Origin of the sequence: Streptomyces sp. NPDC004435 (genome assembly GCF_042873895.1) — a bacterium.
Lineage (GTDB): Bacteria > Actinomycetota > Actinomycetes > Streptomycetales > Streptomycetaceae > Streptomyces.
In genome coordinates this window covers 1-115,343 of sequence record NZ_JBIAMB010000018.1, presented here as the reverse complement: position 1 = coordinate 115,343, position 115,343 = coordinate 1, and the positions used below count along the sequence as shown (strand labels likewise).

At 74.1% G+C, this 115,343-nt stretch carries 86 protein-coding genes and 1 pseudogene (1 of these 87 running past the window's edge); 44 read left to right on the top strand and 43 right to left on the bottom strand.

The window, feature by feature from the left end; all coding sequences use genetic code 11:
- A protein-coding gene (locus ACFYT9_RS28980; RefSeq protein ID WP_389168648.1) for a glycoside hydrolase family 2 TIM barrel-domain containing protein crosses the window boundary here: on the bottom strand, positions 1-1,291 show its beginning. The gene continues 1,700 nt to the left of window position 1, outside the view; 1,291 of the gene's 2,991 nt are visible here — the first part of the coding sequence; its start codon is at positions 1,289-1,291; its stop codon lies beyond the left edge, outside the window.
- Positions 1,292-1,447: 156 nt separating this feature from the next.
- Here ACFYT9_RS28980 and ACFYT9_RS28975 point away from each other — a divergent pair, with 156 nt between their 5' ends.
- The 3 genes from ACFYT9_RS28975 to ACFYT9_RS28965 are packed head-to-tail and all read left to right on the top strand — an operon-like array spanning position 1,448 to position 3,829.
- Positions 1,448-2,491, top strand: coding sequence for a LacI family DNA-binding transcriptional regulator (locus ACFYT9_RS28975; protein ID WP_389168646.1), 1,044 nt, complete (start codon positions 1,448-1,450; stop codon positions 2,489-2,491).
- A complete protein-coding gene (locus ACFYT9_RS28970) occupies positions 2,478-3,095 on the top strand; it encodes a SigE family RNA polymerase sigma factor (protein WP_389168645.1) in 618 nt (205 codons plus the stop codon). Before ACFYT9_RS28975 ends, ACFYT9_RS28970 begins: the two co-directional genes overlap by 14 nt.
- A complete protein-coding gene (locus ACFYT9_RS28965) occupies positions 3,095-3,829 on the top strand; it encodes a hypothetical protein (protein ID WP_389168643.1) in 735 nt (244 codons plus the stop codon). The genes ACFYT9_RS28970 and ACFYT9_RS28965 overlap by 1 nt, the downstream gene beginning before the upstream one ends.
- A gap of 78 nt (positions 3,830-3,907) precedes the next feature.
- Here the strand turns inward: ACFYT9_RS28965 and ACFYT9_RS28960 are convergent, their stop codons facing one another.
- The 12 genes from ACFYT9_RS28960 to ACFYT9_RS28905 all read right to left on the bottom strand — a co-directional run bounded on the left by ACFYT9_RS28960 (position 3,908) and on the right by ACFYT9_RS28905 (position 18,073).
- A complete protein-coding gene (locus ACFYT9_RS28960) occupies positions 3,908-5,053 on the bottom strand; it encodes a pectinesterase family protein (RefSeq protein ID WP_389168641.1) in 1,146 nt (381 codons plus the stop codon).
- A 121-nt stretch (positions 5,054-5,174) separates the two neighbouring features.
- Complete coding sequence (locus ACFYT9_RS28955) at positions 5,175-6,470, bottom strand: polysaccharide lyase family 1 protein (protein ID WP_389168639.1); 1,296 nt, start codon at positions 6,468-6,470, stop codon at positions 5,175-5,177.
- Positions 6,471-6,482: 12 nt separating this feature from the next.
- Positions 6,483-7,391 (bottom strand): rhamnogalacturonan acetylesterase, encoded by a 909-nt coding sequence (locus ACFYT9_RS28950; RefSeq protein WP_389168638.1) that lies wholly within the window; start codon positions 7,389-7,391, stop codon positions 6,483-6,485.
- A complete protein-coding gene (locus ACFYT9_RS28945) occupies positions 7,388-8,722 on the bottom strand; it encodes an ABC transporter substrate-binding protein (RefSeq protein ID WP_389168636.1) in 1,335 nt (444 codons plus the stop codon). The genes ACFYT9_RS28950 and ACFYT9_RS28945 overlap by 4 nt, the downstream gene beginning before the upstream one ends.
- 116 nt (positions 8,723-8,838) lie before the next feature.
- The gene (locus ACFYT9_RS28940; RefSeq protein ID WP_389168634.1) at positions 8,839-10,527 is read right to left on the bottom strand and encodes a family 43 glycosylhydrolase; all 1,689 of its coding nucleotides are present in this window, start codon (positions 10,525-10,527) and stop codon (positions 8,839-8,841) included.
- Positions 10,524-11,375 (bottom strand): PmoA family protein, encoded by an 852-nt coding sequence (locus tag ACFYT9_RS28935; protein ID WP_389168632.1) that lies wholly within the window; start codon positions 11,373-11,375, stop codon positions 10,524-10,526. The genes ACFYT9_RS28940 and ACFYT9_RS28935 overlap by 4 nt, the downstream gene beginning before the upstream one ends.
- Entirely contained in the window at positions 11,372-12,598 is a 1,227-nt protein-coding gene (locus ACFYT9_RS28930) for a Gfo/Idh/MocA family protein (protein WP_389168631.1), read from the bottom strand. Before ACFYT9_RS28930 ends, ACFYT9_RS28935 begins: the two co-directional genes overlap by 4 nt.
- Before the next feature lie 5 nt (positions 12,599-12,603).
- The gene (locus ACFYT9_RS28925) at positions 12,604-13,524 is read right to left on the bottom strand and encodes a carbohydrate ABC transporter permease (protein WP_387275735.1); all 921 of its coding nucleotides are present in this window, start codon (positions 13,522-13,524) and stop codon (positions 12,604-12,606) included.
- Positions 13,521-14,459: a carbohydrate ABC transporter permease gene (locus ACFYT9_RS28920; RefSeq protein ID WP_376595939.1), complete on the bottom strand. Its 939-nt coding sequence runs from the start codon at positions 14,457-14,459 to the stop codon at positions 13,521-13,523. The genes ACFYT9_RS28925 and ACFYT9_RS28920 overlap by 4 nt, the downstream gene beginning before the upstream one ends.
- 262 nt (positions 14,460-14,721) lie before the next feature.
- On the bottom strand, positions 14,722-16,488 hold the full coding sequence (araD, locus tag ACFYT9_RS28915; RefSeq protein ID WP_389168629.1) for an L-arabinonate dehydratase: 1,767 nt from the start codon (positions 16,486-16,488) through the stop codon (positions 14,722-14,724).
- A complete protein-coding gene (locus ACFYT9_RS28910; protein ID WP_389168627.1) occupies positions 16,485-17,387 on the bottom strand; it encodes a dihydrodipicolinate synthase family protein in 903 nt (300 codons plus the stop codon). The genes araD and ACFYT9_RS28910 overlap by 4 nt, the downstream gene beginning before the upstream one ends.
- Positions 17,388-17,389: 2 nt before the next feature.
- On the bottom strand, positions 17,390-18,073 hold the full coding sequence (locus tag ACFYT9_RS28905) for a GntR family transcriptional regulator (RefSeq protein WP_376595942.1): 684 nt from the start codon (positions 18,071-18,073) through the stop codon (positions 17,390-17,392).
- A gap of 273 nt (positions 18,074-18,346) precedes the next feature.
- Here ACFYT9_RS28905 and yicI point away from each other — a divergent pair, with 273 nt between their 5' ends.
- The 3 genes from yicI (at position 18,347) to ACFYT9_RS28890 (ending at position 22,820) form a co-directional block, all read left to right on the top strand.
- A complete protein-coding gene (gene yicI, locus ACFYT9_RS28900) occupies positions 18,347-20,599 on the top strand; it encodes an alpha-xylosidase (protein ID WP_389168625.1) in 2,253 nt (750 codons plus the stop codon).
- Between the two features lie 249 nt (positions 20,600-20,848).
- Positions 20,849-21,337 (top strand): VOC family protein, encoded by a 489-nt coding sequence (locus ACFYT9_RS28895; RefSeq protein WP_389168623.1) that lies wholly within the window; start codon positions 20,849-20,851, stop codon positions 21,335-21,337.
- Between the two features lie 436 nt (positions 21,338-21,773).
- A complete protein-coding gene (locus ACFYT9_RS28890) occupies positions 21,774-22,820 on the top strand; it encodes an SGNH/GDSL hydrolase family protein (RefSeq protein ID WP_389168621.1) in 1,047 nt (348 codons plus the stop codon).
- Between the two features lie 53 nt (positions 22,821-22,873).
- Here the strand turns inward: ACFYT9_RS28890 and ACFYT9_RS28885 are convergent, their stop codons facing one another.
- On the bottom strand, positions 22,874-23,338 hold the full coding sequence (locus ACFYT9_RS28885) for a hypothetical protein (protein WP_389168619.1): 465 nt from the start codon (positions 23,336-23,338) through the stop codon (positions 22,874-22,876).
- A 100-nt stretch (positions 23,339-23,438) separates the two neighbouring features.
- On the opposite strand from ACFYT9_RS28885, the gene ACFYT9_RS28880 reads away from it, so the two are divergent.
- The 5 genes from ACFYT9_RS28880 (at position 23,439) to ACFYT9_RS28860 (ending at position 26,773) form a co-directional block, all read left to right on the top strand.
- Positions 23,439-24,278 (top strand): Scr1 family TA system antitoxin-like transcriptional regulator, encoded by an 840-nt coding sequence (locus ACFYT9_RS28880; RefSeq protein ID WP_389168617.1) that lies wholly within the window; start codon positions 23,439-23,441, stop codon positions 24,276-24,278.
- A complete protein-coding gene (locus ACFYT9_RS28875; protein ID WP_389168616.1) occupies positions 24,275-24,469 on the top strand; it encodes a DUF397 domain-containing protein in 195 nt (64 codons plus the stop codon). Before ACFYT9_RS28880 ends, ACFYT9_RS28875 begins: the two co-directional genes overlap by 4 nt.
- Complete coding sequence (locus ACFYT9_RS28870; protein WP_389168615.1) at positions 24,466-24,927, top strand: pyridoxamine 5'-phosphate oxidase family protein; 462 nt, start codon at positions 24,466-24,468, stop codon at positions 24,925-24,927. The genes ACFYT9_RS28875 and ACFYT9_RS28870 overlap by 4 nt, the downstream gene beginning before the upstream one ends.
- 4 nt (positions 24,928-24,931) lie before the next feature.
- Positions 24,932-25,351, top strand: a complete 420-nt coding sequence (locus tag ACFYT9_RS28865; protein WP_389168613.1) for an Imm10 family immunity protein — start codon at positions 24,932-24,934, stop codon at positions 25,349-25,351.
- A gap of 270 nt (positions 25,352-25,621) precedes the next feature.
- Positions 25,622-26,773: a Cmx/CmrA family chloramphenicol efflux MFS transporter gene (locus ACFYT9_RS28860; protein WP_389168612.1), complete on the top strand. Its 1,152-nt coding sequence runs from the start codon at positions 25,622-25,624 to the stop codon at positions 26,771-26,773.
- Here ACFYT9_RS28860 and ACFYT9_RS28855 read toward each other — a convergent pair.
- Both ACFYT9_RS28855 and ACFYT9_RS28850 read right to left on the bottom strand, forming a co-directional pair.
- Complete coding sequence (locus ACFYT9_RS28855) at positions 26,733-27,317, bottom strand: hypothetical protein (protein ID WP_389168610.1); 585 nt, start codon at positions 27,315-27,317, stop codon at positions 26,733-26,735. The genes ACFYT9_RS28860 and ACFYT9_RS28855 overlap by 41 nt on opposite strands.
- An 87-nt stretch (positions 27,318-27,404) precedes the next feature.
- Entirely contained in the window at positions 27,405-30,266 is a 2,862-nt protein-coding gene (locus ACFYT9_RS28850; protein ID WP_389168609.1) for a glycoside hydrolase family 3 C-terminal domain-containing protein, read from the bottom strand.
- 391 nt (positions 30,267-30,657) lie between these two features.
- Between ACFYT9_RS28850 and ACFYT9_RS28845 the strand changes: the two genes are divergently transcribed.
- From ACFYT9_RS28845 to ACFYT9_RS28825, 5 genes are read left to right on the top strand one after another with little or no spacing between them, the layout of a single operon-like run.
- The gene (locus tag ACFYT9_RS28845) at positions 30,658-32,355 is read left to right on the top strand and encodes an extracellular solute-binding protein (RefSeq protein ID WP_389168607.1); all 1,698 of its coding nucleotides are present in this window, start codon (positions 30,658-30,660) and stop codon (positions 32,353-32,355) included.
- A gap of 1 nt (position 32,356) precedes the next feature.
- Entirely contained in the window at positions 32,357-33,316 is a 960-nt protein-coding gene (locus tag ACFYT9_RS28840) for an ABC transporter permease (RefSeq protein ID WP_389168606.1), read from the top strand.
- A complete protein-coding gene (locus ACFYT9_RS28835) occupies positions 33,313-34,269 on the top strand; it encodes a carbohydrate ABC transporter permease (protein ID WP_389168604.1) in 957 nt (318 codons plus the stop codon). The genes ACFYT9_RS28840 and ACFYT9_RS28835 overlap by 4 nt, the downstream gene beginning before the upstream one ends.
- A 29-nt stretch (positions 34,270-34,298) precedes the next feature.
- Complete coding sequence (locus ACFYT9_RS28830) at positions 34,299-36,296, top strand: beta-galactosidase (protein WP_389168602.1); 1,998 nt, start codon at positions 34,299-34,301, stop codon at positions 36,294-36,296.
- Complete coding sequence (locus tag ACFYT9_RS28825; RefSeq protein ID WP_389168600.1) at positions 36,293-38,578, top strand: glycoside hydrolase N-terminal domain-containing protein; 2,286 nt, start codon at positions 36,293-36,295, stop codon at positions 38,576-38,578. The genes ACFYT9_RS28830 and ACFYT9_RS28825 overlap by 4 nt, the downstream gene beginning before the upstream one ends.
- Here ACFYT9_RS28825 and ACFYT9_RS28820 read toward each other — a convergent pair.
- Entirely contained in the window at positions 38,514-39,545 is a 1,032-nt protein-coding gene (locus ACFYT9_RS28820) for a LacI family DNA-binding transcriptional regulator (protein WP_389168599.1), read from the bottom strand. The two genes, ACFYT9_RS28825 and ACFYT9_RS28820, sit on opposite strands and share 65 nt — an antisense overlap.
- 258 nt (positions 39,546-39,803) lie before the next feature.
- On the opposite strand from ACFYT9_RS28820, the gene ACFYT9_RS28815 reads away from it, so the two are divergent.
- Positions 39,804-40,106 carry an antibiotic biosynthesis monooxygenase gene (locus ACFYT9_RS28815; protein WP_389168597.1) on the top strand — a complete coding sequence of 101 codons (303 nt, stop codon included), beginning with the start codon at positions 39,804-39,806 and terminating at the stop codon, positions 40,104-40,106.
- A 22-nt stretch (positions 40,107-40,128) separates the two neighbouring features.
- Here ACFYT9_RS28815 and ACFYT9_RS28810 read toward each other — a convergent pair whose 3' ends face one another.
- Positions 40,129-41,028, bottom strand: a complete 900-nt coding sequence (locus ACFYT9_RS28810; protein ID WP_389168596.1) for an NAD(P)-dependent oxidoreductase — start codon at positions 41,026-41,028, stop codon at positions 40,129-40,131.
- A gap of 157 nt (positions 41,029-41,185) precedes the next feature.
- Between ACFYT9_RS28810 and ACFYT9_RS28805 the strand changes: the two genes are divergently transcribed.
- The gene (locus ACFYT9_RS28805) at positions 41,186-41,515 is read left to right on the top strand and encodes a winged helix-turn-helix transcriptional regulator (protein ID WP_389168594.1); all 330 of its coding nucleotides are present in this window, start codon (positions 41,186-41,188) and stop codon (positions 41,513-41,515) included.
- Between the two features lie 457 nt (positions 41,516-41,972).
- On the opposite strand, the gene xylA is transcribed toward ACFYT9_RS28805, so the two are convergent.
- Positions 41,973-43,142 carry a xylose isomerase gene (xylA, locus tag ACFYT9_RS28800; RefSeq protein ID WP_389168593.1) on the bottom strand — a complete coding sequence of 390 codons (1,170 nt, stop codon included), beginning with the start codon at positions 43,140-43,142 and terminating at the stop codon, positions 41,973-41,975.
- Positions 43,143-43,244: 102 nt separating this feature from the next.
- On the opposite strand from xylA, the gene xylB reads away from it, so the two are divergent.
- From xylB to ACFYT9_RS28780, 4 genes are all read left to right on the top strand, one after another.
- A complete protein-coding gene (gene xylB / locus ACFYT9_RS28795; RefSeq protein WP_389168591.1) occupies positions 43,245-44,723 on the top strand; it encodes a xylulokinase in 1,479 nt (492 codons plus the stop codon).
- Between the two features lie 71 nt (positions 44,724-44,794).
- Positions 44,795-46,024: a hypothetical protein gene (locus ACFYT9_RS28790; protein WP_389168589.1), complete on the top strand. Its 1,230-nt coding sequence runs from the start codon at positions 44,795-44,797 to the stop codon at positions 46,022-46,024.
- Complete coding sequence (locus ACFYT9_RS28785) at positions 46,008-46,778, top strand: hypothetical protein (RefSeq protein WP_389168588.1); 771 nt, start codon at positions 46,008-46,010, stop codon at positions 46,776-46,778. The genes ACFYT9_RS28790 and ACFYT9_RS28785 overlap by 17 nt, the downstream gene beginning before the upstream one ends.
- Before the next feature lie 121 nt (positions 46,779-46,899).
- Positions 46,900-48,588 carry an FAD-dependent monooxygenase gene (locus ACFYT9_RS28780; RefSeq protein WP_389168586.1) on the top strand — a complete coding sequence of 563 codons (1,689 nt, stop codon included), beginning with the start codon at positions 46,900-46,902 and terminating at the stop codon, positions 48,586-48,588.
- Here the strand turns inward: ACFYT9_RS28780 and ACFYT9_RS28775 are convergent.
- Together ACFYT9_RS28775 and ACFYT9_RS28770 are read right to left on the bottom strand one after the other, a co-directional pair.
- Positions 48,585-48,770, bottom strand: a complete 186-nt coding sequence (locus ACFYT9_RS28775) for a hypothetical protein (protein ID WP_387280387.1) — start codon at positions 48,768-48,770, stop codon at positions 48,585-48,587. The genes ACFYT9_RS28780 and ACFYT9_RS28775 overlap by 4 nt on opposite strands.
- Before the next feature lie 41 nt (positions 48,771-48,811).
- Entirely contained in the window at positions 48,812-49,453 is a 642-nt protein-coding gene (locus ACFYT9_RS28770; protein WP_389168584.1) for a phosphoribosylanthranilate isomerase, read from the bottom strand.
- Between the two features lie 191 nt (positions 49,454-49,644).
- Here ACFYT9_RS28770 and ACFYT9_RS28765 point away from each other — a divergent pair, with 191 nt between their 5' ends.
- On the top strand, positions 49,645-50,856 hold the full coding sequence (locus tag ACFYT9_RS28765) for an ROK family protein (protein ID WP_389168582.1): 1,212 nt from the start codon (positions 49,645-49,647) through the stop codon (positions 50,854-50,856).
- Positions 50,857-51,089: 233 nt separating this feature from the next.
- A complete protein-coding gene (locus tag ACFYT9_RS28760) occupies positions 51,090-52,133 on the top strand; it encodes a S66 peptidase family protein (RefSeq protein WP_389168580.1) in 1,044 nt (347 codons plus the stop codon).
- A gap of 31 nt (positions 52,134-52,164) precedes the next feature.
- Here ACFYT9_RS28760 and ACFYT9_RS28755 read toward each other — a convergent pair whose 3' ends face one another.
- The gene (locus ACFYT9_RS28755; RefSeq protein ID WP_389168578.1) at positions 52,165-52,560 is read right to left on the bottom strand and encodes a nuclear transport factor 2 family protein; all 396 of its coding nucleotides are present in this window, start codon (positions 52,558-52,560) and stop codon (positions 52,165-52,167) included.
- Between the two features lie 274 nt (positions 52,561-52,834).
- On the opposite strand from ACFYT9_RS28755, the gene ACFYT9_RS28750 reads away from it, so the two are divergent.
- From ACFYT9_RS28750 to ACFYT9_RS28730, 5 genes are all read left to right on the top strand, one after another.
- Positions 52,835-54,325: an ABC transporter permease gene (locus ACFYT9_RS28750; RefSeq protein ID WP_389168576.1), complete on the top strand. Its 1,491-nt coding sequence runs from the start codon at positions 52,835-52,837 to the stop codon at positions 54,323-54,325.
- 61 nt (positions 54,326-54,386) lie between these two features.
- A complete protein-coding gene (locus ACFYT9_RS28745; RefSeq protein ID WP_376603256.1) occupies positions 54,387-55,097 on the top strand; it encodes an ABC transporter ATP-binding protein in 711 nt (236 codons plus the stop codon).
- 119 nt (positions 55,098-55,216) lie between these two features.
- Positions 55,217-56,068 carry an alpha/beta fold hydrolase gene (locus tag ACFYT9_RS28740; protein ID WP_389168574.1) on the top strand — a complete coding sequence of 284 codons (852 nt, stop codon included), beginning with the start codon at positions 55,217-55,219 and terminating at the stop codon, positions 56,066-56,068.
- A 71-nt stretch (positions 56,069-56,139) separates the two neighbouring features.
- Positions 56,140-57,585 (top strand): WGR domain-containing protein, encoded by a 1,446-nt coding sequence (locus ACFYT9_RS28735; protein ID WP_389168571.1) that lies wholly within the window; start codon positions 56,140-56,142, stop codon positions 57,583-57,585.
- Complete coding sequence (locus ACFYT9_RS28730; RefSeq protein WP_389168570.1) at positions 57,582-58,082, top strand: hypothetical protein; 501 nt, start codon at positions 57,582-57,584, stop codon at positions 58,080-58,082. The genes ACFYT9_RS28735 and ACFYT9_RS28730 overlap by 4 nt, the downstream gene beginning before the upstream one ends.
- A 37-nt stretch (positions 58,083-58,119) precedes the next feature.
- Here ACFYT9_RS28730 and ACFYT9_RS28725 read toward each other — a convergent pair whose 3' ends face one another.
- The 3 genes from ACFYT9_RS28725 to ACFYT9_RS28715 form a co-directional block, all read right to left on the bottom strand.
- Entirely contained in the window at positions 58,120-58,542 is a 423-nt protein-coding gene (locus ACFYT9_RS28725) for a DUF350 domain-containing protein (protein WP_189851624.1), read from the bottom strand.
- 144 nt (positions 58,543-58,686) lie between these two features.
- The gene (locus ACFYT9_RS28720) at positions 58,687-59,313 is read right to left on the bottom strand and encodes an HdeD family acid-resistance protein (protein WP_389168568.1); all 627 of its coding nucleotides are present in this window, start codon (positions 59,311-59,313) and stop codon (positions 58,687-58,689) included.
- 51 nt (positions 59,314-59,364) lie between these two features.
- Positions 59,365-60,759 (bottom strand): dipeptidase, encoded by a 1,395-nt coding sequence (locus ACFYT9_RS28715; protein ID WP_389168567.1) that lies wholly within the window; start codon positions 60,757-60,759, stop codon positions 59,365-59,367.
- Between the two features lie 192 nt (positions 60,760-60,951).
- Between ACFYT9_RS28715 and ACFYT9_RS28710 the strand changes: the two genes are divergently transcribed.
- The gene (locus tag ACFYT9_RS28710) at positions 60,952-61,551 is read left to right on the top strand and encodes a DoxX family protein (RefSeq protein WP_389168565.1); all 600 of its coding nucleotides are present in this window, start codon (positions 60,952-60,954) and stop codon (positions 61,549-61,551) included.
- A gap of 83 nt (positions 61,552-61,634) precedes the next feature.
- The gene (gene opcA, locus ACFYT9_RS28705) at positions 61,635-62,549 is read left to right on the top strand and encodes a glucose-6-phosphate dehydrogenase assembly protein OpcA (RefSeq protein ID WP_389168564.1); all 915 of its coding nucleotides are present in this window, start codon (positions 61,635-61,637) and stop codon (positions 62,547-62,549) included.
- A gap of 24 nt (positions 62,550-62,573) precedes the next feature.
- Here the strand turns inward: opcA and ACFYT9_RS28700 are convergent, their stop codons facing one another.
- Both ACFYT9_RS28700 and ACFYT9_RS28695 read right to left on the bottom strand, forming a co-directional pair.
- Positions 62,574-63,005: a heme-binding protein gene (locus ACFYT9_RS28700; protein WP_376603139.1), complete on the bottom strand. Its 432-nt coding sequence runs from the start codon at positions 63,003-63,005 to the stop codon at positions 62,574-62,576.
- A 35-nt stretch (positions 63,006-63,040) separates the two neighbouring features.
- Positions 63,041-64,240 (bottom strand): MFS transporter, encoded by a 1,200-nt coding sequence (locus ACFYT9_RS28695; RefSeq protein ID WP_389168562.1) that lies wholly within the window; start codon positions 64,238-64,240, stop codon positions 63,041-63,043.
- A 322-nt stretch (positions 64,241-64,562) separates the two neighbouring features.
- Between ACFYT9_RS28695 and ACFYT9_RS28690 the strand changes: the two genes are divergently transcribed.
- Both ACFYT9_RS28690 and ACFYT9_RS28685 read left to right on the top strand, forming a co-directional pair.
- A complete protein-coding gene (locus ACFYT9_RS28690; RefSeq protein WP_389168741.1) occupies positions 64,563-65,726 on the top strand; it encodes a 4-hydroxybenzoate 3-monooxygenase in 1,164 nt (387 codons plus the stop codon).
- Positions 65,727-65,829: 103 nt separating this feature from the next.
- Positions 65,830-67,599 (top strand): methyltransferase, encoded by a 1,770-nt coding sequence (locus ACFYT9_RS28685; protein ID WP_389168560.1) that lies wholly within the window; start codon positions 65,830-65,832, stop codon positions 67,597-67,599.
- On the opposite strand, the gene ACFYT9_RS28680 is transcribed toward ACFYT9_RS28685, so the two are convergent.
- Together ACFYT9_RS28680 and ACFYT9_RS28675 are read right to left on the bottom strand one after the other, a co-directional pair.
- On the bottom strand, positions 67,589-68,161 hold the full coding sequence (locus tag ACFYT9_RS28680; RefSeq protein WP_389168559.1) for an antibiotic biosynthesis monooxygenase: 573 nt from the start codon (positions 68,159-68,161) through the stop codon (positions 67,589-67,591). The genes ACFYT9_RS28685 and ACFYT9_RS28680 overlap by 11 nt on opposite strands.
- 112 nt (positions 68,162-68,273) lie before the next feature.
- Positions 68,274-69,638, bottom strand: coding sequence for a carbohydrate-binding protein (locus ACFYT9_RS28675; protein ID WP_389168557.1), 1,365 nt, complete (start codon positions 69,636-69,638; stop codon positions 68,274-68,276).
- A gap of 139 nt (positions 69,639-69,777) precedes the next feature.
- Here ACFYT9_RS28675 and ACFYT9_RS28670 point away from each other — a divergent pair, with 139 nt between their 5' ends.
- On the top strand, positions 69,778-70,251 hold the full coding sequence (locus ACFYT9_RS28670) for a hypothetical protein (RefSeq protein ID WP_389168555.1): 474 nt from the start codon (positions 69,778-69,780) through the stop codon (positions 70,249-70,251).
- Positions 70,252-70,258: 7 nt separating this feature from the next.
- Here ACFYT9_RS28670 and ACFYT9_RS28665 read toward each other — a convergent pair whose 3' ends face one another.
- On the bottom strand, positions 70,259-71,188 hold the full coding sequence (locus tag ACFYT9_RS28665; protein WP_389168554.1) for a LysR family transcriptional regulator: 930 nt from the start codon (positions 71,186-71,188) through the stop codon (positions 70,259-70,261).
- Positions 71,189-71,237: 49 nt separating this feature from the next.
- A complete protein-coding gene (locus ACFYT9_RS28660; RefSeq protein WP_389168552.1) occupies positions 71,238-72,212 on the bottom strand; it encodes an acetylxylan esterase in 975 nt (324 codons plus the stop codon).
- Positions 72,213-72,438: 226 nt separating this feature from the next.
- Here ACFYT9_RS28660 and ACFYT9_RS28655 point away from each other — a divergent pair, with 226 nt between their 5' ends.
- Both ACFYT9_RS28655 and pntB read left to right on the top strand, forming a co-directional pair.
- Complete coding sequence (locus ACFYT9_RS28655) at positions 72,439-73,962, top strand: Re/Si-specific NAD(P)(+) transhydrogenase subunit alpha (protein WP_389168550.1); 1,524 nt, start codon at positions 72,439-72,441, stop codon at positions 73,960-73,962.
- A gap of 1 nt (position 73,963) precedes the next feature.
- Positions 73,964-75,382 carry a Re/Si-specific NAD(P)(+) transhydrogenase subunit beta gene (gene pntB, locus ACFYT9_RS28650; RefSeq protein WP_387274517.1) on the top strand — a complete coding sequence of 473 codons (1,419 nt, stop codon included), beginning with the start codon at positions 73,964-73,966 and terminating at the stop codon, positions 75,380-75,382.
- Here the strand turns inward: pntB and ACFYT9_RS28645 are convergent.
- The 8 genes from ACFYT9_RS28645 to ACFYT9_RS28610 form a co-directional block, all read right to left on the bottom strand.
- Positions 75,369-76,001: an isochorismatase family protein gene (locus ACFYT9_RS28645; RefSeq protein ID WP_376602267.1), complete on the bottom strand. Its 633-nt coding sequence runs from the start codon at positions 75,999-76,001 to the stop codon at positions 75,369-75,371. The genes pntB and ACFYT9_RS28645 overlap by 14 nt on opposite strands.
- Before the next feature lie 46 nt (positions 76,002-76,047).
- Complete coding sequence (locus ACFYT9_RS28640) at positions 76,048-77,724, bottom strand: (2,3-dihydroxybenzoyl)adenylate synthase (protein ID WP_389168548.1); 1,677 nt, start codon at positions 77,722-77,724, stop codon at positions 76,048-76,050.
- Positions 77,721-78,962, bottom strand: a complete 1,242-nt coding sequence (gene dhbC / locus ACFYT9_RS28635) for an isochorismate synthase DhbC (protein WP_389168546.1) — start codon at positions 78,960-78,962, stop codon at positions 77,721-77,723. The genes ACFYT9_RS28640 and dhbC overlap by 4 nt, the downstream gene beginning before the upstream one ends.
- Positions 78,963-79,025: 63 nt before the next feature.
- Positions 79,026-79,853 (bottom strand): 2,3-dihydro-2,3-dihydroxybenzoate dehydrogenase, encoded by an 828-nt coding sequence (locus ACFYT9_RS28630; RefSeq protein ID WP_376602629.1) that lies wholly within the window; start codon positions 79,851-79,853, stop codon positions 79,026-79,028.
- 51 nt (positions 79,854-79,904) lie between these two features.
- Positions 79,905-87,098, bottom strand: a complete 7,194-nt coding sequence (locus tag ACFYT9_RS28625; protein WP_389168739.1) for an amino acid adenylation domain-containing protein — start codon at positions 87,096-87,098, stop codon at positions 79,905-79,907.
- Positions 87,099-87,118: 20 nt separating this feature from the next.
- On the bottom strand, positions 87,119-101,377 hold the full coding sequence (locus ACFYT9_RS28620) for an amino acid adenylation domain-containing protein (protein ID WP_389168545.1): 14,259 nt from the start codon (positions 101,375-101,377) through the stop codon (positions 87,119-87,121).
- Between the two features lie 114 nt (positions 101,378-101,491).
- Entirely contained in the window at positions 101,492-102,835 is a 1,344-nt protein-coding gene (entS, locus tag ACFYT9_RS28615; RefSeq protein WP_389168543.1) for an enterobactin transporter EntS, read from the bottom strand.
- The gene (locus ACFYT9_RS28610) at positions 102,822-103,091 is read right to left on the bottom strand and encodes a phosphopantetheine-binding protein (RefSeq protein ID WP_389168541.1); all 270 of its coding nucleotides are present in this window, start codon (positions 103,089-103,091) and stop codon (positions 102,822-102,824) included. The genes entS and ACFYT9_RS28610 overlap by 14 nt, the downstream gene beginning before the upstream one ends.
- A 133-nt stretch (positions 103,092-103,224) precedes the next feature.
- Here ACFYT9_RS28610 and ACFYT9_RS28605 point away from each other — a divergent pair, with 133 nt between their 5' ends.
- A complete protein-coding gene (locus tag ACFYT9_RS28605; RefSeq protein WP_387274533.1) occupies positions 103,225-103,731 on the top strand; it encodes a GNAT family N-acetyltransferase in 507 nt (168 codons plus the stop codon).
- A gap of 84 nt (positions 103,732-103,815) precedes the next feature.
- Here the strand turns inward: ACFYT9_RS28605 and ACFYT9_RS28600 are convergent, their stop codons facing one another.
- Both ACFYT9_RS28600 and ACFYT9_RS28595 read right to left on the bottom strand, forming a co-directional pair.
- A complete protein-coding gene (locus ACFYT9_RS28600) occupies positions 103,816-104,025 on the bottom strand; it encodes an MbtH family protein (protein ID WP_053642930.1) in 210 nt (69 codons plus the stop codon).
- 152 nt (positions 104,026-104,177) lie between these two features.
- The gene (locus ACFYT9_RS28595; protein WP_387274535.1) at positions 104,178-104,978 is read right to left on the bottom strand and encodes an AraC family transcriptional regulator; all 801 of its coding nucleotides are present in this window, start codon (positions 104,976-104,978) and stop codon (positions 104,178-104,180) included.
- Between the two features lie 138 nt (positions 104,979-105,116).
- Between ACFYT9_RS28595 and ACFYT9_RS28590 the strand changes: the two genes are divergently transcribed.
- The 5 genes from ACFYT9_RS28590 (at position 105,117) to ACFYT9_RS28570 (ending at position 111,178) form a co-directional block, all read left to right on the top strand.
- The gene (locus tag ACFYT9_RS28590; RefSeq protein ID WP_389168538.1) at positions 105,117-106,187 is read left to right on the top strand and encodes a FecCD family ABC transporter permease; all 1,071 of its coding nucleotides are present in this window, start codon (positions 105,117-105,119) and stop codon (positions 106,185-106,187) included.
- A complete protein-coding gene (locus tag ACFYT9_RS28585) occupies positions 106,187-107,263 on the top strand; it encodes a FecCD family ABC transporter permease (protein WP_387274540.1) in 1,077 nt (358 codons plus the stop codon). Before ACFYT9_RS28590 ends, ACFYT9_RS28585 begins: the two co-directional genes overlap by 1 nt.
- Complete coding sequence (locus ACFYT9_RS28580) at positions 107,260-108,108, top strand: ABC transporter ATP-binding protein (RefSeq protein ID WP_376604094.1); 849 nt, start codon at positions 107,260-107,262, stop codon at positions 108,106-108,108. The genes ACFYT9_RS28585 and ACFYT9_RS28580 overlap by 4 nt, the downstream gene beginning before the upstream one ends.
- A 2-nt stretch (positions 108,109-108,110) precedes the next feature.
- Positions 108,111-109,169 (top strand): ABC transporter substrate-binding protein, encoded by a 1,059-nt coding sequence (locus ACFYT9_RS28575; protein WP_387274542.1) that lies wholly within the window; start codon positions 108,111-108,113, stop codon positions 109,167-109,169.
- Positions 109,170-109,306: 137 nt separating this feature from the next.
- The gene (locus ACFYT9_RS28570; protein ID WP_389168536.1) at positions 109,307-111,178 is read left to right on the top strand and encodes an SIP domain-containing protein; all 1,872 of its coding nucleotides are present in this window, start codon (positions 109,307-109,309) and stop codon (positions 111,176-111,178) included.
- 61 nt (positions 111,179-111,239) lie between these two features.
- Here ACFYT9_RS28570 and ACFYT9_RS28565 read toward each other — a convergent pair whose 3' ends face one another.
- Both ACFYT9_RS28565 and ACFYT9_RS28560 read right to left on the bottom strand, forming a co-directional pair.
- Positions 111,240-112,286 carry a winged helix DNA-binding protein gene (locus ACFYT9_RS28565; protein ID WP_389168534.1) on the bottom strand — a complete coding sequence of 349 codons (1,047 nt, stop codon included), beginning with the start codon at positions 112,284-112,286 and terminating at the stop codon, positions 111,240-111,242.
- A 121-nt stretch (positions 112,287-112,407) separates the two neighbouring features.
- Positions 112,408-113,355 carry a methionyl-tRNA formyltransferase gene (locus tag ACFYT9_RS28560; RefSeq protein ID WP_376605126.1) on the bottom strand — a complete coding sequence of 316 codons (948 nt, stop codon included), beginning with the start codon at positions 113,353-113,355 and terminating at the stop codon, positions 112,408-112,410.
- 254 nt (positions 113,356-113,609) lie between these two features.
- Between ACFYT9_RS28560 and ACFYT9_RS28555 the strand changes: the two genes are divergently transcribed.
- Positions 113,610-114,962, top strand: coding sequence for a lysine N(6)-hydroxylase/L-ornithine N(5)-oxygenase family protein (locus ACFYT9_RS28555; protein WP_376605128.1), 1,353 nt, complete (start codon positions 113,610-113,612; stop codon positions 114,960-114,962).
- 118 nt (positions 114,963-115,080) lie between these two features.
- A pseudogene (locus ACFYT9_RS28550) lies at positions 115,081-115,343 on the top strand (iron-siderophore ABC transporter substrate-binding protein); the annotation flags it as partial.

The following is a 115,343-nucleotide window of genomic DNA, read 5'->3' as shown; positions in this document are numbered from 1 at the left end:
CCGCCCGGTCGAGCAGCGCCGGAGTCCACCGCTCGTCGTCCACGGGATTGCCTCGCCAGCCCAGTTCCTCGAAGCCGTGGGTCTCCAGGTCGCCCTCGTCGATCACCCACAGGCCGTAGGAGTCGCACAGGTCGAGGAAGGCCGGGTGCGGCGGGTAGTGCGAGGTCCGCACCGCGTTGATGTTGTGACGCTTCATCAACTCCACGTCGGCGCGCATCGTCTCCCGGTCCAGGGTCCGCCCCGTCTCCGGGTGGAACTCGTGCCGGTTGACGCCCCGGAAGAGGATCCGCCGCCCGTTGGCCTTGAGGACGCCGTCCTCCACGTACACCGAACGGAAGCCGATCCGCAGTCCGATCCGCTCCCCGCCGGCCGTCAGCTCGCCTTCGTACAGCCGGGGCACCTCCGCGCTCCACGGCTCCACAGGCACCGTCACCGACTCCCCGGTCGCCAGGTCGAGCCCCAGCTCCGGCACCCGGACCCTGCCCGGCACGTCGCAGTCGACCCGCAGCTCCCCGGACCCGGCCACATGGTCGTACGAGGCGTGCACGAAGAAGTCGCCCGGCGCGCCCTCCGGGCGGTGCAGCAGCGTCACGTCCCGGAAGATGCCGGGCAGCCACCACTGGTCCTGGTCCTCCAGGTACGAGCCCGAGGACCACTGGTGGACCCGGACCGCGAGCACGTTGTCCCGCTCCCGCAGCAGCTCACCGACCGCGAACTCGTGCGCGAGCCGGGACCCCTTGAACCAGCCCAGCTCCGTGCCGTTCAGCCACACCCGCGCGCAGGACTCGACCCCGTCGAAGCGGAGCACCGCCCCGCCCTCAGCCGGCCAGCCGTCCGGCAGGTCGAACCGGCGCAGGTGGTCCCCGGTCGGGTTCTCGTCGGGGACGTGCGGCGGATCGACCGGGAAGGGGTAGGCCACGTTGGTGTAAGCGGGTCGGCCGAACTCCGCGTCCTTGCCTTGGAGCACCCAGTGCCCCGGCACGGCCACGGTCCCCCACGCACCGGCGTCGAACCCGGGCTCGGTGAACGAGGTGTCCGCCGCGTCGGCGGCGGGGGAGAGGCGGAACGCCCAGTCGCCGCCGAGCGGTAGCCGCGCGGCGTCCGACTCCGCCGTCCAGGCGCGCGCCGGCAGCGTGCCCCGCTCGGGGGCGAAGGAGGTGTACCAGGGCAGATCGGTCACGGGGTGCTCCCGTCGGAGGCGAGAAGACAAGGGAAGGGAGAGGGAGTGAGGGGAGGGACGCGGGGCGTGGACACCCGCCGGCAAGCGCTTGCGCGACGCGTTCCATCCCATCGCGCCGCACGCTCCCGCACAACCCCGCGCCGAGCCCCGGACCTTGGACTCTTCGCGCCCCGCCTGGACAGTCCGTCGAGCGGCCGCTTAGGGTCGGGGGTCCCTGTCGTCGACGGGCACCCCGATCCCCCCACCGGACCAGCCAGGAGCGCGCACGTGGTCACCCTCGCCGACGTCGCCCGTCACGCAGGTGTGTCCTCCAGCACCGTCAGCTATGTCCTGAGCGGCAAGCGTTCCATCTCCGCCGCCACCCGCGAGCGCATCCAGCACTCCATCGACGAGCTCGGCTACCGCCCGCACGCAGGCGCCCGCGCCCTCGCAAGCAGCCGGACCAGCATCCTGGCCCTGATGATGCCGCTGCGCACCGGGCTCTACGTGCCGGTGATGACGGAGATCGCCATGGCCGTCACCACCACCGCCCGCGCCCACGGCTACGACGTGCTGCTCCTCACCGGCGAGGAGGGTCCGGAGGCCGTGCGCCGCGTCGAGGGAAGTGCCATCGCCGACGGCATGATCGTGATGGACGTCGAACTCGACGACCCGCGCCTTCCCCTCCTCCGCGAGGCCGAACGGCCCTCCGTCCTCATCGGCCTGCCCGCCGACACCGCCGGCCTCGACTGCGTGGACCTCGACTTCGCCGCCGCCGGCGCCCGCTGCGTCGACCACCTCGCCGGACTCGGCCACCGCGGCCTCGCCGTCCTCGGCGAGCCCCCCGCCGTCTACGCCCGGGGCACGGGCTACGCCGAACGCACCCTCTCCGGCATCCGGGCCGCCGCCGCGGAGCACGGCCTCGACGTACTGCACCGGCCTGTCGACGGCACCTACGCGGCCGTCGCGGCAGCCGTCGCCCGGATCTTCGAGGAACGTCCGGGCACCACCGCCCTCGTCGTGCAGAACGAGGCCGCCGTCGAGCCCCTCCTCGCCGTTCTGCGCCACCAGGGCCGGGCCGTCCCCGAGGACGTCTCCGTCGCGGCGCTCTGCCCCGATCAGGTCGCCGTCCACGCCTCCGTACCGCTCACCGCCGTCGCCGTGCCCGCGCAGGACATGGGACGGATCGCCGTCGAGCGACTCGTCTCCCGGCTGCGTGGCGCACCCCCTCGCGGCACCGAACTCCTCGCCCCCCGCCTCACCGCCCGCGCCGCCACCGGTCCGGCACCCACCGCACCCACCGCACCCGGGCACGACCGTGGCAGGGACTGACACAGGCCGGGACGGCGCCGACCAGGACCGGGACACGGGCCAGGACCGGAACCGGGACACGGGCCAGGCCAGCGAGAGGGGCCAAGACCAGGACGGGGCCGCCGAGTTCCGGGAGTTCTTCGATCGTCACTACGCCGAACTCGCCCGCCTCGCGCACCTCCTCACCGGCGAGACCGACGCCGCCGACGACCTCGCCGCCGACGCCATGCTCGCCCTCTGGCACCGCTGGGACCGGGTCCGCGCCGCCGACCACCCCGCCGCATACGCCCGGGGCGTCGTCGCCAACCTCGTCCGCACCCGCATCCGCGGCACCGTCCGCGAACGCCGCAGGATCGCCGCCTTCTGGGACCGGCGCCCCGAGCACACCGAGGACCCGGACGTGCCCGCCGTCATCGACGTCCGGACCGCACTGCGCGCCCTGCCGTTCCGCAAGCGCGCCTGCGTCGTGCTGCGCCACGCCTTCGACCTCTCCGAGCGGGACACCGCCCTGGCCCTGGGCGTCTCGGTCGGCACGGTCAAGAGCCAGACGGCCAAGGGCATGGCCGAACTCCAGAAGCTGCTCGGTGAACGGGCCGCCACCGAACTCGCCGCGGGGAGGCGCTGATGGACGAGGAACGGCTGCGCGGCGAACTGCGCGAGGCGGCCCTCGCGCACCGGCCGGACCGGGCCCGGATGCTGGCCCGCGTCGAGCAGGGCATCACCACCCCACCGGCCGACCGCGACCGCGCACCCTTCCGCGACCGCGCACCCTTCCGCGCCCGCAAGCCGCTCCGCGGACGCGAGCCCTCGGGCGCCCAGCCGCAGCCGCCCCTTCGCACCCGCTGGGGCGGCCGGCCCAGCTGGACGGCGACGGCGGCTGTCGCCGCGACGGTCGTCGGTGTCCTCGGCCTCGGCGGTCTCGCGGTGACCGCCCTCCAGGACCGGCCCGCGCCCTCGGCGGGGGTCGCGGCGCCCGGCCCGGCGGCCCGCGCGGCCGGCACCATCGACCCCGGCAGCAACCAGTGGTGGGCCCAGAGCGACCTGGCCGTCACCACCGAGGCCGAGGTCACCGGGGTCAGCGTCGAGGTGAGGGTCGCCCTCAACGGCGGCGTCGTCACCACCGGCCACTGGCAGACCCGGTCGGCGGAGGACTTCGAGGTGACGGTCGCGGAGGAGTCCGGCGCCCTGGTCTACCGCTGGACGCTGAAGCGGGGCCGCACGGTCCCGGCGGGCCCGCACACCTTCGCCGCCCAGTACAACCATGCCGAGGGCACCCGGGACGCCTCGGGCGACACGTACACGGTCGTCCTGACCGGCCGTGACGGCGGCCGGACGACCCTCCGGGGCGCCTTCGGCTGACAGCCGTCGGCCCGTCCGGACCAGCTGTCGACGCACCATCCCGCCGACAGCAGGGGAGACCGCCGACAGGGGAACCGCTCAGCGGCACACCTCGGCCGCCGGGCGCCAGTCGCCGAGGTAGGCGGCCCGGGTCGCCGTCGCCGCCTGCGCCGCGGTCAGCTGCGGACGGTTCTCCGGGACCGTGACCGCCGCTCCCCGGCCCGTGTTGCGGTACTCCGCGAAGCGCTGCTCCTGCCACGGGTACACGTCCCGCATGTTCGCGTACGGCGCCACCGCGTCGATTCCCGCGCCGAGCACGCTCTCCCGGACCACCAGCGACGGCCAGGCCGTCGGGTCCGAGCCCGGCACCCACGGGCGGGCGAGCTTGTAGAAGCCGTCCGGGGCCTCGCTCGTGACCCGGCAGCGGGAGGCCAGGAAGCCGTACGGGTTGGCACGGGCCGTCGACGGGGCGAAGACGAAGCCGTACGGAGCCCCCGCCAGGTCCGTGCGGAGCAGCGTCCGGAAGTGGCAGCGCTCGAAGACCGCCGTGGCCCGCCCGAAGACGAAGTCCACGTCCCCCTCCACGTAGCAGTGCGCGAAGTACTGGCGGGCGAAGGCCGTCAGGGACATCGAATCCGCGTAGAGGGTGTCCTGGTGGCCCAGGAAGCGGCAGTGGAAGAAGGCCGAGCGGTCGCCCTGCGCCTTCACCGCCACCGCCTGCGTGCCCGGGTTGCCCGGCAGGTCCGTGCGGAGGAAGTCGTTGGCGAAGGTGACCGCGTGGGCGGTGAAGTCCGCCCCCTGGAGGGTGACCGTGGCGGAGCCTGTGGTGCCGTACGTGCCGGAGCCGTCCGGCTTCGGGGTGCCCGCCGCGTTGTCGTACACGACCACGACGTCCTCGGCGTCGCCGCTCGCCCCGACCCACGTCATCCCGGTCCGGGCCGGGCTCACCGCGACCGTCTCCCGGTACGTGCCCGGCGCGAGCACCAGCGTCCAGCCGGGCCCGTCCGCCGCGTCCACCGCCGCCTGGACGGAGGTGTGGTCGCCGAGGCCGCCCGGGTGGACGTAGAGCGTCCGGCTCGTGAGCCGGGAGGCCGGCGAACCGTACCGCCCGAAGGGCCGCGACGGGCGCCCCGCCGCGACGGCCGGCGCCGCCGGCAGGGCGAGGGCGGCGAGGGCCGCGCCCGCGCCGGTGAGGAAGGCCCGGCGGCCCGGGGACGTACCGAGGGGGAGGTGGTGCGAGGGCATGCGGACGCTCCTTCGCCGAAGCGTGGAAGGAAAGAGGGAGAAAGAAAGGAGACCGGGCCGGGGCGGGCGCGACGGGACGGGGGTTGCCGCGCTCCGCCCCGGCCCGGGGCAGGGGGGAGGGTCAGCGCAGGCGGCCCGCTCCGGCGCCGAGACCGACGAGGAGGGGCACCGCCCACGGGTGGTCGACGCGGGTGCGCAGCACGGGCGTCCAGCCCGCGTCGCCGCGCAGCGCCTCCGCCGGGAACTGCTCGTTGTGCACGTCCAGCAGGTCGACGGGGCGCCCGTTGACGTAGTTGCCCTTCGTCGTGACGGGCGCGTCCTTCCACTTCTTGAGGATCTGCCCGGCGGGCACCTCGGAGGAGAGCGAGAAGGCGTTCTTCTCCGCGTACAGCTGGGACTCCTGGCCGATGCCCAGGCTGTACACGTAGTTCGTGTCCGGCACCTTGAAGTGGTTGTTGTACGCGTCGACCTGGCCGAAGCGGACCCGTGGCGCGCGCTCCACCACGTCGTCGAAGAGGTTGTGGTGGAGGGTGACGCGCAGCTTGCCGCGGTCGGTGGCGCCCGCGCTGTCGCTGTTGCCGATCATCAGCGTCTTGTCGTGGTCGGTGAAGACGTTCCACGAGACGGTGACGAGGTCGGCGCCGCGCACCACGTCCAGCTCGCCGTCGTGCTGCTGGTAGACCTCGCCGTAGTACGACGGCAGCGAACTGTCCGGGTGGGCGCCGTCGGTGAAGGTGTTGTGGTCGATCCACACGTGGGTGGAGCCGTAGACGACCAGGCTGTCGTACTCCGAGTTCCAGGCGCCGGTGGCGCCGTCCGTCGGGTCCCACTGCGGGAAGCAGTCGAGCGGGCTCTCCAGGGTGAGGTTGCGGATCACCACGTTGTCGACGCCCTGGACCTGGAGGCTGCCGCCGAGGATCGTCGCGTTCCTGCCGACGCCGACGAGGGTGGTGTTGGCGGGCACCTTCACCTTGATGGCCTCGCCCTGTGCGGCGGCGGAGGCGGCGCGCAGCTCCTCCTGCGGGCCGCTGACCTCGTTCTCGTACCCCCAGACCGCCGGGTCGTAGTCGGCGAGGTACCGGTCGAAGTCGTAGCCGGGGGCCTCGAAGGCGGCGCAGCCGGCCTCGGTGGCGTTGAGGATGCCGGCGACCTTGACGATGCGGGGCTCGGTGCCGGGGGCCGAGAGGGCGGCCCGCAGCTCGGCCCAGGTGGTGACGGTGAAGACGCGGGAGGGGTCGGCGGCGGCGCCGCCGGTGGTGCCGGTGCCGTCGGAGGCCCAGCCGTCGCCGGCGGGGAGGGTGGCGCGGGCCGGGTCGGCGGCCGGGCGGTGGCCGGAGTGGGCGCCGGCGGCGGGCGCGGTGACGGTGAGGACGAGGGCGGCGGCGGCCACCGCTCCCAGCTTCGTGCTTCTGTTCACGCGCGGTTCTCCTCAGGATGCGGAAGGGGCGGGGGGAGGGGTAGGGGAAGGAGCAACGGGAGGGGCAGGGGAAGGAACTGCGGGAGGGGCTGCGACAGGGGCGGCGGAAGGATCCGCTGGGGGCCAGGTGATCCACTCGGCGGGGATCTGGGCGTCGAGCCCGCGGGTCTCGCGCGGGGCGAGGACCCGGGTGCGGAGCAGTTCGCGGGCGACGAGCCGGGCCACCTCGATCGCCCCGGGCGGGTTGAAGTGGGTGTTGTCCTGCTCGGTGGCGGTCCAGTTGAAGTACGTCTTCGTCGCCTCGGGCCCGAGCCGCTGCCACAGGGCCAGCGACAGCGCCTCGATGTCGAGCAGCGGTACGCCGGCGGCGGCGGCGACCGCACGGGCGGCGGCCGGGTAGTCGCCGAGCGAGCGCTGGGCGGTGCCGGCGGCGTCGAAGCGGCGCCGCTCCACGGAGGTCGCGATCACGGGGCGGGCGCCCCTGGACCGGGCCGCCTCCACGAACACCCGGAGGTTGTCCTGGTAGGAGCCCCAGGGGTCGGTGTAGCGGGTGGGGTCGGTGCTCTTGGCGTCGTTGTGGCCGAACTGGACGAGCAGGACGTCCCCGGGGCAGAGGGCTGCCGTGACGGCGTCGAGCCGCCCCTCGTCGAGGAAGCTCTTGGTGGAGCGGCCGTTGACGGCGTGGTTGGCGACCGCGATCCCCCGGTGGAGGAAGAACGGCAGGGCCATCCCCCATCCGGTCTCGGGCGCCGCGTCGGCGTACTTCTGCGCGGCGGTGGAGTCCCCGGCGAGAAAGAGCGTCCGGGGGCGCCGGGAGGAGGACCCGCCAGGGCCTCCGGCACGGGCGGCGGCCGGCCCGGCGGCCAGGGCGAGCGCCAGGCCCGCCCCGGCCACGACCGCCTCACGACGGCCGACCGTCACTTCTGCTGGGACTTCCACTCGGCCTGGGCCTCGTCGAGCTGTTCGGCGAGGTCGTCGGCGAAGGCCTTGGCCGTCATCGAACCGAGGAGGACCTTCTGGAAGTTGGCCTCGTTGTCGGCCTTGGAGATGGTGTTCCAGTCGGGGAGGTAGTACGGCAGCTGGACGATGGTGGCCTTGCCGCTGAAGAGGACCTCGGCGGCGAGCTTGGTGGGCTCGGCCTCCTGGAGCCACGGGTCCTGGGCCGCCTCGACGTGGGCGGGGATGGCGCCGGCGGACTTGTTCCACTTGGAGTTGGACTCGTGGCCCGCGGCGAACTCGATGAACTTCCAGGCGGCGGCCTTGTTCTTGCTGGAGGAGAAGAGGCCGAGGCCGTCGACCGGGTTGGAGACCATCACACGGGTGCCGTCGTCCAGGGTCGGGTTCGGTATGCCGCGGAACTTCTCGGTGCCCAGGGCCTTCACGTGGTCCTGGTACGAGCCGAGGTTGTGGTTCAGCATGCCGATCTCGCCGCTGTCCCACTGGGCGACCATCTTGGTGAAGTCGTTGTTGACGTCGGCCGCCGGGGTGTTCTTCTTGAAGAGGGCCGCGTACTTCTCCAGCGCGGCGACGTTCTTCGGGTCGTTGACGGTGGTCTTGTCGCCCTCCCAGAAGGTCTGGATGCCGCTCTGGCCGTACATGGAGTCGAGGGCCTGGGCGATGGAGCCCGCGCCGCCGCGGATGGTGTAGCCGAAGCGGTTCTTGTCCTTCGCGGTGAGCTTGTCGGCCGCCGCGTAGAACTTCGACCAGCTGGACGGCTCTTCGAGGCCGGCCGCCTTGAAGAGGTCGGTGCGGTAGTAGAGGACGCCGTTGCTGGCGGAGGTCGGCACCGTGAAGAGCTTGTCCTGGCCGCCGGCCGCCCGGACGGAGTCGACCATGCCCTTGTTCAGCTTGCCGAACAGGGTGCTCTTCTCGATCCGCGCGTCCAGCGGCTCCAGAGCGCCCTGCGCGGCGATCCCGGCGAGCATCGCCGCGCCGACGCCGCCCACGTCCGGCAGCGCGCCGCCCTGGATGGCGGTGTCGTACTTGGACTGCACCTCCTTGGAGGCGACGCCGACGTACTCGACGTCGATGTCCGGGTTCGCCTTCTCGAAGTCGGCGATGATCTCCTTCCACACGTCGGTGCGGACACCGCCGTTGTTGTCCCAGAAGGTGATCTTGCCCTTGCCCGATCCTTCGGTTCCCTCGCTGCCGGCGCCGCTGCCGCCGTCACCGCAGGCGGTGACGGTCAGCACGAGGGCGCCGGAGAGGGCGAGGGCGAGGGCGGCTCTGCGCCGGCCGGGGAAGATGGTCATCGTCGGCTCTCTTCTCTCGGGGTGGTGCGGGGGATGGGGATGGAGATGGGGGTGGAGATGGGGGTGGAGACGGGTGTGCCTGTGAGGTGTGGGGGAGTACGGGGGGCCGCCGGGGTTCAGCGGTCGGCGGTGGCCCTGGGGTCGACGGCGGTCGCCGCGGCGGCGCGGCAGCGGAAGTCCGTGAAGACCCCCGCCCCTGAAGGAGTCCCGCCCGAGCCCGCCTCCGACGGAGTGCCGTCCGAGCCCGCCCCGGACGGAGTCCCGCCCGCCCCGCCCACCCCGTCCGCCCTGGGCGCGGCGGCGAACAGCCCCAGCAGGGCGCCCACCCACCGCCAAGGGGTGGCCGCGAACTCGGGGCCGAGCCGGACGGGTCCTTCGCCGGCGTCGTAGGAGAAGCGGCAGCGGGCGTCGGCCGTGACCTCGATCCGCAGCAGCACCTCGGCGGCGGCGGGAAGCGGGCGGGCCGGGGCCGCGTCCCGCTCGCGGTCGGCGTTGCCGGGCGCGAAGCGGTGGGCGAGCAGCACCCCGCCGTCGGTGGCGCGTTCCAGGCCGATCCAGGCGTACGCGTCGCCGAGGACGACCAGTCCGGCGCGCGCCCCGGGCGCCTCGGACTCCAGCCGGAGCCGGACCTCGACGGTCCGGGCGCCGGCGGGCAGCCGCTGGGTCAGCACGTGCGGCACCGACCGCAGGTCCCCGGCCCGGTCCGTGCGGACGCAGCGCAGCCGCAGCCCGTGCCCCTCGTGCGGGGTCGTCCACCCCGCGCCGGGGTTCGCGGTCCACGACCACTGCGGGCCGAACGCGCCGCCGGGGAAGTCGTCGTCCACGGCGGGCCGGGCGGGCGGGGCCTCCGGCAGGGCCGGCTTGCGGTGCACGCGTACGGGGGAGCCCTCGTCGCCCAGCACCGGCCAGCCGCCCCCGTCCCCGTCCCCGTCCCAGCGCATCGGCTGGAGGTGGACGAGCCGGCCGTGCGCGCCGGTCTGCTGGAAGTGCAGGAACCAGTCCTCCCCCGCGCTTGTGCGCACCCAGCCGCCCTGGTGGGGGCCGTTGACGTCGGTGTCGCCCTGGGAGAGGACGATCCGCTCCTCGTACGGGCCGAAGAAGGAGTCCGCGCGGAAGGCGCCCTGCCAGCCGGTGGCGACACCGCCGGCCGGGGCGAGGATCCAGAACCGGCCGTCGTGCCGGTACAGCTTGGGCCCCTCCAGGGTGGACCAGCCGGGGATCAGGTCGGCGTCGACCAGGGTCCGGCCCTCGTCGAGGACCTCGGTGCCGTCCGGGCTCATGCGGTGGCCGGTGAGCCGGTTGTTGAAGCCGGCGCGGGACTTGGCCCAGCCGTGCACGAGGTACGCCTCGCCGGTCTCCGGGTCCCACAGCGGGCACGCGTCGATCAGGCCCAGCCCCTCCTTCACCAGGTGCGGGAGGGTCCACGGTCCTTCGACGGCGGGGGAGTTGACCTGGAAGACGCCGTGGTCGGGGTCGCCCCAGAAGATCCAGAACCGGCCGTCGTGGTGGCGGAAGGACGGCGCCCACACCCCGCGGTCGTGCCGGGGCGCGGTGAACGCCTCCTCGGGGACGAGCCGTCGCAGCGCGTGCCCGACGAGCGTCCAGTTGACGAGGTCGCGGGAGTGCAGCAGCGGCAGGCCGGGGGCGCGGCCGAAGCTGGAGGCGGTGAGGTAGAAGTCCTCGCCGACCCGGACCACGTCCGGGTCGGACCAGTCGGCCGCCAGGACGGGGTTGCGGTACGTGCCGTTCCCCAGGTCGCCGGTGACCTCGGGCACCACGGACCCCCGCGCGCCCCGGCCCGTCACGACGCCACCGCCTTGCGTACCAGGGCCGCGGCCTCGTCCCGGTCGAGCCGGCCGTCGGCGACGACGGTGACCACGCGCCGGACGAAGGTCCCGCCGGCCGGGACCGCGAGCCGCTCCTCGGACGCGAGGGAGGAGCCGACGCCCGGGTACTCGGCGGCGCGGACGAACCACGGATCGCGCCGGGTGGTCCCGGTCGCACCGGCGAAGACCAGCGTCCAGCCGTCGCCGGCCATCGCGACCCAGTCGGCGCGGGCGCCGTGGACGGCCTCCTCGCCGTCCGCGGCGGGGCCGAACACCTCGGGCGCGGCGGCCTCCTTGGGGGCCCGCCAGAAGAAGCCGCCGTAGGCGGCGCCGGGGCGTCCGTTGGTGGCCGGGCTGCCGAGGGACAGGTCGCGGCCGGAGACGTTGGCGACGGAGAGGGTCAGGTCGAGCGCCCACGCGGTGTCGGTGAGGGGGAGGGCGGCGACCGTGCGGTGCTCGGCGAGCAGCCGCTCGCCGCCGGCGGTCCAGCTCAGTTCCTCGACGAAGCCGTCGGGGTCGCACAGTTTGAAGCCGTCGTGCCGCTGCGCGCCGTGGTTGTCCAGCTCCACGGGGCCGCGGCCCCGGACGAAGGTGCGCCCGCCCCAGAAGTTCCGTCCGTCGACGTCCGGGACGGCGACGGAGACGCCCAGGTGGTGCACGTGGTCCTCGGGCAGCACCTCGGTGACGGTCCGCCCGGCGGGCGTCGTCACCGGGTGCAGGTAGGGGCGGGGGGAGTGGCCGGGGGCCAGTGCGGGGCGGGTGACGCAGTGGGCGACCGCGCGGCCCGCGACCCGCAGGGCGGTGGTGGTGCCGGCGGTGCCGTTCATCGGGCCTCCGCCGGGACCGGGGCCGCCCAGGGGGCGCCGAGCTCGGAGTACAGCTTCAGTTGTTCGGCACTCGCGTCGACCAGTGCCTCCACGCCCGCCACGACCCGTCGTCCGGAGCTCGCGCCGGGCTCGGCGCGCCAGTGTGCGGCGGGCAGCGGCAGCGGGTCGGGGGCGGTGCGGACCGCCTCGACGACCCGCATGAACGCGCCGGTCCCGGCCGGCGGCACGAGCAGCGGGGTGCCGTCGGTGACGTGCGCGACCAGGTTCTCCAGGAGGTCGGTGCGTCCGTGGACGAGCTCCTCCGGGCCGTGTCCGGCGCGCTGGAGCAGGACGCGGTCCTCGCGGTACCAGAAGGTGATCCGGCCGCGGGTGCCGTGCACGACGACGTACGGCTCGCCGGTCTTCTCGGCGCAGAGGGTCGCCGCCACGGTGACCGGGAGGCCGGCGGCGGTGGTGACGCGGACGGCTGAGGTGTCGTCGGACTCGATGGCGTGGGCGTGGAAGAGCTCGGTCTCGACGCCGGCCACGTCCTCGGCGCGGGTGGCCCCGGCGAGGGCGAGGGCGGTGGCGACGGCATGGGCCAGCGGGTTGGTCAGGGCTCCGTCGACGACGTCGCGGCCGTCGAGCCGGCGCCGGCCGGCCCAGGGCGCGCGCCGGAAGTACGCCGCGTCGCGGACCCAGGCGCCGGCCGCGCCGACGCCCCTGACCTCGCCGATCGCGCCCTGGTCGATGAGCTCGCGGACGGCGGGGATCGCGTGCGAGCCGAGCGACTGGAAGCCGATCTGGCAGGCGGCGCCGGCCGCCGCGACCCCGTCGGCCATCCGGCGGAACTCCGCGTAGGAGGGAGCCGGGGGCTTCTCCAGGAGGATGTCGGCGCCGTGCCGGGCGGCGGCGAGCGCCATGTCGGTGTGGGTCTGGATGGGGGTGCTGAGCACGGCCAGCTTCGCGCCGGTCGCGGCGAGCAGCGCCTCGAAGTCGTCGGACTGGGCGGGTGCGCCGAGGCCGTCGAGCTCGTCGGCGTCGAGCGGGCGGAGCTCGCAGACGCCGGCGAGGCGGACGAGGCCGAGGCGTTCCAGGCGGTGGATGTTGAGGAGGTGGCTGCGGCCGTGGCCGCGGGCGCCGGCGAGCACGACGGGCAGGGGCGCGGAGGCCGGCCGGGGCGTGGGCGTGAGCGTGGGCGCGGAAGCGGGCCGGGGCGTGGGCGGGGGTGCGGAGGCGGGCATCGGGTTCATCCCTTCACCGCCCCGGCGCTGAAGCCGGTCACGAGCCACTTCTGGATGAAGGCGAAGACGATCACGACGGGGACGGCGGCGATGACACCGCCCGCGGCGAGCGCGCCGAGGTCGACGCTGTCGGCGCCCATGAGGGTGTTGAGGCCGACCGGGATGGTCTGCTTGCTCTGGCTGCTGAGGAACATCAGGGCGAAGAGGAAGTGGTTCCAGGCGTGGACGAAGGCGAAGGAGCCGACCGCGACCAGACCGGGCCGCAGCAGCGGCAGCACCACGATCAGGAAGGCGCGGAAGCGTGAGCAGCCGTCGACCCAGGCGGCCTCCTCCAGCGAGGGCGGCACGTTCCTGATGAAGCCGCTGATGAGGATCATCGACAGCGGCAGCTGGAAGACCGTCTCGGCGAGGATGACGCTGCCGATCGAGTTGATCATCCGCAGCTCGGCGAAGATCTGGAAGAGCGGGACCAGGAGCAGGGCGCCGGGCACGAACTGGGAGCAGAGGAGGGCCAGCATGAAGCCCTTCTTGATCCGGAACTCGAAGCGGGCGAGGGCGTAGCCGCCGGCCAGCGCGACCAGGGTGGTGCTGATGAGGACGGCGACGCCGATGAGCAGGCTGTTCTGGAAGAAGACGCCGAAGCTGCGGTCGGTCCACACCTTCTCGAAGTGCTCGGTGGTCATCGGCCAGGGCAGCAGCGAGGTGGAGCCCGCCGGCCGGACGGCGAAGAGGAGGATCCAGTAGAAGGGGACGAGGGTGAAGACGAGGTAGACGCCGAGCGGCAGGTAGATCTGCCAGCGGGGGACCTCGTCCCAGGCCCGGTGCTTCCTGCGGGCGGTCGCGGGCGGGGTGCGGTCCGGCGGGTCCGCGGGGGGCGTGGCCGGCCCGGCGGGCGCGGTGCGGGTGGGGGTGGCTGCGGCGGTCACTTGCTGTCGCCTCCGAACTTGCTCAGGCGCAGATAGACGATCGAGCAGAAGAGAAGGATCACGAACGCCACCGTGGTGAGGGCGGAGGCGTAACCGAAGTTGTGGGCGTCGACGCTGGTCTCGGCGACGTACAGCGGCAGGGTCGTGGTGACGCCCGCGGGTCCGCCGCCGGTCAGCGTGTAGAGCAGGTCGACGTTGTTGAACTCCCACACCGCGCGCAGCAGCGTGGAGAGGACGATCGCGTCCCGGATGTGCGGGAGCGTGATGTGGAAGAACTGGCGCAGCCGGCCCGCTCCGTCGACCTCGGCGGCCTCGTACAGGTCACCGGGGATGGACTGGAGGTCGGCGAGGATGAGGATGGCGAAGAAGGGAACGCCCCGCCAGAGGTCCGCGACGATCGCCGCCCAGAAGACGGTGCCGGTGTCGGAGAGCAGGGAGGTGCCGTACTCGCCGATGCCGAGGTCCGCCAGGTAGCGGGTGATGCCGGTCTGCGAGTTGTAGAGCAGCACCCAGATCGCCGAGGTGAGCACGCCGGAGACGGCCCAGGGCGAGAAGACGAGCGCCCGGCCGAGCGCCCGGCCGAAGAAGGTCTGGTTCACGATGAGGGCGAGCGCGAGCCCGAAGAGGAGCTGGAGCGTCACCTCCACCACGACCCACTTGAGGCTGAAGGAGAGCGTGCCCCAGAAGTGCGGGTCGTCGGTGAAGATCTTCGTGAAGTTGTCGAGGCCGGCGAAGCCGTTCCGCCAGGGCTTGGTCGGGTTGTAGTGCTGGAGGCTGTAGTAGAAGACGCTCAGCACGGGGTAGGCGATGAAGCCCAGCATCAGCAGGCCGGCGGGGGCGATCAGCAGATACGGCAGCCGGCGGGGCGTCGCTCCCGTGCGGCGGCGCCCCCGTGGCGTGGTGGCTCGGGGCGGTTTGGTCACAGCTGTGGCCATGACGGCGGCTCCGTTCTCGGGCGGGCGTGCGGGGTTCGGGAGGGGCTCCACCTGTGGTGAAGCGCTTCGCGAACGTCGTTCGACATACCGAACAAGAGGTTCGGCGGGGGTGGCCGGGGCCGGTGCGGCCCGCGGGCGGTGCGGGGGTGGGGCGCGGTGCGGGGCGGGCTCGCACCGCGTAAGGATCGGGATGGGGCACGATGAGGGGCGGGCTCGCCCCGCGTACGGATCGGGGCGGGGCGGTGGGCGGCCCGGGCGGGACTCAGCCCGCGTACGGATCGGGGGTCGTCCCCGGCCTGGCCAGGAACTCGAAGTCGCAGCCGGTGTCGGCCTGGGAGATCTGCTCCATGTAGAGCGCGCCGTAGCCGCGCTCGTACCGGGCCGGCGGCGGGGTCCACGCGGCCCCGCGCTGCTCCAGCTCCTCGTCCGTGACGTGCAGGTGGAGGGAGCGGGCCGCGACGTCGAGGGTGATCGTGTCGCCGGTACGGACCAGGGCGAGGGGCCCGCCGACGTGGGATTCCGGCGCGACGTGCAGCACGCACGCCCCGTAGCTCGTCCCGCTCATCCGGGCGTCCGAGATCCGGAGCATGTCCCGTACGCCCTGCTCCAGGAGGTACTTGGGGATCGGCAGCATGCCGTACTCCGGCATCCCGGGGCCGCCCTTCGGACCCGCCCCGCGCAGCACGAGCACATGGTCGGCGGTGATGCCGAGCCCGGGGTCGTCGATCGTCCGCTGCATCGTCCGGTAGTCGTCGAAGACCACGGCCGGGCCGGTGTGCTTGAGGAACCGCTGCTCCATGGCGACGTGCTTGATGACCGCGCCGTCCGGGCAGAGGTTCCCCCGCAGCACCGCGAGCCCGCCCTCGGCCGCCAGCGGCCGGTGCCGCTCCCGGATCACCTCGTCGTTGTGGACGAGGGCTCCGTCGAGCTGTTCGCGCAGGGTGGTGTGGGAGACCGTCGGCCGGTCCAGGTGGAGCACGTCCGCGATCCGCGACAGGAAGCCGGGCATCCCGCCGGCGAAGTGGAAGTCCTCCATGAGGTACGCCCCGCCGGGCCGCAGGTTCGCGAGGACCGGCACCGTCCGCGCGATCCGGTCGAAGTCGTCGAGCGTCAGCTTCACGCCCGACCGGCCGGCCATCGCGATCAGGTGGATCACCGCGTTGGTCGAGCCGCCGAGCGCCAGGACGGCGGCGACCGCGTCCTCGTACGCCTCCCGGGTCAGCAGCCGCGAGAGCCTGAGGTCCTGACGGACCAGCTCCACGATCCGCAGCCCCGACGCGGCGGCCATCCGGTCGTGCCCCGACTCGACCGCCGGCACCGAGGAGGCGCCCGGCACGGTCACGCCCAGGGTCTCGGCCGCGGCCGTCAGCGTCGACGCCGTCCCCATCGTCATGCAGTGGCCGGGGGAGCGGGCGAGCCCGTTCTCCAGCTCGGCCAGCTCGCAGTCGCCGATGGTGCCGGCCCGCCGCTCGTCCCAGTACTTCCACATGTCCGTGCCGGAGCCGAGGGTCTCCCCCCGCCAGTGCCCCGGCAGCATCGGACCGGCCGGCACGAAGACCGTCGGCAGGTCCACCGAGGCCGCCCCCATCAGCAGCGCGGGGGTGGTCTTGTCGCAGCCGCCCATGAGCACCGCCCCGTCCACCGGGTACGAGCGCAGCAGCTCCTCCGTCTCCATGGCGAGGAGGTTGCGGTAGAGCATCGGCGTCGGCTTCTGGAAGGTCTCCGACAGCGTGGACACCGGGAATTCGAGCGGGAAGCCACCCGCCTGCCACACCCCGCGCTTCACGGCCTGCGCGCGGTCGCGCAGGTGGACGTGGCAGGGGTTGATGTCCGACCAGGTGTTGAGGATCGCGATCACCGGCTTGCCGAGGTGCTCCTCGGGCAGGTAGCCGAGCTGCCGGGTCCGGGCCCGGTGGCTGAAGGAGCGCAGCCCGTCGGTCCCGTACCACTGGTGACTGCGCAGCTCGTGCGGAGCTTTCTCCCGCGGCTCCCGCGACGGTTCACGGGACCTTCCCCGGGTGTCCGTCATATCGGCCACCCGCCCGCGATCGCCGCGACCTCGGCCCGCTCGTCCTCCGGGAGCTCCCGGCTCGGCGGCCGGATGTCCCGGCGGCACAGCCCGAGCGAGGCCAGCGCCTCCTTCACCACCGTGACGTTGTCCGCGCTGCCGTTGGCGGCGCGCAGTTCCTCGAAGCGGCGGATCCGCTCCCACACCTTCATCGCCGTGCCGTAGTCCCCGGTCCGCAACGCCTCCAGCATCTCCAGGGAGAGCGCGGGGGAGACGTTGACCAGGCCGGAGGTGAAGCCGGTGGCGCCGGCGGAGAAGTACGAGGGCGCGTACGGCTCTGCGAGACCGGCCACCCACACGAAGCGGTCCAGGCCCGCGTCCCGGGCGAAGCCGGCGAACCGGGCCGCGTCCGGCACCGCGTACTTGACGCCGACCACGTTCGGGCAGGCGGCGCCCAGTTCGGCCAGGCGCACCCCGCTCAGCAGCGGGTTGCGGATGTAGGGGACGACGCCCAGCTCCGGCACCGCCTCGGCGATCGCCCGGTGGTAGTCGACCCAGCCGCTCTCGGAGACGTACGGGTGCACCGGCTGGTGGACCATCACCATCTGCGCCCCGGTGTCCCGGGCGTGCCGGGCCGCCTCGACCGCCGTCGGCACGTCGTGTCCGACGCCGACCAGGATCGCGGCGCGGCCGGCGGCCTCGGCGACGGTGGTCTCGGTGATCGAGCGGCGCTCGTCGGGGGTGAGGGCGTAGAACTCGCCCGTGTTGCCGTTGGGGGTGAGGGTGCGCACCCCGCCGTCGAGCAGCCGGCGCAGCAGCGCCCGGTGGGCGGCGGAGTCCACCCGGCCGTCCTCGGCGAACGGCGTGACCGGGATGGCCACGACGTCGGCGAGGGCGGCCCGAAGGGTCTCGAAGTTCATTGTCACTCGCTGTCCAGGAGGGAGGAGCCCGCGTTCGCGGCGGGTTCCAGGGGGTTCGAGGGGAAGGCGCGCTCCACGAACGAGGCGATGTGGGCGTGCACCGCCCGGCGGGCCCCGTCGGCGTCGCCCGCGGCGGCGAGCCGCAGGATCTCCTCGTGCTCGGCCGCCTCGCGCTCCCAGGAGGGGACGGCGGCCCAGGCGACGGTGGAGACGAGCGCGGCCTGGTCGCGCACTTCGTCGAGCATCCGCCCGAGCAGCGGGTTGCCGCAGGGGAGGTAGAGCGCGCGGTGGAACGCCCGGTTGGCCAGCGAGCGTTCGGCCGGGTCCTCGGCGCCGGCGGCCCGGGCGAGCGCCTCGTGGGCGTCGTCGAGCGGGGCGCCCGAGGCGACCGCGCGGCGGACCGCCTCCGGCTCCAGGAGCAGCCGGACGTCGTACACGGACCTGGCCATGTCCGCGTCGACCATCCGCACGGTGACGCCCTTGTACTGGCTCATGACGACGAGTCCGCTGCCCGCGAGCGTCTTCAGCGCCTCGCGCACCGGGGTCTTGGAGACCCCGAAACGCGCCGCGAGTTCGGCCTCCACGAGCGCCTGCCCGGGTCTGAGCCCTCCGGTGAGGATGTCGTGCTTGATCGCCTCCAGGACGTACTGGGTCCGGGAGGGGATGGGGCTGGGGGCGAAGGCCATGGAGCACTCTCAGATCTCGTGTATGGCGTCTCATATATGACGTACGAAGTGCAACGGGCATGAAGTTAAGGCGGCGCCGATGTTTCGTCAATGCTTCGCGCAGAGTTGATGGAAAGCGTTTTCTATCCGATGCGCGGGCGGCGGCCGGGGCGAGCCCGGGAGAGATCGTCCGGAGGCTGTTCCCCGGTTTTGTTTTCTGGGATAACTATTGGGGCGGGTACGCGCCTCCCGCCCGGCGACAGCCCCGCTCCCCACCCCACCCCGAGGACCCGCATGAAGTTCACCGACGGCTTCTGGCTGATGCGCGAGGGCGTGCACGCCTCGTACGCCACCGAGCTCCGCGACCTGCGCGTCACCCCCGGCCGCCTCACCGCGCACGCCTCCGTCAAGCCGGTCCGCACCCGCGGCGACACCCTGAACTCGGCGCTCCTCACGGTGGAGTGCCACGCGCCGGCCGAGGGAGTGATCGGCGTCCGCGTCACCCACCACGCCGGCAAGGTCCGGCGCGGACCCGACTTCGCCCTCGCCGCCCCCGACCCCGGGGCCGGGACCGTCCACGACGACGGCACCGCCGTCGAGCTGGCCTCCGGCCCGCTCCGTCTCCGCCTCGACCGCGCCCGCCTCTGGACCCTGGACTTCCTGGACGCCGCCGGCCGCCCGCTCACCACCTCGGGCCGCAAGGGCACCGCCTTCGTCACCACCCCCGACGGCGCCCACCACATGGCGGTCCAGCTCGCCCTCAGGGTCGGCGAGCAGGTCTACGGCCTCGGCGAACGCTTCACGCCCTTCGTCAAGAACGGCCAGACCGTCGACGTCTGGCAGGCCGACGGCGGCACCAGCAGCGAACAGGCCTACAAGAACGTCCCCTTCTACCTCTCCTCACGCGGCTACGGCGTCTTCGTGAACCACCCCGGCCGCGTCTCCTTCGAGCTCGGCTCCGAGGCCGTCGGCCAGGTCCAGTTCAGCGTCGAGGACCAGTCCCTGGAGTACTACGTCGTCGCAGGCCCCACCCCCAAGGACGTCCTGCGCCGCTACACCGCCCTCACCGGCCGCCCCGCCCTCCCCCCGCCGTGGTCCTTCGGCCTCTGGCTCACCACCTCGTTCACCACCCCCTACGACGAGGCCACCGTCACCTCCTTCGTGGACGGCATGGCCGCCCGCGGCATCCCGCTCTCCGTCTTCCACTTCGACTGCTTCTGGATGCGCGAGTACCAGTGGTCCGACTTCGCCTGGGACCCGGAGACCTTCCCCGACCCGGACGGCATGCTCGCCCGCCTCAAGGCCCGCGGCCTGCGCGTCGGCCTCTGGATCAACCCCTACATCGCCCAGAAGTCCGCCCTCTTCGACGAGGCCGCGCAGGCCGGCTACCTCGTGCGCAGGCCGAACGGCGACCTCTGGCAGTGGGACCTCTGGCAGCCCGGCATGGCCCTCGTCGACTTCACGAACGCCGGTGCCCGCGCCTGGTTCCAGGAGAAGCTGCGCCCGCTCCTCGCCCAGGGCGTCGACTGCTTCAAGACCGACTTCGGCGAGCGGATCCCCACCGACGTCGTCTGGCACGACGGCTCCGACCCCGAGCGGATGCACAACTACTACACCCACCTCTACAACCGCACCGTCTTCGAGCTCCTGGAGAAGGAGCGCGGCCCCGGCGAGGCCGTCCTCTTCGCCCGCTCCGCCACCGCCGGCGGCCAGCAGTACCCCGTCCACTGGGGCGGCGACTGCTGGGCCTCCTTCGAGGCCATGGCCGAGTCGCTGCGCGGCGGACTCTCCCTCTCCCTCAGCGGCTTCGGCTTCTGGAGCCACGACATCGGCGGCTTCGAGGGCACCCCCGACCCGGAGGTCTTCACCCGCTGGCTCGCCTTCGGCCTGCTGTCCTCCCACAGCCGCCTCCACGGCAGCGACTCCTACCGGGTGCCGTGGGAGTTCGGCGAGGAGGCGGTGGCCGTCGCCCGCCGCTTCACCCACCTCAAGCACCGCCTGATGCCCTACCTGTACGCGACCGCCGCCGAGGCCCACGCGACCGGCGTCCCCGTCATGCGCCCCATGGTCCTCGAATTCCCCGGCGACCCCGCCTGCCGCACCCTGGACCGCCAGTACATGCTCGGCCCCGACCTGCTCGTCGCCCCCGTCATGGACCCCGGCGGTGAGGTCGAGGTGTACGTCCCCGAGGGCACCTGGACCCACCTCCTCACCGGCGAGACGGTCACCGGCCCCCGCTGGCGCCGCGAGACCCACCCCCTCGACAGCCTCCCCCTGTACGTCCGCCCCGGCGCCGTCCTCCCCCTCGCCGCCCCCTCCGACCGCCCCGACGGCCCCTGGCTCGACGGCCTCACCCTGCTGGTCGCCCCCGGCGGCGCGCCGGGCACGACGACCACCGTCACGGTGCCGGACCACCGGGGCGACCCGGCGGCCGAGTACCGCGTCACCCATGGGGAGCCGGGCCCGACGGCCGTGGCCGCGGGCACGGAACTGCCGTGCACGGTCGAGCTGTTGGGCACAGGAGGACTGCGGCACGGGCCCACCTGATGAGGGCGTGACGTGCGGACGGCACGGCTCGTGCCGCCAGGTACGCCACCGCACCCGGAGCGGGGCGAGGCGGTCGGGGGATGTCCTCGTCCGCCGTCGCGGCCCAGATCCGCGAGCGTTCCGACGTCGGGCGCGCCGGGAGTCCCGTCGGCGCCGCGCCGCGCCAGAGCCACGCCACTGGCCGCAGACGTCGGCGCCCGGCCGCCCATGAGGACACGAGCTGACCTAATGGCGGGCCAGCATGGGCGCATGAGCGACGACACGACACCTGTCCGCCCGGTCCCCGAGGGCTGCACCACGGTCACCCCCTGGATCATCGGCTCCGACACGGCAGGCCTCATCGACTACCTGGAGCGGGCCTTCGGCGCGGAGGACCTGGGCCGCTTCGCCATGGAGGACGGCACTGTCGGCCACGCCGAGCTCCGCATCGGGAACGCCCGGATCATGGCCTTCGACAGCCCGCCCTCCTGGGCGCCGACCCCGGCCTTCCTCCGCCTGTACGTGGACGACGCACGGGCCGTCCACCGCCGCGCGGTGGAGGCCGGCGGCACCTCGGTCACCGAGGTCACCCACCTCTTCTTCGGTGACCTCGTCGGCCGCGTCCGCGACCCCTTCGGCAACCTGTGGTGGATCCAGACCCACATCGAGGACGTCGACGAGGAGGAGGCCGCCCGCCGCCTCGGCGACCCCGTCTTCACGAAGGCGATGGAGTACGTCACGGGGGCGCTGTACGCCTGACCGCGCCGAGGCGGGCGGGGCAGGGCGGGACACGGCGGGTCGGCCGGGGCGGGCGGCCGGGGCGGGCGGAGATCCGGCCGATCGGCGCGTGGGGGCGGTGGCGGCCACCGCGTAGAAGTCCGGAGGTCGTACACCTGTACGGAACGGGGGGTGTCGCGGAGGCTCCCTTCGGCCCGCCATCACCCGCCGCTGCCGCTCGGGTTGCGGGCCGTACGGGCGAGCCGGGTCTCTTTCGGGTCATGATCACTTCTCCCGGCTCCGGCGCGAACCTCTGGTGAGTCCCGCTGACCAGGGGAATCAGGGGGGCGGGTCGGTGTGTGGCCGAAAACGCCCAGGTGTGGCGCGCACTCGCTGGAAGATCGCATTCCGTATCTGACTGAATACGGAGCGTTCCGATTCCCTCGTGCTCCCCGATCCCTGACGAAAGGGCACAGCCATGCCTTCGGCCACCCGCAGGACGACGAAGAACTCAGTGGTACGCCGGCTGGTCGCCGCGGCCGCCGCGCTGGGCACCTGCCTGGCGCTCGCCGGCCCGGCGACGAGCGCCGGCGCGGCCGCCGCCGATCCCGTGCCGACCGTCTTCTTCGGCGACTCGTACACGTCCAACTTCGGCATCGCCCCCTTCCGGCAGGACGGCACGCGGGACTTCTGCTTCCAGGCGGAGGAGAACTACCCCGCCGTCGCCACCCGCCGGCTCGCCGACAAGGGCATCACGCTCGACGTCCAGGCGGACGTCTCCTGCGGCGGTGCCCTCGTCCACCACTTCTGGGAGGAGCAGGAGCTGCTGTTCCCCGGCATGACGGTCCCGGCGCAGCAGGGCGCGCTCAAGGAGGACACGCAGCTGACGGTGGGCAGCATGGGCGGCAACACGCTGGGCTTCAGCCGCATCATGAAGCAGTGCTCCGACAGGCTCCGGGGCCAGGACGGCCTCCTGCTGCCGGGAAACCCGGTGGACGCGGACGAGCCGGCGTCCACCTGCGGTGCGTTCTTCGAGACCGGCGACGGGAAGGCCTGGCTGGACGGCCAGTTCGAGCAGGTCGCCGCAGAGCTGGAGGAAGTGCTCGACCGCATCGGCTACTTCGCCCCCGACGCCAAGCGCGTCCTGGTCGGCTACCCCCGGCTCGTCCCCGAGGACTCCACCACGTGCCTCACCGCGGCGCCCGGCCAGACGGAGCTGCCCTTCGCCGACATGCCCGCCGACGCCCTGCCGGTCCTGGACCGGATCCAGAAGCGGCTGAACGACACCATGGCGAAGGTCGCCGCCGACGCCGAAGGCGGCGCGACCTTCGTGGACCTCTACGCCCACACCGGCGCCAACACGGCCTGTGCCGGCGCCGAACGAGGCATCGGCGGTCTGCTGGAGGAGTCCCAGCTCGACCTCCTCGGCACCAAGCTCCCCTGGTACGCGCACCCCAACGAGAAGGGCCGCGACCTCCAGGCGCAGCACGTCGCCGACGCGGCCGAGCAGGCCCTCAACGGCTGACGCCCCTCTCCCGACCGAAGCCCCGGGCCACCGTCCGGGGCTTCGCCGTGTCCTCACGGCCGCTCGCGGGGGAGTGTCAGCTTCGGCTCGGTGTGCGGGTGGTTGCGCATCTCGACACGGAAGTCCGCCGCCTTGGAGTAGTCGTGCCGGAGGAGGCAGCTGCGCTCCCACACGGCCACCAGCTCGCACGTCGCGCACCCCGGCGTCGGCACGGCCGGCGGCACGGCGCGCTCGGGGAGCACCACGGGGGGCTCGGGATACGTCTGCCGGGCCCGCGTCGCCGCCGTCCGCGGGACGGGGGTCGTCAGGACGCGGATCAGTGCGTGCTCGTCCTCCGTAGGCCGGCGCAGCTCCGCCGGCGGGGCGGTCCAGACGGTGCCGCCGCCGGGCTGTTGCAGGTGGACCAGCTCGCCGTCCCAGGCGGTCACCTTCCCGAGGCGGGACCGGCCCTCGGGTGTGTCTGCCGCCATGTACGTCCCCAGGTCGGGGACGGGGGTGGGGTGGTCGCTTTCGGGCATGGGGTTCCTCTCTGTAGCGGAGTCACTACCAAGGGCCTCCAGCGTGGCGTAGATTCGCGAAGTCTTCAAATCTTCAACAGTCAGCCATTGAGGGAGAGTTGTGGTCAATCGGAAGGACCTGGATCCCAGCACTGGGCCGGAGGCGGCTTACGGCGCGCGTTTGCGCAGGATGCGCGAGGAAAGAGGGTGGAAGCAGGAGGATCTGGCGGCGCGGGGCTCGTACTCGGGCAAGCACATTTCCGCCGTGGAAACTGCGCGCAAGTCTCCAACTCTCAAATTCTCACGAGAGCTCGACTCTGCCTTCGGACTGCTGGGGCAGGCGGAGTCCTTCGAGCGCGAGTGGCGTCGGATGCGGGACGGGGTGCTGCTGGAGGGCTTCCCGGAGTACGTGCACTATGAGCGTCAGGCCGTGGAGATCCGCATCTTCGATGTCGGTATCGTTCCGGGGCTCTTCCAGACGGCGGAGTACGCTGCGGCGCTGGCGGCCTTCAGCGTCGAGCGAGGATCCGTCACAGCGGATCAGGCTGCGCAGCGGCTGGAACTTCTGGGCGAGCGCCAGAGGCTCCTGGAGCAGGGGCGACCGCCCCTGTGCCTCGTGGTGCTGGACGAGAGCTGTCTGCGTCAGATGGTCGGCGGCCCCCGAGTGATGACGGCACAGCTCGACCGGATCATCGAACTGGCGGCAAGGCCCCACACGTACGTGCATGTGGCTCCGTTCAGCCTGGGGGAGCGGCGTCCATCCCACATGCCCCTGACCATCCTCACCTTGGCCGATCGATCTCTCCTCGCCTACGCCGAGGCGCAGGCCCGGGGGACCGTGGTACGGGAAGGCCCCACCTTGTCGTACCTGCATGCGACCTATCACCGGCTTGTCGCTGAAGCCCTCTCCCCGGCAGACTCGCTGACCGTGATCAAAGACCTGCGAAAGGGCATGCTGTGACCAACGAGTCCCCCCTCTGGTTCACGTCGTCCTACAGCGGTAATGGTGGCGCCGACTGCGTCGAGGTGGCACACAATCTGGTGCCGAGCCTCGGCATCGTCCCCCTCCGCGACTCCAAGGCCCCGGCCGGCCCGGTCCTCGCCGTCTCCGCCACCGCCTTCGCGACCTTCATCGAATCCGTCAAGCGGTGACCGGCACCACCCCGCCCCGCGACAGCGCCCACCGCATCAAGGACGTACGAGACCGACTCGCGCGCGAGATGGACCTCTGGGTCGCCTCCGCCGGGCCCGACGGCATGCCCTACCTCGTGCCGCTCTCGTTCCTCTGGGACAGCGCCGACATCTGGCTCGTCACGCGGCTGTCCAACCCCACCGGGCGTAACCTCGCGGCCAACCCCCGTACCCGCCTCGCCCTCGGGGACACCCGGGACGTCGTGCTCCTCGACGGCGAGGTCACGACGTACACCCACGACGAGGTGCCGGTCGAGGCCGCCGACGGCTTCCACGCCAAGACCGGGTGGGACGCGCGCGCGGCGGGGCCGGCGTACCGCTGGTTCCGGGTGCGGCCGGTGGACGTGCAGGCGTGGCACGAGGAGCCGGAGCTGGCGGGACGCCAGGTGATGGCGGGCGGCGAGTGGACGGACGCGTGAGGGCATGACCTACAGGTTCGTGGCGAACATCGCCTATGGCTGGCACGACGAGCTGCCGCCGGGCGCGTACTGCCCGTCGGCCGGCGTCATCGAGTCGGAGGACGAGGAGAGTTTCGTGCTCGAATTCCAGAGCTTCGTCGAGGAGCCGGACGAGCAGAACGTCCGCCTCGGCATGGACTCGTACTGCGTCGTGACCCCCGACCAGAACACCGCGTACGGCTGCGTGCGCACGGTGGAGCTGTCGGGTGACCTCCTGCGGGTCACGCTCGACCCCGCGTACCTGGACGACCTCGGTCTGGACGACCCGGTGATCGAGGCCGTCCTGAACGCGCCGCCCGAGGACGTCGCCCGCATGCGCGAGGCCCTCGTCCGGATCCTGGCCTACGGCCGCTCCGACGCGCTGCCGACCGTGCGGACGAGCTGAGTCCGCGGAATTCGGGTGCGGGCAAGCGGGGGGCGGGCGTAACGTGCCCGGCATGGCAAGCCCCGAAGCATCCAGAGCGGGGGGCTCGCGGTCACACCGCCGGCCCCTGAACCTCCGCACACTCTGAGCCGGTGAACAACCACCGACCGCCGCGGCGCTTCGCGCCGTGCGGCCGGTCGGGCATGCCCGCGCTCTCGCGGAGCGGGCTCGGCGGTGGTGACGCGACGACATCGACGTCCTTCGTCCTTCTCGCCCCGCCTCGGAGCCTTCGTGTCTCTTCCGCTTCCTCTGTATCTGCTCGCCCTGGCCGTCTTCGCCATGGGCACCTCGGAGTTCATGCTCGCCGGGCTGCTGCCGGACCTCGCCCGTGACCTCGGGGTCGGCGTCGGTGCCGCCGGCGCGCTGACCTCCGCCTTCGCGCTCGGCATGGTGATCGGCGCGCCGCTCATGGCCGTGCTCGCCCGGGGGCGGTCCGGGCGGGGCGGGCTGCTCGTGTTCGTGGGCGTCTTCCTCGCCGCGCATGTCGTCGGGGCGGTGACGGAGAGCTTCACCGTCCTGCTCCTGAGCCGGGTCGCCGCCGCCCTCGCGAACGCGGGGTTCCTCGCGCTCGCCCTGACCACCGCCACCGCCATGGTCCCGGCGGACCGCAAGGCACGGGCGCTCGCCGTGCTGCTCGGCGGAACGACCGTCGCGACCGTCGTCGGGGTTCCGGGGGGCGCGCTGCTCGGGGCCCTCGCCGGGTGGCGAGCCGCGTTCTGGGCGGTCGCCGCGCTCTGCGTGCCCGCCGCGCTCGGCATCCTGCGGGGGGTGCCCGCAGGCCGGACCGAACGGCACGCGCTGCGGGCCGAGTTCGGGGTGCTCCGGGCGCCCCGGCTGCTGCGGGTCCTGGTCCTGGCCGCGCTGGTCAACGCCGCCACCTTCGGCGCCTTCACCTTCCTCGCCCCGGTGGTGACCGGCCCGGCCGGGCTCGGACCCGCGTGGGTCTCCGTCGCGCTCGTGCTGTTCGGCGCGGGTTCCTTCGCCGGGGTCACGGCGGCGGGACGGCTGGCCGACCGCCATGCCGCCCGGGTCCTCGCCGTCGGAGGGCCGCTGCTGCTCGCCGGCTGGGTCGGCCTCGCCGTGCTCGCGGACCGGCCGGCCGCCCTGCTCGCGCTGCTCCTCGTGCAGGGCGCCCTGGCGTTCGCCCTCGGGGGCACGCTGATCGCCCGCATCCTGTACGAGGCGGCCGGCGCGCCCGCGCTCGCCGGGGCCTACGCCACGGCCGCGCTCAACGTGGGCGCCGTGGCCGGGCCGCTGCTCGCCGCGACGGTCCTGGACCGGCCGACGGGGCCGTTCCTCCTGGCCGCGGGGCTCGTCGCCGCGGCCCTGGCGCTGGCGGCGGTCAGCGGTAGTCGTCCGGGTGGTCCTGCATCCACGTGTTGATGAAGTCGCGGGTGCCGACGAGCTTCTTCTCGTGCTTCTTCAGGTTCTCGAAGGAACTGTCCCCGGCCAGCGTCTTGTTCAGTTCCTCGATCTTCCGGATCGGCTCGGGGAAGTGTCCGGGCCCCTTGGGGTCGTTCTTCATCGCCCAGTCCAGCTCCTGGAGTTCCTTGTTCACGCGGGTGAGGAAGTACTCGCAGTCCGCCGCGCAGGAGTCGTCGAGCGTGGCCTGGAGAGTCGCGAAGGCGTCACGGACCTTTTCACCGGTGGAGGGCGCGGAGGCGTCGTTCGGGTAGGGGGTCGCGCTCGACCCGGCCGGCGCGTCCGTGGCGTCGGCGGTGGGTCCGCTCGTCGTGTCCGGCTTCGCGGTCGTCGTCTCCGGTGCGGCCGTCGACTCCGGTGCGGCCGTCGTCGCCGTGGCGGACGGGCTCGCGCCCGCGCCCGACGCCGAGCGGTCGGGCTCGGGGGTCGTACCGCAGGAGACGGCCAGGGCCGCCAGGGCCGCGGCGGCGAGGGCGGTGCCTCGGACGGACTTCTTGTGGATCATGTGGTTCCCTCCCCGGTGTCATGGGCCGGGCGAGCATATCCGGCCCCTGACCTGGAGTCCGACCCCGCGGGAAAGCAGGCGCCCCCCTCAGCCGGAGAAGCCGACGTGCGCGAGGCGGACCGTCCCGCGCAGCTCGACGCGCAGGTCCGCCACGTCCTGGAACAGGCAGGGCGCCCCCACGGTGGTGTGGGCGTACGGTCCGTCCGTGGGGCCCACCGCGACCCGGGCGGCCTCCGTGCCGTCCGCCGCGAAGAACGTCACCTCGCCCGCGCCCGCCGCCGTCACGGCCAGCTCCGTGACGCCGTCGCCGAAGTCGCACGCCCGGTAGAGGAGGGTGCCCGGCAGGTCCGGGTCCGCCGGGGTCACCACGTCGCCGGACTCCCGCGAGCGGTCGGCGATGACGGTGCCCGACTGCTCGTCGTAGGCAGCCGCTTCGAGCCCCGCCTCCAGGACCGGGCGCGGGCCGGGCGTCTCGCCCGCCAGCTCCACGCGGACGGTGCGGCGGACGTCGGCCGAGGACGGGCCGGCCAGGAAGTCGTACGCGCCCGGCTCGACCGTCCACCGCCCGTGCGCCACGTCCCAGTGGGCGAGCTCCGACAGCGGCACCGCGAAGGCGAGCTTCCGGGACTCGCCCGGTGCCAGGTGGATCCGCTCGTGGGCGACGAGCGCGCGGTGCGGGCGCGGCACGGACGGGGCGACCACGCGCGCGTACACCTGGACGACCTCGTCCGAGGCGACCGTCCCCGTGTTGGCGACCGTGCAGGAGATCCGTACCGCCTCCGCCTCCACCGTCGCCGTCAGCGCCTCGTACCCGAAGCTCGTGTACGTCAGGCCGTGGCCGAAGGGGAAGAGCGGGACGCGGTCGGAGTAGAGGTAGGTCTGCCGGCCTCCGATGACGTCGTAGTCGAACAGGTCCGGCAGGTCGGCGTCGGCGCCGTACCAGGTCTGCGGCAGGCGTCCGGCGGGGGAGACGTCGCCGGCGAGGACGCGGGCGAGCGCGGTGCCCGCCGCCTGTCCGCCGTGCGCGGTCCACAGCATCGCCGGCAGCTCCTCGGCCGCGTCCCCCACCGCGTACGGGTAGGAGGAGACGAGGACGAGGACCGTGCGCGGGTTCGCCGCGTGCGCGGCCCGCCACAGACGGTCCTGGTGGGGCGGGAGCGCGAGGCCCGTGCGGTCCTCGGTCTCGCGCCCGTTGATGTGCGGGTCGTTCCCGGCGACCACGATCACCGTTCCGGCCCCGGCGGCGGCCCTCGCCACCGCCTCCTCGCCGCGCTCGACCGTCTCCACGGCGAGGATCGCGGCGGATTCGCGATCGGCGGCAACCTTCACGCCGTCGGCGGCGACAGAGACATAGCCCCCCGTCCCGAGGTGCCGAAGGAGGAGCCCGTCATGCCCGTCGCCGTCGGACTCGAAGCGGAACGTCTCCTGGACGACCCAGCCGCCCGGCTCGTCCGCCGAGGCGCGCAGCAGGCCGTCCCCGGCCACCGACAGATAGCGCCCGCCGGGCGCGCGCAGGGTCAGCACCCCGTCGCCCCAGTCGACCAGGTCGAGGACCGAGCCCTCGGCGTCGGCGGTGAGCGGCGGCAGATCGGTGCGGCCGGCGAGCAGCGCCGGGTCGAGGGCGATCTCCGCGCCGCGCGCGGACTCCGCGCCCGTGGTGTCGGGGACGCGCAGGGCGCGCCCGTCGGCGGTCCGCAGCCGGACCCGGTCGACGCCCTCGGCGAAGTCCACCCGGTCCGCGCCGAACCGCTCCCGGATCCCGTCCAGCGGGGAGGAGCGGTGCAGGAGGGAGCCGCTGTACCAGTCGAGCTTGACGGCGTCGGAGAGCAGCCCGACCACCGCGATCCGGCCGCTCTCCCGCAGGGGCAACAGGGGCTTCTCACCGGCCGGTTCGTTGCGGAGCAGGACGAGCGCCGCCTCCGCCGCCTCGCGGGCCAGCTCGCGGTGGGCCCCGGTGTCGTACGCGGTCTCCCGCGCGTACGGGTCGAGCTCCGGGTCGAACTCGCCGAGCAGGAACCGCACGGTCAGCTGCCGGCGCACCGCCCGGTCCACGTCCTCCTGGCCGATGAGGCCGCGCTCCAGGGCGCGTTCGAGCCTGCCGAGGATCACCGAGCTGTCCGTGCCGTGGTCGGTGAAGGAGTCCACGCCCGCGCGGAGCGCCGCCGCGACGGCCTCCTCGTGCGTGGCGAAGTACGCCTGCGAGTCGGCGAGGTTGCTCGGCGCGCCCGCGTCGGAGCAGACCAGAAGCTCCCGGTCCGTCCAGCCGCGCAGCTCCGAACCCAGGTACGGGGAAAGGTGGTTGGGACGGCCGTTGACCAGGTTGTACGCGGGCATGACGCCGGCCACCGCGCCCGCCTCGACGGCGCCGCGGAAGGCCCGGAGGTCGTACTCGTGGAGCACGCGCGGGCGGACGGAGGCCGAGGAGGTGTCGCGGGCCGTCTCGTTGTTGTGCGCGAGCCAGTGCTTGAGCACCGGCGCCGTGCGCCAGTACAGGGGGTGGTCGCCGCGCAGGCCGCGGGTGAAGGCGACCGCGATCGCGGAGGTGAGCGCCGGGTCCTCGGAGTAGCCCTCCTCGCCGCGGCCCCACAGCGGATGGCGCAGCAGGTTCACGGTGGGCGCCCACACGTTGAGCCCGACCCGCCCGTCCTCGGCGCGCATCACCCGCGCCTCGCGGGAGACGGCCTCGCCGACCCGGCGCACCAGCTCCGGGTGCCAGCTCGCGCCGAGCCCGACGGCCTGCGGGAAGACGGTCGCCGGGCCCATCCAGGCGACGCCGTGCAGCGCCTCCTGGCCGGTCCGGAAGGCGGCGAGGCCCAGGCGCTCGACGGCGGGGGCGAACTGGTGCAGCAGCGCAAGGCGTTCGGCGGGGGAGAGGCGCCCGAGGAGGTCGGCGACGCGGTCGCCGACGGGAAGGGCCGGGTCACGGAAGGGCGGCCGGTCTGCGGTCACGTACGAGTCCCTTGGACGGCGGTCGCCGAGCGGCGACCGGAAGATTCGAAGCGCTTCGATGCTCTGGCCCTCCCGGGTGGGTGTCAAGGTGCCGGTCACCGCCACTTGTCGTCGCGGACAGCGGAGTTGACTGCCTGCACCGCATCCGTGTCTGCCGGGAGAAACCGGTGAACGACTCTTGCCGCACCTGGGGGCGTCACTTAACCTCACAGCAACATCGAAGCGCTTCGACTCGGCGGTGCCGAACCACCGCGCCCGTCGCCGCGCGCTCCCGGGGCCCCGCCCCGCCCGCACCCCGCACCCCGCACCTTGCTCCATCTCCGTCACCGCAGCCGGCCGGCGCTCCCAGGGACGCCGTGTGTCCTGGCGCGTGCCATGAAGGGTTGACGCAATGACGCCGAACGCCGCCTCCACGGGCTCCCCGAGAACCGAACCGAGCCGGAGGGGCTTCCTCGCCACCGGCGCCGTCGCCGCCGTCGCGGTCGCCGGCGGGGCCCCGCTGCTCACCTCCTGCGGCGGTGGCGACACCGGCAAGAAGGACGGCACCACCAGCGGCAAGGACGCCGCGAAGATCCTCCCCACCCACGTGGCCAGCAGCGTCGTCCCCGCCGACCTCCCGGCGCGCGACGGCTCCGCCGCCGGCTACACCCGCGCCATCCCCAGCGCCGAACTCAAGGCATCCGTACCGGAGAAGCTCGGCAAGGGCGGCGCGCTCACCGTCATGGCCCCCTTCTGGGGCACCCCGCCCGCCTCCGGCAACCCCTACTACAAGGCCATGAACGAAGCCGTCGGAGTCCAGGCCGCCTGGCAGAACCAGGACGGCAACGTCTACGACCAGAAGCTCGGCGCCGTCCTCGCCTCCAGCACCGTCCCCGACCTCGTCGTCGTCCCCGGCTGGAACCTCGGCGGCAAGATCCCCAGCGCCGTCGACGCCAAGTTCGAGGACCTGGGACCGTACCTCTCCGGCGACAAGGTCAAGGCCTACCCCAACCTCGCCGCCATCCCCACCGACGCCTGGCAGCGCGGCATCTTCGGCGGCAGGCTCCGCGGCCTGCCCATGCCCGCCTCGTACGTCACCAACATCGCGCCCTTCTACCGCAAGGACCTCTTCGACGCGAAGGGCTGGCAAGTCCCCGAGAGCGCCGACGAGTTCCTGGCCCTCGCCAAGGAGATCACCAGCGCGAAGGCGAAGGTGTGGGCCTGTGCCGACATGACCTGGACCGCCTACAACATGTTCGGCGTCCTCAACGGCGGCGACAAGGCGCTCGGCTGGCACCTCGTCGACGGCAGGCTGGTCAACCGCATCGAGACCCCCGAGTACCTCGAAGCCCTGGAATGGACCCGCAAGCTCTACGACGCCGGCGTCGTCCACCCCGACGAGAAGGCCCAGAACCAGGGCGACACCAGCGTCCGCTTCACCTCCGGCCAGTGCCTGATCTACAACAACGACCTCGCCCACTGGTACGGCAAGACCGCCGAGATGGCCGCCCAGAACCCGGACTTCGCCATGGCCGCCATGGACGTCCCGGGCCACGCCGGCGGCGACCCCGAACTGTGGGCCACCAACCCCGCCAACATCTGGTCCTTCGTCCGCAAGGGCGCCCCGAAGGAGATCGTCGAGGACGCCCTCGCCATCGCCAACTTCACCGCCGCACCCTACGGAACCAAGGAGCGCATGCTCACCGACTACGGCGTCGAAGGGGTGCACCACACGATCAAGGACGGCCTGCCGGTCAAGACCGACGCCGGCAACCAGGAGGTCAGCAGCTCCTGGATGTTCATCGCCAGCCCCGCCCCCTACATCGCCCACCCCGACCTGCCGGAGATCACCGAGGCGCAGATCGGCTGGCAGCAGCGGATGGGCGCCTTCACCCGCAAGTCCTCCTTCTACGGCCTCACCGTCGCCGAGCCGAGCCGGTGGACCGGCCTCATGAACGACTTCGAGCAGCTGGAGAAGGACATCGTCCGCGGCCGGAAGAAGCTCTCCGACATGCAGCAGGCCGTCTCCGAGTGGAAGAGCAAGGGCGGCGACGAGCTCCGCGACTGGTACAGCAAGCTCCTCGACACCACCGGCTCCGCGGCGAGCTGACGTGACCAAGCGCGACACCACCGACCGCCGGCCGAGGATCCCCCTCGGCCGGCGGCTCCGGCGCGACCGCACCCTCCTCCTGATGACGGTGCCCGCACTCGCCCTCGTCCTCGTCTTCCACTACCTCCCCGTCCTCGGGAACGTCGTCGCCTTCCAGGAGTACGACCCCTACCTCTCCACCAACGGCGTCACCGCCATCCTGGAATCCCCCTGGGTCGGCCTCGCCCACTTCGACCGGGTGCTCACCGACCCCGCCTTCTGGGACGCCGTCGAGAACACCCTCGTCTTCTTCCTCCTCCAGCTGGTGCTCTTCTTCCCCGTCCCCGTCGCCCTCGCCCTGCTCGTGCACAGCCTGCTGCGGCCCCGCGTCCGCGCCCTCGTCCAGGCCGTGCTCTACCTGCCGCACTTCTTCTCCTGGGTCATCGTCATCACCGTCTTCCAGCAGATCTTCGGCGGCGCCGGCATCATCGCCCAGACCCTGCGCGAACACGGCCACGAGGGCTTCGACCTGATGACCGACCCCGCCGTCTTCAAGTTCCTCGTCACCGCCGAGGGCATCTGGAAGGACGCCGGCTGGGGCGTCATCGTCTTCCTCGCCGCGCTCGCCGCCGTCGACCAGTCCCTCTACGAGGCCGCCGCCATCGACGGCGCCGACCGGTGGCGCCGCATGTGGCACGTCACCCTGCCCGCGCTCCGGCCCGTCATCGCCCTGCTCCTCGTCCTGCGCGTCGGAGACGCCCTCACCGTCGGCTTCGAGCAGCTGCTGCTCCAGCGCGACGCCGTCGGACCCGCCGCCGCGGAGGTCCTCGACACCTTCGTCTGGTGGACCGGCCTGCGCAGCCAGGACTTCAGCTACGCCGCGGCGGCCGGCCTGGTCAAGGGCCTCGTCGGCCTCGTGCTCGTCCTCTCCGCGAACAAGGCCGCCCACCTCATGGGCGAACAGGGGGTGTACCGGAAATGACCCTGCACGTCCAGAGCCGGCCCGCGGCTCCGCCCGCCCGCGCCGCCCGCCCCTCCCGGTGGGCGGCGCCCGCCCGGCCCGTCTGGGAGGAAGAACCGACCCGGGCCGGACTCACCGCCAAGGCGGTCCTCCTCGGCGGCGCCTGCCTCGCCGTCCTCTTCCCTCTCTGGATCGTCCTCGTCACCAGCGTCTCCAGCAAGAAGACGATCACCGAGACCGGCGGACTGGTCGTCGTCCCCCGGGACTTCACCCTCATCGCCTACCGCGAGCTGCTGAGCGGCGGCCAGGTCACCCGCGCCGTCCTCGTCAGCCTCGGCGTCACCCTCGCCGGCACGCTCTTCTCGATGACGGTCTCGGTGCTCGCCGCCTACGGACTCTCCCGGCCCGGCTCACTCGCCCACCGGGCCATCCTCTTCACCCTGATGGGCACCATGTTCTTCGGCGCCGGCCTCATCCCCACCTATCTGCTGGTGCAGACCCTCGGCCTCACCGACACCTACCTCGCGCTGATCCTCCCCAGCGCCGTCAGCGTCTTCAACATCCTCGTCCTGCGCGCCTTCTTCATGGGCATCTCGCCCGAACTCACCGACAGCGCCCGCATCGACGGCGCCGGCGACCTGCGCATCCTGTGGACGATCGTGATGCCGCTGTCCCGCGCGGTGATCGCCGTCATCACCCTCTTCTACGCGGTCGGCTACTGGAGCGCCTGGTTCAACGCCTCCCTCTACCTCAACGACCAGGACATGATGCCGCTCCAGAACGTCCTCATCCAGCTCGCCCAGAAACAGGAGATCCCCGTCGGCCTCGGCCAGGCCGTCAAGGCCGGGGACCTGTCGGGGCTCGCCGTCCAGATGGCCGTCATGGTCCTCGCCCTGCTCCCCGTCGCCGTCCTCTCGCCCTTCGTCCAGAAGCACTTCAAGAAGGGCATGCTCACCGGCGCCGTCAAGGGCTGAGCCCGCCCCCACCCCTCCAGGAAGGCCCCATGCCCCGCCTCGACGACCTCACCCGGCCGCCCGGCCGTCCCGCCCGCATCCTCCACGGCGGCGACTGGAACCCCGAACAGTGGCCGGAGGAGACCTGGGCCGAGGACCTGCGGCTGATGCGGCGGGCCGGCGTCACCACCGTCACCCTCGGCGTCTTCTCCTGGGCCCGGCTCGAACCCGAGCCGGGTCGGAGGGACTTCGGCTGGCTCGACCGGCTCATGGACCTCACCCACGCCCACGGCGTCGACGTCGTCCTCGCCACCCCCACCGCCTCCCCGCCGCCCTGGCTCGGCCACCGCCACCCCGAGACCCTGCCGCGCGACGAGGACGGCCGCACCGAATGGTGGGGCTCCCGGCAGCACTTCGCCCACTCCAGCGCCGCCTACCGCCGCCACGCCGCCGCGATCACCGAAGACCTCGCCGCCCGCTACGCCACCCACCCCGCGCTCGTCATGTGGCACATCAACAACGAGTACTGCACCCACGACTGGGGCGACGAGGCCGCCCGCACCTTCCGCACCTGGCTCCAGGACCGGTACGGCACCCTCGACGCCCTGAACACCGCCTGGGGCACCGACTTCTGGAGCCAGCGGTACGCCTCCTGGGCCGAGGTCCTGCCCCCGCGCCGCGCCCACTACCTGCGCAACCCCGCCCACGTCCTCGACTTCCGCCGCTACACCTCCGACCAGCTCCTGGAGTGCTACCGCGCCGAACGCGACATCGTCCGCAAGCACACCCCGCACCTGCCGGTCACCACCAACTTCATGCCCTTCTGGTTTGGGCAGGACGGCTGGGCCTGGGCCGCCGAGGAGGACGTCGTCTCCGTCGACGTCTACCCCGACCCCGCCGACCCCCGCGCCGGCGCCCACGAGAACGCCCTCGTCGCCGACCTCACCCGCGCCCAGGCGGGCGGCGGCCCCTGGATGGTGATGGAACAGGCCGCCGGAGCCGTCAACTGGCGCCCCGTCAACCGGCCCAAACCGGAAGGACTCAACCGGCTCTGGACCCTCCAGGCCGTCGCCCGCGGCGCCGACGCCGTCCACTTCTTCCAGTGGCGCGCCTCCCGCCAGGGCGCCGAGAAGTTCCACTCCGCCATGCTCGGCCACAGCGGCCCGCACGGCCGGGGCTTCCGCGAGACCGTCCGCATCGGCGCCGACCTCGCCCGCCTCGGCCCCCACGTCGCCGGCAGCCGCGTCCCCGACGCCCCCATCGCCCTCCTCCACGACTGGGACTCCTGGTGGGCGGGCCGCCACGAAGGCGCCCTCTCCGCCCACCTCGACCAGGGCGACCTCGTCCGCGCCTGGCACCGCGCCCTCTGGGAGGCCGGACTCCCCGTCACCCTCGCCCACCCCCACCACGACCTCACCACCCACCCCCTCGTCGTCCTCCCGCACCTCTACCTCCTCGACGACCGCTCCCTCACCGCCCTGGAGCGGTACGTCACCGGCGGCGGACACCTCGTCTGCGGCTTCTTCACCGGCGTCGCCGACCCCGACGACCGGATCCGCCCCGGCGGCACGGACGCCCGCCTCCGCACCCTCCTCGGCATCGACCGGATCGACGAGCGCTGGCCCCTCGCCCCCGCCGAGCACACCGACTGCGGCACCTTCCGCGCCACCCTCTGGTCCGAGGAACTGCTCCCCGCCCCCGGCACCGAGACCCTCGCCTCCTACCGGGGCGGCGAACTCGACGGCCGCCCCGCCGTCCTCCGCCACGGCCGCACCCGCTACCTCTCCACCCTCCCCGAACCCGACGCGCTGCGCGCCCTCCTCGCCGAAGCCGCCCGCGAGGCCGGGATCCACCCCGTCCTCGCCGGACTCCCCGACGGCGTCGAGGCCGTCCGCCGCGGCGACCTGCTCTTCCTGCTCCACCACGGGCGCACCCCGGTCACCGTCCGCGTACCGGGCCGCCACCGCGACCTGCTCACCGGCACCACCGTCGACGACACCCTCACGCTCGACCGCTTCGGCGCCGCCGTCCTGGAGGAGCACCCATGAGCGAACCCGTCCCCGAGCCCCCGCACACCCCCGTGCACGGCACGTGGGAACCCGCGCCCGCCGCCCGCTGGGAGGACGCCTTCCTCACCGGCAACGGCCGACACGGGGCCCTGGTGTACGGCGACCCCGCGGACGACCGGGTGATCGTCACCCACCACACCCTCGTACGCCCCCACCACCGTCCCGGCGACACCGACCCGCCCCGCCTCGCCGACCTGCTCCCCGTCCTCCAGGACTCCCTCCTCTCCGGCGACCTCACCGCCGCCGAGACCTTCACCGACGGGCGCCCGCTGCGCTGGATCCAGCCCTTCCACCCCGGCTTCCTCACCCGCGTCCGCGCCGAGCACCCCGGGCCACCACCCGGCACCCGGCGCGAGGCCGACTTCACCACCGGCGTCGTCACCGCCACCTCCGGGGGCCGCACCAGCCGGGTCTTCGCCTCCCGCGCCGACGACGTCCTCGTCCAGTACGTGACGGAGCCGGGGCCCCGGGTCCGCGTCGAACTCGACCACCGCCTCGACGGCGCGCCGCCCGGCCTCGCCGTCGGCCGGGGCGTCGCCACCGCCCACGGCGAGACCCTGCTCACCCTGCGCGCCCGCTACCCCGACTCCACCCTCGGCTACACCGGCACCACCCTCGTCGTCACTGACACCGGCCGCACCACCCTCACCGACCGCGGCATCCGCGCCGAAGGGGCCTCCGGACTCCTCCTGCTCACCCGGGTCCGCCGGCACGACGGCCCGTACGACCCCGCAGAGGAGGCCGCGGCCCTGCGCGCCCTCGCCGGGGAGGACGGCCCCGCCGCCGCGTACGCCCGGCTGCTCCACCGGCACACCGCGCTCCACACCGCCGCGTACCACCGGGTCGCCCTCGACCTCGGCGCGGACCCCGCCGAACGCGCCCTGGCCGGCTCCGCGCTGCTCGCCCGCCCCGCCGGACCCGCCCTCCTGGAACGCCTCTTCGCCGCCGGCCGGTACCACCTGCTCTCCTCGGCCGGCCTGTACCCGCCCCGCCTCTGCGGCCTGTGGACCGGCGACTGGGACACCGCCTGGTCCGGCGGCTTCACCACCGACGCCAACCTCGCCCTCCAGACCGCCTCCGCCGTCGCCGCCGACCTCCCCGAGGTGACCGAGGCCCACCGCACCCTCATCCGGGGCCAGACGGACCACTGGCGGGACAACGCCCGGGCCGTCTTCGGGACCCGGGGCATCACCGCCCCCGCCCACACCGACGGCGAGAACGGCCACACCTACCACTTCGACCGCGCGTACCCCCTCCACCTGTGGACCGCCGCCGCCGACTGGCTCCTCCTCCCGCTCCTCGAAGCGGACGAGGCCGACGGCCGGCACGACCCCTGGCTCACCGGCCTCCTCGGCGAACTCGCCGACTTCTACGAGGACTTCCTCACCCGCACCGGCCCCGACGGCCGGCTCGCCGTCGTCCCCTCCTACTCCCCGGAGAACCGCCCGCGCGGCGGCAGCTGGGGCGCCGTCAACGCCACCATGGACCTCGCCGCCGCCCGCCACGCCCTCACCGCCGCCGCCGACCGCGCCCCCGCCGACCGGGCCGCCCGGCTGCGGGACCTCGCCGACCGCCTGCCGCCCTACCGCGTCAACGCCGACGGCGCCCTCGCCGAATGGGCCTGGCCCGGCCTCGGCGACCGCTACGACCACCGGCACCTCAGCCATCTCTACCCGGTCTGGCCGCTCGACGCGATCACCCCGTACGACACCCCCGGCCTCGCCCGCGCCGCCGCCCGCGCCCTCGCCCTGCGCGGCAGCGAGAACGACTCCGCCCACGGCCACCTCCACCAGGGGCTCATCGCCGCCCGCCTCGGTGACGCCGGGCGCACCGGCGACGCCCTCCGGCGGGTCCTCCGCGGCGACTACTTCCACGCCTCCCTGATGAGCGCCCACTACCCGAAGCGCGACGTCTACAACGCCGACGCCGCCCACGCCCTGCCCGCGCTCCTGATCGAGGCGCTGGTCCGCTCCACCCCCGACCGGCTCGTCCTGCTGCCCGCGCCGCCGCCCGGACTCTGCGCCCGGGGCCGGATCACCGGCGTCCGCACCCGCTTCGGCGCCCGGATCGACCTGACCTGGGCCCCGGGGGAGTACACGGCGGTGCTGCGCCCCGACCGCGACGCCGCGATCGAGCTGTGCGTCCCCGACGGCCGGCGGCCGCTGACCCTGCGGGCCGGGGCGGAGCGCGTACTCCTCAGTCCGGGAGCCGGCGGGCCGGCGGCGGACCCGAACTCTCCCGGACGGTCAGCACCGGGGTGAGGAGTTCGACCCCGGTGGCGTCCGGGCCGTCCGGCGAGGTCAGCCGGGCGAACAGCCGCTCCACCGCCCGCCGGCCCAGCTCCTGCGCCGGGATCGCCACCGAGGTGAGCGGCACCGACGCCCGCTCGGACACCGCCTCGGGGCAGACCGCCACCACGGACACGTCCTCCGGGACCGCCCGGCCGGTCCGTCGCAGCAGGGCGAGCAGCGGCTCCACCGCCGTCTCGTTCTGCACCACGAAGGCACTGACCGACGGGCGTTCGTCGAGGATCCGGGCGAGCACCCCGGCGACCGCGTCGTGACTGCCGTCGCACGGCCGGTGCAGCAGCCCGACGCCCAGCAGGGCGGCCCGCTCGCGCAGCCCGCCGAGGGTCCTCTCGGCGAAGCCGGTGTGCCGGGCGTACACCCCGGGGGAGCCGCCGACGACGGCGATCTCCCGGTGCCCGAGCCCGGCCAGGTGCTCCACGCAGAGCGCCCCGGCGGCGGCGAAGTCGAGGTCCACGCAGTTCAGTCCGGCCGGGTCGGCGGGCAGTCCGACCAGCACCGCCGGCGGCGCGGCCCCCCGGAGCACCGGCAGCCGTCCGTCGTCGAGCTGCACGTCCATGAGGATCACGGCCTCCGCGAGTCCGCTGCCGGTGACCCGGCGCAGCGCGGACGGCCCCTCCTCGCCGGTCAGCAGCAGGACGTCGTAGCCGTGCGCGCGGGCCGTGGTGGCGACGGCGACCGCGATCTCCAGCATGACCGGCACGTACACGTCGGTGCGCAGCGGCACCATCAGCGCGATGATCCGCGACCGGCTGCTCGCGAGCGCCCGGGCCCCGGCGTGCGGCTGGTAGCCGAGCCGCTCGATGCTGTCCCGCACCCGCCGCCGGGTGAGGTCGGAGATGGGCCGCTTGCCGCTGAGGACGTAGCTCACCGTGCTGGCCGACACCCCGGCGTGCCGGGCGACCTCGGCAAGCGTGACCATCCGATCTCCCCGCGCGCGGCCCTGTGGTGAATCGCTTCGACACAGTCGTCGAAAAGGTGCTTCGACGGCTCAGCGAGACGGTAACGCGGGGGAGTTGACGTGTCCAGACTGGAGGCGGGGAAAGATCGAAGCGCTTCGACGAGTGACCCTCACCCCGGGCTGACCGAACCGTTCAGTCTTGACAGTGAACTGATCGGTGTAGTTCCTTCTGGTGGCGAAGAGGAACGGGGCGAGGAGCGGGACGAGGGAGGCGGCGAGATGTTCGCGGTGGTGTACCGGTGGCGGGTGCGGCCGGGGCGGGAGCAGCAGCTCATGGACGGCTGGCACCGGGTGGCCCTGGCGATCCACCAGGAATGCGGCAGCTACGGCTCCCGGCTCCACCGGGCGGACGACGGAAGCTGGGTGGCGTACGCCCGCTGGCCCGACCGGGAGACGCGGGAGAGATGCGGGACCCCCGACCCCGAGGGCGAGGCGATGATGCGCGAGGCGATCGCCGAGTACTTCCCCGAGACCCGCCTCGCCCTCGTCGACGACCTGCTCGCCGAGCCGGACACCGACTGAGCGGTGGCCGCGCGGGGTGCGGTCAGGACGTGCCGGTCTCCCCGGCCGGCTTGCGCAGCACCTCGGTGAGGGCGGCGATGCTGTCCTTGCCGTGCCCGGCCTCGGCGGCCCGCCGTACGAGCTCGTGCAGCGGCGCCAGCCAGGCGGTGTCGACCCCGGTCTCCTCCTCCAGCGCCGCGTCGTGCGCGGTGCCGGCGAGGAAGAGGTCGACCGAGGACTCGCCGGCGCTGTAGTCGCGCCGGTCGATCTCGTCGGCGAACACCGGCAGCAGTTCCTTGGTCATGTCGAGCAGCCGGCCCGTGAAGCCCACCATGCTCGCGGCCGTCCGGCCCCGTGCCTGGAGGGCGGCGGCGCCCTGGAAGAAGCCGACGAGCGCGGGCAGCAGGGTGGCGCCCACCGCCATCTCGTACAGCGCCGCCAGATCGGCCTCCTCGCCCAGGTGGACCGTGTCCCCTCCCAGTGCCCGAAGGGCCGGCGCGTGCGCGTCGAAGGCCGCCCGCTCGCCGCCGTAGGTGAGGAGGGTGCCCGGGGATCCGACCGCCGACGGTACGTCGAGCACGGCCCCGGCCAGGAACCGCGCCCCGTGCCCGGCCGCCCACAGGGCGGTGTCCCGGGCCTCGGCGGGCGCCCCGCTGTTGAGGGTCACCAGGGTCCGGCCGGAGAGTTCGGGCCCGGCGGCGTCGAGGGCGGCCCGGGTGGCATCGAAGGTCGTGAGGCAGGTGACGACCAGGGGGCTCGCCCTCAGGGCCTCGGCCGGTGTCGCGGCGACCTCCGCGCCGCGCTCCGCGAGCGGCGCGGCCCGCTCCGGGGTCCTGTTCCAGACGGTCGTCGGGTGACCGGCGGCGAGGAAGGCCGACGCGAGGGCACTGCCCATCGATCCGAGGCCGATCACGGTGACGGGTGTGCGGTGCTGCTCGGGCATGCCCAACTCCCAGGTGCGCGTGGTGGATCGGGGCGTGAACCCTGCTGCTCAGGAGCCCCGCGACCATCGTGCGAGACCCCGTAGATTGGATCAAGTACCGACATTTCTGTCCGGTACGCACAGGAATGTATGTGCAGCATCGGAGGGCGGGGGCGGTATGGACGGACGGAAGTACACCTGCGGACTGGACGCGGCCATGGCGGTCATGGGAGGGAAGTGGAAAGGGCTCGTCCTCTTCGTGCTGGGTGAACAGCCCCTGCGCTTCGGCGCGTTACGCCGCGCCGTGCCGGGCATCAGTGAGCGGATCCTCATCCTCCAGCTCAAGGAGATGGCGGCGAGCGGACTGGTCCACCGTGAGGTGCACGAGCAGGTGCCGCCGAAGGTCGTCTACTCGCTCACCCCCTTCGGGCACTCGCTGAACTCCGCCCTCGCTCCGCTCGGCGCGTGGGGCGAGGAGCATCTGGAGGAGATCGAGCGGTTGCCCTGACGGTCCCGTCGCCGCCCGGCGGGACTCGCCCGCCACGGCGAGGCGGGTGGGCGGTCCGGGGGCGTGGGAGCCGGCCGTGGAGCCCGGGCGCGACGGCCAGGACCGCGTCCGCCTGGGCGGCCGAGGCCCTTCGGAAGGCGCTCCGCGGCTCGGCGGTGGTCCAGCCGGCGTGGACGCCGTCCACGGCGGGCTCAGCGGGCTCGGCTGGCTCGGCGCCGGCCGACCGGGACGCGCACCGGTCGATGCCGGCCGCGCCCTCCGCGACCGGCTCGAACTCTCCGAACGCGGAGCCCGGTTCCGCCGCGCGGGTCGCGCCCGCTCGGCCCGCTCGGCCCGCTCGGCCCGCGTGGGCCGCGTGGCCCGCGTGGTCCGCGGGCCGAGCGCGACCCGCGCCAGCCCGCCAGCCGCTGCCAAACCAACGCCGGGAGCGCACGCGACGCCGCGCGGCCGCGGTCCGTCAGCGGACGCCGAGCAGGTGCTCCAGGGCCAGCTGGTCGAGGCGCTCGAAGGCCATCGAGCGCGCGGCGACCGCTTCCGCGTCGAAGGTCTCGTACGCGGTCGGGTCGGCCAGCAGCTCCGCCAGGCCCCCGGCGGCGGTCGGCACGGCCAGTTCCGGCAGCCGGGACGCGGCCAGAGCGTCCCGGACCTCCGGATCGGCGCGGAAGCCGGCCGCCCGCTCCTTGAGGAGCAGGTAGTTCCGCATGCAGTTCCTCGCCGACTCCCAGACGCCGTCGAAGCCGTCGGTGCGCACCGGCTTGAAGTCGAAGTGGCGCGGGCCGGTGTAGCCGGCCGTCTCCAGCAGGTCCACCAGCCAGAACGCCTGGCGCAGGTCGCCCGCGCCGAACCGGAAGTCCTGGTCGTACTTGATGCCGGACTGCCCGTTGAGGTCGATGTGGAAGAGCTTGCCCGCCCACAGCGCCTGCGCGATGCCGTGCGGGAAGTTCAGGCCGGCCATCTGCTCATGGCCCGTCTCCGGGTTCACGCCGACCAGTTCGGGCCGCTCCAGGTGCTCGATGAAGGCGAGGGCGTGGCCGATCGTGGGGAGCAGGATGTCGCCGCGCGGCTCGTTCGGCTTCGGCTCGATCGCGAAGCGGAGCTCGTACCCCTGCTCGGTGACGTACTGCCCCAGCAGGTCGAACGCCTCCTTCATCCGGTCGAGCGCCACCCGCACGTCCTTCGCCGCGCCGGACTCGGCGCCCTCGCGCCCGCCCCAGGCGACGTACACCTCCGCGCCGAGCTCGACGGCCAGGTCGATGTTCCGGATCGTCTTGCGCAGCGCGAAGCGGCGCACGTCCCGGTCGTTGGCGGTGAAGGCGCCGTCCTTGAAGACCGGGTGGGTGAAGAGGTTGGTGGTGGCCATGGGCACCTTCAGGCCCGTGCGGTCGAGGGCGTCCCGGAAGCGCTTCACCACGGCCTCGCGCTCCGCCTCGGGCGCGCCGAAGGGGATCAGGTCGTCGTCGTGGAAGGTGACGCCGTACGCCCCGAGGCCGGCCAGCCGCTCGACCGACTCGACCGGGTCCAGGGCGGGCCGGGTCGCGTCGCCGAAGGGGTCGCGGCCCTGCCATCCGACGGTCCAGAGGCCGAAGGTGAAACGGTCCTCGGGGGTGGGGGAGAAACGCTCGGGCATGGTGGACGCCTCTCTGGCGAACGGATTTGTTTTCTGAGATAACTAATACGCCACCGGTGCCCGGCGGCGCCAGAGCAGGGACCGAGGGAAAGAGGTGAGGGCGTGCCCGTCAGCCGCTCCGTCGTGATCGGCGTGGACAGCTCCACGCAGTCCACCAAGGCCGTCGCCGTCGACGCCGCCACCGGCGAACTCCTCGGCCTCGGCCGCGCCCCGCACACCGTCACCGGCACCGGAGGCGCCCGCGAGAGCGACCCCGAGGAGTGGTGGACGGCCCTGGTCACCGCCGTCCGCACGGCGATCCGCGCGTCCGGTGCCGCACCCGAGGCCGTCACCGGCCTCGCCGTCGCCGGCCAGCAGCACGGCCTCGTGGTGCTCGGCGCGGGCCACCGGCCGCTGCGCCCCGCCCTCCTCTGGAACGACACCCGCTCCGCCCCCCAGGCCGCCGTCCTCACCGACCGTCTCGGCGGCCCGAAGGCGTGGCTCGACCGCACGGGCTCCGTCCCCGTCGCCTCCATGACGGCCGCCAAGTGGCAGTGGCTGCGCGAGCACGAGCCCCGCCACGCCGAGGCCGCCACCGCCGTCCGCCTCCCGCACGACCTGCTCACCGAACGCCTCTCCGGCGAGGCCGTCACCGACCCCGGCGACGCCTCCGGCACCTGCTGGTACGCCACCGCCGACGGCGCCTACGACCCCGCCCTCCTCGACCTCCTCGGCCTCGACCCCGCCCGGCTCCCGGCCGTCGCCCCCACCGGAGCCACCCCCGCAGGCCGGCTCACCGCCGCCGCCGCCGAGGCCCTGGGCCTGCCCCGTGCGGTCACCGTCGCCGCCGGCACCGGCGACAACATGGCCGCCGCCGTCGGCCTCGGCCTCGGCTCCGCCGGACTCCTCGACCACCCCGTCGTCAGCCTCGGCACCTCCGGCACCGTCTTCGCCGCCACCCGCACCCGCCCCGCCGACCCCGCCCTCGCCGGCTTCGCCGCCACCGACGGCGGCTACCTCCCGCTCGGCTGCACCCTCAACTGCACCCTGGCCGTCGACCGGTTCGCCGCCCTCCTCGGCCTCGACCGCGAGGACGCCCTGCCCGGCGGCGAGACCGTCGTCCTGCCGTACCTGGACGGCGAGCGCACCCCCGACCTCCCCGCCGCCTCCGGCCTGCTCACCGGCCTCCGCCACACCACCGACCCGCGCTCCGTCCTCGGCGCCGCCTACGAGGGCGCCGCCTTCACCGTCCTGCGCGCCCTCGACGGCCTCCTCGCCGCCTGCGGCCTCGACCCCGCCGACCCGGCCGTGCGCGACCGCCCGCTGCGCCTCGTCGGCGGCGGCGCCCGCGGCCGGACCTGGACCGACACCGTCCGCCGCCTCTCCGGCCGCCCCCTCGTCGTCCCCGCCGCCGATGAACTCGTCGCCCTGGGCGCCGCCGCCCTCGCCGCGGGCGCCGCCACCGGCGAGGACCCCGTCGCCGTCGCCACCGCCTGGGACACGGGCGCGGGCACGGCCCTGCCGCCCGTCGCCCGCGACGAGGAGACCTGGCACCGGATCGAGGAGGTACTGGCCGGGGCGACGCCGACGCTGTTGTCATAGGCGGCCGTTACCGTGGGCCTTCCACGATCCCGGGAGAGTCGCCGGGATCCGCGAAGGGCAGGTGCCGATCCATGCGCACGACGGAGCCGAAGGAAGCCCGCATCGAGGACGCGGGCAACATCCTGGTCGCCCCCGAGGCGTCGCACGGCGACGACGTGGTCGGGGACTTCTTCGGCTCCGTCGTCACACCGGAGGGGCTGGCCTCCGTGCCCGACCTCGCGGGCAGGACCGTCTACCTGTACGGCGACACCACCGGTGTCGACCCCCGCCGACTGGCCTCGGCCGAGCGGGTGTTCGTCGTGCGGGAGCCGTCAGGGGGAGACGGCGCGGACGGCGGCGGACCGTGGACCTCCGTCGGCGCCGGCCGCGTCCCCGCTCGCGTCCACGGCGCCGGTGTCTACTACCGCCGCTTCTTCGAGCCCGGTGACGGCCACTTCGGGCGGATCCGCGAGGAGCACGCGTTCCAGACGCTGACGGAGTCCACCAAGCCGGGGACGGCCCGTCGCAGCGGCATCTACCTCACGCCCGTCACCCGCGACGGCGACGCCCTCCACTTCCGCCTGCTCCGCTGCTCCACGAACCTCTCGGGCCCGACCGAGAGCTTCCGTCCGACCGACACGCAGATCGTCGACGCCCTGAACCGCGAGGCCGCCGCCGTCTTCCGCGACCACGCGCCGCTCAACCACGTCCTGGCCCAGACCTACCACAACACCCCCGCCACGGAAGGGCGCAAGCAGTCCAAGGCGAAGATCTCCTCCCATGCCGACAAGACCAAGGACATGCCCGTCGACGGCATCATGGCCTTCTGCACCTTCTACGACGGGCTCGACCGGCTGGAGCCCCTGGCGGGAGACGCCTTCGACCGCGGCGTGAAGGGGATCAGCGGACTGACCCGACTCCACTTCCGCCTCAAGGACCCGGCCGCCGCCCAACTCCACGGGACCGCGCTCCCCGCGCAGTTCACCCTGACCCTCCACCCCGGGTCCGTGTTCTTCATGCCGCTGTCCACGAACCGCCTCTACACGCACGAGATCAGGCCCTCGGCGCTGGACGCGGCCCTGCTCCCGACCCGCCTGGGCTACGTGGTGCGGTGTTCGAGCGCCGAAGCCGTCCACCGGGACGGCCGCACCTTCCTCAAGAGGGCGGGAGGGCTGGTGGAGCTCGGGCCGCCCACACCGGACGGCATGGACGAACTCCGCGGGCTGTACGCCGAGGAGAACAGGACCTCGTCCTTCATCGACTACGGCGACGCGTTCCTCTTCAGCATGAACACGGGAGACTACCTTGCCCCCCGCGCCTGACCTCCGGGACCGGATCCTCACCCGCGCCCTGCCCGCGCAGGAGAACCCCTTCGCCGAACTGGCCGCTTCGGTGCGCTGGGAGGACGTCGGCAAGGGCCGCCGCGGCGCCGTGCTGACCAGAGTCGACCAGGACGGCGGCGTGCCGCTCGTCCGCACGACCACCCGGTACGCCACCCCGGCGCAGCGCTTCCGGCCGGCGCACGACCGGCTCGCCCGCCGGATCCAGGAACTCATCGGGAGCCCGGCCGCCTTCGACAACGCCCTCGCCGAGACGTACACGAACGCCTACACGACCATGGGCGCCCACTCCGACCAGGCCCTCGACCTGGCCGAAGGGTCGTTCATCGCCGTCTACTCCTGCTACGAGCACCCCGAGGCGGGCCCGCCGAGAAAGCTGGTCTTCGAAGCGAAGGAGCCCGGCGCCGAGAGCTTCGAGCTCCCTCTCACCCACCACAGCGCCGTCGCCTTCTCCGTCGACTCCAACCGACTGCTCCGGCACCGGATCGTCCTGGACGCGGCGGGACGGGCGGCGGAGAACCAGTGGCTGGGCCTCACCTTCCGCACCTCGAAGACCACCGTCCGGTTCCGCGACGGGCACGCCCACCTCCCGGACGGCACCCGCCTCGCTCCGGCCGACGACGAGCAGCGGCGCGCGTTCTACCGGCTGCGCCGCCGCGAGAACCAGGAGACGGACTTTGCGTACCCCCCGCTGGCCCACACCGTCAGCGAGAGCGACCTGATGCCACCGGTCTGACCCGTCCGGCCCCGCACCGGTCCGACCCGTCCGCCGCCGCACCGACTGGCGACCCTCCCCGGACCCGGGCGACCATGGTGACGGAACGACCCGTTCGGGGGCCGCACGCCCGGGAGGCGCCGTGGCACACACCAGCGGATCAGGGGCACGCTCCGGCGGGACGGACGTGCTCGTCGTCGGCGCGGGGCCGGTCGGGCTGACGGCCGCCCTGGAACTGCGGCGCCAGGGCGTCGCCTGCCGGATCGTCGACCGGCTCCCCGAGCGCCTGCCGTACGCCAAGGCGGTCGGCGTCCAGCCCCGCACGCTGGAGGTGTGGGACCGGATGGGCGTGGTCAGGGCCGCACTGGAGGCGGCCGTGCCGATGCGCGGGCAGTACGTGTACGTCGACGGCGCCGAGCGCGGCCGCTACGACCTGGTGCTCCCGCCGGAGGTGCCGTACGGCTTCGCCGCCCTGCCGCAGTACGAGACCGAGCGGCTGCTGGAGGAGGCCCTGGCCCGCCACGGCACCCGCATCGAACGCGGCACCGCCCTCGACGGCTTCACCCAGGACCCGGACGGGGTCACCGCCCTCCTCACCGACGCCGCCGGCACCCGGGAGGAGCTGCGGACCGGCTACCTGGTCGGGTGCGACGGCGCCCACAGCACCGTCCGCAAGGGTCTCGGACTCGCCTTCGAGGGCGGCGCCTTCCCGGAGGAGTACATGCTCGGCGACGTGGAGGTCGACTGGGACCTCCCCGAGGGGTACGGCCTGCGCTCGATGCACCTCGACGGCGACGGCGCCGTCGACGACGTCCTCGTCTGCATCCCGCTGCCCGGCCGCCGCCGCTACCGGATGTCGATGCGCGTGCCGCCCGGACTCTCCGCCCGGAACACGGACACGGACACGGACACGGCCGGCCACGTCGCGCACGGGCTCGACGGCGGCACCGCGCCCGGCCTCGCCGACATCCAGGCCGTCCTCGACCGCCTCTCCCCGCAGCGCACCACCGCCTCGGCGCTCCGCTGGGCCTCGGTCTTCCGGATCAGCCACCGCATCGTCGACCGGTACGGCGAGGGCCGGGTCTTCGTCGCGGGCGACGCGGCCCACATCCACCCGCCGACCGGCGCCCAGGGCATGAACACCGGCATCCAGGACGCCTACAACCTCGCCTGGAAGCTCGCCCTCGCCGTCGACGGAGCCGCCTCCGCAGGGCTGCTCGCCAGCTACGACGCCGAGCGCCGCCCGGTCGGCGAGGAGGTCGTCGGCCGCACCGTCCGGCACGCCACGGGCGGCGGCGTACAGGCCGACCCGGAGGACCCGGAGACCCTGATGCTCCGCGAGGCGCAGCTGCTCGTCGGCTACCGGGGCAGCCCGGTCGTGGACCCGCCCGGCGACGGCCCCGGACCCCGGCCCGGGGACCGCGCCCCCGACTGCGGCGGCCTCACCGGCCCCATCGCCACGTACCCCGTCCGCCTCTTCGACGTCCTCCGCGACCGCCGCACCGTGCTCCTGCTGTACGGGACGGGGTACGGCTCCGGCGGCGTCGCCGCCCGCGACGAGCTGGCCTCGACGGCCTGGCGCGCCACCGGCGGCCGCGTCGACGTCTGCGCGATCCGCCCGCCGGACGGGCCGCCCGGCGCCGGTCCGCTCTCCGCCCACCGGGACACCGGAGGCGAGTTCGCCGCCCGGTACGCGGTCGAGGGGGACCGGCCGACCGCCTTCGTCGTCCGCCCCGACGGCTGCCTGGGCGCCCGCCTCACCGACCCCGACCCGGCCCGCCTGGCCGCGCACCTGGCCCGGGTCTTCGCAGCCCCCGACAGCGCCTCCTAGGACTTGGACGCGCCGCGGTCCCTCTCGTCCTTCCGGGCCTTCCGCTCGCGCGGGCGGTCGGCCTCCGCCGTGGCGAACTCCGCCGCCGCCGCGTAGGTCTCCGGGACCGTGAACAGGGCCGCCACACCACGGGCCGCCGCGCCCGTCGCCCGGACCACCGCCTCCGCCAGTTCCTCCACCATCACGGCCCCCTCGTCCCTCGGTAGTACGTCCTGCCTCACCCCTACTGACGTGCGGAGACGTCGGAGGGTTGAGCGGGCGGCGCGGATTTCGCCGTGGTGACGAAGGCACGTACCCGATCGTGGTCCTTCACGCCGGGAGCCGACTCGACACCACTGGAGACGTCGACGCCCCAGGGACGGGCGGCGGCGATCGCCTCGGCGACGTTCCCGGGGGCGAGACCGCCCGCGAGGAGCCAGCGGCCCTCCGGCCGGGCCGCCTCCAGGAGCGAGAGGTCCCAGCGCGAGCCCGAGCCCGCCTTCGGCGAGTCGAGCAGCAGGATCTCCTCGCCCAGCGCGCCCACGCGGGTGTCGGGCCCGTCGGCGAGCGCGGTCGCCCGCCAGAGGCGCGGGAAGACCGCGGCGGCGGCCTCGAACTCCGCGCGGCCGTAGCCGCGGCCGTGCAGCTGGAGCGCGTCGAAGCCCAGGTCGGCCGCGATCCGGGCCGCCTCGGCGGCCGGGGTGTCGTTGACGACGAGGACCGACACCACAGCGGCCGGCACGTGCGCGACGAGCGCCGGCACCCGGTCCCGGGCGAGCCCCCGGACGCTGGTCCCGCTGATCACCAGGCCGATCGCGTCCGCGCCCGCCTCGGCGGACACATCGATGTCGGCGGTCGTGGCGAGCCCGCACACCTTGACGAACACTCTGTCGCTCCTCTGCTCCCGTCCCGGCGCCGCCGAGCCTACTGACCCGCTCCGGCGGCGTCGATCCGCCGCCCCCTGCGCGTGGGAGGGCGGGGGCGGACGGGGGGACCGGCGGAGGACGTGCGGGGGTTCGGACGACCCGGCGGATCATTTCTGTCCGAGCGAAAAGGGCGACTAGGCTCACGCTCACCATGAACCAGCCCACGGAACCCAAGGCCGACAAGTCGGGCGTGCGCCGGCACAACCTGAGCCTCGTCCTCAGGACCGTCCACGACGCCGGCGAGACCACCCGGGCCGCCGTCGCCGCCCGCGTCGGCCTCACCCGGCCGGCCGTCTCCTCCCTCGTGGAGCAGCTGCTCGACCTCGGGTTCCTGATCGAGTCCGGCAAGACCTTCAGCGGCCAGGCGGGCCGCCCCGGCACCGTCCTCAAGCCGGCCGGGACCGGCCCCGCGGGCCTCGGCGTCGAGATCAACGTCGCCTACGTCTCCGTCTGCCTCGTGGACCTCACCGGCACCGACCGGATCCGGCGCACCGTCCGCGTCGACAACCGCGCCGCCGCCCCCGACGTCCTCGCCCGTGCCGCGGGGATCGCCGCCGAGGCGCTCACCGAGGCCGAGGCGCTCGGCCTGGGCCCGGCCGGCGCCGCGCTCGCCCTGCCCGGCCTGCTCTCCGGCGGCACCGTCCGCCAGGCCCCCAACCTCGGCTGGCACGACACCCCCGCCGAGACGCTCTTCGGCGACGCCCTCGCCGTGCTCCGCCCCACCGCCCCGCCGCTCGCCGTCGCCTCCGACAACGAGGCCAACATGGCCGCCCTCGCCGAGCTCCGCTTCGGCGCCGCCGACGGGCCCCGCACCTTCCTCCACCTCACCGGCGAGACCGGCGTCGGCGGCGCCGTCGTCGTCCACGGCGAACTCCTGCGCGGCGCCCACGGCTTCGCCGGCGAGATCGGCCACCTGGTCGTGGACGCGGAGGGCCCCCGCTGCCGCTGCGGCTCGCGCGGCTGCCTGGAGCAGTACGCCGGCCAGGCCGCGCTCCTCGGCGCCGCGGGCGCCGACTCCGTGGACGACCTCGCGGCCCGCGCCGAGCGGGCCGACCCCCGGGCGCTCGCGGCCCTCGGCGAGGCCGGCCGGATGCTCGGCCGGGCGCTCTCCGGCGCGGTGAACCTCCTCGACCCCGAGGCCGTCGTCCTCGGCGGCATCTACCCCCGCCTGCTGCCCTGGCTGGCCCCCGCCGTCACCGCCGAGCTCGCCGAGCGGGTCGTCTCCGGCCTCTGGCCCGCCGACGCCGCCCGGCTGCGCGCCGCCTCCCCGGCCACCGACGCGGCCCGGGGCGCCGCCGCCCTCGTCCTCCACGACGTCCTCACCGACCCCCTCGCCCACACACCGGCGGTCCCCGCCCGCTGACCGCCGCCGGGCGGAAACAGGCAGGTCGGCACGGCTCCGCCCGCACTAGGGCCGGTCGTCAAACTCCCGTCTGCCCCACGACGCCATGCACGCGCTCTCGCCGCACCGGACACAAGCCCGAGTACGCCCAGTACGAGGGCATGTGCCCGGCTCGCCGAGAGCACGCACCTGACGCCGCGGGGCCGCCCTTCGGGCGACGACGGGAGTTTGACGACAGGCCCTAGGGTGCGGGGATGCCGGAGATCATCGTTCCCCCCAAGCCGCGCCCCGGAGACCGGGTCGCCGTCCTGTCGCCCGCCGCCGGGCTGCCCGAGGTGCTGCCGCTGCCCCACGAGCTCGGGCTGCGCCGCCTGTCCGAGGAGTACGGGCTCGTGCCCGTCGAGTACCCGACCACACGCAGGCTCGGCGCGTCCGCGCGGGACCGGGCCGCCGACCTGCACGCCGCCTTCGCCGACCCCACGATCAAGGCGGTCGTGGCCACCATCGGCGGCGACGACCAGATCACCGTCCTGCCGCACCTGGACGACGACCTGATCCGCGCCCACCCCAAGCCGTTCTTCGGGTTCAGCGACAACACCAACCTGCTGATGCGGCTGTGGAACCTCGGCGTGGTCGGCTTCCACGGGGCCTCGGTGATGACCCAGTTCGGGCGGCCCGGCGCCGTCCACCCGGTCACCGACGCCTCCGTCCGGGCCGCGCTCCTCGGCTCGGGGCCGTACGAACTCCCGGCGCCGACCGACACCAACGACGTCGAGCGGCCCTGGGAGGACCCCCGCACCTTCGACTCCGCGCCCGTCATGGAGCCCGCCGGGCCCTGGCACTGGCACCGGGCCGAGCGGGTGGCCGAGGGCCGCAGCTGGGGCGGCTGCCTGGAGATCGTCGCCCAACTCCTCATGGCGGGCGGGGAGATCGCCGATCCCGAGGCGTACGAGGGCGGGGTGCTCTTCCTGGAGACCTCCGAGATGCTGCCCTCCGCCGACGAGGTGTTCCGGATCCTGCGGGCCATGGGGGAGCGGGGCCTGCTCGCCCGCTTCTCCGCCCTCCTCATGGGCCGGGCCCGCGCCTGGTCCTTCGACGCGCCGAACGGCGCCGCCGCCCGGGCCGCCTACCGGGAGGCCCAGCGCGCCGCCGTGCTCCGCGCGCTCGACGCCTACGCCCCCGACACCCTGGCCGTGTTCGACGTGGACCTCGGCCACACCGACCCGCAGGTGGTGATCCCGTACGGCGGCACCGTCCGCGTCGACGGGCCCGCCCGGCGGATCACCGTCACCTACTGAGGCCGGGCCCCGGCCCGGGGCGCGAGTCCGCTCAGGCCCCGGCCGCGGCCTCCCCGGCGATCCGGTCGAACTGGGCGCCCATGGCGGCGGCGAGGGCCTGGGCGGCGGTGAGCGGGCGGACCATGACGGTGAAGTCGTCGATCAGTCCGTCCTCGTCGAAGTGGAGGAAGTCGCAGCCCTGGATCCGCTTGCCGTCGACGGTGGCGGTGAAGACGAGGGCGTGGTCGCGTCCGTCCGGGTTCGCGATCTCACGGACGTAGGTGAAGTCCTCGAAGACGCGCAGGACTCCGCGGAGGATGGCGGCGGTCATCGCCTTGCCGGCGTACGGCTTGAAGGCGACGGGGCTGGTGAAGACGACGTCCTCGGCGAGCAGCGCCTCGACGGCGGCCTGGTCGCGGTTCTCGACGGCGGTACGGAAGGGGTGCACGGGACCTCCACGGCGGCTCTGGCCGTACTCAACGAGTTGAATAGGTGTACTGGAGGGTAGGTTCCTGGCGGGGGCTTGTCCAGGGACCCGCAGGGGAGCGCCGGGGAGCAGGGTCTGGGGTGTCCGGAGGGTGTCCGGTGGTCCCGAGGGCGTGAGGTCCGCGCGCTTGGGTCCGGAGCCTCCGCGCCCCCGCCCGGAGGGCGCCGCCGCGCTCTCATCCGGCTCTCACGCGGGCCTTATCCCGGCCTCACGCGGCGCCCCTACCTTCGCGCCCATGTTCTTCACCTACCTCCGGCGCGAACTGCGCCGCCGCAGAAAGGCGGCGCTCGTCGTCGCCTCCGGCCTGGCGCTCGGCATCGCGCTGGTCATCGTCGTGACCTCGGTCTCCGCCGGCATGAAGCAGGCCCAGGGCAAGGTCCTCGAATCCCTCTACGGACTCGGCACGGACCTCACGGTGACCAAGGCCCAGGAGCGGCCCGCCGAGGGCGCGCGGCCGGCGCGGCCCCGCTTCGAGTTCCAGGGCCGGGGCGACGGGGAGGAGCAGAGCAGCGACCGGCTCATGGTCCAGGGCCTCCAGACCCTCGCCGACTCCACCGTCGCCACCGTCGCGAAGCAGTCCGGCGTCGACCGGGCGGTGGGTGGCCTCAGCCTCGTGAACCTGAAGATCGACGGCGAGTTCCGGCGCGGCGAGATCCAGCGCGGCGAAGGCCAGGGCCAGGGTCAGGGTCAGGGCCAGGGCTTCGGCCAGGGCGGGGCCTCCGGAAGCCCCGGCGACACCGTCACCGGCGGCGGCGCCGCCTTCGACGTCGACTCCTTCACCCTCTACGGCACCGACGTCACCAGCCCCGACCTCGGCCCCCTCACCACCTCGACCCTCACCCAGGGCCGCACCTTCGCGACCACCGAGACCGACGCCGCCGTCGTCGTGGTCGACAGCGCCTACGCCCAGCAGCAGGATCTCGCCGTCGGCGGCGAACTCACCGTCAAGGGCGTGAAGTTCGAGGTCATCGGCATCGCCACCGCCGACAGCGGCCAGTCCACCGCGCAGGTCTACCTCCCGCTCAGGAAGGCGCAGACCCTCTCCGGCTCGGCCGGCAAGGTCACCACCGTCTACGTCAAGGCCACCGACTCGACGCGGATCGAGGCCGTCAAGGCCGCCATCCAGAAGAACGTCGCCGGCACCACCGTCACCACCTCCGCCGACCTCGCGCAGACCGTCTCCGGCTCCCTCGACACCGCCGCCGGCCTCGCCTCAAGCGTCGGCAAGTGGCTCTCGTACGCCGTCCTCCTCGCCGCCGTCCTCGTCGCCGGACTCCTCACCTCCGCCGCCGTCAGCCGCCGCGTCCGCGAGTTCGGCACCCTCAAGGCACTCGGCTGGAAGAGCGGCCGCGTCACCCGCCAGGTCGTCGGCGAAGCCCTCGTCAACGGCGTCATCGGCGGCGCCCTCGGCATCGCCGTCGGCCTCGCCGGCGCCTACGCCGTCACCGCCGTCAGCCCCACCCTCACCGCCGAACTCGGCGCCTCCACCGGCGGGTTCGCCGGACGCGGCGGCGGCATGGCCTTCGGTGGCGGCACGGCCGGGCCCGGCGCGGTCCGCACCGCCGCGGGCCGCACCGTCGACATCGCGCTCACCGCCCCCGTCAGCCTCACCACCGTCGGCCTCGCGGTCCTCCTCGCCCTCGTCGGCGGCCTCGTCGCCGGAGCCTTCGGCGCCTGGCGCGCCTCCCGGCTGCGCCCCGCCGACGCGCTGCGCCGCGTCGCGTAGCCGCCGCCCCGCCCTCCCCCGTACCGCAGGAGCCCCCTCCCGCACCCCAGGAGTCCCACCCATGTACGAACTCATCGGCGTCACCAAGCAGTACCGGCGCGGCCAGGAGAGAGTCGACGCCCTCGCCGGGATCGACCTGAAGATCGCCCAGGGCGACCGCCTCGTCATCCAGGGCCCCACCGGCGGCGGCAAGTCCACCCTGCTCCAGATGCTCGGCGGCCTCGACCGCCCCACCGCCGGCAGCGTCCTCCTCGACGGCACCGACCTCGGCAGGCTCTCCGAGGGCCGGCTCACCGCCGTCCGCAGCCAGTACATCGGCTTCGTCTTCCAGAGCTTCAACCTCATCCCCACGCTCACCGCCCAGGAGAACGTGGAGACCGCGCTCGTCCCGCTCCGCGTCAAGCCCGCCGAGCGGCGCCGCAGGGCCGCCGAGGCGCTGGACTCCGTCGGACTCGGCGAGCGCCTCGGCCACCTTCCCTCCGAGCTCTCCGGCGGTCAGCAGCAGCGGGTGGCCATCGCCCGCGCGCTGGTCAAGCGGCCCCAGGTGCTGCTCGCCGACGAACCCACCGGCAACCTCGACGAGACCACCCGCGACGAGATCGCCGACCTCCTGGAAGGGCTCTGGCGGGAGCACGGCCTGACCTTCGTCATGGTCACCCACGACAGCGCCCTCGCCCGCCGGGCGCCGCGCCTCGCCACCATCCGCAAGGGTCGCGTCACGGTCTCGGAGAACCCGAAGGCGGCCATCGGGGAGGCCGTGAAGGGAGGCTGATGCGCCGTCGGAGTGCCTGAGAGGCGGATCACGCCGGCGCAGCCTTGTCCGGTCGTGCCGAAAGGGGCCTACGGTGGCGTGATCCGATCGGCGAGCGGGCAGAGGAGCCGGAACGCGCCATGTTCACCTTCACCTCCGAGGACGGCGTCCGCGTCCACGTCCACGCCTGGCACCCCGAGGGCCCCGTCCGCGGCGTCGTGCAGATCGCCCACGGCATGGGCGAGCACGGCCTGCGCTACGCCCCGCTGGCCGCGCACCTCACCGCCCGGGGATACGCGGTCCTCGCCCCGGACCACCGCGGCCACGGCCTGTCGATGCACGCCGGCCCCGGGCACCTGGGGGCCGACGGCTGGAACCGCCTCGTCGGCGACCTCGCCACCCTCACCCGTACGACCCGGGAGCGGCACCCCGGCGTCCCGGTCGTCCTGTTCGGGCACAGCATGGGCTCGTTCGCCGCCCAGCAGTTCCTGCTCGACCACGCGGAGCTCGTGGACGCCGTGGCGCTCTCCGGCACCACCGCCGTCGACGCCCTGCTCACCGCCCTCGCGGCGGCGCCCCGGGCCGACCACGGCGCCTTCGGCGTCTTCAACGCCCCCTTCGCCCCCGTCCGCACCGAAGCCGACTGGCTCAGCCGCGACGAGGCGCAGGTCGACGCCTACCTCGCCGACCCGCTCTGCGGCTTCGGCCTCGACCTCCAGGGCCTCGCCCACATGGCGGACGCCGCCGGCCGGCTCGCCGCCCCCGGGGGCATCCCCGCCGGCCTGCCCGTCGCCCTCTTCGTCGGCGACCGCGACCCGCTCAACGGCCGTCTCGCCCACAGCGACCTGCTGGTCTCCCGCTACCGCGAGGCCGGCCTCACCGACCTCGCCTACCACCGCTACGAGGGCGCCCGCCACGAGGTCCTGAACGAGACCAACCGCGCCGAGGTCGTCGCCGACCTCACCGCCTGGATCGAGCGCGTCACGTGCTGAGCACCCGCCGGGCCCCTCGGCCACGGCTTCGCGGGAGGCCGTTGTCAGTGGCGCCCCCTACCGTACGGATCATGACGACGACGACCTATCTGGAGCTGTCTCAGGACGGCGGCGGTGCCCACAAGTTCTACGAAGTGACCGTCACGGGGCTGGAGGTGTCGGTCCGGTACGGCCGGATCGGCGCGGCCGGGCAGACCCAGCGCTCCTCCTTCGCGACCGCGGAGAAGGCACACGCCGCGGCGGCGAAGAAGATCGGCGAGAAGGTCCGCAAGGGGTACGCGCCGGCCGTCCCCGGGCAGCGCGCCGCCCGCGCCGTCACGCGCCGCGCGGTCAGCTCCGCGCCCTCCACCGCCCGCTCCGTCGCCCCCGTCCTGTGGCGCTTCCGCACCGGCTCCGCCGCCTTCGGGATCCACGTGGACGAGGACCGGATCTGGGTGGGCAACCAGGCGGGGGACGTCTTCACCCTGGCCCACGGCGGCGAGGTGCTGGCCCGGTTCAGCCTGCCCGACGGTGTGAAGTGCCTGGTCGCGGACGACTTCTGGATCTACGCGGGCTGCGACGACGGCAAGGTCTACGACCTCTCCTCGAAGCTGCCGTTCGCCGCCTACGACATCACCTCCGACGTCGACATCTTCTGGCTCGACATCCACGAGGGCGTCCTGGACGTGGCCGACCGCTCCGGCCGGCTCACCGTCATCGACCACGAGGACGAGCACCAGTGGGCGCGCTCCGGCCGCGGCGAGCACGCCTGGATGGTCCGGGCCGACTCCCGCGCCGTCTACTACGGCGACACCCGGGGCGTCACCGCGTACGCCCACGACGGCTCGGGCGAGCTGTGGCACACCGGCACCGACGGCGCGGTGCTCTTCGGCTGGCAGGAGGACGCCGCCGTCTACGCGGGCACCGGCCGCAAGAAGGTCCAGCGGCTGGCGAAGAGCGACGGCCGGGTCGAGGCCGTCTACACCTGCGACGCCGTCGTGTACTCCTGCGCCACCTCGCCCGGCGGCCGGTTCGTCTTCGCGGGCGACTCGTCCTCCTCCGTCTACTGCTTCGCCGAGGACGGCACCCGGCTGTGGAAGCTGGGGACCGGCGGCGGTTCGGCGCTCTCCATGCAGTACCGCGACGAGCGGCTGTACCTGGTCACCACCGACGGCTCGCTGGTCTGCGTGGACGCGAGCGAGGCGGCGATCGAGGCCGCCCAGCAGGGCAGCGTCCCCGTCGTCCGGGACGTCAAGCTGGCCGCCGCGCTGCCCACCTACACCCCGGCCACCGCCGTCTCCGCCGTCGCCTCCGTCACGTCGGTGGGCGAGGCCCCGGCCGGCTCGATCGTCGTCGAGGTCGCCCCCGAGGGCGGCCGCAGCCGGGTCCGGGTGATCAGCCCCGGCTACGAGCCGTCGTGGAACGTGCAGTTCCCGCGCGCCATCCGCGAGCCCGGCGCCCGGTTCGTGGTCGAGGCCCTGCACCCGGCCGCCGGCGGCTTCTACCGGGTCCGCGGCGAGATCCGGCGCCTGCTGTGAGCCGGGACCCGGGCGGCAAGGAGGCGTTCGAGCCGGCGACGGGCGACGGACCGCCCTTCACCGGGGACGCCGAGCAGCGCTCCCGGGAGGTCCGCTCCGCCCTCGACGGGCTCCGGCAGATCCGGCGGCTCACCGCCGCGCCCGGCGCCGGAGCCGTACCCGCGCTGTGGGAGCGGACGCGGCCGGTACGGGCCGTGGCGCTGGCCCTGGAGGGCGGCGGGCTCGCCCCCTCCGCGGTGGACGCCGCCGGGGCGCGGACGGCGACCGGCTACCGGGTGAGGGCGGGGGAGCGGCCGGCCACCGCCGTCGTCGAGTGGCTGGGGCCGCCCGGCTCCGGCGCCGCCGGGCGGGAGGCCGAGGCGCTCGCCGCCTGCGCCGACGTCCTCGGACGCCTCGGCTGGGAGGCGCTGCTCTACAAGGGGCCGCGCGGCCGCCGCTTCCTGGAGGTGGAACCGGCGGGACCGGCCGGAACGGCCGCCGGCCCGGGCCCGTCCTGAGCGGACGGACACCGGGCCGGCGCGGAGCGGCGCGCGGTCAGGCGATCGAGGCGGAGACGATCGCGGAGACGGCGATGTTGCAGGAGGCGGTCACCCAGACCGCCGGGTGCGGCTCCGGGTCCACCAGCGTGGCCCCCAGCTTGCCGGGCGTCACCAGGTCCACCACCAGGAAGGCGACGGCCATCATGACCAGGCCGAGGAGGCCGAAGGCCGCGGTGGAGGCCAGGCCCTTGCCGAAGTTGTCGTAGGTCGTCCAGATGGAGGTGAAGACGATCCCGCCGATGCCGAGCAGGGCGGAGCTGAGCAGGACGGCCGCGTTGCGGTTGCGGTCCTCCCATATCTGCCGGCCCAGCTTGCCGGGGGTCAGGATGTCCACCAGGACGATGCCGAGGATGAGCAGGACCACGCCGAGGGCGCCGTAGGCGGTGGCACGGCCGAGGCCGTTGACGATGTCGGTCATGGGAAGCCGGCTCCGGAGAGTGGTGATCGCGAGCGATCGACGGTCATGGACCGGCAAAATCTAGCGCACGGAACAAGCCGGTCCGCCGCCCGCCCGGAGATCGGGCGGACGGCGGACCGGACGAGCGGGACCTCCTGGGGCGGATCAGGCGCCCGGCGGAAGGTGCTTGGCCCGGGAGCGGACCTGGAAGGCGGTGACGATCTCGGCGGCGCCGACCGCGATCAGCCAGATCCCGCCGAGCAGCGTCAGCACCGCGACCGACTCCAGCGGGGAGACGATCAGCACCACGCCGGCGACGGCGCTGACGAGGCCGAGGAAGATCTGCCAGCCCCGGGCGGGCATCGCCGGGTCCGAGGCCGCCGCCACGGTCTGGGTGATGCCCCGGAAGAGCCAGCCGATGCCGATCCACAGCGCCAGCAGCAGGATCGACTGTGTCGCGCCCCGGAAGCAGAACAGGCCCAGCAGGATCGACAGGGCGCCACTGATGAAGGCCATCACGCGCAGCGCGGTGGTGGCGTGCGTGCCGAAGGCGGCGACGAGTTGCATCACCCCGCTGAAGAGCAGGTAGAGGCCGAAGAGCACGCCGGCCGCGAGCAGCGAGGCCCCCGGCCACACCAGCACCAGGACGCCGAGGACGAGCGCGACGATCCCGGCGATCAGCAGGGCCTGCCAGGCCGCTCCGGCGAGCAACGTCAGCGGGCCGGGCGGCACCCCGTCCCGGGCGCTCCGGTCCTGCGGGCGGTCGTGCGGGCGGTCATGCGTCTGCGTCATGGGATCGGTCTCCGTTCACGTGCCGTCGGTTCTCCTGGGTCCGCCGCCCCGTCACGAGCCGGCCACGCGCGCGTGCGCCTCGGCGTAGGAGCGGAGGAAGAGCGCCTCCGCCAGCGCCATCCGCTCGATCTCGGCGGGGTCGACGCTCTCGTTGGGGGCGTGGATGAGGCACCCCGGTTCCTCCACGCCGATCAGCGCGATCTCCGCGTCCGGGAACCGGTCCGCGAGCACGTTGCACAGCGGGATCGAACCGCCCTGCCCCGACTGCACCATGTCCTCGCCGTACGCCTCGCGCAGCGCCGCCCCCAGCGCCGTGTACGCTGGCCCGTCGGTGCGGGCCCGGAAGGGCTGCCCGGCGCTCTCCGCCTCCACCTCGACCCGCGCGCCCCACGGAGCCGCCGCCACCAGATGGGCGGTGAGCGCCTCCCGGGCCTTCTCCGCGTCGGTGCCCGGCGGCACCCGCAGGCTCACGCGCGCCCGCACCTTCGCCTGCACGGCGGCGGAGGAGCCCACCACCGGCGGGCAGTCGATGCCGAGGACGGTCACCGCGGGCCGCGCCCACAGCTCGTCCGCGACCGACCCGGTGCCGACGAGACGCACCCCGTCCAGGACGCCCGCGTCGGTGCGGAACTGCTCGGCCGGATAGGACACCCCGTCCCACACCCCGTCGGCCGGGAGCCCGGCGATCGCCGTGTTCCCGTGTGCGTCGCGCAGCCCGTCCAGGATCCGTACGAGCGCGGCCAGCGCGTCCGGCGCGGGGCCGCCGAACATGCCCGAGTGCATCTCGCCCTTGAGCGTGGAGACCGTCACCACCACGTTCGTCAGCCCGCGCAGCGAGGTCGTCGTGGTGGGGAGCCCCAGCGAGAAGTTGCCGGTGTCGCAGATCAGCAGGGCGTCCGCGTCGAAGAGTTCGGGCCGCATCGGCACCAGCTGTTCGAGGCCGCCGGTGCCCTGCTCCTCCGACCCCTCCGCCACGAACTTGATGTGCACAGGGAAGCCCGCCCCCTCGCCCCCGCCGAGCGCCCGCAGCGCCGTGAGGTGCATGGCGATGTTCCCCTTGCAGTCCGCCGCGCCCCGGCCGTACCAGCGCCCGTCGCGGGCGGTCAGTTCGAAGGGCGGGGTCCGCCAGGCCGCGTCGTCGAGCGGCGGCTGCACGTCGTAGTGGCAGTAGAGGAGGACGGTCGGCGCGCCCTCGGGGCCCTCGGCGTGCCCGACCACCGCGTCCGAGCCGTCCGGCGTGGTGACCCGCCGCATGTCGCTCAGCCCCGCCTCCGTGAAGGCCCGCACCAGGAAGTCGGCGGCCTTCGCGCACTCCTCGGGCGGGAACTGGCGCGGGTCGGCCACCGAACGCATCGCCACCAGTGCCGTCAGGTCCTCCTCGGCGCGCGGCATCAGGGCCCGGACCCGCTCCCGGAGCGCGGCCGTGTCGGTGGACTCGGAGGTCATGCGTACCCACTTCCCTCGGGCCGTGCCCGGGCGGCCCGGGCACGGCGACGGCCACCCCAGTCAAGCAATGCCGGGCAAACGCCGCAAAACATGACTCAAGTGGCGTAACAGAGCGGCCTCCCGGGCGGCGGGCGGCGGGCCGCGCGCCGACAGTGGGGAGGTACGCGTCCCCTCCCGCACCTGGAGAACGTCATGGCCGCCCACCCCAACCGACGCGACCTCGGGCTCCTCGTGCTGAGGGTCGGCACCGGTGCCGTGCTCGCCGCGCACGGCACCCAGAAGCTCTTCGGCTGGTTCGGCGGCGGCGGGATCGAGGGCACCGCGCACGGGATGGCGGCGATGGGCTTCCACCCGCCGCGCCAGTCCGCCATCGCCGCGGGCCTCGGCGAGGCCGGCGGCGGCGCGCTGCTCGCCCTCGGTCTCGCCACCCCCGCCGCCGGCGCGGCCGCCGCCGGGGCCATGGCGGGCGCCGTCTCCGTGCACGCCCCGGCCGGTTTCTTCGCCCAGGCGGGCGGCTACGAGTACCCGGCCTTCCTCGGTTTCACCGCCGCCGCGCTCGGCGTCACCGGCGCCGGCCGCTACTCCCTGGACCACGCCACCGGCCATGTCCTCGACCGCCCCTGGGTGGTGGCCACCGCCTTCGTCGGCTCTGCGCTCGCCGCCGCGGCCGTGGTCGGCAAGCGGGCCCAGGCCCGGGCGGAGAAGGCCGCCACCGAGGCCGACCTGGCCAACGGCTCCGACGGCGACCGGGCCGACGGGACCGGGACCACCGACGAGCCGGCCTCCGGCTGACACCCCGTGCGCCCCGCCCGCGTGCCACGCGCGCGCGTGGGGGGCGTTAGGCTCGCCGCAGAGGAAGGGACGGGCGCCGGGCAATGAAGATCGATCTCACGGACACCAACTCCAGCGCGATCAACAAGGCGATCCTGGAGGGGCGGAGGGCCGTCGGCACCCCCGCCGTCGGTGTCGTCCTCACCCTCGTGATCGTCACCGACGAGGAGAACGCCTACGACTCCGTGCGGGCCGCCAACGAGGCGTCGAAGGAACACCCTTCGCGCACCCTCGTGGTCATCCGCCGCCGCGCGCTGTCGCCCCGCGAGCGGAACGTGACCCGGCTCGACGCCGAGGTCCGCCTCGGCACCGACGCGGGCTCGGGCGAGACGGTGCTGCTCCGCCTCCACGGCGAACTCGGCGCCCGCGCCGACTCGGTGGTGCTGCCGCTGCTGCTCCCCGACGCCCCCGTGGTCGTGTGGTGGCCGGTGGACGCCCCCGCCGTCCCGTCCAAGGACCCGCTCGGCGCCCTCGCCCAGCGGCGGATCACCGACATGTACGCGGTCGAGGACCCGCTCGGCGCGCTGGACGCCCGGGCCGCCTCGTACGCCCCCGGCGACACCGACCTCGCCTGGACCCGCCTCACGCCGTGGCGCTCCATGCTGGCCGCCGCCCTCGACCAGGCGGGCAAGGACGTCGTCTCGGCGGCGGTGGAGGCCGAGGAGGCCAATCCGAGCGCCGAGCTGCTGGCCCGCTGGTTCGAGGTCCGGCTCGGCGTCCCGGTGGAGCGGATCGTCTCCGAGGGCCCGGTCGTCACCGCCGTCCGGATGGGCACCCCGCAGGGGGAGATCCGCATCGACCGGCCCGAGGGTCCGGTGGCCCGGCTCGCCATCCCGGGCCAGCCGAGCCGCGTCATGGCGCTCAAGGTCCGCACCACCGCGGAGCTGATCGCCGAGGAGCTGCGCCACCTCGATCCCGACGACGCCTACGCGGCGGCCCTGGAGGGTCGTTTCTCCTGAGCCGCCGCGCGGTGGGCCGGGCCGTCAGCCCCGGGCGTCCAGCTCGGCCACGGCGGCCGAGGCGAACGCGTGGTCCTGCTCCGGGGCCCCGCCGCCGACGCCGAGGGCACCGACCAGACGCCCGTCGCGGTGGACGGGGACCCCGCCCGCGATGAAGAGCAGGGGCCGGTCCAGCGCGGTGGTCAGGCTGTGGAACGGCCCGTCCGGCTTGACCAGTTCGACGAGCTCGGAGGTCGGGGCGTCGAGCTGGAGCGCCGTGTACGCCTTGCGGGTGCTGGTCTCGCCGGAGATCAGCACGGAGCGGTCGTCCCGGCGGAAGGCGAGCAGGTGCCCGCCCGCGTCCAGGACGGTGACGCTCACGGTGGCCCCGGCGGCCTCGGCCGCGCGCCCCGCGGCGGCGATCAGGACCTCGGCGTCGGCGGTGGTCAGCGGGGTGACCGTGGTGGTGGTGCTCATGGTGCTCTTCTCCTCGGGGGGTGGGGTGCGGTGGATCAGTGGTGGACGGGGGTACGGGCGGGGGCGGCGGCCTCGGCCGGCGCGGGCGCCGGGGCCCGGCGCTCCAGGGCGGCGGACCAGAAGGCGAGCCCCAGCGCGGCGGCGGCGAGGGCGGCGCCGACCCAGTTCGGGGAGGTGTAGCCGAAGCCGCCGGCGATGACGAGCCCGCCGAGCCAGGCGGCGAGCGCGTTGCCGAGGTTGAAGGCGCCGATGTTGACGGCGGAGGCCAGGGTGGGCGCGCCGTGGGCCTGGTCGAGGACGCGCTTCTGCAGCGGCGGCACGGTGGCGAAGCCGAGCGCCCCGACGAGGAGGACGGCGACCGCGGCGAGGACCTTGTGGTGGGCGGCCACGGTGAAGAGCGCGAGGACGACCGCGAGCCCGCCGAGGGTGACGTACAGCAGGGGCATCAGCGCGCGGTCGGCGTACCGGCCGCCGATCAGGTTGCCGAGGAACATGCCGGTGCCGAAGAGGACGAGCAGCCAGGTGACGGCGCCCTCGGAGTAGCCGGCGACCTCGGTCATCATCGGGGCGATGTAGGTGATGGCGGCGAAGACGCCGCCGAAGCCGAGCACGGTCATCGCCATCGCGAGCAGCACCTGCGGATTGCGGAAGGCGGTCAGCTCCCGGCCCAGCCTGGCCCCCTCGGGAGCCGGCATGGCGGGCACGAGCCGGGCGATGCCGAGCAGCCCGACCACACCGAGCGCCGCGACGACCGCGAAGGTGGTGCGCCAGCCGACGGCCTGCCCGATGAAGGTGCCGAGCGGCACGCCGACGATGTTGGCGACGGTCAGCCCGGTGAACATGGTGGCGATCGCGCCCGCCTTCCGGTCCGGCGCGACGAGCCCGGCGGCGACGACGGACCCGATCCCGAAGAACGACCCGTGCGCGAGCGAGGCGACCACGCGGCCGGTCAGCATCATCCCGAAGCTCGGGGCGAGCGCGGAGAGTATGTTCCCGGCCACGAAGAGGCTCATCAGCAGCATGAGCATCCGCTTGCGGCTCACGCTGCCGCCGAGCACGGTCAGCAGCGGCGCCCCGACGACCACGCCGAGCGCGTAGCCGGTGACCAGCAGTCCCGCGGTGGGGATGGAGACGCCGTAGTCGGCGGCGATGCCGGGCAGCAGGCCCATGATGACGAATTCGGTCGTGCCGATCCCGAAGGCCCCGACGGCCAGGGCGAGCAGAGCGAGCGGCATGGTTCCCCGCTTCCATAATTGCTTGAGTGGGCTTGTTACGTGCCACCACAATAATTGCAGACGCGCCATATCTGCAAACGCGGCTAATGGGTGTACTCCGGGTGGGTGTGTGGAGGCAGGTCATCTCCCCGCGTGGTGCGCGCGGGCGTGCGCCCCGTGGCGCCGCGGCCGCCCGGGCCGTCGACGGGGCGGTGAATCCTTTTCTCGCCCCTGGTGCATACGGGTGATCTTGGGGCATTGCAGAACTTCCGCGTGTTTATGATCCACTGCTGTGACAGAGAGTGATTACGCTGGATCCGTGTGCGACTCCGACCCCGCGGACGTGGTCATCGTCGGAGCCGGCCCCGCCGGACTGGTGCTGGGCAACATCCTGCTGAGCCACGGAATCGACTGCGTCGTCCTGGAGCGCGCGGACCGCGACTCCGTGGAGAACCGGGCGCGCGCCGGATTCCTCGTGCCGCACACCGTGCGGGTCCTGGAGCGCCACGGCCTCGACGCGGGCCTGCGGCGGCGCGGCCGGGAGCACGGCGTCTGCGAGTTCCGCACCGAGGACGGGCGCTTCCGTCTCGACTACCGCCGGCTGGGCCCGGGCGAGCCGCACACCGTCTACCCCCAGCACGATCTCGTCGCCGACCTGCTGGACCTGTACCTCGACGCCGGGGGGCGCGTCCGCTTCGGCGCGGAGGCCGTCGCCGTGTCCGGCGCGGACGGCCCGGCCCCCGCCGTGACCGTGCGCGAGGCCGACGGGCGCCCCGCGCGCCACCGCGCCCGGTACGTCGCCGCCTGCGACGGCCGCCACGGGGTGGGCAGGCGCTCCCTCCCGTCCGGCACCGTGCGCCACCACCGCGACCACGGCGTCTCCTGGCTGGGCCTGCTCGCCGAGGCGCCGCTGAGCCTGGACGCCGTGGGCTACGCGGTCCACCCGCGCGGATTCGCCGGACACATGGCCCGCTCCGCCGACATCACCCGCTACTACCTCCAGTGCGCCCCCGGCACCCGCGCCGACGCGTGGAGCGACGACCGGATCTGGGACGAACTCGCCCTGCGCATGCGCGCCGGCGCGTACGGACCGCTGGTGCGCGGCCCGATCGCCCAGCGTGCCGTGGTCGACCTGGAGTCCGACGTGATCGAACCGCTGCGCCACGGCTCGCTGTTCCTCGTGGGCGACGCCGCCGCCCTCATCAGCCCGTCCGCCGCGAAGGGCGCCAACCTCGCCGTGCTGGAGGCCGAGATCCTGGGCCGCGCCCTCGTCGACGACCTCGTCCACGGCGACCCCGGTCCCCTCGACCGCTACTCCGAGCGGTGCCTGGCCCACATCTGGCGCGCCCAGGAGTTCTCCCGCTGGATGATCCGCCTGCTCCACGAACTCCCGGACCCCGAAGGCGACTCGCTCTTCCGGGAACGGCTCCGCCACGCGCGGATCGCCGCGCTCCGCGACTCCGCCTCCGCCCAGCACTGGTTCGCGGAGAACTACGTCGGCATCTGACGCACGCTCACATGCCGTGCTCCCGCACCCTCATCCGCACCTCCACCTCCCTCCGAGCCCCTTCTCCCTCCCTCATCCCGCTCCCTTCACCCATGGACAGGGAATGCACTCCGAACCTCCCTTCACCGCGCCCGCGCACCCGACCCCGGCACCCCACGCCGCCGACGACACCGGGCGGCTCGGCGCGACCGCCCGGTTCGTCCGCGAGCAGGACACCTCCCTCCTGCTCGCCCGCGTGCTGCCCGGCCTCGACGGACCCGAGCTGCGCGCCTTCACCGACCAGTGCCGTTTCGCGCACGCCGCCGTGCTGGTCTTCCCGCCCGACGAGGCCGCGCTGCGGTCGGGACTGGCGGGCTGCGGCCTGGACGCCGACGCGCCGGCCCGGCCCAGCGTCGTCGTACGGGACCGCCTCGCCGTACGGTACGGCCACCGTCCCGCCGATCTCGACGTGAGGATTCTCCGTCCCGCCGTGCGAGGACCGGCCGGAGAACACCGGGCGGTCGAGGTGTTCGCGCTCACCGTGCCCCCGGGCTCCGCGCTGGCGGGCATCGCGGCCGGCGAACGCGCGCTGGACCACGAGGCACACCTCGCCTTCGACGTCGAGCGGCCCGATCCACTCGTGCTGCGCGGGCTGCTGGCGAGCTTCGCACGGCACGGCGCGGCCCCCGACGGCGGCGGCTACAACCCGCACGAGGACGGCACCGTCTTCTACCTCGCCGTGCCCGACGGCACCAAGACGCCCTACCGGAGGGTCGAGCTGTACGCGCGCGGCGACCACCGCGACGTCCTGGACGAGCACCTTCGCCGGGCCCCGGCCCCGTGGTCCGCGCCCCCGGGCGCCGCCACGCAGCCGGCGGAAACGCTCCTGCGGCTGCTGACCGGCGCCTGGACCACCCAGGCCCTGGCCAGCTGCGCGGAACTCGGGCTCCCGGAAGCCCTGGACCTCCACACCGGCACGCCCGTGCCGGAACTGGCCCGCGCCGTCGGGGCGCGCCCGGAGAGCCTCGGGGTCCTCCTGCGGTACCTCGCCATGCTCGGCGTGGTCGCGGACACCCCGGACGGCTTCCGCCTCACCGAGGTCGGCGCGCTCCTCGCGGAGGCCGCCCCGTCCTCGATGCGACCGCTGGCCCTGATGTACGGCGGACCCTTCTACCGGTCGTTCGCCCACCTGACCCACACCGTGCGCAGCGGGCAACCCGGCTTCGAGCACCTCTACGGCGAGAACCACTTCGACCACTTCGCCCGCGACCCCGAACTCGCCGCCCTGTTCGACCGCTCCATGGTGGCGAGCGCCCCCCTCTTCGACGCCCTCCCGTCCCACCCCGTCCTCACCGCCGCGGCCACCGCCCCCGGCCGCCCCCGTACCGTCGTCGACGTGGCGGGCGGCACCGGGGCACTGCTCGGCCGGGTCCTGACCGCCCACCCCACCCTGCGCGGCACCCTCCTGGAACGCCCCCACGTCCTCGCCGCCGCACGCGCGCACCTGGCCGCGCCGGCGGAGGACGGCCGCTGCGCCTTCCAGGAGGGAGACTTCGCCGACGTACCGGCCGGAGCCGACGTCTACCTGCTCTCCCGCGTCCTGCACGACTGGGACGACGAGCGCTGCCGGAGCATCCTGCGGCACTGCGCCGCCGCCATGGGCCCCGACGCGGACCTCCTCGTCGTCGAACGGCTGCTGCCCACCGACGGCTCACCCTCGCTCGCGACCGCCTGGGACCTCCACATGATGTGCAACACCGGGGGGAGCGAGCGCACCGCCGTCCAGTACGCCGGGCTGTTCGCGGCGTGCGGACTCCAACTCGTCGGCCACACCCCGCTCGCCCTGGGCGCGCACGCCCTCCACGTCCGCAGGGCGCCGGGGGTCACGGCGTGAGCCAGCGGCGCAGCAGCCGGCTGACCGCCGGCATCGCCACGTAGGTCATCAGCACGTTGAAGACGCACGCCATCACCGCGCTGCTGAGCAGGAGGGGCAGCGCGGTGAGGCGGGGGACGAGGAAGAGGCCGCCGAGCACGGAGATCGGGTAGATCGCCAGCGTCGCGCTGACGGCCATCTTCCACCGCGGCGGGGCGGGGCGGGTCGAGCCCGGCTTCGCGAACCAGGTCTCCATGCCGGTCAGCTTCCGCCGGGCGATCTCGGTGTGGTGGTGCCCCTCGCAGTCGGCGAACCAGGCGGCCCGCTCGGGCGACTCCTGCCACGTGCGGCACGCCTCCGCGTCGCGGAAGCGGTGCACGAGGAACCAGGGGGCGTCGCCGCCCGCGGAGCGGAAGAAGCCGTACCCGAGATGTCCCGGGAAGGTCGCCGCGCAGTCGAGTATGCCCTTCGCCCACCGCTCGAACGCGGCCTCGTGGCCGGGCTCCACCCTGCGGGCTATCAGGAGGGTCACCTCTCCGCTGTCGGCGGGGACGGCGGCTCGCTCCAGGGCGGTGGCGGTCATGGACGCTCCTCGTGATCACGCGCGCCCGGGGCCACTGTACGCGGCGGACGCCGAGGCGCCACCCGCCCGGTCGGGCGAGTGGCGCCTGGAGCCCGTCCGACGCCCCCCAGCGTCAGACGCGCTGCCAGAGGGCCGGGACGTTCGGAGGCTCCCAGCCCGACTGGGCCTGGTGGCCCTGGAGACAGCGGTAGGTGGAGCCGCCGTACGTGACCGTGGCCCCGGCCGCGTACACCGTGCCCGCCTTCCACGTGCCGCCCGGCTCCGGCTCGCCCGGGCCGGGGCCCGGGTCGGTGCCGCCGGTCTTCAGCGTCAGGCCGTAGTTCGACAGGATCGGGTTCAGCGGCTGGAAGAAGGTGGTGCCGCCGCTGGAGCAGTTGCCCGAGCCGCCCGAGGTCACGCCCTGAGCCTGGCTGCCCGAGATGTACGAGCCGCCCGAGTCGCCCGGCTCGGCGCACACCGTCGTGCGGGTCACACCGGAGATCGTGCCCTCCGGGTAGGTCACGCTCGTGTTGTGCTGCTGGATCGTGCCGCAGTGCCAGCCGGTCGTCGAGCCCGAACGGCAGACCGAGGAGCCCACCGTCTGGAGCACGGATCCGGTGACCTGCACGTTCGCGCCGCCCGCGCCCTTCACGTACGGGGTCGAGGTCCAGCTGCTGTTCGCCGCGACCCAGGCCATGTCGCTGCCGGGGAAGACCGACGCCTGGAAGGAGCCCTGAGCGACCTGGTTGAAGCCGCTGGTGGACTGCCCGGCGCGACCGCAGTGGCCCGCCGTCGCGAAGCCCTGCGTGGTGCCCCGGGTCACCGCGAAGCCGACCGAGCAGCGTCCGCCGCCGCCCATGTAGTACGCGTCACCGCCCCGGATGTCGTACAGCGGGCGCGGCGCCTCGGCGCTCCGCACCACCCGCACCAGCTCCCTCGGCACCCCGGTCGCGGCGGCCAGGCGCGCCCCGGCGCCGGCCCGGACCTCCTCGACGACCACGGTGTTCGCCCGGACGTCCACGTAGCGGACCGGTGCCCCGGCGTCGGCAGCCCGGTCCAGGGTCTCCTTCGCCCGCTCCAGGGCGGAGAGGTCGTGCCGGACCAGCCGGGCCGTCGCCCCGGCCTCCCGGATCGCGGCCAGGTCGGAGGCCCGGGTGGTGGCCACGGTCAGGGAGCCGGACTCGGCGCCCGCGACCCAGGCACCCGCGAAGGAGCCGGTGAGCCGGTCGCGGAGCCGGGCCGCGGTGGCGCCCGCCTCGGCCTCGTTGACCAGGCGGCGCTCGGCCTGGGCCCGGGTCAGACCCAGGTCGCGGCCCATCGCGGCGAGCAGCTCGGGACGGGCCTCGGCGGTGCCGAGCGTCCTGGCGGCGCTCTGCACGGCAGGGGCGGTCCCGGGGGAGGGCTGCACGGCGCCGGCCGATCCGGTCTGCAGTCCGGCCAGCACCATCCCGGCGGCGGCCAGCACGGTACACGCCGCGCGGGCGTGTCGTCGGAGCATGGGGAGTCTCCTCGGTTCTCGGTGGGGGATCTGCGGAGAACCGTAGGAACGCCCCCGGCCGCGCGGGAGCCTCCGCCCGGCCCCTCCCTCCGCGTTATGGCCCCGGGGCGCTGTCCGAGGCGGACGGTACGGTGCGCCCATGAGCGTTCCCGAGGTCGTCCCGATCGCGTACGAGCCCGAGCACCGCACCTCCACCATCGGCCGGTGGGACGGGGGGCGGTTCCTCGGCTCGGTGACCGCCGGCTTCCCCGAGGGGTGGACCCCGGTGGCCGACTGGCGGCGGCACAAGCGCTGGTTCGCGGTCCTGCACTGCTTCGACGAGGCGGGGCGCCATTTGGGGTCGAGCATCAGGTCGACCGGGACGGGGGAGGGCGACGAGCGCCGGGCCGTCGAGGCCGCGCGAGCGCTCCTCGACGGCTGGCTGGACGCCCTGCCCGGGCGGCGGTACGAGTCGATCGCCGTCGCGCCCTTCGCCGTACGGTTCGAGGGGGTCCTGTTCGGACTGGTCGCGGAGAACCGCGGCGAGGGGAACCCGGGCGGGAGGGACTGGGCCGAGCTCTACCCCGACGGACTCGGCTTCACCGATCCCTGGGACGGCACGTACGACACCTGACGGACGGTCAGGACAGTGCGTCCGCCGTCCGGCCCGCGCTGCGGGACAGCGCCTCCGCGTGGGCGTCGCGGGCGTGGGCGAGGACGGTGGCGGCGCGCCCGGCCGCCCGGCCCTCGGGGTGCCAGCCGAGGAGGTGGCGCCAGAGGAGCGGGGCGCCGGTCAGGGGACGGGTGACGATGCCGGGAGTGGCCGGGAAGGTCGCCCGGCAGAGGCCCACCGCGCGGCCCACCTGGACCAGATGGACACAGGACGCGGTGTCCGTCTCGTACACCCGGGCCGGGGTGAAGCCGGACCGGACGCAGGCGGCGGCGAAACAGTCGCCGAAACAGCCGTCGCCGGGCACGTCCGTCCATTCCTCCGAGGCGAGTTCGGCCAGCGCCACTTGCGGACGGGCGGCCAGCGGATGACCGGTCGCCAGCATCACGTACACCGGGTCGCGGGCCACCTCCGTCCAGGCGAGGCGGCCGGCCTCCGGCGGGGCGCTCTCCCCGCACACGCCGACGAGCGCGAAGTCGAGCCGCCCGGCGACCACTCCGTGGGCGACCTCCCGCTCCGACCAGGAGGTGTACGTGGTCACCGGCGCGTCCGGCTCCGTCCGGGCGAGCCGGTCCACCAGGCCGCCGAGCAGCGGGCCGTGCGTCCCGCCGAGCCGGTGCCCGGCGGCGCCGTCCCGGGCGAACCGGACGGCCTCCTCCTGGAGTCCGCAGACGGCCGGCAGCACCACCCGGGCCCGCTCCAGCACCAGATCGCCGAGCGCGGTGGCCCGCACCCCGTCCCGGCCGCGGACGAACAGGGCGCCGCCCAGGGCCCGTTCGATCCGTTTCAGCTGGGCGCTGAGGGCCGGCTGCGCCAGCCCGAGGGCGGTGGCCGCGCGGGTGAGGCTGCCGGCCTCCGCGATGGCCCGGACCGTCTTCAGGTGCCGCAACTCCAAGTCCATGAGCCCAGCTTGACGGCCACTGCCTGACAGGTCCAGACCAAGGGAGGGGCTATCGGGCGCGAAGCCGCTCCGGCAGCCAGCGGAGCTGCGCCGCCTGCTGGAACATGTCGCCGCCCTCGTGGTCGTTGAAGTCGTAGACCTCGATCGTCTTGTCCTCGTGCGCGTAGGCGTTGAACGCGGCGAACACCGTCGACGGCGGGCAGGTCTGGTCCTCCAGGGCGGTGGAGAACAGCGCCGGAGCCGTCGCGCGGGCCGCGAAGTGCACCCCGTCGAAGTAGGCGAGGGTCTCGGCGACCCGCTCCTTCCGGCCCCGGTGCGTCTTCAGGTAGTTGCCGATCTCTCGGTACGGCCTGCGGTCCGTGACCGTCGTCGCGCGCGGGAAGTCGCAGAGGAAGGGCACGTCCGGCGCCACCGCCGCCAGATCCCGCACCAGACCCGAGACGGCGACCGTGATGCCGCCGCCCTGGCTGACCCCGGTCACGGCGGTGCGGGCCGCGTCCGTCAGCGGGTGCGACCGCGCCGCCTCCACCGCGCGCACCGCGTCCGTGTACACCCGCCGGTAGTAGTACGTCTCCGGGTCCTCGACGCCCCGCGTCATGAACCCCGGGAACGCCGGCGCGCTGCCCACCGGGTCGGCGGTGTCGCCCGGCGCCCAGCCGCTGCCCTGGCCCCGGGTGTCCATCACGAAGTGCGCGAACCCGGCCGAGGCCCACAGGAGGTGACTGTGCGCCAGGCCGCGCCCGCCGCCGTACCCCAGGAACTCCACGACGACCGGCACCGGTTCGGTGATCCCCGCCGGGACGACGAACCACCCCTTCACCGGCTGCCCGCCGAACCCGGCGAAGGTCACGTCGTACGTCTCCACCGTCGTGAGCCCCGTCGCCACCCGCTCGAACCGCGCGTCCAGCTCGTGCTCCCGCGCCTCCCCGAGCGTCTTCGCCCAGAAGGCGTCGAAGTCCTCGGGCTCGGCCGACGCGCTGCGGTACTCGCGGAGCCGGTCGAGGGGGAGGTCGAAGAGGGTCATGCACACCGCCTGGTCGGATCGTCACGTTCGAGCGGCCGACCGGTCCGACCGGCCCGATCCACCCTAGCCCGCACACCCGCCGGATTCATATGCGTGAACGCCGCCGCACGGGCGTGCTCGACGTCCCTCCCCGGTGGGCAGCATGAAGGTGCGCCGCGCGAGCCTTCTTCACGGAGGGGGGCGCGGAGGCCAAGGTGGTGGCCGGAACGGCGAACGGAGGGGTGCGGTGAGGGTCGGAGTCCTCAAGGAGGCACGGGACGGCGAGCGGCGGGTGGCGGCGACGCCCGCCACGGTGGAGCGGATCCGCGGGCTCGGTTACGAGGTCGTCGTCGATCCCGGCGCGGGCGCGGCGGCGGGCTTCCCTGACGACGCCTACGAGGCGGCCGGGGCGCGGACCGGCGACGCGGCGGAGGCGGACGTCGTCCTCGGGGTGAACGCCCCGGGACCGGACCGGCTGGACCGGATGCGCCCCGGGGCCACGGTCATCGCGCTGTTCGCCCCGGCCTCCGACCCGGCGGTTGTCGAGGAGCTGGGCCGGCGCCCGCTCACCGTCCTGTCCATGGACGCGGTGCCCCGCATCAGCCGCGCCCAGTCCATGGACGTCCTGTCCTCGATGGCGAACATCGCCGGCTACCGCGCGGTGATCGAGGCGGCCCACGCCTTCGGCCGCTTCTTCACCGGCCAGGTGACCGCCGCCGGCAAGGTCCCGCCCGCCCGGGTCCTCGTCGCCGGCGCGGGCGTCGCCGGACTCGCCGCGATCGGCACCGCCGGCTCGCTCGGCGCGATCGTCCGGGCCACCGACCCGCGCCCCGAAGTGGCCGACCAGGTCCGCTCGCTGGGCGGCGAGTACCTCGCCATCGACTCCCCGGAGACGGAGGTCTCGGCCACCGGCTACGCCAAGGAGATGGGCGACGACTACAAGGCCCGCGAGGCCGCCCTGTACGCCGCCGAGTGCCGCGAGGCCGACATCGTCATCACCACCGCCCTGATCCCCGGCCGCCCGGCGCCCCGGCTCGTCACCGCGGAGACGGTCGCCGCCATGAGGCCCGGCTCGGTGATCGTGGACATGGCCGCCGCCAACGGCGGCAACGTCGAGGGCACCGTACCGGGGGAGCGGACCGTCACCGCGAACGGCGTCACCATCCTCGGCCACACCGACCTGGCGGGACGCCTGCCCGCCCAGGCGTCCCAGCTGTACGGCACCAACCTCTACAACCTCCTGAGCCTCCTCACCCCCGGCAAGGACGGCGTCCCCGTCCTGGACTGGGACGACCCCGTGCAGCGCTCGGTCACGGTCGTACGCGACGGGGAGCCGTCCTGGCCCCCGCCGCCCGTCCAGGTCTCCGCCGCCCCCGCGCCCACCGGCGACACCCCGCCGCCCGTGTCACCGGTGAAGGAGCCCATGACGCCGAGGCGCCGCTTCACCGGCGTCGCCCTCGGCGCCCTCGCGCTCCTCCTCGCCGTCGGCTTCGCCCCGGCCGCGCTCCTGTCGCACGTCACCGTCTTCGTCCTCGCGATCGTCATCGGCTACTACGTCATCGGCCACGTGCACCACGCCCTGCACACCCCGCTGATGTCGGTGACCAACGCCATCTCCGGGATCATCCTGGTCGGCGCGCTCCTCCAGATCGGACACGGCGGCACCCTCGTCACCGTGCTGTCGGCCGCCGCGATCCTGCTGGCGAGCATCAACGTGTTCGGCGGCTTCGCGGTGACCCGCCGCATGCTCGGAATGTTCAACAGGAGCTGACATGTCCGCCACCCACGCCGCACAGGCGGCCTACCTCGTCGCCGCGCTGCTGTTCATCCTCGCCCTCGCCGGACTCTCGAAGCACGAGTCGGCCCGCCTCGGCAACGCCTTCGGCATGCTCGGGATGGGCGTCGCCCTCGTCGCCACCGTGGTGCTCGCCGCCGACCGGGGCCTCGCCGCCGGCGCCGCCGGGCTGCTCGCCGCCGCCATGCTCGCCGGCGCCCTCATCGGCCTGTGGCGCGCCCGGGGCGTCGAGATGACGGGCATGCCCGAGCTGATCGCGCTCCTGCACTCCTTCGTCGGGCTCGCCGCCGTCCTCGTCGGCTGGAACGGCTACCTGGAGGTCGAGCACCGGCCCGGCGGCGCCGAGGCCGCTGCGCTCGACGCGGTCGGCACCCTCGGCATCCACCACGCCGAGGTCGTCATCGGCGTGTTCATCGGCGCCGTCACCTTCACCGGCTCCGTCGTCGCCTATCTGAAGCTCGCCGGCCGGATCGACTCCCGGCCGCTCATGCTCCCCGGCAAGAACGCCCTCAACGTCGGCGCGCTCGCCGTGTTCGCCGTCCTGACGGCCCGGTTCACCGTCGTCCCCTCGCTCGGGGTGCTGATCGCGGCGACGGCCCTGGCGCTGGCGCTCGGCTGGCACCTGGTCGCCTCCATCGGCGGCGGCGACATGCCCGTCGTCGTGTCGATGCTCAACAGCTACTCGGGCTGGGCCGCGGCCGCCTCCGGCTTCCTCCTCGGCAACGACCTGCTGATCGTCACCGGCGCCCTCGTCGGCTCCTCCGGCGCCTACCTCAGCTACATCATGTGCCGGGCGATGAACCGCTCCTTCCTCGCGGTCATCGCCGGAGGCTTCGGCATCGAGGCGCCGGCCGGCTCACAGGTCGACTACGGCGAGCACCAGGAGATCACCGCCCAGGGCGCCGCCGAACTCCTCGGCGCCGCCCGCTCGGTGGTCATCACCCCCGGATACGGCATGGCGGTGGCCCAGGCCCAGTACCCGGTGGCGGAACTCGCCTCCAAGCTCCGGGCCCGGGGCGTCGACGTCCGCTTCGGCATCCACCCCGTCGCCGGCCGGCTCCCCGGACACATGAACGTCCTCCTGGCCGAGGCGAAGGTGCCGTACGACATCGTCCTGGAGATGGACGAGATCAACGGCGACTTCGCCGACACCGACGTGGTGCTGGTCATCGGCGCCAACGACACGGTCAACCCGGCCGGCGCCGAGGACCCGAGCAGCCCCATCGCGGGGATGCCGGTCCTCACCGTCTGGGAGGCGGGCCAGGTCATCGTCTTCAAACGCTCGATGGCCTCCGGCTACGCGGGTGTCCAGAACCCCCTCTTCTACCGCCCCAACACCACGATGCTCTTCGGCGACGCCAAGGACCGCGTGGAGGACATCGTCAGCGCCCTGTGAACACCTGCTCGGTCGTCGTGACGACGGCGCAGCGGCCCGCCGCCCACTCCAGGGCCATCCGGTGCTCGCGCTCGGAGAAGTCCGCCACGGCGTCCGCCACGACGAAGGTCCTGATGTCGCGCATCCACGCGTCGCAGGCCGTCATCAGGACGCCGATGTGCGCGTACACGCCGGTGATCACGAGCTGGTCGCGGCCCTGCTCGCGCAGCAGCTCCAGGAGGTCGGTGCGGACGAAGGCGCTGTACTTCCACTTGGTGAGGAGGATGTCGCCGGGCTCGGGCGCGACGGCGTCCGCGACGGCGACGGCGTGCGGGTCGTCGGGCACGCCGGGGCCCCAGAAGTCCTGCTGGAGACCGCGCTCCTCGGGGGTCTGGCCGCCGGGCTGGGCGGTGTAGACGACGGGCACGCCGAGCCGGGCGGCCTCCTTGCGGAGCAGGTTCAGGTTCGCGAGGAGGGCGGTGAGCGGCTCGGCGCCGTCGTCGAACGGAGCCAGGAAGTGGTTCTGGAGGTCGTGCACGAGGAGCACGGCCCGGTCGGGGTCGACGGTCCAGTCCACACGGTTGGCCGGCAGCTCGCCGGGGCGGGGCATCGGGTAGGGCGGGACGGCGGGGAGGCTCATGACGGTCCGTTTCGGAGAGGGGGGTGGCACAAGGGGAGCGGGGCGGTCAGGCGTCCGCGCGCTCCGCGCGGAGGTCCTTCTTGGAGATCTTCCCGACGCCGGTCGTCGGGAAGGCGTCGACGAAGACGATGCGGTCGGGGACCTTGTAGGCGGCGAGCCCGCGGTCCCGCACGAAGCGCTTGAGGGCGAGGGCCTTCACCTCTTCGGCGCCCTGGCGGCGGATGACGTACGCGCAGCTGCGCTCGCCGAGGTACGGGTCGAACTCGCCGACCACGTTGGCGTCGTGGACCGAGGGGTGGGCCAGGAGGTGGTTCTCGATCTCCTCGGCCGCGATCTTCTCGCCGCCCCGGTTGATCTGGTCCTTGGCGCGCCCCTCGACGACCAGATGGCCGCTCGGGGTGAGCCGGACGAGGTCGCCGGTGCGGTAGAAGCCGTCCTCGGTGAAGGCGCGGGCGTTGTGCTCGGGGGCGTTCCAGTATCCGCGGATGGTGTACGGGCCCCGGGTGAGCAGGTGGCCGGTGGTGCCGACGGGCAGGTCGGCGTCCTCGTCGTCGACGATCCTGATCTCGTCGTCCGGGGAGATCGGCCGGCCCTGGGTGGTGACGATCGTCCCGGGGTCGTCGTCGAGGCGGGTGTAGCAGACCAGCCCCTCGGCCATGCCGAAGACCTGCTGGAGGGTGCAGCCCAGGGCCGGCCGGACCCGGCGGGCCACCTCGTCGGAGAGCCGGGCCCCGCCGACGAGGAGCACGTCGAGGGTGGAGAGGTCGTACGCGGAGCCGGGGGCCGCGTCGATCCACGCGAGCGCGAGCGGCGGCACGAGGCCGGTGATGGTCACGCCCTCGTCCTGGATCAGCGGGAAGGCCACGTCGGGCGCGGGCTGCGGGCACATGACGACCCGTCCGCCCGCGTACAGGGTGCCCAGCGAACCGGGCGAGGAGAGCGGGAAGTTGTGGGCGGCGGGCAGCGCGCACAGGTAGACGCTGTCCTCGTCGAGCGCGCAGATCTCGGCGGAGCCGCGCAGTGAGTAGACGTAGTCGTCGTGTGTCCGGGGGATGAGCTTGGGCACCCCGGTGCTGCCGCCGGAGAGCTGGAGGAAGGCCACGGCCGAGGGGTCGGGGTCGGGCAGGCCGACCGGCTCGGCGGGGACCTCGGAGAGCGCCTCGAAGGGGCCGGCGTCCTCGCCGGCGACGAAGACGTGCCGCAGCTCGGGGCAGCGGGCGAGGACCGTGGTGGCGAGGTTGCGGTAGTCGAAGCCGGCGTGGGTGTCCGGGACGACGTAGGCGGCGGCCCCGGTGAAGGAGCAGAAGTAGGAGATCTCCGACTCGCGGTGCGCGGGCAGCGCGAAGACCGGCAGGGCGCCGAGCCGGAAGAGCGCGAAGACCACTTCGAGGAACTCGGCGACGTTGGGCAGCTGGACGACGACCCGGTCGCCGGAGCCGATGCCGCGGGCGGCGAGACCGGCCGCGAGCCGGTCGGCGCGCAGGTCGAGTTCGGCGTAGGTCCAGGCGCGCCGGGTTCCGCCCGGTCCGGCGCGGTCGACGACGGCGACCCGGTCGGGGTGGGCCGAGGCCCGGTCGCGGAGCATCGCGCCGAAGGTGAGCCCTTCCCACCAGCCGGCCGCCCGGTACCGCTCGGCGAACTCCGCGGGCCAGGTGGGGGTGGTGTACGGGACGGCCTCGGGGCCGTCGCCGGGGGCCGGGCGGGAGGAGGTCGGTGCGGTCACAGCGAGGCTCCCACGGCGTCCAGGAAGGTGCGGAACTTGGCGGCGGTCTCGGCGGCCTCGTCCTCCGGGACGGAGGCGGCGACGACGCCGGCGCCCGCGTAGAGGCGCAGGGTCCGCTCCTCCGCCTCGGCGCAGCGGATGGTGACGACCCATTCGCCGTTGCCGTCCGCGTCGCCCCAGCCGACCATGCCGGTGAAGAAGCCGCGGTCGAAGGGCTCGGTCTCCCGGATGACCTCGCGGGCCAGCGGGGTCGGGGTGCCGCACACCGCCGGGGTGGGGTGGAGCGAGGAGGCGATCTCCAGGGCCGACACCTCGGGGTGGGCCAGGGTGCCGGTGACCGTGGTGGAGAGGTGCCACATGGTGGCGGTGCGGATCAGCGACGGCCGGGCGGGGACCTCGATGGCGGAGCAGTACGGTGCCATCGCCTGGTGCACGGCGTCGACGACGACCGCGTGTTCGTGGAGGTCCTTGGCGGACTCCAGGAGGGCGGCGGCGCGGCGTACGTCCTCGGCGAGGTCGTCGCTGCGGGGGGTGGAGCCGGCCAGCGGGTTGGAGACGAGCCGGTCGCCGTGTCTGGAGACGAGGAGTTCGGGGCTGGCCCCGAGGAGGGTGCGGCCGGGGTGGGTGGGGAGCGCGAAGGTGTAGCCGAGCGGGTCGCGGCGGGCGAGCCGGCGGACCATGGCGGCGACGTCGGGCTCGCCGGGGCCGGTGAGCTCCAGGGTGCGGGCGAGGACCACCTTGCTGAACTCGCCGTTCCACATGCGGTCGACGGCGGCGCCGACGCCCTTGGCGTAGACCTCCGGGGACGGATGGGCGCGGACGGTCCAGGTGCCGGCGCGGGGGGAGTCGGCGGGCAGCGCGACGAGCGGGTCGGAGGCGAGGGCCGGTCCGGTGCGGACCGTCTCGGGCACGACGAGCGCGGCCGGCGCGTCCTGGTCGAAGGGGATGGCGCCCATCACGACGGCGGCGGCGCGGCGGCCGGCGCGTGCCTCGGCGAGGGCGTCGGCCACCCGCTCGGCGATCGGGTCGGAGCCGTGCGGGACCTCGCTCAGCACGCCGTGGGCGAGCAGGGTGCGGGTGGGCGTGGCGAGGAAGCGGTCGCCGGCGCGGAAGGCGTCGAGCAGGCCGGTGGCCGCGCCGACGGCGGAGGACGTGGGCGTCGGGGCGGGGGCGGGGGCGGGTATGGGGGCGGGGGCGGTCGCCGGCGGCTGCGCGGCGATCTGGGGGACCGTCGACACGGGTGGGCTCCTTGGTTCGGTGAGGTGGGTGGGGCGGCGCGGGCCCGTGCGGGCCGCGGGCCGTCAGCGCAGGGTGGCGCCGCCGTCGACGTAGAGGTCCTGCATGGTGATGTGGCGGGCCCGGTCGGAGGCGAGGAAGACGACCGCCTCGGCGACGTCCTCCGGCTGGGCGATGCGGCGCAGCGGGATGCCGGTGCGGTGGGCGGCGAGGTCCCCGTCGAGGACGCTGTCGGGGACGGACTCGCCCTCCCAGAGGGAGCGCTGCATCGGCGTGTCGGTGGAGCCGGGACACACGGCGTTGCAGCGCACGCCCCGGGCGGCCACCTCCAGGCCGAGACACTTGGTGAAGGCCACGGCGGCCGCCTTGGAGGCGGCGTACACACTCATGTCCGCGCGGGGTATCCCGGCGGCGTTGGAGGCGACGGTCACCACGGAGCCGGAGCCCCGGGCGGCCATGCCGGCGACGACGGCGCGCGACAGGTGGAAGACCCCGGTCGTGTTGACCGCGAAGACGTCCGCCCAGTCCCGGTCCGTCGCCTCGACGGCGGGGCCGGTCCGCAGCACCCCGGCGACGTTCACCAGGACGTCGACGGGGCCGAGTTCGCGGGTGACGCGGGCGACCGTCTCCGCCACGTCGTCCGGGGAGGTGACATCGAGCCGGTACGGGACGACCGGCCCGGCGGCCGGGTCCGCGCCGGTGTCCGCGGCGAGCCGCGCGACGCTCCGGCACAGCTCCGGCTCCGAGCGGTCGGTCGCCGCCACGGTGGCCCCGCGCGCGGAGAGGGCGCGCACCACCGCCTCGCCGATGCCCTGTGCGGCACCGGTGACCAGCGCCACGCGGCCCGCGAACTCGCCGCCGGGGTCCGTGGCGCGCGGCTCGTTGTCGTCCATACCGATCTCCTTTGCTTAGGTAAGGCTAACCTAAGTCTTGATGAGTGTGTGTCAGTCCCGGCGAGACGCCGACGCGCGCAGCGCCTCGTCCAGGAGCGGGCCGATCTCCGCCAGCGCCTCCGGCGCCATCAGCTCGTCGTGACCCCGGTCGAGCACGTGCTCGGTCAGCGCCCCCGACACGTGCGCCGGCCACACCGCGCCCGGCGCGTCCTCCGGCGCGGTCGTGCGGGAGGCGGTGAAGAACAGCACGTCACCGTCGAAGTGACGGGTCGTGCTGCGCGAGAGCAGCCGTACGCAGTGCACGTTCGTGTCCACGATCGACCGCAGCAGCTCCTCGTCGAACCCGGCGAGCAGACCCTGGCTGTCCCGGATCGCCGCGACGGCCTCCTCCCGGGACACCCCGCCCCGGCCGGACTCCTCCGCGCCGAGACCGGCCACCGAGAGCAGGAAGCCGTTCTCCTCCCGCTCCAGCCGCTCCCGCCAGTCCGGACCGTCCAGGTACGACCAGTCGTCCCGCTCCGGCGGATAGGCGTCGAGCAGCGCCAGGAAGGCCACCTCCTCGCCCCGCTCCTGGAGCATCGCGGCGAGCGTGTGCGCCACCGTCCCGCCGAAGGAGTAGCCCGCGAAGTGGTACGGACCCTCCGGCTGCACCTCCCGGATCGCCGCCAGGTACAGCCCGGCCAGCTCCGCCACGTCGGCCACCTCCGGCAGCTCCCCGGCCAGACCCGGCGACTGCACGCCGTACAGCGGCCGGTCCGCGTCCAGATGGCGCAGCAGGCCCGTGTACTGCCAGCTGAAGCCGGACGCCGGGTGGAAGCAGAACAGCGGCTCCTTCGTGCCCCGTTCGCGCAGCGGCAGCAGCACCCGCAGCGCGTCCCGGCGCGAGTCCGACCCGATCCGGGCCGCCAGGTCCGCGACCGTCGGCGCCGACATCACCGTGGCCACCTGGACCGGCACGCCCAGCTCGTCGCGGATCCGCCCCACGAGCCGCATCGCGAGCAGCGAATGCCCGCCCAGCTCGAAGAAGTTGTCCTCCACGCCGACCCGCTCCAGGCCGAGCACGTCCGCGAAGATCCCGCAGAGCAGCTCCTCCCGGGCGTCCCTGGGCTGCCGGCCGCCGCCCGCGTCCGCGAACACCGGGGCCGGCAGCGCCGCCCGGTCGACCTTGCCGTTCACCGTCAGCGGCAGCGCCGCCAGTTCGACGAACGCCGACGGCACCATGAACTCCGGCAGCGTCGCCGACAGCAGCGCGCGCAGCGCCGCCGTCTCCGCCTCCGGATCGGCCCGGACCGCGTCCGAGGCGGGCACCGTGTAGGCGACGAGCCGCTTCACCCCGTTCGCCCCGGCGTGCACGACCACCGCCGCGGCGGCCACCCCCGGAGCGGCGGCGAGCGCCGACTCGATCTCGCCCAGCTCGATCCGGAAGCCCCGGATCTTCACCTGGTGGTCGGCCCGGCCCAGGTAGTCGATCTGCCCGTCCTCGCGCCAGCGCACCAGGTCGCCCGTGCGGTACATCAGCGTGCCCGGCTCGCCGAACGGGTCGGCCACGAACCGCTCCGCCGTCAGCGCCGGCCGCGCGAAGTAGCCCCGGGCCAGGCCCGCGCCCGCCAGGTACAGCTCGCCCGGCACCCCGCGCGGCACCGGCCGCAGAGCGCTGTCGAGCACATAGGCACGGGTGTTGAAGATCGGCCGGCCCACGCAGGACGAGACGCTCATCTCCACGTCGGCGCCCAGCGCGTTGATCGTGTACTCGGTGGGCCCGTACAGGTTGTAGCCCATCGTGCCCTCGGTCTCCTCCAGGAGCGTCCAGAGGGAGTCGGGCACGGCCTCGCCGCCGAGCAGGACGAGCGTGGGACGGTGCCGGTCCGCGTCCAGCAGACCCGCGTCGACCAGCTGCTGCCCGTACGACGGGGTGACGTTGACGACGTCGATGCCGACCCGGTCGTAGTGCGCCGTCAGGGCCGCCGGGTCCAGCCGCAGCTCCTCGCCGATGACGTGCACCTCGTGCCCGTCGACCAGCCAGAAGAACTCCTCCCACGACATGTCGAACGCGAACGACACCGTGTGCGCCACCCGCATCCGCCGGCCGCCCGCCAGCTTCACCGCCGGGTCGAAGATCCGCTCCCGGTGGTTGAGCAGCATGTTGACCAGACCCGAACCCGGCACCACCACACCCTTGGGGCGGCCGGTCGAACCCGAGGTGTAGATCAGGTACGCCGGGTGGCGGCCGTCGCGCGGCTCCGTCAGCTCCTCCTCCGCGACCGGGGCACCGGACAGCGCCGCCAGCTCCGCGACCGTCGCCGGGTCGTCCAGGGCGAGCGGCGGCACACCGTCCACGACCGGGACCCGGCCCGTCACCGCGTCCACCGTGACCAGGCAGACCGGCAGCGCGTCCTCGACCATCGCGGCCAGCCGGTCCACCGGGTGGTCCAGGTCCAGCGGCAGATACGCCGCCCCCGCCTTCAGCACCGCGAACAGCGCCACCACGAAGTCCGCCGAACGCGGCAGCCCCAGGGCCACCGTCCGCTCGGGACCCGCCCCGCGCGCGATCAGCGCCCGCGCCAGCCGGTTGGCCCGCTCGTCCAGCTCCGCGTAGGTCAGCCGCTCGTCCTCGAAGACCAGCGCCGTGGCCTCCGGCGTCCGCGCCGCCTGCCGCGCGAACAGCTCCACCAGCGGCACGTCCGGCACCTCGTGCCCGGTGTCGTCGCCCAGGACCAGCAGCGCGTCCCGCTCGGCCGTCTCCAGGGTCCGCAGCCGGCCCACCGGCGTCGCCCCGCCCGCCGCGAACTGCTCCACGAGCAGCCGCAGCCGGCCCGCGAGCCGCCCGGCGGTCTCACGGTCGTACAGGTCGGGCCGGTACGCCAGGCTCAGCTCCAGCGACCGCTCGGGCGTGACCGCCAGCGTCAGCGGGTAGTGCGTGCCGTCGACGCTGTGCGTCCAGCCGATCTGGTGCCGCTCCACCGCCTCCTCGCGCGCCGCGTCGTCCAGCGGCGTGTTCCGGAACACGTACAGCGTGTCGAAGAGCTGCCCGATCCCCGTGCCCTGCTGGATCGGACCGAGCCCCAGGTAGTGGTGGGGCAGCAGCTCCGCGTGCTCGCCCTGCATCCGGACCAGCAGGTCCCGCAGCGTCTCCGAGGGACGCAGCGTCACCCGGAACGGCAGCGTGTTCATGAACATGCCGATCATCCGGTCGACACCCGGCACGTCCTCCGGACGGCCCGAGACCGTCGCGCCGAACACCACGTCGTCCCGCCCGGTCATCCCGGACAGCGACAGCGCCCACGCCGCCGACAGGACCGTGTTCAGGGTGACGCCGCAGCCCCGCGCGAACGACCGCAGCCGGTCGCTGGTCTCCGCGCCCAGCGCGATGTCCACCACCTCGGCCGTCACCGGCTGCCGCGCCGGATCCGCCGGAGCCACCAGCGTCGCCTGGTCGAGGCCCGACAGATGGGCCCGCCAGGCGGCCCGCGCCGCCTCCCGGTCCGTGCCGGCCAGCCGCCGCAGGTACTCCCGGTACGGCGTGACCGGCGGCAGCACCTCCTCGCGCCCGCCCGCCCCGTACAGCGCGAACAGCTCCTCGAAGAACAGCGACTCCGACCAGCCGTCCGTCAGGATGTGGTGCTGCGTCACACACAGCATCCAGCGGTCCTCGGCGAACTTCAGCAGCGTCACCCGCATCAGCGGCGGCGCCGACAGGTCGAACCGGGTCGCCGCGTCCGCCAGCGAGAACTCCCGCTGCGCCTCGTCCTGACCCGCCCGGTCGAGCGCCGTCAGGTCACGGACCTCCCACGGCAGCTCCCACTCCGCCGGCACCACCTGCACCGGGCCCGGCAGGCCCTCGTGCCAGAACGCGGAGCGCAGGTTCGGGTGGCGGCGCAGCATGGCGTCGAAGGCCGAGCGCAGCGCGGCCGCGTCCACGGCGTGCCGCAGCTCCACGAAGTTCTGCATCAGATAGACGTCGAGCGCCCGGTCGTCGTACTGGGCGTGGAAGTACAGGCCCTCCTGGAGCGGCGCCAGCGGCAGCACCTCCTCGGCGCCCGGGAACACCCGCTCCAGGACCGTCCGCCCGGCCTCGTCCAGGACCACCAGCGGCGCGTCCGCGTCGACCGCCGCACCGGCCTCCTTCTCCTGAGGCGTCCGGGCCGCGAGCGCCAGCGCCGCGACCGTCCGCCGCTCGAACACGTCGCGCGGGGTCAGCACCAGGCCCTCCTTGCGGGCCCTGGTCACCAGCTGGATCGAGACGATGCTGTCACCGCCCAGCGCGAAGAAGTCGTCGTCCACACCCACCGACGCGAGCCCCAGCACCTCGGCGAAGACCCGGCACAGAGCCTCCTCGCGCTCTCCGGAAGGCGCCCGCGACCCCTCCGAGCCGCCGAACACCGGCGCCGGCAGGGCAGCCCGGTCCAGCTTGCCGTTGACCGTGAACGGCAGCGCGTCCAGCACCACGACCGCCGCCGGCACCATGTAGTCCGGCAGCGAGACCGCCAGCTCCTCGCGGGCCGCGACCGGATCGGCAGTCCCCGTCACATAGCCGACGAGCCGCTTCACGCCCGGCGTGTCCTCGCGGACCACCACCGCCGCCGCGCCGACCCCGGCGACCGCCGCCAGCGCCGACTCGACCTCGCCCAGCTCGATCCGGAAGCCCCGGATCTTCACCTGGTCGTCGGCCCGGCCCAGGTACTCGATCTCCCCGTCCGACCGCAGCCGCGCCAGATCGCCCGTGCGGTACATCCGCGACCCCGGCGCGCCGTACGGGTCGGCGACGAACCGCTCGGCCGTCAGCGCGAACCGGCCCAGATAGCCGCGCGCGATGCCGTGGCCCGCCAGGTACAGCTCGCCGGTCGCCCCGGCCGGCACCGGCCGCAGCGCCGCGTCCAGCAGATACGCCCGCGTGTTGCCGATCGGCCGGCCCACCACCGGCGTGGCCGAGGCCGCCAGGTCCGCCGCCAGCGCGTCCACCGTGTACTCGGTCGGCCCGTACAGGTTCACCGACATCACACCGGTCGCCGCCCGCACCGCGGACCACAGTGCCTCCGGCACCGCCTCGCCGCCGAGCAGCAGCAGCGCGGGCCGGTGCGCGGCCGGGTCGAGCAGCCCCTGGTCGAGCAGGCCCAGCGCGTACGTCGGGGTGACGTCCATCGTCTCGATCCGGTGCTCCCGCACGTACGACACGACGAACTCGGCGTCCCGGCGGCCCACCTCGTCGAGGACGTGCAGCTCGTGCCCGGCGATCAGCCAGAACAGCTGCTCCCACGAGGTGTCGAAGCTGAACGACGCCGTGTGCAGGGCGCGCAGCCGCCGCCCGCCGGTCGCCTCGACCACCGGGCCGAAGACGTCCGCGATGTGGTTGGCGTACAGGTTCGACAGACCGCCGTGGGTGAGGACGACGCCCTTCGGGCGCCCGGTGGAGCCGGACGTGTAGATGACGTACGCCGGGTGCCCGTCCACGACCGCCGGGGAGGCGAACTCCGCGGGGGCCGCGGCCAGCGCGGCGGCCGTCTCCGGCGCGTCCAGGACGAGCCGCTCCGGCCCGTCGCCCGCCTCCGGCAGCAGCCCGAGACCGCGCGCCGTGGTCACCACGCACACCGGACGCGCGTCGTCGATCATCAGACCGAGCCGCTCCGCCGGATAGTCCAGGTCCAGCGGCAGATAGGCACCGCCCGCCCGCAGCACGGCGAGGATCGCCACGACCGTCTCCGCCGAGCGCGGCACGGCCAGCGCCACCACCGACTCGGGGCCCACGCCCCGCGCGGCCAGCAGCGAAGCGAGCCGCGCGGACCGCTCGTCGACCTCCGCGAAGGTCAGCGACTCCCCGCCGCACACCACCGCGACCTCGCCCGGGGTCCGGGCCGCCCGCTCCGCGAACACGTCCGCGACCGTGCCCGCCGGCACGTCCCGCACCGTCCCCGGCCAGCTGCCGCGCACCCGCTCCGACTCCGCCTCGGGCAGCAGGGCCAGCGCCCCGACCCTCGTCCCCGGCTCGGCCGCGATCCGGTCCAGGACGTGCGCGAGCCGGTCGGCGATCAGCCCGGCCCGCCGGTCGTCGAAGACGTCGGGGCGGTACTCCAGGCGCAGCAGCGCCCGCTCGTCCAGGGAGACGGCGAGGGTCAGCGGGTAGTGGGTGGCGTCCTCGGCCTCGACGCCGGTCACCCGTACCCCGGCGGCGACGGTCTCGCGCGCCGCCGGGTCCACCGGGTAGTTCTCGATGACCACGAGGGTGTCGAACAGCTCGCCCGCGTCGCTCTGCTTGCGGATGAGCCGCAGCCCCAGGTGGTGGTGGGCCAGGAGGGCGTTCTGCTCGTCGCGGAAGCGGCGGAGCAGCCCCTCGACCGTCTCCTCGTTCCGCACGGACAGGCGGACCGGAACGGTCGTGATGAACAGGCCGAGCATCGACTCGACGCCGGGTATCTCGTCCGGACGGCCCGACACGGTCAGCCCGAACAGCACGTCCCCACGGCCCGTCAGACCGCCGACGAGCAGCCCCCACGCGCACTGGATCAGCGTGCTCGGCGTCGTGCCCAGCCGGCGGGCCGCCGCCGTCAGCCGGGCGGTGGCCTCCTCCGACAGCTCCAGCGAGCGGACACCCGGCCGCACCGGAGTGCGCGCCGGATCGGGCTCGGCGACGAGCGTCGCCTCCTCGACCCCGGCCAGCGCCCCGCGCCAGGCGGCCTCCGCCGCCGGGGCGTCCTGCTCCTTCAGCCACTTCAGATAGGCGCGGTACGGGCGCACCGCGGGCAGCCCGGAGGCGTCGCCGTCCGCCGCGTACAGCGCGAGCAGATCACCGACGAGCAGCGGCATCGACCAGCCGTCGACCAGGATGTGGTGGACCGTGATCACCAGCCGGTGGTCGTCCTCCGCCATCCGCGCGAGCACCAGGCGCAGCAGCGGCGGCCGGTGCAGGGCGAACCTGCGGGCCAGCTCCGCCCGCCGCAGCCCCGCGAGCCGGTCCTCCGGCGACGCGCCCGCCGCGCCCTTCGGGCCGGCCTCCGTCAGATCGGCCCGCTCCAGGCCGAAGGAGACCTCCGCCGGCACGAACTGCACCGGCTGCGGCACCCCCTCGTGCCAGAAACCGGCCCGCAGGTTCGGGTGCCGGCGCAGCAGCGCCGCCGCCGCCCGCTCCAGGCGGTCGGCGTCGACGGGGCCCGCGAGCCCCACCGACACCTGCACGGTGTACACGTCCGCCGCCCCGTCGTCGTAGACGGAGTGGAACAGCATGCCCTGCTGAAGGGGGGACAGCGGCAGCATGTCCTCGATACGAGCCTGCGTCACTGCTGGGCCCTCCACATTTCTTCGAGCATGGTGATCTGGTTCTGGTCGAGGTCGAGCAGGTCGAGGTCGGACGGGGTGTGCCCGCCGGTGACCCCGCCCGCCGCCCAGGCGGCGAGCGCGTCGAGGGCGGCCGTCCAGCCGTCCGCGAGCTGCGCGACCGTGTCCTGGGACAGGGCGTCGCCCGCCCACAGGAAGGAGGCGGCCAGCTCCGGCCCGTCCGGGCCGTGCTCCACCTCCGCGTCCACCTGGAGGGGGTACGCGAGCGGGGCGTCCGGCTCCGGGCCGACGGCGAGCGCGTCGGACTCCCCGGCCGGCCCCCAGGCCGATTCCCGGGCGGCGGTCTGCCGGCCCAGGTAGTTCCACAGGATCTCCGGCCGGTCCTCCGGGTCGAACAGCCCGGCGGTGGCGGCGTTGGCGTACCGCAGCAGCCCGGCGCCGATCCCGCCGTCCGGGACGCCGCGGATCCGCTCCTTGATCTCCTTCAGGGCCGCCCCGGCGTCCTGCGTCCCGCCCACGACCGCTCGCGCGTCGTACGAGTCCGCGGTGAGCCGCAGCGGGTACACGCCGGTGAGCCAGCCGACCGTACGCGTCAGGTCCGCGCCCGGGACGAGGTCCTGCTCCCGGCCGTGGCCCTCCAGCTCCACGGTCAGACCGTCCGCCGGCTTCCCGTGCCGGGCCGCCCAGTCGCCCACGGCCAGCGCGAGCGCGGTGAGCAGCGTGTCGTTGACCGTGCCGTGGAACGCCTGCGGCACCGCCGTCAGGAGCGGCCCGGTGCGCTCGGCCGAGAGCCGCACGGTCAGCCGCCGCGCGCTCGCCACCGTGTCCCGCGCCGGATCCAGCGGACGCTCCGTCAGGAGCCGCCCGCCGATCGCCGACTCGGCGAGCCACCGGTCGAGCTCGGCGGTCCGCCGCGCGCTGTGCGCCTCGGCGAGCAGCCCCGCCGTCCAGGTGCGCAGCGCCGTCGGCACGGCGTCGAGGGCGGGGGTCCGCCCCTCCGCCGCCGCCTCGCACGCGGCCCGCAGGTCCGGCAGCAGGATCTGCCACGACACCTCGTCCACCACCAGGTGGTGGGCGACCAGCAGCAGCCTGCCCGGCTCACCGGGCCCGCCGTCGAAGCGCACGGCCCGCACCGTCCGGCCGGACTCCGGGTCCAGCTCTCCGGCCGCCCGGTCCGACTCGCGGGACACCAGCTCGCGCAGCGCCTGCGCGTCGAGCCCGGCGGCGTCCACCGTCCGCAGCACGGAGCCCGCCGTCAGCGAACCGACCGGGGCGATCTCGGCGCTCCACACCCCGGCCCGCGCCACGGTCAGCACCTGCCGCAGCCCGTCGTGCCGGTCCAGGACCGCCTGGAGCGCGGTCTCCAGATCGGCGTGCCGCACCCCGGCGGGCAGCAGCACCAGACGCGCCTGGCAGAACCGGCGGTACGCACCGCCGCGCTCCGCGAACCAGCGCGCCACCGGCGGCAGGACCAGCGGCCCCGTCGGCTGCTCGGCCGGTCGCTCCGGGGCCGTGCCCGCCGGGGCGGCGGGCGCGGCGACGGCGGCCAGACCGGCCGGCGTCGGATGCTGGAACACCTGCCGGGCCGTCACCGTGAACCCGGCCTTGCGGGCCTGGCTGACGTACCGGATGGAGACGATGCTGTCGCCGCCCAGCTCGAAGAAGTTCTCCTCGGGGCCCACCGCGGGCAGCCCCAGGACCTCGGCCATCAGCCGCGCGAGCAGCTCGGCCGGGGTCTCGGAGGCCGCCGCCGGCACGTGCGCCGCGGCGGCCCGGCGGGGCTCCGGCGGCGCGGGCAGGGCGCGGCGGTCGAGCTTGCCGTTGGGGGAGAGCGGCACGGCCGGGATCTCCACGAACACGCCCGGGACCATGTACTCGGGGAGCCGCGTCGCCGCGTGCGCCCGCAGCGCCTCCGGGTCGAGCGGTGCGTCGCCCGCCGGGACGGCGTAGGCGACCAGCCGCTGGACGCCGGGCCGGTCCTCGCGGACCAGCGTGACGGCACGGGCCACCCCGGGAGCCCCGGAGAGCACCGCGTCGATCTCGCCGAGTTCGATGCGCAGGCCGCGGAGCTTGACCTGGTCGTCGGTGCGGCCGAGGTACTGGAGCCGTCCGTCGGGGTGGCGGACGACGAGGTCGCCGGTGCGGTACATGCGGGTGCCGGCGGGTCCGTGGGGGTCGGCGACGAATCGTTCCGCCGTGAGGTCGGGGCGGGCGAGGTAGCCGCGCGCGAGCTGCGTTCCGGCGAGGTAGAGCTCGCCGGGGACACCGACCGGGACCGGCTGGAGCCTGTGGTCCAGGACGTGGACGCGGGTGTTCCAGACGGGGGAGCCGATGGAGGCGGAGGCCGTGACGGCGCCGGGGTGGGCGGTGGCGGCGGTGACGTCGACGGCGGCCTCGGTGGGGCCGTACAGGTTCTCCAGGGCCACCGTCCGGTCCCCGGCGGAGACGTGGAACCGGTCCACGAGCTCCGTCGGCAGCGCCTCACCGCTGCACACCACGAGCCGCAGGCTCGGGCACTCCGAAACCTCCACCGCCGCGACGAACGCGGCCAGCATCGACGGCACGAAGTGCAGCACGCTGACGCGCTGTTCGCGGATCAGCTCGGCCAGGTACTCGGGGTCCTTGTGTCCGTCCGGCCGTGCGACGACGAGCGGCACGCCCTGCGTGAGCGGCCAGAACAGCTCCCACACGGACACGTCGAAGGTCGTCGGCGTCTTCTGGAGGACCCGGTCCGCCGGCGTGAGCCCGTACGCGCCCTGCATCCACTGGAGGCGGTTCACGATGGCCTCGTGCTCGACCATGACGCCCTTGGGGCGTCCGGTGGAGCCGGAGGTGAAGATGACGTACGCCGGGTGGCGCGGCAGCAGCGGCGCCCGCCGGTCCGCGTCCGTCACCGCGCCCGCGTCCGCGCCCGACCACTCCGCCGCCACGGCGGCCGAGTCGAGCACGATTCGCTCCGCCGCGAGCCCCGCCGGAAGGTCCGGCGCCGAGACCGCGTCCGTGAGCACGGCGACCGGCCGGGCCGTCTCGCACATGTGGGTGAGGCGGTCGGCGGGGAGGGTGAGGTCGAGAGGCAGGTAGGCACCGCCCGCCCGGACGACGGCGTGGATCGCGACCAGCAGGTCGAGCGAGCGCGGCAGGGCCACGGCGACGACGGACTCCGGTCCCACACCCCGGCCGATGAGGAGCCGGGCGAGGCGGTTGACGCGTGCGTCGAAGTCGCCGCGGGACAGCTCCTCGCCCTCGAAGACGAGCGCCGGCCCCTGGGCCTTCTCCGCCCCTGCCGCCACCAGGTCCGCGAGGGTCGCCGGACCGTCCACGGCCCGCCCGGTCGCGTTCCACCCCTCCAGCGCACGCCGCTCCTCCGCGTCCCGCAGATCGAGCGACGAGACCGGGGCGCCCGGGTCGGCCGCCACCGCGTCCAGGAGACGGACGAGCCGCTCCACGAGCCGCTCGGCACCCGGCCGGCCGAAGAGGTCGGTCGCGTACCGCAGACCGCCCTCGATCCGTCCGTCCTCCTCCGAGCCGCCGAACGCGAACTCCAGGTCGACCTTGGACCCGCCGATCTCCACCGGCAGTTCACGGGCCGCGACGCCGAGCAGCGAGTCCACCTCGGTGGACACCGAGTGGTACGTCACCATCGCCTGGAACAGCGGGTTGCGGGTCTGGGAGCGGGCCGCGCCCACCGCCTCCGCCACCGCTTCGAGCGGCAGGTCGGCGTGGGCGAACCCGGCGAGCCCGGTGTCCCGCACCCGGTCGACCAGCTCGGCGAAGGTCGGCTCTCCCGACAGGTCCGCGCGCAGCACGAGCGTGTTCAGGAAGAAGCCCACGAGCCCGTCGAGCTGCTCGTCGCCGCGTCCGGAGACCGGGGCGCCGAGCGGAATGTCGTCGCCGGCGCCGAGCCGGTGGAGCAGGGCCGCGACGGCCGCGTGCACCACCATGAACATCGTCGCGCCGGAGTCGCGGGCGATCCGGGCGAGCCCGGCTCCCGTCGCGGCGGAGACGCCGAACGGCACCACGTCGCCGCCGTGCGTCGGCGCGGCCGGACGCGGGGTGTCGGTGAACAGGCCCAGTTCCTCGGGGATTCCGGCGAGCGCCTCCCGCCAGTAGGCGGCCTGGCGGGCCGCCGTCGAGTCCGACGCCGCCTCGTCGCCGAGGAGTTCGCGCTGCCACAGGGCGTAGTCGGCGTACTGGACCGGGAGTACGGGGAACTCCGGGGCGCGTCCGGCGACGCGCGCCGCGTAGGCGGTGTCCAGGTCGGCGAGGAGCGGTCCGGTGGACCACTCGTCGGTGGCGATGTGGTGCAGCAGCACCACGAGCACATGGGCGTCGTCGGACGCGCTGAGCAGCGTCACCCGCACCGGGACGTCCCGGGCCAGGTCGAAGACGTGCCGGGAGGCCGTCTCCGCCTCGGCGGCCAGGGCCTCGGCGGGGACGCGGCGCGCCGTGAACGGCACCACGGCCTCACCGGGCGCCAGGATCCGCTGGTACGGCTCGCCGTCGGCCTCGCCGAACACGGTGCGCAGCACCTCGTGCCGCGCCACCACGTCCTCCACCGCGGCGCGTACGGCCGCCGGATCGACCGGTCCGTCCAGGCGCACGGCGAAGGGCACGTTGTACGCGGTACCGGGCCCCCGCACGCTGTCGAAGAGCCACAGCCGCCGCTGCGCGTACGAGAGCGGCAGCCGCTCGGGCCGTGCCGTGACCGGGACGAGGGCCGGCCGACCGGAGGCGGTCCGCTCCGCGAGCCGCGCGGCGAGCGCCGCGACCGTCCGCGCCTCGAACACGTCCCGTACGGAGCACTCCACGCCCAGCGCGGTCCGGATCCGGCTCGCGGCACGGGCGGCGAGGAGGGAATGGCCGCCGAGGTCGAAGAAGTCGTCCTCGACACCGGCCGTCTCCCGGCCGAGGACGGCCGTGACGATCCCGAGCAGGAGGGTCTCCCGCGCGTCCTTCGGAGCACGCGACGGCCCGGAGACGGCGTCGGGCGGTGCGGGCAGGGCGCGGCGGTCGAGCTTGCCGTTGGGGGAGAGCGGCACGGCCGGGATCTCCACGAACACGGCCGGGACCATGTACTCCGGCAGGCGGGACGCCGCGTGGGCGCGCACGGCGTCCACGGGGACCGGGCCGTCGCCGGCCCCGACGACGTATCCCACGAGTCGCTGGACGCCGGGCCGGTCCTCGCGGACCAGGGTCACCGCGTGCGTCACGCCGGGGGCGGACGCCACGACCGCGTCTATCTCGCCGAGTTCGATGCGCAGGCCGCGGAGCTTGACCTGGTCGTCGGTGCGGCCGAGGTACTGGAGTCGTCCGTCGGGGTGGCGGACGACGAGGTCGCCGGTGCGGTACATGCGGGTGCCGGCGGGTCCGTGGGGGTCGGCGACGAATCGTTCCGCGGTGAGGTCGGGGCGGGCGAGGTAGCCGCGGGCGAGCTGGGTGCCGGCGAGGTAGAGCTCGCCGGGGACACCGACCGGGACCGGCTGGAGCCTGTGGTCCAGGACGTGGACGCGGGTGTTCCAGACGGGGGAGCCGATGGAGGCGGAGGCCGTGACGGCGCCGGGGTGGGCGGTGGCGGCGGTGACGTCGACGGCGGCCTCGGTGGGGCCGTACAGGTTCTCCAGGGCGACCGTGCGGTCCCCGGCGGAGACGTGGAACCGGTCCACGAGCTCCGTCGGCAGCGCCTCACCGCTGCACACGACGAGCCGCAGGCTCGGGCAGTCCGCCACGTCCGTCGCGTCGAGGAACGCCTGGAGCATGGACGGCACGAAGTGCAGGACGGTGACGCGCTGTTCGCGGATCAGCTCGGCCAGGTACTCGGGGTCCTTGTGTCCGTCCGGCCGTGCGACGACGAGCGGCACGCCCTGCGTGAGCGGCCAGAACAGCTCCCAGACGGACACGTCGAAGGTGGTCGGGGTCTTCTGGAGGACCCGGTCGCCGGACGAGAGCCGGTACGTGTCCTCCATCCAGGCCAGACGGTTGACGATGGCCTCGTGTTCGACCATGACGCCCTTGGGGCGGCCGGTGGAGCCGGAGGTGAAGATGACATAGGCCGGGTGCCGGGGCAGCAGGGGCGTCCGCCGGTCCGCGTCCGTGATCCCGGTGTCCGTCAGCCCGTCCAGCTCCGCGCGCACCTCGGGCGCGTCGAGGACCACCGGCTCGGCCTCCAGGCCGGCCGGCAGCGCGCCGAGCGACGGAAGGTCCGTCAGGACGCACAGCGGACGCGCGGTGTCCGTCATGTGGGTGAGGCGGTCGGCGGGGAGGGTGAGGTCGAGCGGCAGGTAGGCGCCGCCCGCCCGGACGACGGCGTGGATCGCGACCAGCAGGTCGAGCGAGCGCGGCAGGGCCACGGCGACGACGGACTCCGGTCCCACACCGCGGCCGATGAGGAGCCGGGCGAGGCGGTTGACGCGTGCGTCGAAGTCGCCGCGGGACAGCTCCTCGCCCTCGAAGACGAGCGCCGGCCCCTGGGCCTTCTCCGCCCCCGCGGCCACCAGGTCCGCGAGGGTCGCCGGACCGTCCACGGCCCGCCCGGTCGCGTTCCACCCCTCCAGCGCACGCCGCTCGGCGTCACCCATCAGGGCCGCCGCGGACACAGGTGCCCCCGGGGCGGCCGCCACGGCCTCCAGGAGCCGGACGAGCCGCTCCGTCAGACGCTCGGCGCCCTCGCGCCCGAACAGGTCGGTCGCGTAGCGCACCCCGAGCGTCAGGCCGTCCCCGGCCGCGCTCCGGGTGCGCCGGAAGAGGATCTCCAGGTCGAACTTGGCCGCGCCGCCCCGCACCGGGAACTCCCCGGCGTCCGTGCCGAGCAGCCGGGACAGGTCCGGGCCGCCGCCCTCGTACGCCACCATCGTCTGGAACAGCGGGTGGCGGGCGAGCGAGCGGACCGGTGCCACGGCCTCCACGACGGCGTCGAAGGGCAGGTCGGCGTGGTCGAGGACCGCGAGGCCCGCCGTGCGGGCACGGTCGAGGAGTTCCGTGAAGGACGGGTCGCCGGACAGGTCGGTGCGCAGCACCGCCGTGTTGACGAAGAAGCCGACGAGCCCGTCGAGGGCGCTGTCGCCGCGTCCCGCGACCGGCGTGCCGAGGGGGATGTCGTCGCCGGCGCCGAGCCGGTGGAGCAGGGCCGCGACGGCCGCGTGCACCACCATGAACATCGTCGCGCCGGAGTCCGCCGCCAGCCGGTCGAGGCGGACCGCGAGGCCGGCCGGGAGCTCGGCGGTGACCGTGTCGCCCCGGTGGGTCGGGACGGCGGGCCGGGGCCGGTCGGTGGGGAGCGCCAGCTCCTCCGGGAGGCCGGCCAGGGTCTCCCGCCAGAAGGCGGACTGGCGGGAGGCGAGGGAGGCGGTGTCCGCCGTCCCGCCGAGGAGTTCGCGCTGCCACAGGGCGTAGTCGGCGTACTGGACGGGGAGTTCGGGGAAGTCCGGGGTCCGGCCGGCGACCCGGGCCGTGTAGGCGGTGTCCAGGTCGGCGAGGAGCGGTCCGGTGGACCACTCGTCGGTCGCGATGTGGTGCAGCAGCACCACGAGCACGTGCCCGTCGTCGCCCGCCCCGAACAGCGTCACCCGCAGCGGGAGTTCGACCTCCAGGCCCAGGGGCTCGGCGACCGCCGCCTCCACGGCGTCCGCGAGCGACCCGGGGGCCACCTCCCGTACCGCGAAGGGCACTTCGGCCTCGCCGGGTGCCAGGATCCGCTGGTACGGCTCGCCGTCGGCCGCCGCGTACACGGTCCGCAGCACCTCGTGCCGGGCCACCAGGTCGCCGAACGCGGCGCGCAGGGCCTCCTCGTCCGGGCGCTCCCGCAGCCGCAGCGCGAGGGGGACGGTGTAGGTGGAGCTCGCGCCGTCCATGTCGTACTGGAACCAGAGCCGCCGCTGGGCGTACGAGAGCGGCAGCCGCTCGGGGCGTGCTCCGGTCGGGGCGAGGGCGGGCCGCGCGGGGCCGGTCCGCTCCGCGAGCCGGGCGGCGAGCGCCGCGACCGTACGTGCCTCGAAGACGTCCCGCACCGAGCAGGCGCGGCCCGTCGCCCGCACCCGGGCCACCAGGCGCGTCGCGAGCAGGGAGTGGCCGCCGAGCGCGAAGAAGTCGTCCTCGGCGCCGACCGACGCGAGGCCCAGGGCATCGGCGAACGCCTCCGCGAGTCGCTCCTCCGCCTCGCCGCGCGGCGCCCGCGACGGCGCCGCAGCCGTCACCTCGGGCACGGGCAGCGCGGCCCGGTCCAGCTTGCCGTTGACGTTCACCGGCAGGACGTCCAGGGCGACGACCGCCGCCGGGAGCATGTACTCCGGCAGGCGGGAGGCGACCTCGCGGCGCACCGCGTCCGGGTCGGCGCCGCCGGTGACGTACGCCACCAGGCGCGGCACGCCGGGCGTGTCCTCGCGGACCAGGACGGCAGCCGAGGCGACCTCCTCGCATGCCGTCAGTTCCGCCTCGATCTCGCCGAGTTCGACGCGGAAGCCGCGGATCTTCACCTGGTCGTCGGCGCGGCCCAGGAACTCGATCAGGCCGTCGGCGCGACGGCGCGCCAGGTCGCCCGTGCGGTACATGCGGGATCCGGCGGGACCGTACGGGTCCGCGACGAACCGCTCCGAGGTGAGCACCGGCCGGCCCAGGTAGCCGCGGGCGTTCTGGACACCCGCGAGGTACAGCTCGCCCGGGACGCCGGGCGGCACCGGACGCAGCCGGGCGTCCAGGACGTGCGCCCGGGTGTTGTCCAGGGGACGGCCGACCACCGGCGTCGCGCAGTCGGTCACCCGGGCGACCAGGGCGTCCACCGTGAACTCGGTGGGACCGTAGTAGTTCACCGTCTCCACGCCGGGGACCGCGCGCAGCTCCGTCCACAGCGCGGGCGGCACGGCCTCGCCGCCGAGCAGGAACAGCGGCGGCCGGTGCGCTCCAGCGAGCAGGCCCGCGTCGAGGAGGTGGCGGCCGTACGACGGGGTGACGTCGAGCGCGTCGATCCGCGCCTCCCGCACGTGGGCGACGACGGCGTCGGCGTCGCGGCGCCCGTATTCGTCGAGGACGTGCAGCTCGTGGCCGGCGATCAGCCACAGCAGCTGCTCCCACGAGGAGTCGAAGGAGAACGAGGCGGTGTGCAGGGCCCGTACCCGCCGCCCGAGACGGTCGGCGACCGGGCGGTACAGCTGCCGCTCGTGGTCCCGGTACAGGTTCGTCAGACCGGCGTGGTGCAGACCGACGCCCTTGGGGCGGCCGGTGGAGCCCGAGGTGTAGATGACGTACGCCAGGTCGTCCGGGCGGGGCGCGGCGGGCGCCGGGCCGTCGGCGGCGGCGAGCCGGTCCCGTACCGCGGGATCGTCCAGGACGAGCCGGGTCGCGCCGGGGGTGACCGGGACCCGGTCGTCCACGGCCCGGGTGGTGACGACGCAGACGGGAGCGGCGTCGTCCAGCATGTACGCCAGACGCTCCTCCGGGTGGTCCAGGTCGAGCGGCAGATAGGCGCCGCCGGCCTTCAGGACGGCGAAGGCGGCGACGACGGACTCCGCCGAGCGGGGCACGGCGAGTGCCACGACGGCGTCGGGTCCCGCGCCCTCCGCGGCGAGCAGCAGGGCGAGCCGGGTGACCCGCTCGTCCAGCTCGGCGAAGCTGAGCCGCAGGTCGCCGCAGACCAGGGCGGTGGCGTCCGGGGTGTCCCGGACGCGCCCGGCCAGGATCTCCACGACGCCGGCGGCGGGGTGGTCGACGGCGGTGTCGTTCCACCGCTCCAGGAGCGCCCGCTCCTCACCGGAGCGCAGCTCGTACGCGGAGACCGGGGTGTCCGGGGCCGCGACGGCCTGCTCCAGGAGGCGCAGCAGCCGGCCGGCCAGCGCGTCGGCCGTCGCCGCGTCGAAGAGGGCGGACGAGGAGAAGACCTCCAGGTCGAGCTCGTCGCCGTGGGCGCTGTCGGAGAAGGTGATGTCGAGGTCGAACTTGGTGACGCCCGGGTCGGTCCGGTCCACGGTGGCGTCCAGGCCGAACAGGGCGCGCACGTCCTGGGTGACGGTGCTGTGCGACACCATGGTCTGGAAGAGCGGGTGCCGGGTGAGGGAGCGCTCCGGGTTGACCGTCTCCACGACGGCGTCGAAGGGCAGGTCGGCGTGGTCGAGCGCGGCCAGGTCGGTGGCGCGCACCCGCTCCAGGAGGGTCGCGAAGGTCGGGTCGCCGGACAGGTCGGCGCGCAGCACCACGGTGTTCACGAAGAAGCCGACGAGGCCGTCGAGGGCCGGGTCGGAGCGGCCGGCGACCGGGCTGCCGAGTGGGATGTCGTCGCCGGCGCCGAGCCGGTGGAGCAGGGTGGCGACGGCCGCGTGGACGACCATGAAGACGCTGGTGCCGGAGTCGCGCGCCAGCCGGCGGATGCCGGAGGCGAGGGCGGCGGGCACCGCGTGGTGCGTCATGCGGCCCGCGTTGTCGGGCTCGGCGGGGCGGGGCCGGTCGGTGGGCGCGGTGGCTTCGGCCGGCAGGCCGGCGAGCGCCTCGCGCCAGTGCGCGGCCTGCCGGGCGGCCGGGGACTCCGGGTCGGCAGGGTCGCCGAGGGCCGCGCGCTGCCAGAGCGCGAAGTCGGCGTACTGCACCGGCAGCGGGGCGAACTCGGGTGCCTCGCCCCGGAGCCGGGCCGCGTAGGCGTGTTCGAGGTCGTGGAGGAACGGTCCCATCGACCACTCGTCGCTCGCGATGTGGTGCAGCAGCACGACCAGGGCGTCCGCCTCGCGCTCGGCGTCGCGGACCAGGGTGACCCGCACCGGCGCCTCGGCCGACAGGTCGAAGAGGTGGCCGAGGGACGCCGCCACCGCCGCGTCCACGCGGTCCGGGGCGGTCTGCGCCACACGGAGCCGCACCCCGGCGTCGGCCGGGTCGAGGATCCGCTGGTACGGCTCACCGTCGCGCTCCGCGAACACGGTGCGCAGCGCCTCGTGCCGGGCCACCACGTCCCCGAGGGCCGCGTCCAGGGCCTCCGGGTCGAGGAGCGTGCCGAAGCGGGCGACGAAGGGGATGTTGTAGGTGGCGCTCGGGCCTTCGAGCTGGTGCAGGAACCAGAGCCGGTGCTGGGCGTCGGAGAGCGGCAGGACGTCGGGCCGCTGCCCGGCGGTGAGCGCGGGGCGGGGGCCGGTGGCGGTGCGGGCGGCGAGGCGCTCGGCGAGGGCCGCGGGGGTGCGGGCCTCGAAGACGTCCCGCACGCCGCAGTCGGCGCCGAGCGCGGCGCGCAGGCGGGCCGCCACCCGGGCGGCGAGCAGGGAGTGGCCGCCGAGGTCGAAGAAGTCGTCGCCGGGACCGACCGAGGCCAGCTCCAGGACGTCGGCGTAGGCGCCGGCGACGATCTCCTCGCGGGCGTCGCGCGGTGTCCTGCCGGTGCTCGTGGTGAGGCCGGCCAGGTCGGGGGCGGGCAGGGCGCGCCGGTCCACCTTGCCGTTCGCGGTGAGCGGGAAGGCGTCGAGGACGACCACGGCGGACGGCACCATGTGGGCGGGCAGCCGCTCGCCGACCGCCGTGCGCAGCCCGGCCGGGTCGGGGGCGGAGCCGCTCGCGCCGGTCACGTAGCCGACCAGCAGCGGGGAGCCGGGGATGTCCTCGCGGACCACGACCACCGCCCGGTCCACTTCCGGACGGTCCGTCAGGGCGGTCTCGATCTCGCCGAGTTCGATGCGGAAGCCGCGGACCTTGACCTGGTCGTCGGCGCGGCCGAGGAAGTCGATGACGCCGTCGGGGCGGCGGCGCACGAGGTCTCCGGTGCGGTACATGCGGGAGCCGGGGGGGCCGTACGGGTCGGCGACGAACCGCTCGGAGGTGAGGGCCGGACGGCCGAGGTAGCCGCGCGCCAGCTGCTCGCCCGACAGGTACAGCTCGCCGGGGCGGCCGTGCGGGACGGGGCGGAGCGCGGAGTCGAGGACGTGGGCGCGGGTGTTCCAGAACGGCAGGCCGATGTCCGGGGTGCCGGTGTGGTCGGGGGAGAGGACGGAGGAGGTGGCCCAGACGGTCACCTCGGTCGGCCCGTACACGTTGGTGACGGAGGCGGCCGTGCGGGCGAGGCGTTCGGCGAGGGCGGCGGGCAGGGCCTCGCCGCCGACGAGGACCTTGGTGCGGGCGAGGGCGCGCGGGGCGCCCTCCTCCAGGAGGGCGTGCCACAGCGACGGCGTCGCCTGCATCACGGCCGGCCGGTGGGCCTCGACGAGGGCGGCGAGGGCCGCCGGGTCGCGGACGGTGTCGCGGTCGGCGAGGACGACCGCCGCGCCGCTGATCAGCGGGACGTGGAGCTCCAGGGCCGCGATGTCGAAGGAGACGGTGGTGACGGCGACGAGGCCGTCGCCGGGCTCCATGGCCAGCTCGTGGGCCTGCATGCGCAGGAAGTTGGCGAGCGCGGAGTGGGGGATCACCACGCCCTTGGGGCGCCCGGTGGAGCCCGAGGTGTGGATGACGTACGCCGGGTGGGCGCCGTCCGGCGCCGGAAGGGGCGCGGCGGGCCCGTCGGCGAGGTCGGCGAGGTCGGCGAGGGCCGACAGGGCGTCGGGGGAGTCCAGGACGAGGGTCTCGGTGCCCGGGACGTCGGGGGCGTCCGGCGCGGCGGCCAGGGTGGTGAGGACGCAGACCGGGCGTGCGTCGCGGACCATGAACTCCAGCCGCTCGGCCGGGTATTCGAGGTCGAGCGGCAGATAGGCGCCGCCGGCCCTGAGGACGGCGAGCAGGGCGACGACGAGTTCGGCGCCGCGCGGCAGGGCGATGCCGACGAACCGCTCGGGGCCCACACCGCGCGCGGCGAGCAGCCGGGCCAGCCGGTCGACCCGGGCGTCGAGTTCCGCGTACGTGAGCTCCTCGGCGCCCGCGACGAGGGCGACGGCCTCGGGGTGCTCCCGTACCCGCGCGGCGAAGGCGTCGACGACGGTGCCGGACGGGATCTCGCGGGTGGTCGCGGCGGCCCGCTCGGCGAGCGCGCGCAGGGCGGTGGCGTCGAGGAGGTCGGGGCGGCCCACGGGGGTGTCGGGGGCGGCGCCGACGGCCTCGGTCAGGAAGCGGACGAACTCGGCGCAGCGGGCGTCCAGGCCCTCGGTGTCGTAGGCGCGCGGGTTGGCGTCGAGCTCGAAGGAGATCAGGCCGGCGGCGGCATCGTGGCGGACGGCCAGGGTGAGGTCGTCGACCGGTCCGGCGGCCACGTTGTGCACGGTGCCGGGGGCGCCGGCGAAGTCGAGGGCGTTGTCGAAGGCCTTGACGTTGACCATCGGGCCGAGCGGGCCCCGGTCGCGGCCGACGAGGCCGAGGTCGCGGCGGATGTCCTCGGCGCGGTAGCGCTGGTGGCGGCGCAGGTCGCGGACGCCGGCGGCGACCTCGGAGACCAGTCCGGCCAGGGGGAGGTCCGGGCGGACCGCGACCCGCAGCGGCAGCACGTTGACGACCATCGCCGGGACGGCGAGGGCGGCCGAGCCGAGGCGGGCCATCGCGGGCAGCGAGAGCAGGACGTCCCGGTCGCCGGTCGAGCGGTGCAGGAAGGCGGCGAAGGCGGCGGTCACGACGTCCGCCCAGGTGGCCTTCGCGGCGCGGGCCAGGGCGAGCACCCCGGCGGTGGCGTCGGGGGAGAGCGCGGCCTCGGCGCGCAGGAAGCCGGGGGCGGCGGGGAAGGAGGCGCCGGCCAGCGGCTCGTGGTCGCCGAGGTCCGCGAGCCGGTCCAGCCAGTGGGCGCGGTCGGCGGCGCACCGCTCGTCGTCGCGGTACGCGGCCTCCTCCTCCACGACGGCGGAGAGCGGTCCGAACGGCGAGGGGGCCGGGTCCTCGCCGCGCGCGAGCGCCGTGTAGACCTCGGCGGCGCGGCGGGAGAGCAGGGAGAAGCCGTAGGCGTCGAGCGCGATGTGGTGGACGCGCTGGTACCAGAGCGTGCGGTCCGGGGCGATCCGGTGGAGGGCGAAGGCGAACAGCGGGGCGGTGGCCGGGTCGGCGGGGGTGGCCATGTCGGCGCGCATCAGGGCGAGCGCGGAGCCCTCCGGGTCGGGGGCGCCCAGGTGGTCCACGACCGTGACGACGGGGCCGCTCGGGGGCGCGTCGGCGAGGATCTGGACGGGCTGTCCGTGCGCGTCCTCCTCGAAGCGGACGGTGAGGGCCTCGCACTCCCCGACGACCCGGCGCAGGGCGGTGGCGAAGAGGTCCGCGTCGAGCGTCCCGTCGACGGCGACGTACTGGCCGACGTTGTAGACCGGGGAGTCGGGGTCGAGCCGCTGGCCGTACCAGACTCCGGTCTGGGCCCCGGTCAGGGCGAGGCGTCGCTGGGCACGCTCGGTCATGGATCTTGCTCCAGGGTTCACCCGCGGCGGCCGGGGGCCGGACGCGGGACGGGACGGAGAGAGTGGGGGCGGGGGAGGGAGGGGCGGCGACGGCGGCACCCCGTGGAGGCGGGGTCAGCCGCCGGCCGGGCCCGCGGCGTCGATCCGCTCGGCGGTGGCGGGCGTCTTCACGAGGCCGTCGTCCCCGGGCGGACCGTCGTCCTCGGGCTCCTCCTCGGGGAGGGTCGCGTGCCGCAGTCCGGGGACCGTGAGGGCGACGACCACGGCCGCGGCCGTGCACACCACGCCGTTCACGACGGCGGCGCCGGCCGGGCTGAACCACTTGGCCACCAAGGCGACTTCGACGTCGCCCGCGATGCCGCCGGTGGTGCCCTGGGCGGTGAGGACGCTGACCATGCGGCCGCGCAGCCGGTCCGGGGTGTTGTGCTGGACGAGGGCGTACTCGAGGATCTCGTACACCGTGCCGGCGGCGCCGCCCACGGCCAGCATCGCGAAGGCGAGCGCGGGGCTGCCGCTGAGGCCGAAGCCGAGGATGGCCAGACCGCCGGTGAAGGCGGCGGTGAGCAGCAGGCGTCCGGGACGGGCGACGCGGGCGATCCAGCCGCTGGTGGCGGAGACGAGGATCGCGCCCACGGCCGGGGCGGTGTACAGCAGGCCGAGCATCATCTCGCCGCCGCCGAACCGCTTGTCCACCAGCTCGGGGAAGACGACGACCGGCATGCTGAAGAGCGCGTTGATCCCGCCGAGGGCGAGCAGGCCGCCGACGACGCGGTTGCGGACGGCGAACCGGAAGGCGGCGAGCGGCGAGCCGGAGTCCCCGGCGCCGTCCTCGTCCTCGTCGTCGTCCCTGACCGGGGGCAGCGGGCGCAGCCTGAGGAGCAGCAGGGTCGTGACGCCGGTGGTGACGGCGGTGAAGGCGTAGACCGGTCCGGGGCCGCCGGTCAGGGCGAGCACCACGCCGCCGAGGAAGGGGGCGGCGATCGAGCCGAGTTCGCCGGTGAGGGAGATCAGGGCGCCGGCTGCGGGCAGTTGGTCGGGCCGGACCAGGGTCGGGGCGACGGCCATGAGGGCGGTGACGCTGACGCCGGTGGCGAGTCCGTCCAGGGCGACGAACAGGTAGACCGTCCACAGCTGAGGGTCGGTCAGGAAGGCGTTGACCGCGAGGCCGGCGAAGGCGAGGGCGGCGGAGGAGCGGCCCCACAGGATCAGCTTCCGCCGGTCCATGCGGTCGGCCGCCCAGCCGCCCCAGAGGGAGCCGAGCAGGACGGTGACGCTCATGATCATGCTGGAGACGGCGACTCCGAAGGTGGAGCCCGTCAGGTCGTAGACCTGCTTGGCCAGCGCCACCATGGCCATGCCGAGACCGAAGAGGGACACGATCCGGGCGATGAAGATCGCCCGGAAGTCGCGGCTGGCCCGCAGCGGGCTGATGTCGATGAGGAGGTCACCGGCTCGCACGGGACGCTCCCGACGGCTGCGCGAGGAGGGCGGCCCACTCGGTGAGGGTGGGGCGCTCGGCGAGTTCGACGAAACCGATCACGGCGCCGTCCGCCCGCCAGGTCTCGACCAGGGCCATGAGCCGGATCGAGTCGAGGCCCTGGTCGAGCAGGCTCTCGTCCGGGTCGACCTCCTCGGCGTCGACGTAGAGCACGTCGGCGACGTCACGCGTGAGCCGCTCCAGGGCGAAGGTCTGCTGTCCGGCCGTGTCGGCCATGGGTGGGTCCTCGTCTTCCCGATCCGATGGATGAAGGTTGGTTAGGTAAGGCTTACCTAAGTAGCTATCGTGCAGTCAAACGCGAGCCGCGAACTCACGGCGATCCGTCAGTTGTCCAGAGAGCGAGAAGACGTTGAACACTGCACTGTCCCGCCCGGAGCAGCACCCCCCGCTGCCCCTCGTCGAGGTCAGGGCGGCCGGGTCCGGGGATGCCGGCGCGGTCCACCGGCTGTCGCGGCCGTTCGTGCGCGAGGGTGCCCTGCGCGACCGGACGCTCGACGAACTGGCCCTCCGCGCGGCGGACTTCCTGGTCGTGGAAGCGGGTGCCGAAGGTCTGGTGGGCTGTGTGGGACTCCGGCCCTGCGCGGACGCGCGGGGCCGGGTGGCGGTCGTGCTCTACAACTTCTGCGTGGCGCCCGGGCATCAGGGTCGGGGCATCGGCTCCGCGCTGCTCGACGCCGTGCTCCGCGAGGCGGGCGCGCGGGGCGCGGCCCGGGTCTTCGCGGCGACCGTCGGCAGCGGGCTGCTGTTCCTGCGGCACGGATTCGCCGCCGGCCGCGAGGAGGAGGCGCCGCCCGCGTGGCGGGCGGCCCTCGACCCCGCGCGCGGCTCCCGGATCCTCACCCGCGTCCTGGCGTGAGGCGGCCGCGCGCGGCCCGCTCCCGTCCGGCGCGCGACGGCGCCCGGGAGCGGGCGCCCGGCTCGCGCCGGACGGGAGTCCGGCTCAGGAGCGGGCGGCGAGGCTGGCCGGACGCAGGTCCGTCCAGTGCTCCTCGGTGTACGCGGCACAGCCCTGCCGGGAGTCCTCGCCGTGCACCACGGTCCAGCCGTCCGGGACTTCCGCGAAGGCCGGCCAGAGCGAGTGCTGGTTCTCGGCGTTGACGAGCACGTAGTAGCGGGCGTCGTCGTCCTCGAAGGGGTTGGTCGCGGTCATGGGTCTCTCCTCGCGCCGGGGCGGCCCGCCTGCCGCGCCCTGCGGGGCGGGGCTCGGGGGCCGTGGGGGGTCGGGTCAATGGGGGGGCGCCCAGGAGCTGGGCGTTTAGGTAAGGCTTACCTAAAATCACCTAGGGTGCGGTGACTGTCAAGTCACCCCCTGGTGGCCGACTTTCGCGCGGAGGGGACGCCCGGAACCCGCCGGGAAGGTCCGGAGGGGTGCCCTTCGTGCTCCTTGATCCAGACACCCGGGGTACGCCCGAAGTGTCGCCTGAACGCCAGGATGTAACCGTTCGTGCTCGTGAATCCGACCTTGGCGGCGACCGCGCCGACCTGATGCCCCCGGCTGAGCAGCGCGAGCGAGTGGTTGAGGCGGACCCGGGTCCGCCACTCGGAGAAGGCGATCCCGGTCTCGGCGCGGAAGGCCCGGCGCAGGCTGGTCGCGCTCACGTAGAGGCTCTCGGCCCATTCCGTCGCGGTGCGCTGGTCGTCGGGTCTGCGGAGCAGGGTTCCCGCGACGGTGCGGGCCGCCTCGCTGGTGGGGCGGGGCAGCGGAAGCCGGGCGTCGCCGTCGGTCCTGGCGCAGGTCAGCACCGCGAACATGGCGTCGTCGTCGACCTCCGATCCGCCGCCGCGGGTGCGGGCGAGCAGGTGGCGCAGGGCGGTCTCGTCGAGCCGGATCAGGGTGGTCCGGGTGAACGGCAGGTCGTGCAGCGCGGGGGTGAACGACTCGGTCAGGACCAGGGATCCGGAATCGAACGCGGCGCTGTGCGGCGTGCCGGCCGGGAGCCACAGCGCCATGGGGGAGGCCAGCTCGTGCTCGCCGTCCGGCGTGGTGACGGTGATCCGCCCCAGCGGCGCGTAAAGCAGCTGGTGGTAGTCGTGCGTATGCGTCGGATGGCCCGTCGCCGTGATGGCGATCTCGTCCGTCGCGCCCGTCGTGCGGTCGGTCATGCGGGCCACCCCCCGGTGTCTGAGAGGCGGTCGGCCCGCGACCCCTCGGTGTGATCGGTCGGCCTCCGAGTTGGATCCTCGAAGGTTAGGCAAGGGTAACCTAAGTAGCCGTACGAGCAGTGAGAACAAGGACGCCACATGACGCAACCGCCCCTATCGGTGGTGAAACCCCCGGTGCAGGACATACCGCCGGGTGACCCCCCGGCCCGCACCCGGACCTCGCGGGGCACGATCGTGTCCGTCCTCGCCGTCGCCGCGGTCCTCGCGACCCTCGTCGCGAGCATCGGACTCGGCGCCCGGGACATCTCCCCCCTGGAGGTCGTCCGCATCCTGCTCAACCCCGGTGAACAGGCCTTCGACACGCACGTCCTGTGGACCGAGCGCATCCCCCGCACCTTCCTCGGCCTCGCCGTCGGCGCGGCGCTCGGCGCCGCCGGTCTCGTCATGCAGGCCCTCACCGCCAACCCCCTCGCGGACCCCGGCATCCTCGGCGTCGAACAGGGCGCCTCGATGTTCGTCGTCCTCGGCATCATGCTCCTCGGTGTCACCGACACCGGCGACTACTTCTGGCTCGCCCTCCTGGGCGCCTCCGTCACCGCCACCCTTGTCTACCTCATCGGGACGCGCACCGACGCGGGGAGTTCGGCCGTCGGCCTCGTCCTCGCCGGCGTCGCCCTCGCCGCGGTGATGTCCTCCCTCATCACCCTCCTCGTCGTCCGCGACAAGGAGGCCTTCTTCCACCTGCGCTTCTGGTCGGTCGGTCAGCTCACCGGCCGCGCGGAGGTCCTGAGCCAGCTCCTGCCCTTCGTCCTCGTCGGACTCCTCCTCGCGCTGCCCCTCGGCCGCACCCTCAACATCCTCGGCCTCGGCGACGACACCGCCCGCGCCCTCGGCGTCCGGGTCGAACGCGCCCGCCTCACCGCCGCCGCCGTCGCCGTCCTGCTCTGTGCCGCCGCCACCGCGGCCGTCGGCCCCGTCGCCTTCGTCGGACTGGTCGCCGCCCACTGCGCACGGCTCCTCGTCGGACCGGACCACCGCTGGTCGCTGCCGATCTCCATGGCGGTCGGCGCCGTCCTCCTGACCGGCGCCGACACCGCCGGCCGGCTCGTCCTCGACCACGGCGAGGTCCAGGTGGGCCTCATGACGGCCATCATCGGCACGCCCTTCTTCGTCTGGCTCGCCCGCCGACGCGACCTGGTGCGGATGTGATGACCTCACTCGACCTCCGGCCCCCGAAGCCGGACTCCCCGACCACGCACGCCGTCGTCGCGCGCCTGCGCACCGACCGCCGCGCCCGCGACCGCCGCGCCACGGTGACCGCCTCCGTGCTCACCGTCGCGCTCCTCGGACTCACCACCGCCTCCGTGCTGCTCGGCGGCATCGGCCGGCTCGACCCCGCCGACGTCCTCCCCGCCGCCTTCGGACTGCGGGACGGCCTCGCCGACTACATGATCTTCCAGCTGCGGATGCCGAGGGCGCTCTCCGCCCTCCTCGCCGGAGCCCTCTTCGGCCTGGCCGGCTCGCTCTACCAGCGGCTGATCCGGAACCCGCTCGCCACCCCCGACATCGTCGGCATCTCCGCCGGAGCCGGAGCCGGCGCCGCGACCGCGCTGCTCTACGCGCCCGCCGCCTTCACCCTCGGCGTCCCCGTCGCCGCCGTCATCGGCTCGTTCGTCCTCGTCGCCGCCGTCCAGGCGCTCAGCTGGCGCGGCGGGGTCGACACGTACCGCCTCGTGCTCGTCGGCATCGGGCTCAGCGCGGTCTGCACCGCCTACACGAACTACCTCTTCCTCGTGGCCGACCAGCAGAGCCTCGCCATCGCCCTGCGCTGGACGGTCGGCACCACCAACGACGCGGACTGGGACGGCGTCACCACCCTCGCCGTCGGCTTCGCCGCCTGCGCGCTCGCCGCCCTCCTCCTCGCCCGGCCCCTCGCCACCCTCACCCTGGGCGACGGCTTCGCCGCCGGCCTCGGCACCCGGGTGACCGCCTCCCGCGTCGGCGTCCTGCTCGTCGGCGCCGCCGCCGCGGCCCTCGCCACCAGCGTCGTCGGACCCATCGGCTTCGTCTCCCTCGTCAGCGGCCCCATCGCCGTCCGACTGGTGGGATCCGAGCGCTCCACGCTCCTCGCCCCGGCGATCGGCGCCGTCATCGTCCTCGGCGCCGACGTCCTCGCCCAGCACGCACCGGTGATCAGCCCGGTGCCCACCGGTGTGCTCACCGCGCTGCTCGGCGCCCCCTACTTCGTCTGGCTGATCCTTCGACGCAGGCAGGGAGCCTCGTGACCCACACCGTGACCCCGCAGACCGAGAGCCCGGAAGCCACCGCTCCCCACCAGCTCGAAGCCCGCGGCATCAGCGCCGGGTACGGCAGGACGCCCGTCATCGAGGGTCTGGACCTCCAGATCGAGAAGGGCAGGATCACCGCGCTCGTCGGCCCCAACGCCTGCGGCAAGTCCACCCTCCTCAAGTCCATCGCCCGCCTCCTGCCGCTGGCCGCCGGATCGGTCCTCCTCGAAGGCTCCGACATCCACCGCCTCCCCACCCGCGAGGTGGCGCGCCGGCTCGGCGTCCTGCCGCAGTCGCCGGTCGCCCCGGAGTCCATCACCGTCGGCGACCTCGTCTGGCGCGGCCGCCACCCGCACCGCCAGTTCGGCCGCCGCCGCGACGCGCACGAGGACGTGATCATCGCCGAGGCGCTCCTGGCCACCGGAACCGCCGAGCTCGTCGACCGCCCGGTCGACCAGCTCTCCGGCGGCCAGCGCCAGCGCGTGTGGATCGCCCTCGCCCTCGCCCAGGACACCCCCACCCTGCTGCTCGACGAACCCACCACCTACCTGGACGTCGCGCACCAGATCGAGGTCATGGACCTCCTCGCAGACCTCAACGAACAGACGGGCAAGACCATCGTGCTCGTCTCCCACGACCTCAACCAGGCAGCCCTGTACGCCTCGACGATCGTCGCCATGCGCGACGGACGCGTCATCCGGCAGGGCCCGCCCGACGAGGTCCTCGACGAGAGCACCGTGGCCGAGGTCTTCGGCCTCCGCTGCCTCGTCGTACCCCACCCCCTCACCGCACGGCCGCAGATCTTCCCCCTCGGCCGCCGTCACCACCCGCAGGAGAACTGACCATGAACCGCCTTGCCAGACCGCTCGCCCGGCGCTCCGCCGCCCGTACCCTCCTCGCCGCCGCCGCGTGCGGCGCCCTCCTCGTCGGCTGCGGCGGCAAGGACGAGGCGAAGACCGACGGCGCGAAGCCCTCCGACGGCGCGACCGCGCCCGCCGCCGAGGCCGCCTTCCCCGTCACCCTCCCCAACGCCTGGGGCAAGACGGAGGTCGAGAAGAAGCCGCTCAAGGTCGCCACCGTCTCCGACGGCGACACCGACATCGCCCTCGCCCTCGGCCTCGTCCCGGTCATCACCCCGGACGCCGAGGACGGCGGCCCCGTCCCCGAGTACAAGCAGCGCGCCATCGACAAGCTCGGCGCCGGCAAGCTCAAGACGTACGACGACACCGACGGCACCGACTACGAGGCCATCGCCGCCGAGGCCCCGGACGTCATCCTCGGCATGAACACCTGGTCGATGGACGCCGACTACGCCAAGCTCGCGCCGATCGCCCCGGTCGTCACCTTCTCCGACAAGGCGCACTCCGACACCCTCACCTGGCAGGAGCGCCTGAAGACCGCCGCCAAGGCGCTCGGCATGAGTGCCGAGGCCGAGAAGGTCATCGCCGCCAACGAGAAGGCCACCGCCGACGCGGCCGCCGCGCACCCCGAGTTCAAGGGCAAGACGTACACCTACGCGGTCGTCCACCCCGAGCAGATCACCTTCATGTCCTACGCCGACCAGGACCCGGGCGTCTTCGAGCAGCTCGGCTTCAAGAAGACGGACAAGGCCAAGACCTACACGGCCGACAAGAACGCCGTCAGCCTGGAGAAGCTGGACGAGCTGGAGGCCGACGTCCTCCTCATGACCTACCCCTTCGGTGACAACGGCCTGCTCAGCGCCAAGGAACTGGAGAGCAACAAGCTCTTCCAGTCCCTCAAGGTCGTCAAGGGCAAGCACTACGCGGTCATCCCCTCGGAGAACACCCTCTCCTCCGCCGTCGCCTACCCGGACGCCCTCAGCGCCCCCTGGATCGTCGAGAAGCTGACGCCGATCCTCGCCGGGGCCGTCGCCGGCAAGTGACCCCCGCTCCCTTCGGGGAGCAACCACCGCCACCCTCACGGGCCGGGCGGGCCGGGCGCACCGCGCCACCGGTCCGCCCGGCCCGCAGGTCCGTCCCGCGGCGCCCGCCCGGCGCCGCGCACGAAGGAGCAGTACCCATGCCCACCCGCAGCCCCCGCTCGGTCGTCACCTTCCCCATCGTGCTGCGCGAGCTGACCGTCCTGCGCGCCGAGAACATCACCCCCGGGATGCGCCGCCTCACCCTCGGCGGGCCGCAGCTCGACGCCTTCGTCAAGGACGGCCTGGAACTGCCCGCCCTGCGCACCGAGGGCTTCGACGACCACGTGAAGTTCTTCTTCGCCGACGAGACCGGGCGCCTCGTCCTGCCCCGGCAGCAGGTGAGCAGCCTCGACTGGTCGGACGGGCGGCCCGTCGCCAAGGACTACACCCCGGTCCGCCACGACCCCGACCAGGGCGAGATCGACTTCGACTTCGTCCGCCACGACGGCGGCATCGCCTCCACCTGGGCCGAGAACGCCGTCCCCGGCGACAGCGCCTGGATCGCGGGACCGAAGATGTCCCACAGCCACCCCGAGGGAGCCGACTGGATCCTCGTCGTCGGCGACGAGACCGCCCTGCCCGCCATCGGCCGCTGGCTCGCCGAGATGCCGTCGGGCACCAAGGCCCGCGTCTTCATCGAGGTCGGCGACGACAGCCACCGCCAGGAGCTGCCCACCGAGGCCGACGCCGAGATCGTCTGGCTCTCCCGGAAGGGCGCCCCGGCCGGCACCACCGACCTCCTGGAGCAGGCCCTGCGCACCGCCGAGTGGCTGCCCGGCACCGTCTTCGCCTGGGTCGCGGGCGAGGCCGTCACCCTCAAGGGAATCCGCCGCCACCTGGCGACGGAGCGTCAGGTCCCGCGCGAGCAGACGCACATCACCGGGTACTGGCGCCGCACCGCGCCCGCCGTCTCCGCCGAGGCCCCGGCCGAGGACGTGCCCGCCGACGCCGTCCCGGCGGTGGAGGACGACGAGGACGACGCGCACGAGCGGCTGCACCAGCTGACCGACCTGGCACCCCCGTACGCCATCCGGACCGCCGTCACCCTCGGCGTCTTCGACCTGGTCGACCGCGGCGTGCGGCACGCCGACGAACTGGCCCGCAGGGCCGAGGCCGACCCGTCCACCCTCCGGGCCCTCCTCGACTACCTCGTCGGGATCGAACTGCTCGCCACCGACGGCGAGGGCCACTACAGCCTCACCCCGATCAGCGAGGAGCTGGTCGAGGACGACCACTCGGCGGAGGAGTACCACCTGGAGGGCGCCCAGGCCGCGCTCGACGCCTCCCTCTCCGGCCTGCTCCACACCGTACGCACCGGCCGGGCCGGCTACCGCACCCTCGCGGGCCGCACCCTGACCGAGGAACTGGCCCGGGAGTCCCGGATCGCCGACACCGCGCGCGCCGCCGTCGAGGACGAGGCCCGCTGGATCGCCCCCGGCGTGCTGCGCGCCCACGGCTGGTCGGCCGTCACCGAGCTGACCGCCACCGGCCACGGCGTCGCCACGGTCGTCGAGACCCTGGTCAAGGAGCACCCGGAACTGCGGGCGCGGATCCTCGCGATGCCCTCGGTGCTCCGGGTGCTGCGGGAGGCGATCCTCGACGCGGAGCTGCTGCCCCGGATCGACCTGGTCGCCGGGTCCGGAGCCGTACCGGCGGGCACGCGCACGCTGCTGATGTCGCGTCAGCTGGAGTGGCAGGCCGACGAGGACGCGGCGCACACCCTGTCGGAGGCGGCCGGAGCCCTCGCGCCGGACGGCACGCTGCTCCTGGTCGAGCAGATCGCGACCGGCGACCCCGAGGACATGGAGGAGGCGCTGAACCACCTGCGCCTCAAGTGCGCGTTCGGCTCCGGGGTGCGTGACGCGGAGGCGATCGAGGCCCTGGCCGGGAGCGCGGGTCTGACGGTGCTCTCCCGCGCCGACGTGGGCTGGGACCACCGCCTCTGGACGCTCGTGCGCCGCGGCGCCTGAGTGCCGGAGGGCCGGACCGGCACACCGCCGGTCCGGCCCGCTTCCGCGTCCGCTTCCTCCGTCACACCCGTCCCGCGCCGAAGTACTCCTCGGCGCGGGACTCGCCGTCCCCTTCGGCCCGCACCTGGCGCAGCACGAGACCGGGCCGTCCGGCGCCGCCGTGATCCGCTCCGGCGACGACGACCACGCCCTCGTCCCCGGTCCTCAGGATGAGGCCCGGCTCGCCGGAGTAGAGGCCCTGGGAGACCGTCGCCGCGAGGACGTCGAGCCGCCGGCCGGCGTGGTGGGTGAAGGCGGTCGGGAGCAGCGGGCGCCGGGACTCGACGAAAAGGGCCAACTCCTGCGCGGAGTGCGTCCAGTCGATGCGGCCGTCCTCGTCGGAGCCGCCGGCCAGGATCTCCACGTCCAGCGGCGGGTCGTGGACCACGCCCGCCGGGCTCGGTTCGAGGTGCCGGTGGACCCGTCGGAGCAGCGAGGCGAGCTGGGTCCGCTCCTCCTCGTTCAGCGGGGCGAGGACCTCGTCGTCCGTCGCGGCGATCTCCGCGTTGAGACGGGCCAGCCAGGCCCGGCCCTCGGGGGTCAGGCGGACGAGGACCCGGCGCCGGTTGGCCGGGTCCCGGGCGCAGTCGACGTGGCCGGTCCGCACCAGATCGTTGACGATCTTCACGAGGTCGCTGGAGTTCATGTCGAGCCGGGCGGCGAGGACGGTCTTCATCTGCGGGCCCAGGTCGGCGACGAGCGCCATCACGGTCAGGTGCCACAACCGCAGGTTGTGCGCGGCGAGACGCTCGGTGAGCCGGCGGCGGGCGGCCTTGCCGAGTGCGTAGAGGAGGTACGCGTTGAGATTCAGGACGCTGGGAGGTGTCGTGCTCAGCCGAGGTGGTCCCGAGGGCCCGGCGACGGGCCCTCGGGGAGCGCTCGCCGGGTCCGCCGCGGAGGCGTGGTGCGCGGTGCCGGGCAGGGCGACGCCCTGGATCGTCAGATCGGTGTTCGCCAGGGCCCGGAAGACCTGGGCCCAGTCGGTCGTCGGCACACTGGAGATGCCGACGACGGCGAATGCGGCTCCGGAGGCGTCGTGCGCGATGCCGGAGACGGCCGGTTGTTCCATGAGCTCCCCTTGCTCACCGTCGAGTGAGGTGTACCTAACCTACTCATGTGGTCATAAAAACCGTCGCCCCTCAGGACCGTCTGAGGGGCGACGGGGATGCGGGGCCCGAGGGCCCCGGTCCTCAGGGGCGGCCGGTGAGGTAGCCGCCCATGGAGGTGAAGTACTCGGTGGCGGGCAGCTCGCGCCCGTCCTCCGTCCGGACCCGCGTGACGGCGAGACCGTGGTTGCGTCCGGTGTAGGCGTCGGAGCCGGCGACGATCACGACGCCGGCCCCCTCGCGGTAGAAGATGCGGCCCGGGGTGCCGCCGTAGCGGCCCTCCGACACGACGGCGGAGAGGATCTCCAGGCGCTTGCCCCTGTGGAAGGTGAAGGCGCTGGGGTACGGCGCGGACTGCGCGCGCACCAGGCGCTCCAGGCGGTCGGCCGGCCAGCCCCAGTCGATGCGGATGTCCTCCTCCGCCCGCTTGTGGAAGAAGCTGGCCTGCGAGCGGTCCTGCCGGGTGAACTCGGTCTCCCCGGCGGCGATCCGGGCGAGTGCGCCGATCGTCACCGGGGCGATCAGGTCGACCGTCTTGTGGAACAGGTCGGTGGTCGTGTCGGTCGGTTCCACGGTGACCGCGCGCTGGTCCACGATGTCGCCGGCGTCGAGCACCTCGTCCATCATGTGGGCCGTGACGCCCACTTCGGACTCGCCGTTGATGAGCGCCCAGATGAGCGGCGAGAAGCCGGCGTACTTGGGCAGCAGCGAGTCGTGGACGTTGAGCGTGCCGTGGCGCGGCAGCCCGTAGATGTGCGGCGGGATCCACGTGCGCCAGTTGTTGGCCACGATGATGTCCGGGTCCGCCGCCTTGAGGAGGTCGAACAGCTCCTCGTCGTCCGGCCGGTTGCGGATCGCCACGGGTACTCCGTGCTCCTCGGCGAGGTCGGCGACCGAGTCGCTCCAGATCTTCTCGTAGGCGTGCTCGCTCTTGGGGTGTGTCACCACCATCACGACGTCGTGCTCGGACTCCAGGAGGGCCTTGAGGGTGCGGTGACCCCACGTCTGGTAACCGAACATGACGACCCGCATAAGGGCTTCCTCCTCGGTGAAACGACTGGTCGCGCCAAGTAAAGCAAGGCTTACCTAAGGCATGCAAGTTCCGCTCTGTTCAAGCCAGTTGGCCTGGCCTGATCGTTGCGTGCCCTATTTGTCCTGTCGACAGCCCCACGCAGGTCAGGTTAGCTTTACCTAAGTTGCGGCTGGCTTGTGGATGACATCGAGCCGCTGTCGCGTTCCTTTCGCCCCACGCCTCACAGGCAACAGTTCCGCACGATGGGAGTGACATGTCTCAGGGCCTTCCTGGCGACGCCCCACTGGTCCACGACCTCATAGGCATCGGCTTCGGGCCGTCCAATGTGGCCATGGCGATAGCGCTCAGCGAGCACAACGCCCGCGTCGGAAGGCAGGAGGCCGTCACCGCGCACTTCTTCGAGCGGCAGGCCGGCTTCGGCTGGCACCGCGGCATGCTGATCGACGACGCCACCATGCAGGTCTCCTTCCTCAAGGACCTGGTGACGCTGCGGAATCCGACGAGCGAGTACAGCTTCCTCTGCTACCTCCAGAGCAGGGGCCGGCTGATCGACTTCGTCAACCACAAGAACCTCTTCCCCCTCCGCGTCGAGTTCCACGACTACTTCGAGTGGGCGGCGGCCAAGGTCGACGACATGGTCTCCTACGGCCACGAGGTCGTCGCCATCGAACCCGTCGTACGCGACGGCGTCATCGAGTACCTCGACGTGACCGCCAGGACCGGCGGCGAGACCGTGGTCCACCGGGCCCGGAACCTCGTGATCGGCACGGGGCTCCGCCCGCTCATGCCCGAGGGCGTCGAGCGCACGGACCGCGTCTGGCACAACTCCGAGCTCCTCACCAAGGTCGACACCCTGGAGGGCACGAACCCCGAGCGCTTCGTGGTCGTCGGCGCCGGCCAGAGCGCCGCCGAGAACGTGGCCTACCTCCACCGCCGCTTCCCCGAGGCCGAGGTGTGCGCGGTCTTCTCCCGCTACGGCTACAGCCCCGCGGACGACAGCGCCTTCGCCAACCGCATCTTCGACCCGGCCGCCGTCGACGAGTACTTCACGGCGCCCGGCGACGTGAAGCGCAAGCTGATGGACTACCACGGCAACACCAACTACTCGGTCGTCGACATCGACCTGATCGACGAGCTCTACCGCCAGGCGTACCAGGAGAAGGTCCTCGGCACCGAACGCCTCCGCTTCATCAACGTCTCCCGCCTCACCGGCGTCGAGGACGACGGGAAGAAGGTCCGCGCCGCCGTCACCTCCCTGGTGACCGGGGAGGAGACCTTCCTCGACGCCGACGTCGTCGTGTACGCCACCGGCTACAGCCCCGCCGACCCCGTCGGCCTGCTCGGCCCGGTCGCCGAGCACTGCCGGCGCGACGAGGAGGGCCGCGTCCGCGTCGAGCGCGACTACCGGCTGACCACCGACGCCGAACTCCGCTGCGGCATCTACCTCCAGGGCGGCACCGAGCACACCCACGGCATCACGTCCGCCCTGCTGTCCAACACCGCGATCAGGGTCGGCGAGATCCTCGACTCCGTCCTCGACCGGGGGCGCACGCCCGCGCCGGGCGAGTCCCGGGCGGTCGCGGACGGCATCGGCTCGGCCCGCTAGACCCCCCACCCCGGGGCGACGCCCCGGCCGCCCCCCCACACCGCCCCGCCCGCCGGGCGACGCCGTCGCACCCGGCGGGCGGGGCACGCACCGTGAGAACCGCTCGAAAGGACCATCTGTGTTCACTGGTACGCGCCCCGCTCCACGGCGGTTCGCCGGACGACTGCCGCGCGTGGCCGTCGCCGCGGTCGCCGCGCTCGCCCTGTCGGCCTGTGGTGGCGGCACGGAGAAGGCGGAGTCGAAGCCCGAGGCCACGACCTCTAGCAGCGGAGCGCCGTCCGCCTTCCCGGTGACGGTGGAGCACAAGTACGGCAGCACGACGATCGACAAGGAGCCGAAGCGGGTCGTCACGCTGGGTCTTTCGGACCAGGACGCGGTGCT

What these genes read in the sequence shown, in the direction of transcription:
- araD (WP_389168629.1), bottom strand. Translation starts at nt 16,488, where the DNA reads ATGACGGACACCCGGGGAAGGTCCCGTGAACCGTCGCGGGAGCCGCGG.
- ACFYT9_RS28815 (WP_389168597.1), top strand. Translation starts at nt 39,804, where the DNA reads ATGTTCGCGGTGGTGTACCGGTGGCGGGTGCGGCCGGGGCGGGAGCAG.
- ACFYT9_RS28645 (WP_376602267.1), bottom strand. Translation starts at nt 76,001, where the DNA reads ATGAGCCTCCCCGCCGTCCCGCCCTACCCGATGCCCCGCCCCGGCGAG.
- ACFYT9_RS28820 (WP_389168599.1), bottom strand. Translation starts at nt 39,545, where the DNA reads ATGGTCACGCTTGCCGAGGTCGCCCGGCACGCCGGGGTGTCGGCCAGC.
- ACFYT9_RS28750 (WP_389168576.1), top strand. Translation starts at nt 52,835, where the DNA reads ATGTTCTTCACCTACCTCCGGCGCGAACTGCGCCGCCGCAGAAAGGCG.
- ACFYT9_RS28670 (WP_389168555.1), top strand. Translation starts at nt 69,778, where the DNA reads ATGAGCGTTCCCGAGGTCGTCCCGATCGCGTACGAGCCCGAGCACCGC.
- pntB (WP_387274517.1), top strand. Translation starts at nt 73,964, where the DNA reads ATGTCCGCCACCCACGCCGCACAGGCGGCCTACCTCGTCGCCGCGCTG.
- ACFYT9_RS28930 (WP_389168631.1), bottom strand. Translation starts at nt 12,598, where the DNA reads ATGCCCGCCTCCGCACCCCCGCCCACGCCCCGGCCCGCTTCCGCGCCC.
- ACFYT9_RS28965 (WP_389168643.1), top strand. Translation starts at nt 3,095, where the DNA reads ATGGACGAGGAACGGCTGCGCGGCGAACTGCGCGAGGCGGCCCTCGCG.
- ACFYT9_RS28760 (WP_389168580.1), top strand. Translation starts at nt 51,090, where the DNA reads ATGCCGGAGATCATCGTTCCCCCCAAGCCGCGCCCCGGAGACCGGGTC.
- ACFYT9_RS28590 (WP_389168538.1), top strand. Translation starts at nt 105,117, where the DNA reads ATGACGCAACCGCCCCTATCGGTGGTGAAACCCCCGGTGCAGGACATA.
- ACFYT9_RS28790 (WP_389168589.1), top strand. Translation starts at nt 44,795, where the DNA reads ATGCGCACGACGGAGCCGAAGGAAGCCCGCATCGAGGACGCGGGCAAC.
- ACFYT9_RS28725 (WP_189851624.1), bottom strand. Translation starts at nt 58,542, where the DNA reads ATGACCGACATCGTCAACGGCCTCGGCCGTGCCACCGCCTACGGCGCC.
- ACFYT9_RS28805 (WP_389168594.1), top strand. Translation starts at nt 41,186, where the DNA reads ATGGACGGACGGAAGTACACCTGCGGACTGGACGCGGCCATGGCGGTC.
- ACFYT9_RS28620 (WP_389168545.1), bottom strand. Translation starts at nt 101,377, where the DNA reads ATGACCGAGCGTGCCCAGCGACGCCTCGCCCTGACCGGGGCCCAGACC.
- ACFYT9_RS28695 (WP_389168562.1), bottom strand. Translation starts at nt 64,240, where the DNA reads ATGCCGCTCGCTCTGCTCGCCCTGGCCGTCGGGGCCTTCGGGATCGGC.
- ACFYT9_RS28825 (WP_389168600.1), top strand. Translation starts at nt 36,293, where the DNA reads ATGAGCGAACCCGTCCCCGAGCCCCCGCACACCCCCGTGCACGGCACG.
- ACFYT9_RS28935 (WP_389168632.1), bottom strand. Translation starts at nt 11,375, where the DNA reads ATGAACGGCACCGCCGGCACCACCACCGCCCTGCGGGTCGCGGGCCGC.
- ACFYT9_RS28700 (WP_376603139.1), bottom strand. Translation starts at nt 63,005, where the DNA reads ATGAGCACCACCACCACGGTCACCCCGCTGACCACCGCCGACGCCGAG.
- ACFYT9_RS28720 (WP_389168568.1), bottom strand. Translation starts at nt 59,313, where the DNA reads ATGACGCAGACGCATGACCGCCCGCACGACCGCCCGCAGGACCGGAGC.
- ACFYT9_RS28715 (WP_389168567.1), bottom strand. Translation starts at nt 60,759, where the DNA reads ATGACCTCCGAGTCCACCGACACGGCCGCGCTCCGGGAGCGGGTCCGG.
- ACFYT9_RS28585 (WP_387274540.1), top strand. Translation starts at nt 106,187, where the DNA reads ATGACCTCACTCGACCTCCGGCCCCCGAAGCCGGACTCCCCGACCACG.
- opcA (WP_389168564.1), top strand. Translation starts at nt 61,635, where the DNA reads ATGAAGATCGATCTCACGGACACCAACTCCAGCGCGATCAACAAGGCG.
- ACFYT9_RS28565 (WP_389168534.1), bottom strand. Translation starts at nt 112,286, where the DNA reads ATGGAACAACCGGCCGTCTCCGGCATCGCGCACGACGCCTCCGGAGCC.
- ACFYT9_RS28885 (WP_389168619.1), bottom strand. Translation starts at nt 23,338, where the DNA reads ATGCCCGAAAGCGACCACCCCACCCCCGTCCCCGACCTGGGGACGTAC.
- ACFYT9_RS28600 (WP_053642930.1), bottom strand. Translation starts at nt 104,025, where the DNA reads ATGACCGCGACCAACCCCTTCGAGGACGACGACGCCCGCTACTACGTG.
- ACFYT9_RS28745 (WP_376603256.1), top strand. Translation starts at nt 54,387, where the DNA reads ATGTACGAACTCATCGGCGTCACCAAGCAGTACCGGCGCGGCCAGGAG.
- yicI (WP_389168625.1), top strand. Translation starts at nt 18,347, where the DNA reads ATGAAGTTCACCGACGGCTTCTGGCTGATGCGCGAGGGCGTGCACGCC.
- ACFYT9_RS28865 (WP_389168613.1), top strand. Translation starts at nt 24,932, where the DNA reads ATGACCTACAGGTTCGTGGCGAACATCGCCTATGGCTGGCACGACGAG.
- ACFYT9_RS28960 (WP_389168641.1), bottom strand. Translation starts at nt 5,053, where the DNA reads ATGCCCTCGCACCACCTCCCCCTCGGTACGTCCCCGGGCCGCCGGGCC.
- ACFYT9_RS28555 (WP_376605128.1), top strand. Translation starts at nt 113,610, where the DNA reads ATGTCTCAGGGCCTTCCTGGCGACGCCCCACTGGTCCACGACCTCATA.
- ACFYT9_RS28570 (WP_389168536.1), top strand. Translation starts at nt 109,307, where the DNA reads ATGCCCACCCGCAGCCCCCGCTCGGTCGTCACCTTCCCCATCGTGCTG.
- ACFYT9_RS28630 (WP_376602629.1), bottom strand. Translation starts at nt 79,853, where the DNA reads ATGGACGACAACGAGCCGCGCGCCACGGACCCCGGCGGCGAGTTCGCG.
- ACFYT9_RS28610 (WP_389168541.1), bottom strand. Translation starts at nt 103,091, where the DNA reads ATGGCCGACACGGCCGGACAGCAGACCTTCGCCCTGGAGCGGCTCACG.
- ACFYT9_RS28845 (WP_389168607.1), top strand. Translation starts at nt 30,658, where the DNA reads ATGACGCCGAACGCCGCCTCCACGGGCTCCCCGAGAACCGAACCGAGC.
- ACFYT9_RS28855 (WP_389168610.1), bottom strand. Translation starts at nt 27,317, where the DNA reads ATGATCCACAAGAAGTCCGTCCGAGGCACCGCCCTCGCCGCCGCGGCC.
- ACFYT9_RS28685 (WP_389168560.1), top strand. Translation starts at nt 65,830, where the DNA reads ATGCACTCCGAACCTCCCTTCACCGCGCCCGCGCACCCGACCCCGGCA.
- ACFYT9_RS28905 (WP_376595942.1), bottom strand. Translation starts at nt 18,073, where the DNA reads ATGGCCTTCGCCCCCAGCCCCATCCCCTCCCGGACCCAGTACGTCCTG.
- ACFYT9_RS28920 (WP_376595939.1), bottom strand. Translation starts at nt 14,459, where the DNA reads ATGGCCACAGCTGTGACCAAACCGCCCCGAGCCACCACGCCACGGGGG.
- ACFYT9_RS28835 (WP_389168604.1), top strand. Translation starts at nt 33,313, where the DNA reads ATGACCCTGCACGTCCAGAGCCGGCCCGCGGCTCCGCCCGCCCGCGCC.
- ACFYT9_RS28575 (WP_387274542.1), top strand. Translation starts at nt 108,111, where the DNA reads ATGAACCGCCTTGCCAGACCGCTCGCCCGGCGCTCCGCCGCCCGTACC.
- ACFYT9_RS28895 (WP_389168623.1), top strand. Translation starts at nt 20,849, where the DNA reads ATGAGCGACGACACGACACCTGTCCGCCCGGTCCCCGAGGGCTGCACC.
- ACFYT9_RS28810 (WP_389168596.1), bottom strand. Translation starts at nt 41,028, where the DNA reads ATGCCCGAGCAGCACCGCACACCCGTCACCGTGATCGGCCTCGGATCG.
- ACFYT9_RS28660 (WP_389168552.1), bottom strand. Translation starts at nt 72,212, where the DNA reads ATGACCCTCTTCGACCTCCCCCTCGACCGGCTCCGCGAGTACCGCAGC.
- ACFYT9_RS28910 (WP_389168627.1), bottom strand. Translation starts at nt 17,387, where the DNA reads ATGAACTTCGAGACCCTTCGGGCCGCCCTCGCCGACGTCGTGGCCATC.
- ACFYT9_RS28560 (WP_376605126.1), bottom strand. Translation starts at nt 113,355, where the DNA reads ATGCGGGTCGTCATGTTCGGTTACCAGACGTGGGGTCACCGCACCCTC.
- ACFYT9_RS28665 (WP_389168554.1), bottom strand. Translation starts at nt 71,188, where the DNA reads ATGGACTTGGAGTTGCGGCACCTGAAGACGGTCCGGGCCATCGCGGAG.
- ACFYT9_RS28890 (WP_389168621.1), top strand. Translation starts at nt 21,774, where the DNA reads ATGCCTTCGGCCACCCGCAGGACGACGAAGAACTCAGTGGTACGCCGG.
- ACFYT9_RS28595 (WP_387274535.1), bottom strand. Translation starts at nt 104,978, where the DNA reads ATGACCGACCGCACGACGGGCGCGACGGACGAGATCGCCATCACGGCG.
- ACFYT9_RS28830 (WP_389168602.1), top strand. Translation starts at nt 34,299, where the DNA reads ATGCCCCGCCTCGACGACCTCACCCGGCCGCCCGGCCGTCCCGCCCGC.
- ACFYT9_RS28945 (WP_389168636.1), bottom strand. Translation starts at nt 8,722, where the DNA reads ATGACCATCTTCCCCGGCCGGCGCAGAGCCGCCCTCGCCCTCGCCCTC.
- ACFYT9_RS28675 (WP_389168557.1), bottom strand. Translation starts at nt 69,638, where the DNA reads ATGCTCCGACGACACGCCCGCGCGGCGTGTACCGTGCTGGCCGCCGCC.
- ACFYT9_RS28735 (WP_389168571.1), top strand. Translation starts at nt 56,140, where the DNA reads ATGACGACGACGACCTATCTGGAGCTGTCTCAGGACGGCGGCGGTGCC.
- xylA (WP_389168593.1), bottom strand. Translation starts at nt 43,142, where the DNA reads ATGCCCGAGCGTTTCTCCCCCACCCCCGAGGACCGTTTCACCTTCGGC.
- ACFYT9_RS28680 (WP_389168559.1), bottom strand. Translation starts at nt 68,161, where the DNA reads ATGACCGCCACCGCCCTGGAGCGAGCCGCCGTCCCCGCCGACAGCGGA.
- ACFYT9_RS28775 (WP_387280387.1), bottom strand. Translation starts at nt 48,770, where the DNA reads ATGGTGGAGGAACTGGCGGAGGCGGTGGTCCGGGCGACGGGCGCGGCG.
- ACFYT9_RS28710 (WP_389168565.1), top strand. Translation starts at nt 60,952, where the DNA reads ATGGCCGCCCACCCCAACCGACGCGACCTCGGGCTCCTCGTGCTGAGG.
- ACFYT9_RS28740 (WP_389168574.1), top strand. Translation starts at nt 55,217, where the DNA reads ATGTTCACCTTCACCTCCGAGGACGGCGTCCGCGTCCACGTCCACGCC.
- ACFYT9_RS28765 (WP_389168582.1), top strand. Translation starts at nt 49,645, where the DNA reads ATGAACCAGCCCACGGAACCCAAGGCCGACAAGTCGGGCGTGCGCCGG.
- ACFYT9_RS28625 (WP_389168739.1), bottom strand. Translation starts at nt 87,098, where the DNA reads ATGCTGCCGCTGTCCCCCCTTCAGCAGGGCATGCTGTTCCACTCCGTC.